Origin of the sequence: Pseudomonas sp. B22(2017), assembly GCF_002113105.1 — a bacterium.
Taxonomy (GTDB): Bacteria; Pseudomonadota; Gammaproteobacteria; order Pseudomonadales; family Pseudomonadaceae; genus Aquipseudomonas; species Aquipseudomonas asiatica.
Map to the genome: position 1 here is coordinate 615,976 of NZ_NEJN01000001.1, position 115,343 is coordinate 731,318.

Sequence of the window (115,343 nt, forward strand, 5' to 3'; positions counted from 1 at the left end):
GGTGAGCTTACCCTGGGTCCGGTAAACCTCGCGGTGCAGGTCGTCGCGCTCCATGTCGCTGATCACCCGGCCATCCAGGTTCAGCTGGTGCAGGTGCCCGCTGCCGTAGTACAGGTGGTTGACCTTGCGGCCATCCGGCAGGGTCAATGTGGTCAGGTTGCTGAGCGGGTCGTATTCATAGTCCAGTGCGCCACCCGGAGTCAGCTCCTGCGTCAGTCGTCCGAGCAGGTCGTAGCTGTAGCTCAATGTCTCTTCGGTGATGCCCAACTGCTTGCCCGCACTGCTCGGCTGGCGTTGAATGCACAGCAGCCGATCGGCATCGTCGTATTCGAAATCCTGTCGGGCATCGCGGTTGACCTTGGCCATCAGCCGGCCAATGGCATCACGTTCGAACAGCGTGTTGCGCTCTGGCCGCTCGCCGTTGTCGCCGTAGCCAATCTCGTCCATGCGCACCAGATGGCCGCCAGCGTCGTAGCCAAAGCGCCGGGTCAGGTTATCCACCCGCACTTCTTCGCTCAGCCGGTCCGAAGCGTCGTAGGCAAAGCGGTAGGCTGCACCGTTCTCGTTGACCAGTGCGGTCAGGCGCAAGGCCTTGTCGTACTCGTAACGGACCCACTCGCCCTTGGCGTCCTGGCGGCTGCTCGGCAAGCCGCGCGAGGTGCGCTGCAGGCAGGTGGTCTGGCCTTTGCCATCGGTATGCGTCAGCACCTGGCCGAGGGTGTTGTAGGTGAAGCGTTCGGCAGTGCCATCCGGGTGATGGATGCGCAGCACTTCACCGTCGGGTTTGCGTTCCAGCGAAGTGGTCTGGTTCAGCGCATCGGTCACCGCGATCAGGTGCTGGCGTTCGTCGTAGCGGTACCAGGTGCTCTTGCCCGAGCAGTCCTCGAAGCGCTCGACCTGGGCGTAGGCGTTCCACCACAGGTACTTGGACTTGAAGTTGGCATCGATGATCGTGTGCGGCAGGCCGTCATCGCTGTTGAGGTACTGAGTCTTGTTGCCCAGCGGGTCGATCTCGGTGATCAGGTTGCCTTTGTCGTCGTAGCGCGACTGCCACACGCTGCCGTCGGGGAATCGGGTTTCGGTGACCAGTGGCGTGGCGAGGTGATGTTTGTAGCTGATCTTGCGGCCCAGCGGGTCGGTTTCCTCGACCAGCCGAGAGAATTCATCGTATTTGAGCGCCAGGCGATTGCCGTCGGGCAACTTGATGCCAACGAGATTGCCGGAGGCGTCCAAGTCCATGCCATAGCGTTCACCGCCAAAGTCACGGCTGGCGATGACGCGATTGTCCTCGTTGTACTGGATCTCCAGTTCACGGCCCAGCACGTCAGTTGCCCAACTGGTGCGCTGGGCGAAGTCGTAACGGAAGTGATAGTGCTCGCCGTCGCTGGTCCAGTGCTCGACTACGCGCGGTTTACCGCCTTCGGATTCCCAGCGGTATTCGCAGATCAGGCCCAGGGCATTGCTGTGGCGGGTCATGAGGTTTTCGGCATAGCCGAAATGGCGTACCGAATCGCCGTTGCGGTTGATTACTTCAGTAAGCTGGCCGTTATCGTCGTACCGGTAACGCACCAGCGTTTCGACGGCGCTTTCACCGACCACCCGCTTGACGTCGGTAAGGCGACCGAGCGGATTGTCGTAGTGCAGGTGAACGCGAACGGCCCCTGGTGCAGTGATGTCCGTCAGGCGACCGTCAGCACTGCGGGTGAAGTGAAGATAGTGGCCCAATGCGTTTTCCAGGCGCTGCAAAGGCACACCCGTATTGTCATTCGGCACTTCGCCAAAGTAGAAAAAGACGTTGTCGAGCGTCTGCAGGATGTAATGCCCGCCCTCGGTGCGCACGAGGTGTATGTGCTCATGAGGGTTGTAGATGCTTTCGCCCGGTTCCAGGTCGATGAACGGAACGCTGCGGCCTTGATTGTCGGTGTGATAGACAAAGCCGCCACTACGGCGCAGGCTCTGCTCCCAAGGCAATATCCAGCCTTGCCCCAGAACACTCTCTACGGTGCGATAGGCATCAGGCCTGGCAGAACGAAGTCTGTTTCATTGTCCACAATCTTAGCGTATGGCCCAGGTCACTTCCAAAACACCTCAGCACATGCGCAAACCGACGATTTATTGGAAAAATAAAAAGCGCAACTTTAACATCAAAAGCTGCGCCCTTAATTATAATATTTTAAAGAGCAAAAACAGTAAGCACGCTATTCATTCCTCAATGTTGCTGCAGGAATTTTTCGATTAAAGCAAACCCCGAAACGCCCATCAATATATAATTTTGGTATTCTTCAATAGCCAAAACCCTAACTGGACTCCCTCGTCGATAAAGAGTGCCCGCCATATTAAATTCAAAATCTATCAGCGCCACATCAGAAACCACACCGCGCTGTAGAATAGGCCACTCACCCGCCTTCAGTTTATCCACAGCCGTAAACATTACCGTAAAGCTTCCTCTGTGATCTTTGAACACCAAATACTTGGCATCCTCAGACACCTCCTCATTACTGCTGATAGACAACACAGCGAAAGCAAATACCTTTTTAAATTTTTGTTCCTTGCTTTCTGATCCAAGCCAAATTATTTGGCTGATTGCAAATCTACCATCTTCCATCGGAATGGAAAAATAGTCACCCGCTTGCATACATTTTACTCTTGTCATAAGCCTAGCCCCTTCATCTTGGCCAAAGCATCAGATAATACATCACTCCCCCAACTAGGGCTATGTCCAGCCACATCATAAATTGAAGCATTAGGATTGGAGGGGCTATACGACCTGATTCTATTCAATAAGTTTGTAAACTCATTGGTCGACAACGCGCCCCCATTAAGATCCATAATTTTTTGCTCTAAGAATTTGGCCTCAGCCTTGGTCAAATTATTATCAAAAATTACATGCTGCTGCAAGTGAGACTTCCCTGGAGTCGCAGCATGCACACCTAAGCGGGCTGTCGCATCACCACGCCCGACATACTTGATAACTCCGTTATCTGTTAATACGTAAAGGCCTTGCCCATTTACAGGGTCGTATTTAGCCCCAGTGCCCCCAGCGCTACGCTGAGACGGTTTCCCCATACAAGGCGTCAATCCAGCGGGGTCTATCCAATTGGTTGGATTCAGCACATAGCCATAAAGATTAGTACCACCACTCAAGCCTACTGGGTCTTGAATAGTAAATCTTCCGACTTCGGGATCGTAATATCTGAAGGTGTTGTAGTGCAGCCCCGTCTCACTATCAAAATACTGACCTTGGAACCGTAGGTTTTGCTCGACATTCTTGAGCAGCAGACTATCTATCGCACCCCAAGAACGATACGTCGCCTGCCAAACGATCTTGCCATCACTGTCCGTCAGCTCTAGCGGCGTACCAATCTGATCCGTATGGAAGTAGTAGAGTTTCTGCTCTTCTCCCTCTGTCTGGTCAACCCGTGCCAACGGCGCATAGCTACCCGGCTCATACACATACAAGATGCTCTGCCCAGGCGTCTCTTCCCGCAGCATCCTCAGCCCTTGCCAAAGGAAGCGCTTCTGTTCGACCTGGCCATTGATCTCCGCCTGCTTGGCCACCCGCCGCCCCAGGCTGTCGTAGCGATACTCACCCCGGCTTTCCAGCTTGCCATTGACCAGTGTCTCGGCCCGTACCAGGCGGTTCTCGCAGTCATAAGCAAAGGTCTGCAGCTTGCTGTGCCCCGAGCGTTTCTCAATCAGGTTGCCCCACGGATCGTAGCGGTACTCCTGGTCCCGCCACTGCTTGATCCGATTGTCCTTGACCTTGGCAAACTGCCGCGCATTGAAGTCCAGCCGGTTGGCCGCCGCGTCGTAGCGGAATTCTTCGCTACCTACCAGCGAGCCGGTATCACGGCTGCGCAATTGGCCGTTGGCTTCGTACTCATACTTGATCTCACCACGCAGCTTGTCCAGCGTGCGTACCAGTTCACCCGCCGGGTCGTATTGGTAGCGTCGGTGAATCGGGTTGTAGGCATGTTCCACCAGCAGCGATGTATTCACGCCAGTGTTGTGCACCTGCGAGAGCTTGTCGGCGGGTAAGGTCGAGGCAAACTGCCAGGCCTTGCGCCCCATGGCGTCGTAGCCAAAACAACTGGTGAGCTTGCCCTGGGTGCGGTAGACCTCACGGTGCAGGTCGTCACGCTCCATGTCGCTGATCACCTGGCCGTCCAGGTTCAACTGGTGCAAATGGCCGCTGCCGTAGTACAGGTGGTTGAGCTTGCGGCCATCCGGCATGGTCAGTGTGGTCAGGTTGCTGAGAGCATCGTACTCATAGTCCAGCGCTCCGCTCGGGCTCAGTTCCTGTGTCAGTCGCCCCAGCAGGTCATATCTGTAGCAGAGCTTTTCATCGGTGATACCCAACTGTTTGCCAGTAGCTGTCGGCTGGCGCTGAATGCTCAGCAAGCGGTCAGCATCGTCGTAGGCGAAGTCTTGCCGCGCATCGCGGTTGACCTTGGCCAGTAAACGGCCAATTGCGTCGCGCTCGAACAGCGTGCTGCGCTCGGGGCGCTCACCGCTTTCGCCGTAGCCGATTTCGTCCAGCCGGACCAGATGCCCGCCCGCGTCGTAGCTGAAGCGTCGGGTCAAATTGTCGACCCGCACTTCTTCGCTCAAGCGGTCCGATGCGTCGTAGGCGAAGCGGTACGCCGCGCTGTTTTCGTTGACCAGTGCAGTCAGACGCAGCGCCTTGTCGTATTCATAGCGAACCCACTCGCCCTTGGCATCCTGACGGCTGCTCGGCAGGCCACGTGAAGTGCGTTGCAGGCGTGTGGTCTGGCCTTTGCCATCGGTGTGGGTCAACACCTGGCCGAGGGTATTGTAAGTAAAGGTCTCCGCAGTGCCGTCCGGGTGGTCGATGCGTAGCACTTCGCCATCCGGTTTACGTTCCAGCGTGGTGGTCTGGTTCAGTGCATCGGTCACTGCAATGAGGTGCTGACGCTCGTCATAACGGTAGTAAGTGCTTTTGCCGGAGCAGTCCTGGAAACGTTCGATCTGGGCATAGGCATTCCACCACAGATACTTGGACTTAAAGTTGGCATCGATGATCGTGTGCGGCAGGCCATCGTCACTGTTGAAGTACTGGGTCTTGTGGCCCAGCGGGTCGATCTCGGTGATCAGGTTGCCTTTGTCGTCGTAACGAGACTGCCAGACGCTGCCGTCGGGGAAGCGGGTTTCGGTGACCAGTGGCGTGGCGAGGTGATACTTGTAGCTGATCTTGCGGCCCAGTGGGTCGGTTTCCTCGATCAGCCGGGAGAATTCGTCGTACTTGAGCGCCAAGTGATTGCCATCGGGAAGATCGATGCCGATCAGATTTCCAGTGGCGTCGAAATCCATACCGTAGCGCTCACCACCGAAGTCGCAGCTGGCGATGACGCGGTTGTCCTCGTTGTACTGGATCTCCAGTTCACGGCCCAGCACGTCGGTTGCCCAACTGGTGCGTTTGGCAGGGTCGTAACGGAAGTGGTAATGCTCGCCGTCGCTGGTCCAGTGCTCGACCACGCGCGGCTTGCCATTCTGGGATTCCCAACGGTACTCGCAGATCAGGCCCAAGGCATTGCTGTGCCGGGTCATTAGGTGATCTGCGTAGCTGAAATGACGAACAGAATCGCCATTGCGGTTGATCACTTCAGTGAGCTGGCCGTTATCGTCATAGCGGTAACGCACCAGCGTTTCGACAGCGGTGTCATCGACCACGCGCTTGACGTCCGTCAAACGCCCGAGCGGGTTGTCATAGTGCAGGTGGACACGCACGGCTCCTGGCGCGGTGATGTCCGTGAGCCGCCCTTCGGCACTGTAGGTAAAGTGCAGGTAATGGCCCAGCGCATTTTCCAGACGCTGCAAAGGCACATGGGTATTGCCATCCGGCACTTCACCAAAGTAGAAGAACTGGTTGTCGAGCGTTTGCAGAAGGTAGTGGCCGCCCTCGGTACGCACGAGGTAGATACGCTCGTTGGGGTTGTAGATGCTTTCGCCAGGCTCCAGATCGACGAATGGGACGCTGCGGCCCTGGTTGTCAGTCAGATAGACGAACCCACCACTACGACGCAGGCTTTGCTCCCAAGGCAGTATCCAGCCCTGGCCCAGAGCACTTTCGGCGGTAAGGTCGCTGGCATAAAAACGCGACCACTCGATTGGCATCAGGCCAGGCAGTACAAAGTCTGTTTCATTGACCAGCAGCTTACGGCCGGTGGTCATGTCCACCGGGTTACCGGTAAAGCCTTCGATCGCTCGCCCTACAGCCGGGCCGATGATGAAGCGCCCGGCGAGGTAGCTTGCTGCAATGGTAGCGCCAGTCTGAAGTGCACACGGGCCAGCGGCTTTGAGGCCGGCCTGAAGCCCCAGGCGACCGACTGCCAGTACCGATCGCCCCATCGAGGCAACGATCATCAACACATCGACCGTGACGCGCAGCCATTCCGGTACCTCATCATCGACGGGCAAGTACCGCTGAGTACCGCCACCAATGTAGACGTTGTTCGAACCGCCCGAAATCTTTGCGCCACACGTCAGCTTGTCACCTTTGCGGGCCGCTGCAACGCCATTGATGAATACGTTGGTGGAGCCTTCTGCAACCAGTACCGGCGCCGGATGCTTGTCACATTTGGCGGTACTCAAAGTGGCGTGGGCCGCATTGCGATTGTTGATGAATACGTCTGTCGAACAACCGGGTAGCTCTATCTGTCCAGCGGGCGAACTGAACATCGAGCCTATCTTCTCCCCCAACATCGGCAGCATGCCGGCACCAATGCCGATCAATGCCCCCAGCAAGAAGCCGCCGAGGCCGGCGGTGCAGATAGTGAAGGCAGCAGCCGTAGCGATTGCCAGGCCAATCACTGCGCCAGCAAGAAAACCTGCCAGGGCACTGGTGTGTTCAATCTCGTCGTGCAGCCGCGCAGCCTCGAACATAGGTTCAACCCTGCGTGGTGTTTTCTGGGGAGCTTGGTTGGCGTGGTTCGAAGCTGTTCAACAGCCCAAGCCAACTGTCGTTCTGCTTGCCATTGAAGTCGGCCTGACTGGTTGTGGAGAAAACCAGAATGCGCCCAGGCGCGACCTCGAAAGCCGCCTGCCGTTGATAGACCGGCCTGCCATCCTTGAGGTAGTAGCCATCGACCTGAATACCTGCCTGGGGCTGGCTAGAAGACAGGCTGGCTGGCTTCTTGCCGAGGATGGTGTAGCCGCGCAATTTGGATGCGATCAACTTCACCTGTCGCTCGATATAGGCTTTGAGGTCCTCGCCAGGCATCAGGTTGTCACGCGAGAGCGTAATATTCAGCGGGGCTGGGATACTGTCCCCCAGGATAAACATATTGACCGTGCGATCCTGGAAGCCTTCCGGCAACGTGATAGATCCTTCCTGCAGCTGATAGTCCATTGTCTGAGTGTTCCATGAAAACGTGAAAAAGATATGAGCCTTACTGAGCGGTCACTCCGGCCAGCATGGCGTCGAATGCGATCAGCCAATCGGCCAGTTGCGATTGGTCCGGGTTGATTACCGTAGACACATTTAGCCATTGCCGTTTGTTGCCGTCCGCCGAAGCGATAATCATGCACACGGCACGGCCGTGACGGCGCTCCTGGCCTGCGTTGAACTGGTAGTCGAGACTGATTGCCGGGTGGCCAGCCAACAAGGCTTCGGCTTGACGCACCAAGGTCAATTCTGCATGGCGCTCACGCAGCTTTTTAATAAACAACTCGACCGCATTATCAATTTCAAGCCCCTCTGGGGCAGGGCGGCGGCGGGCGCTGAATTGTACATAGCAACCGGCAAACTCCAGCGTTGTCTCAATATCACGAAAAGCGAAGCCTTGAGGCATCAACAAATTCAAGCCGGCAATACGCAGTGCGTTCTGCTCTACATCCATTGGTAGTTGCGGCGGCGGCGGTGCAACCTCTAGCGTAGCTTGCACTGCAATGCGTGCTTCCTCAGCCTGTTGCCGGGCAAGCGCCTCCGCGGCCTCTCGCCTCTGCGAAAGTCTGTCGTAGATATTTCCCCTGATCATCACGCTTCGCCCTACTCGTTGATGTCGACCCGGTCACCTTTGACAAAGGTGTTCTTGCCCAGAATGTCGATGCTGTCTGCTTCGATAGTGATGCCATCCGGTTTGAGGGTTATCTTGCTAGTGCCGACTTGCAGCAGGATGCTCTCTTTGGCGCTCACCTGGATGAACTTGTTATCCACCTGCAAGGTGTAAGCCCCCTCCTTGACGTTCACCACCGTATCTTTCTTGATAATTTCCGTGTGCGTGCCACCTACTGTAATCGTCCGGTTGTTCCCCACATCATGGGTCTCATCCAGCTCGATCTCGGTATCCATGTTGCGCTCGGCATGCATGATGATCTGCTCGGCGCCGGCCTTGTCCTCGAAGCGGAAGAAGTTGGCGGTACCGCCGTCGCCCTTCATCGACCGGGTCAGGAAGCCACTCTGGGTCTTGTTCGCTGGCAGCGACCATGGCGGGGTGTTGGTGCTGTTGTACAGGCTGCCCATGATCAGCGGCCGGTCGGGGTTGCCGTCGAGGAACACCACCACCACTTCGTCGCCTACACGTGGGATCTGGATGCTGCCGAAGCCACCGCTGGCACCGGACTGGGCGACGCGTACCCAGCAGGAGCTGTGGTCGTTGTACTTGCCATTGCGGTCCCAGTGGAACTGGATCTTCACCCGGCCCAGTTCGTCGGTGAAGATCTCCTCACCCGGTGGGCCGACGATGATCGCGGTCTGCGGGCCGGCGATGGTCGGCTTGGGCGTGCTCAGCTGCGGGCGGAACGGGATCTTCTTGCGCACGCAACTGAAGGTGTTGAAGTAGCTGGCCTGCTGGCCGGTAAGGTAGTTGTTGTGGCCTTCGCTTTCCACGCTCATCAGCAGGAACTGGCGGTCTTCTACCGGGCCCTGGTCGTGGATGTAGTGCTGCAGCAGCTCGAAGGTGTAGCCCGGCTTCATGGCCCGACAGTTACTGGCACCTTCGAACTTCTTGCCGCGCAGCTCCAGCGCCTCGATGCGCAGGCGCAGCAGGGTTTCGCCCTCGTCGTAGGTGCCGTGGGTGTACTGGCCGGGGAAGTCGTAGATCTCGAAGTTCTCGACATCGCCCTGCTTGTTCACGCTGTTCAGCGCCACCGGCAGGCGGTTGTTGGGCTGGCGGTAGTCGAAGGTCTGCGTGGCCATCTTGCCGGACTGCAACTGGCGGTTGCCGCTCCACTGGGTGATGGAGTCGGCAGTCTCGGTGACCGAGGCGCTGTGGAAGCGGATTTGCGGTTGCTCGGGGATGTCCACCAGCGTGCTGGAGTCATCGCAGATGATCATGGTGTGGCCTTCGGCGGTGTGCTCGAAGTAGTAGAACATCCCCTCTTCCTCCAGCAGGCGCTGGACGAAGTTGAAGTCGGTTTCACGGTACTGGGTGATGTAGGTGTAGCGCTTCTGCGGACGGGTCAGGCGGAACTCGTGACGAGAGAACGCCGGGCACAGGGCGAACACTTCGGTAACCACTTCCTCGACCGTGTTGCCCTGGAAGATCCGCGTGTCGAAGCGGTTCTTCAGCATCGAGAACCACGGGTTGAGGGTTGCGGTATAGCGCGCCATGCCGCCGTCGCTGCCGATGCTGGCAAAGCGCGTGAGGTAGCCGGTTATGTAGCGCGGGCCGCCTTCGGCCAGTTCGATCTCGATGCTGACATGCTGGCCCATCATGGATTTGAGCGGCACGCCGGAGTCTTCGCAGACCAGCAGCAGTTCGTAGTTGAACGCCCGCGACAGGGCTTCGGTGCCCTTGAAGGTTTCCAGCAGCAGTTCCTGCTCGGGGTTGGCCAGGTTGTGAAACTTGAACAGGCGGCGGTTCTGCGGCGACAGCAGCGCGGAGGCCAGGTCCATGATCATGCGAAATCTCCTTGAAAACACGGCCAGCACGCGCTTGCGATGCTCAGCTGCAACCCTGATCTTGCGGGCGTATTCTGCATGCGCGCATAACGCGCGTGCTCTGCGGAATCATGCGACTGCCTGCAGAAAGGAAAGTGCCATCATGCATTGAAATTAATGCGACATGGTTCACATTCCCGAATGCCAGGCAGGCAGAAAGGCCCAAAGGAAACACCGGCAAAAGCTGCCCTGTCAACTCACTACAGGCCTAGAAAACCGGGCAATACCGCCCTGCAAGGCAATGTCATATCGCCATCTTTGATATTCCTCACTGGCGCCCGGAAGCGCCCCGCCTATCGCCGAACGGCCCGTCGCAGAAGGTCCTTGAGGTGTCGATCAGAGCCCATGCCTGACAGCTCCAACTCGAACTGTCTCGCTACCTGACGCATCAGCTCCACTGGCGGAGAAAAATGTTTCATAACGTGGATTGGTTCAAATTTTTCGCCACTGGCCAATTCCGGCAAATGGCCATCGCGAACGCGGCCGTAATGGCACTTGCGGGACGCGGTCAATGATGACCGGGTGTGCTTCAAGCCGGATCACTACATTCAAGTTGGTAAGCCCAGGTGATTAACATGAAACCTACTACACCACTCGAGTATGTAGACAAAGCGCTCGCACTCGCCATTGACCGCCAAAATCGCACCCCTGGCTTTACTGTCTACGCCACCGTCATCGATCAGCTGAAGTACATCAGGGCCGTGTTCGACGGTACGGAGAAGGATAAATCGAAGATGCACAGACTGACGATTGGTGCTATCGCGGCTAAAGAATTTGAACCCACGGACGAAGCCCTCGCCGAGGCATTGCTTCATGTTTATTACATTGCAAAGCAATCCGCCAACGGCCTGAAGATTCGCCTGCCTGGAGAAAAATAACTACCGAGGGGACGCGGACCGCCAAAAGCATTCAGGCTTCGTGCTTTTCTCAATCCATCAGCGCAGCGCTAATACTCCTCACCCGCCGTTCGCTCTGACAGCAAAAAGCCTGCCCAGCCACGAAGCGGCGCGCAGGGCGCTAATAGCTTCTACATCCCTGAAGGTGTATCGACAGTTCTTTTTTGCCTCACGTGCCTTCAGGGCCCTCAAAGCCGCTGGTATCGTCGCTCCACTCACCCGGCGCCAGGCGGAAAGGACCGCCGCCGACCATGTCGCTGACCTGCCCCTGATCGCGGCGCTGGAACTCCAGAGTGGTGCTTACCGCATCGCCAATCGCCAGTCCCAACAGTGCGCCTTGCGCACGGTCCAACGCTTGCTCCGGTGACAACGTGCAGGGCCTGTCGCTCAACCAGGCGGGCTTGATACGCGGCAGCCTGGGGGCATCGGGCGCCAACGTGTAGTCCATGCGCTGCTGCAACTGCGGCGACCACTCGGTAGCAGGTCGACATAACGCCGGGCGTACTCGCTCAGGGTTGCATCCGGGCTTCTCAGGTCGATCATGCTCATTCCTTGCTGTAGGTTGCGCTCATCCATGCGAACATTCTGCTGAACCGGCAGCAGCAGAGACTAGACCGATGCAGAGAGGAACGCAGAGGCTACCGTGAAGAATCATGCCGAACTCCATGTACGATCCCCGTTCCTTTTCAAACTGGCGGGCATTGGCCTGGCCCTTTGCCTACTGGCCGTAGGGGCACTTGGCGTCTACGTGCTCTGGACTGAAATCGTCCCGCTATACGGTCGTATCTGGAGGCATGCACCGGTCGTGGAAACGCCCCTGATGTCATTCTTCTCGATCGCGGCATTGCCGTTCACGCCGATAATGGTGGCGGGATGCTTGATCGCCGCCTGGACCGGTCAGAAATTCGACCCGCCCAAAAAGTCCTGGCTCTACGCGTTCCAACTACGCTCGATGCAATTGACGGTTGCACTCATGGTCGTAGCGCCTGTCATGATCGCGCTGACCACTGCCACACTCTCCGCCAAAGGCTACTGGTCGTGCCCCAAGCTGCGCATCTCGGGTTCTGGATGGCAAATGTTCTGGGTTAACGATGAGCGCGTGTGCTTCACGCCAGACAGCTACATCAACGATAACTGGCCATGCAAGATCGTGGGCAAGCAGAACATCTGCGTCCAGGTGGATGGCCGCTAGCTGCTTACCTCGAAGGCGCTTCCCAGCATGAAATTCAACGACACCTACACCAGCCGCGAGCACCGCTTTTCGCTAGGGATAGAACTGACTTCACAGCAGTGCTACCTGTCGATCCCGGTCAGCAACGCACTGGCCGATTACGAAGAGTATTACTGTATCGACAAGGCCCGATACACGGCATGGCTACAGGATCCATCGGCTGCACTGCCCATGGTCGTCCGATGCCGCCGCCGCGAACTGGACCACCTCTTGATGATGCAACCTGGCACCCAGCGAGGCACGGCTGCCCCCTGCACCTGGGATCTGACCGAAATCTCGGCGGTACTGGCACGAGCAGCAACCTTGCTGCTGCGCGATGGTGGGTACTCAAGCTGGGCCAACACGCTCCTAGGCTACCACTCACGGGTGCACAGCGACCCCGAGCAGGTTCGTTTGAGCGTTTTCGAAATGCCCTACGGCATGGGCACGCTCAGCGATGCCGTCCTGTATGAAAACGGCTCGCTTTTGATCGAGGCCACCGATGAATTACACGCCTTGCTCGGGTGGTTGCGGGAGTGGGGAATCGAGGGTCGCATGGCCGCTGCAAAGCCGCTGTAGCAACCCATGCCAAACTGCTTTAACGCGGCATATTCCGTCGCATTGCCATCATTGAAACGTGTCGCGATGACAGTCGAATGCCATCACCTCGACGCCAAAAAATGAGACCCGCTTCACTTTTTGAAAAAAACTTTTTACGCCAATTTTTACCGACCTTTTAGTACTTCCGCCCCCTGACTTTAGGGGCCAAAGCCCCATTTCCCGTACTCGAAACCCTTCACCAATGGCATGGCGCCATCATTGCGTCACATCACAAAACAGGGAAAAAATCGCCCCCCTCGCGGGAACTTCTTCCGCAGCGAGGTGCCCTACTCGGCATTGCTGGCAACACGATATTCATGTGCCAGCACTCAAGTTTGCCGCCGTCGAGAGGCGCAATTTCAGGTCCACGCCATTGGCGTTTCAGGACGATCAAGCAGGCACATGGACGATGCACCGATGACACAGACATTCGATGTCGAAGCACTGATCAAGCTGCGTAGCCAGACGCGGGCGATCTCCGATGCGCTGAAGGCGCAGGCGGCGGATTACCTCGCCACCGTGGCACCGCTGATCCGTCCGCAAACCCTGTTTGGCGAATACCTGCAAGGCGCCCAGCGCAGCAGCGGGCGCGAAACCCAGGGCCACTTCCAGGCCCTGGTCGAACTCTACGAACGTATCGGCTCGGCCGCGCCGTTCCAGCTGGTCACCGAGCTGGAAGTACCGCTGAACCTGATCAGCACCACCCCCGAACTGTTCCCGCTGGAATACGACAAGGCCCTGGAACACAGCGGCCAGGTCATCCGCATCACCAGCCCGACCCGCTGGGTGGTGGGCTTCCACGCCTTCGACCTGGCGCGGTTTCGCAACGTCATCAAAGACCCCAACCGCAGCAGCGCCGAGCTGTACCGCTTCGTGGTGCACTACCTGGTGCTGTTCTACTGCCTGAGCAAGTCGCCTGGCCTTGGCCGGCTGTTCGAGGGCCTGCGCTACAGCCTGAGCTTCGAGCGCCTCAAGGGCTTTGGCGACCTGCCGTTCTGCGTCATCAGCTCGCCGGTGCGCTCTGAACTGCCCGACGACTCGGTCATCCGCAGCAGCACGCAGATTGCCGGCAACACCAGCTTCGAAGAGCTGGTGGGCCGCGACAACATCCTGGAAATGAACGACGAAATCCGTCAGCGCCTGCTGCTGACGATCGAAGGACTGTAACGCGCAGCGCCCGGCAACGGGCCGCGCAATGATTCGCAGCGAATTGCTCGCACTGGAGAACACGATGGCGAAGAAGGAAAGCACTCAGCACAAACTCGACCGCGTTCGCGCGCCTCGGGTCCATATCACCTACGACGTGGACATCGGCGATGCCATCGAGAAAAAGGAGCTGCCCTTCGTCGTCGGCGTACTGGGCGACTTCTCCGGCAACCCGCTGGAGCCCCTGCCCAAGCTCAAGGACCGCAAGTTCGTGTTCATCGACCGCGACAACTTCAACGGCGTGCTCAAGGGCATCAAGCCACGCCTGACCTACCGCGTCGACAACACCCTGGCCAAGAACGGCACCCAGCTGGGCGTGGAGCTGAACTTCAACAGCCTCGAAGACTTCGAGCCACAGAACGTGGTCAAGCAGGTGGAGCCGCTGCGCAAGCTGCTGGAAGTGCGCAACAAGCTGGCCGACCTGCGCAACAAGATGGGCGGCAACGACAAGCTCGAAGAGCTGCTGATGGACGTGCTGCAGAACACCGAGAAGCTCAAGACCCTGGGCAAGGAATTCGGCCGTGAAGCCGAAGTGAAAGACCCATCCAGCAGCGATCGCGCCTGAGCAGGAGCCCGAACATGACCGACAAGCAAACCGCACCGCAACAGGCCGGCGACCTGGTCGAAGTGGAAAACTTCGCGCCACAGGCATCGTTGCTCGACAGCATCATTTCGCAAAGCCGCGTGGCCCGCTCCGACACCGAGCGCAACCGCACCCGCGACCTGATTGGCGAACTGGTGAACCAGGTGCTCGAGGGCGAGATGACCCCGAGCAAGGACCTGATCGCCGTGCTCGATTCGCGTATCGCCGAGATCGATTCGATGCTTTCCGAGCAGATGAACGAAATCATGCACGCCCGTGAGTTTCAACAGCTGGAAGCCTCCTGGCGCGGCCTGAAATACCAGGTAGACCAGACCGAGACCAGCACCACGCTGAAGATCCACCTGCTCAATGCCTCGAAGAAAGACCTGGTACGCGACCTGAAGGCCGCCAGCGAATTCGACCAGAGCGCGCTGTTCAAGAAGGTCTACGAAGAAGAGTACGGCACCTTCGGCGGCGCGCCTTTCGGCATGCTGATCGGTGATTACGAGTTCAACCGCAACCCCGAAGACATGTACCTGCTGGAGGAGATCTCGCACGTCGCCGCAGCAGCCCATGCCCCGTTCATTTCGGCCGCCTCCCCCGAGCTGTTCGGCTGGGACTCGTTCACCGAGATGTCCGGCCCGCGTGACCTGGCGAAGATCTTCGACACCGTGGAATACGCCAAGTGGAAGTCGTTCCGCGCTTCGGAAGACTCGCGCTACGTCGGCCTTACCCTGCCGCACGTGCTCGGTCGCCTGCCGTATGGCCCGGACACCACCCCGGTGGAGGAATTCAACTTCGTCGAAAGCGTCGATGGCCGCGACCACAACAAGTACCTGTGGATGAACGCTGCCTATGCCCTCGGCACCCGCGTTACCGATGCCTTCGCCCGCTACGGCTGGTGCGTGGCCATCCGCGGCGTGGAAGGTGGCGGCCTGGTCGAAGGTTTGCCAACCCACACCTTCAAGACCGACGACGGCGAAATCGCCCTCAAGTGCCCGACCGAAATCGCCATCACCGACCGCCGCGAAAAAGAGCTGTCGGACCTGGGCTTCATTCCTCTGGTGCACTGCAAGGGCACCGACTATGCCGCGTTCTTCGGCACCCAGTCGGCGCAGAAGCAGAAGCAGTACAACACCGACATCGCCAACGCCAACGCGCGCCTGTCGGCCCAACTGCAGTACATCTTCGCCACTTCGCGCATCGCCCACTACATGAAGGCGATCATGCGCGACAAGATCGGTAGCTTCGCCTCGCGCATGGATGTCGAGCGCTTCCTCAACCAGTGGCTGGCCAGCTACGTGCTGCTCGACGACACCGCCAGCCAGGAAGCCAAGGCCAAGTTCCCGCTGCGCGAAGCCCGCGCCGAAGTGTTCGAAGTGCCGGGCAAGCCAGGTGTGTACAAGGCCGTGACCTACCTGCGCCCGCACTACCAGCTGGATGAGCTGACCGCTTCGCTGCGCCTGGTTGCCGAGCTGCCACAGGGCGCGCGCGGCTGACAGGCCGGTGTGTACAGGGATGACACATGAGTAACCAGGCCCGCCTGCTGCCCTCGCTGCTCGACCGACTGCTGGACGACCGTCCGTACCAGTCGGCCGAGCCAGCCGTGCAACGCACCTGCTCGTTGAGCGAGTACAAGGCCAGCATCGTCCGTGACCTGGAGGTACTGGTGAACACTCGCCAGAGCCTGGTCGCCGAAGAGCTGGAGGGCTACAGCCAGCTCGGTGGCTCCATCCTCGAATACGGCATGCCCGACTTCATCAGCCGCAGCGTGCTCGACCCGCATGATCGGCGCCTGATCCAGCAGCAACTGGAGCGGGCGATCAGCACAGGGGACCGGCGCTTTCGCCGTGTCCGCGTGCAGCTGCTGGCCCAGCAGAACGGCCACCGCATGTTGACCTTCCGCGTGGACGCCGTGTTGCGTCTGCAGGACATCAGCCGCCAGGTGTCATTCGACGCCGTGCTGCAGGTCAACACCCAGGAATACAAAGTGCAGAACCTCAACTGATGCTCGACGAACTGCTGCCCTACTACGAAAAGGAACTGTCGCACCTGCGCTTCCTCGGCCAGGAGTTTGCCGCGCAGTACCCGAAAATCGCTTCGCGGCTGTTGATCGAGGGTGACAACTGCGAAGACCCGCACACCGAGCGCCTGATCGAAGCGTTCTCGTTCCTGTCTGCGCGGGTGCACAAGAAGCTCGATGACGAGTTTCCGGAAATCGTCGAATCCTTCCTTGAGGTGCTGTACCCACACTACCTGCGCCCTACCCCATCGATGTCGATTGCCGAGCTGAGCCTGGGCAAGCACGAGAAAGTCACCGAAGCCTACCGGGTGGCGCGCCATACCGAGATGCATGCCAATGCCGTGGAAGGTGTGGTGTGCAAGTTCCGCACCTGCTACCCGGTAGAGCTGTGGCCGATTGCCGTGCAGCAGGCCTCGTTCGCCGAACTGGAGCGTTCGGCCTTCAACGGCCACAGCGCCGACCTGGTCGCACGCCTGCGCATCCGCCTGGCAGCCACCGGCGATGCCCTGTTCGGGCAGATGGAACTGGACCGCCTGCGGTTCTTCCTCGACGGCGAGGCGACCCTGATGCTGCAGCTGTACGAGCTGCTGTTCAACAACCTGGCCAAGGCCACCCTGAGCTTCCAGGACCAGGGCCGCAGCCGCGAAGTGGCCTTGCCGGCCGATGCCCTGAAAGCCGTGGGCTACGCCCGTGACGAAGGCCTGGTGGACTACTCCGAGCGCTCGTTCCTGGGCTACCGCCTGCTGCACGAGTACTTCACCTTCCCCGACAAGTTCATGTTCTTCGACCTGAACGGCTTTGCCCGCATTCTTCAGGGCAAGGCCATCGAGCAGGTCGAGATCAACTTCTATTTTTCCGACTACGACCTCAGCGAGCGCCTGGCGCGGCTGACCCAGAACATCGGGCGCAACAACTTCAAGCTCAACTGCACACCGATCATCAACCTGTTCCGCCAGCAAGCCGAGCCGATCAAGCTGACCCACACCCAGCACGAATACCCGGTCACTCCCGATACACGGCTGCACAACGCTGCCGAAGTCGTCTCGATCGACCGCGTACGGCGGGTGCGCAAACTCGGCGGCATCGACCAGGTCGCCACCTGCCACCCGTTTTTCGAACCCCGTGGCGAGCAGGACCCGCACAGCAGCTTCTGGGTGGCGCGCCGGCGCATCCAGGGTGACGCCACCGCCATGAGCATCCGCGTGGTCGACCGCGACCTGGAGCTGATCGACGCCAGCAGCGACACCCTCAGCATCGGCCTTACCTGCAGCAACCGCGATGTACCGCTGATGCTGCCGTTCGGGGGCGAACGTGGTGACTTCAACATTCCCGCCAACTCGGTGATCAAGGATATCCGCTGCCTGCGCAAGCCCACCGCCACGGTGCGTGTGCCCCTGGGCAAGGGCCTGATCTGGCGGTTGATCGCCCACCTGTCGCTGAACCATATGTCGCTGGTCAGCCAGGGCCGCGAAGTGCTGCTGGAGCTGTTGTCGCTGTACAACTACCGCAATGTTTCCGCCATTCGCAAACAGATCAACGGCATCAAGGCGATCAGCAGCGAGCCGGTGGTCGCACGCATCGGCCACCCGCGGCCGAACTTCGTACGTGGCGTCGGCATCACGCTGACCCTGGATGAAAGCCAGTTCATCGGCAGTGGCGTGTACCTGTTCGGCATGGTGCTGGACCACTTCTTCGGCCAGTACTGCTCGATGAACAGCTTCACCCAACTGACCCTGCGCACCCAACAACGAGAAAAGAGAGTCGTCCAATGGCCAGCACGCACCGGCGATCAGCCCCTGGTCTGATCGATCAGGCCCGAGCCGAGCCGCACCGATTCGAATTCTTTCAATTGGTGCGCCTGCTCCGCCTGCACTACAGCCGTACCGGGCGCATGGACCTGGCAACCCGGCCGCACGAAGACCCGCTGCGTTTTCGTACCCAGCTTTCGCTGGCGTTCCCGGCCAGCGAGGTCAGCGACCTGCACTTCGAGCGCGAAGGCAAGGTGTCGCCGGCCGGCTTGCCGCTGTCGGAAGTGCAGGTCACCTTCATGGGCCTGGTCGGGCCGTCGGGCGTACTGCCGCGCCCGTATACCGAGCTGCTGCTGGAGCGCCACGTGCAGTATCGCGACGATGCCGCCCACGCGTTTCTCGACATCTTCTCGCACCGCATGACCACGCTGTTCTACGAGGCCTGGCAGAAGTACAAATTTCATATCGAGCACGAGCGCAATGGCACTTCGGGCTTCGATGGCTACCTGCTCAACCTGGTCGGCCTCGGCCCGCGCGCGCAGCAACTCAAGTTCGAGCAGCAACCAACCGCGCTGCGCCGCGAGCTGTTCAGCTACTTTGCCGGCCTGCTCAGCCAGAAGCCGCGCAACGCGTTGAACCTCGAACGCATGCTCGGCTTCTATTTCTCGCTGCCGATCAAGGTCCGCCAGTTCGCCGGGCGCTGGCTGCACCTGCAGCCCGAACAATGCACCCAGCTTGGCCGCCGCAATGCCCAGCTCGGCCACAGCGCCGTAGCCGGCAACCGGGTCTGGGACTACCAGTCGTGCATCCGCATCGAGCTGGGGCCGCTGAGCCTGGCCGATTACCAGCGCTTCCAGCCGGGCACCGCGTGCTACCGCAAGCTGGTCGAGCTGGTGCGCTTCTATATAGGCGCCGAACTGGATTTCGAAATTGCCCCGCGCCTCAAGCGCGAGGCGGTGCCACGCGCCCAGCTGGGCCGCAGTGGCAATGTCGCCCTGGGCTGGCTGGGCTGGCTCAAACGCCCTGGTCGTGACGCGGAGCCTTCGCGTTGCGCCGTCTTCCACATTCCTTACGATGGGGTCGCCTTGTGAACCTGAAGTCTCTGTTCGCCAAGCTCAACGAAACCAGCCGCACGGCCACGGAAAGCGCGGCGGCCCTGTGCCTGTCGGAGCACCATTACGACGTGGAGGTGGAGCACCTGCTGCTGCAGTTGCTCGACAACAGCGACAGCGACCTGGCGCCGATCCTGCGCCACTACGAAGTAGTCGCCGAGCGCCTGCAGGCGCAGCTGGTCACGGCCCTGGGCACCTTCAAGAAAGGTAATACCCGCACCCCGGCGCTGTCGCCGCACATCACCCGCATGATCGAGCAGGCCTGGCTGCTGGCGTCGATCGAATACGGCGTCGGCCAGGTGCGCAGCGCTCACCTGCTGCAAGCCCTGCTCGATGATGCCGAACTGCGTCGCGTGGTGATCGCCTCGGCGCCGGAGCTGGAGAAAATCAACGCCGATGACCTGCGCCTGAACCTTACCGCGCTGGTGGAAGGCAGCGCCGAGTCCAGACATGCCAGCCCGCTGGCCAGCCCGGCAGCGCCAGTGAACAGTACGAGCAAGGCAGGCGGCAAGACCCCGGCGCTGGACCAGTACACGGTCAACCTTACCCAGAGCGCCCGCGAAGGCCGCATCGACCCGGTACTGGGCCGCGAGTTCGAAGTAAGGCAGATGGTCGATATCCTTACCCGCCGTCGGCAGAACAACCCGATCCTCACCGGCGAAGCCGGGGTCGGCAAAACCGCCGTGGTCGAAGGCCTGGCCCTGCGCATCGCCCAAGGTGACGTGCCGGCGGTGCTCAAGGATGTGGCCCTGCACACCCTCGACCTGGGCCTGCTGCAGGCCGGCGCCGGGGTCAAGGGCGAGTTCGAGAACCGCCTCAAGGCAGTGATCGAAGAGGTCAAACGCAGCCTGCACCCGATCATCCTGTTCATCGACGAAGCCCACACTTTGATCGGTTCCGGTGGCCAGGCTGGGCAGAACGATGCCGCCAACCTGCTCAAGCCGGCCCTTGCCCGTGGCGAGCTGCGCACCATCGCCGCCACTACCTGGGCCGAATACAAGAAGTACTTCGAGAAGGACGCCGCCCTCGCCCGCCGCTTCCAGGTGGTCAAGGTGGAAGAACCCGACGAAGACAAGGCCATCCACATGCTGCGCGGCCTGCTCGGCAAGATGCGCGAACACCATAAGGTAGCGGTGATGGACGAAGCGCTGGTGCAGGCCGTGCGCCTGTCCAACCGCTACATCACCGGCCGCCAGCTGCCCGACAAGGCGGTCAGCGTGCTCGATACCGCCTGCGCGCGCATTGCCCTGGCGCAATCGTCGCAACCTGGTGCCCTGGAAGACTGCCGCCGCCAGATCGACAACCTGCAGGCCGAAATCGCCGTGCTCGGCCACGAAGCCGGCAAAGGCCACGACCACGCTCGCCGCCTGGGCGAGCTGCAGGCTGCTCTGCAGGCCGAGCAGCAGCGGGAGCAGCAGTTGAACACGCAGTGGCAACAGGAGCTGGAACTGGTCGAACAGCTCAAGGCGCTGGACGCCGCCAGCGAGGCCGATGCCAAGCAGCTCAACGCCGTGCGTGCCGAATTGGCCCGCGTGCAAGGCGACCAGCCCCTGGTCCATGCTCTGGTCGACAGCGGCGCCATCGCCCAGGTCATCAGCGGCTGGACCGGTATCCCGCTGGGCAAGATGCTGCGTGACGAGATCGACACCGTGCAGCGCCTGCCGGCCCTGCTTGGTGAGCGCGTGCTGGGCCAGGACCACGCCCTGCACGAGATCGGCAAGCGCATCAAGATTTCCCGCGCACGCATGGAAGACCCGAACAAACCGATCGGGGTGTTCCTGCTGCTTGGCCCCAGCGGCGTCGGCAAGACCGAAACCGCCCTGGCCCTGGCCGATACCCTGTACGGCGGTGAACGCAACCTCATCACCATCAACATGTCCGAGTACCAGGAAGCCCACACCGTTTCGAGCCTCAAGGGCTCGCCTCCCGGCTATGTCGGCTATGGCGAAGGCGGCGTGCTGACCGAGGCGGTGCGTCGCAAGCCGTACAGCGTGGTGTTGCTCGACGAGGTGGAAAAAGCCCACCCCGACGTGCTCGAACTGTTCTTCCAGGTGTTCGACAAGGGCGTGCTGGACGATGGCGAAGGCCGCGAGATCAATTTCCGCAACACGGTGATCATCCTCACTTCCAATACCGGTACCGAGCGCATCATGCAGACCTGCCTGAACGCCACCGAGCTGCCGACGCCCGCAGCGATCGTCGAAGACCTGCGTGACCAGCTCAACCATGTGTTCAAGCCGGCCTTCCTCGGCCGCCTGAGCATCGTGCCGTTCTACCCGGTGCAGGACCAGATCCTCGAGCGCATCGTCGCCCTCAAGCTCGAACGCATCGCCAAGCGCTTCGCCCGCAACCACCAGGCCGAGCTCAGCTACGACCAGGCGTTGGTCAAGGCCATCGCCGCGCGCTGCACCGAGGTCGACAGCGGTGCCCGCAACATCGACAACATCCTGTCCCAGACCCTGATGCCCGAGCTCGCCCAGCGCGTGCTCGAGCGCATGGCCCAGGACACGCCGATCCAGCGTCTTGCGATCGAGCTGGGCAGCGATGGCGATTTCGCCTATCGCGTGGCCTGACCAGTACACGGAGGTTTTGCCGTCATGCAACACAAGCACACCGCCCTCAAACGCCTGACCACAGCTGCCTTGCTGGTGGCGCTGGCCGGCTGCGGGGTCACCGACCGTATCGGCAAGCGCATGGAAGACAGCTGGGCGGCCGACATGCTGGCCGACAGCGAAAAGGTCATCCTGACCTCCGACGGCGGCAACCAGCTCAACCCCGATGCCGAGGGCAAGCCGCTGTCGGTGGTGATGCGCGTGTACCAGCTGACCGACCTCGAACGCTTCGCCGCGACCGATGCCGAGACCCTGTGGGACACCCCGGAAAAGGCCTTGGGCAACACCCTGGTGGAAGCCCGCGAAATCACCCTGCTGCCGGGCATCGGCCAGATCGACCAGTGGCCACTGGCCAAGAGCGCTCGCTACGTCGGCGTGGCAGCGTTCTTCCGCAATGAACAGGACGCGCGCTGGAAGGTCGCCTTCGACGCCAACTCGCTGCGCAAGGACGGTATCTGGTTCTCTTCCGACGGCCTGCGGGTGCTGGTGGACAACACCGAAATCAGCGCCATGCGTGGCGTCGACGTACTGAACAAACCGCCGACCGCCGACCAGCTGGCAGCCGCGCAGAAGGCCCGGGACAACGCACCGACGCTCACCGACAAGGTGCAGGACGCCGTGCTCGACAAGGCCAGCGATGCCGCCGGCAAATCGGCACAGAACACCATGGATTCAACCTTCAACTCTTTAGTGGATAGCGTCAAATGAGCAAGCAGAGCCGGGTGATGTGGTCGGAAGGCATGTTCCTGCTGCCCCAGCACTTCCAGTATCAGGATGAGTTCCACCAGCACCAGCTGGCCGAGGCGACCTTGCGCACCACCCCATTCCATTGGGGTGTGCAGGTTCTGCAGGTGGATGAGGACGCCCTGGCCAACGGTTCGCTGCAGCTCAAGCGCCTCAAGCTGGTGTTCCCTGACGGCAGCCTTTACGACGCACCGCAGCACGACCCGTTGCCGGCCGCCCGCGACCTCAAGGACCTGCTCAAGGCCAACGACCTCAAGGTCCATGCTGCCTTGAAGCTGCCCGAGCCATTCGGCCTTAACTATGTCGAGGACGGCCAGGAACACAAGGCCGCACGGCGTTTCCGCAAGCAGTTCGATACCCTGCCCGACCTCAATGAAGGCGAGCTGGAAAACGAAATCACCAGCCTGCGCCTGAACGTGGTGCTGCTGGTGGACGGTGACAGCCTGGACGGCTACAGCCACTGCCCGCTGGCCAGGCTGACCCGCAACAGCATGGGCGGTTTCAATCTCGACCCACATTTTGTCCACCCCACTCTGCATCTGGGCAGCCACGAGACCCTGGCCGGCATCGGCAAGCGCCTGCTCGGCGCCCTGCAGGCCAAGAGCAAGGCCCTGTCCGGCCGACGCCGCGAACGCGCCGACCAGATCGCCGAGTTCGGCTCCAGCGACGTAACCCTGTTCTGGCTGCTGAACACCGTCAACCGCGCCCACCCGCAGCTTGCCCATCTGCTGGCGCACCCGCGCCTGCACCCCGAGCGCCTGTACCTGTTCCTCGCCGACCTGGCGGGTGGCCTGCTGACGTTCACCCTGGACACCCAGCTCAGCGACATCCCCGAATACGACCATCACGACCCGGCCGCGTCGCTGGTCAAGCTCGACGAGATGATCCGGGTGATGCTCGACAACGTGGTGCCCAACCAGTGCATCGTCATCAACCTCAACCAGACCAAGCCATCGTACTGGCAGGGCCAGTTGCACGATCCACGCCTGACCGAGGCCGACTTCTATATCTCGGTCCATGCCGACATGCCTGGTGCCAGCCTGCTGGAGCTGGTACCGCGGGCATTCAAGGTCGGCTCGCCGGAAGACATCGAGGTGGTGGTCAACAGCGCGATGCCCGGCGTCACGCTCAACCATGCCGCACGGCTGCCCAACGCAATTCCGGTGCGCCTGGACAACCAGTACTTCGCCATCGAGCCGCATGGCCATGTCTACGAGCGAATGATGAATGCCCAGACCATCTGCTTCTACGCGCCCAGCGCCTTTACCAACCTCAAGCTTGAACTGATGGCGGTGCTCAAATGACCGAAGCCGTATTGCAACAGGGCGCCGTCGCGGCCGCCAACGACAAACCGACGCTCAAGGACCTGGTCCAGGACTTCATCAGCATGGCCCTGATCGTGCGGCGTGGTCGTCAGGTCACCTCGGTGCCGGCCTTCGAAGCCAGCGTGGAACGCTTCTTCGCCAACCTGGAACGCGAAGCCCGCGCTGCCAACTACAGCGCCGAACAGGTCAAGGACACCCAGTACGCGCTGTGTGCCTTCCTCGACGAGAGCGTGCTGCGCGCGAGCGACAACCAGCTGCGCCAGCACTTCGAGCTGCAGCCGCTGCAGTTCCGCTACTTCGGCGTGCACCTGGCGGGTGAAGGCTTCTTCGAGAAGGTCGATGCGCTGCGTGCCGACGTCAAGCAGAACATCGATGTGCTCGAGGTCTACCACCTGTGCCTGGCCTTGGGCTTCGAGGGCAAGTTCAGCCTCGGCCAGAAAGACCAGCTGCGCTACCTGGCCAATACCCTGGGCCAGGATATTGCCCGCTACCGCAAGGCGCCCAAAGCACTGTCACCGGACTGGGCACTGCCCGACCAGGTGTCGCAGATGCTGCGCCACGAGGTGCCGCTGTGGGTTTACCTGGCGCTGATCGCGCTGGTCTGCGTCGCCGTGTACCTGACGCTGGACTGGTTGCTGGACAAGGACGTCGCCGCCCTTTCCGAACAAATCCGCCAGCTGTTCAGTGCCTGAGCAAACGTCAGGTAGCCGAGTCAGGAAGACATGAAAACATTACTGCGCCTTTTGAAGAATTTCTGGTTTCTCCTGCTGCTGCTGTGGCTGGCGAGCCTGTTGACCTGCTGGTTGGTCGCCCCGTTGCTGCCATGGCTGCAACAGCACCTGCCCGAAGCACTGGCAATCATCAGCGCCTGCTTCCTGCTGGTGATCGTGCTGCGCCAATACCAGCGCATTCGCGCCGAGCACAACCTGGAGAACCTGCTGCAGATCGAGGTTGATCGCTCGTGGAATGCCACTGGCGAGTTCCGTGACCAGCAGGTGCTGCGCGAACGCCTCAAGCATGCCATTGCCATGTTGCGCACCGACCGCTCCGCTGGAGGCGGTGGCAAGGCGGCACTGTCCGACCTGCCCTGGTACCTGGTGGTTGGCATGTCGGCAGCCGGCAAGACCTCGCTGCTGACCCATTCCGGCCTGTCGGCCAGCATTGCCACGGCCAACGACAGCGAAAGCGGCACCCAGCACTGCGACTGGTACTTCAGCCCCGACGCGGTAATGATCGACACCGCCGGCCGCTATCTGCGTGATGACCAGTCGGCCAGCGAGTTCTCGGCCTTCCTGCGCATGCTGCGCAAGCAGCGCGGCAAGGCGGCGATCAATGGCTTGGTCATGGTGGTCAGCCTGCCCGAGCTGCTGGCAGCCAACAGCGACGAACGCAATGCCCTGGCGGCCCAGCTGGTGGCGCGGGTGGAAGAATACGCCGAGTGCCTCGACGCCAACCCGCCGGTCTACCTGATGCTGAGCAAGACCGACCAGTTGCCGGGCTTCAGCCAGGCGTTCGACGGCCTTGACCTGCATGAACGCCAGCAACCGCTGGGCATGACCTTCGGCCTGTCGGAAATCCGCAACAACGGCCTGCACGCCGTGCTGCAGACACGCTTGGGCAACCTGCAGAACCACATTCGCCAGCATGTCGACGCGCAGGTGATCGCCCTCGGTGCCGAAGCCGACAGCACCCTGCTGAACTTCCCGCAATACTTCGCCGCACTCAGCGGTGTCCTCGAGCAGTTCCTGGAGCACTTCACCCGCGGCCATCGCGGCGGTGCCCCGCTGCTGCTGCGCGGCCTGTACTTCACCAGCGCCCTGCAGACCGGGCAGCAGCTGGGGCAGGTATACGAAGACGTCATCGCCGACGAATTCGCCCTGCAAGCCGCCTACGATGAGCACACCGAGAACGTCGGCAAGGCCGCGGGCAACCGCAGCTACTTCATCACCGACACCTTCCGCCAGGTGATCTTCCCCGATCGCGACCTGACCCTGTACCAGTCGCGCCTGGGCCGCCAGGCTGCGTTCAGCCCGCTGCTGCTGGGCCTGGCCGCCGCCACCGGGTTGCTGTTCATCGGTTGGCAGGCACTGTCGTTCACCAATAACCGCCAATGGCTGGACAGCCTGCGCGGGCAGCTGGCGCAGATCGAGCAGGCAGAAGACCGCGAGCAGCAGCTGGCCGCTGGCAAGGGCCTGGAAGTGCTGCGCGAACAGATGGCCCGCGTCGAAAACCATCGCCTGCAGGGTGTACCACTGCAGTTGGGGGGTGGCCTGTACCATGGCGAAGCCATCCACCAGGTGACTCGCACCGCCTACCTGGCGCAACTGCGCAGCCAGGCGCTGGAGCCGATCGCACGCAGCCTGCAAGTGCAGATGCGGGCCTTCAACACCTTCGCCAACGGTATCAACCAGGAGCTGGAATTCACCCCGGCCCCGACACCGAAAAAACGCAATGGCAAGCCGCTGGCCCCGGCCATCGCAGCCAAGGCCCAGGCTGCGCTGGGCAACAGCCGCGCCGGTGCCTATGCCGCCAAGGTCAACCTGGCCACCGCCAGCGATGCCGCCGAGCTGTCTGCCACCACCGGTGGCCTGTCACTGTCCGAAGAAATGCTCGGGCGCCTCGACGAACAGCAGGTGGCCTCGATCATCGATGCCTACAACACCCTCAAGCTGTACCTGTTGCTGACCGAGCCCCAAGGCCATCCGGACCCGGCCTTCGTCGCTGCCAACCTGCCCCAGGCCTGGGCCAGCGCCGCCACCGAAGGCACTCCGGCCGACGCAGCCGTGATCGCAGAAAATGCCCCGCTTTACGTACAGTTGCTGGAACAAGGCCAGGCGCCGTCGTTGCCGCGTAACGAACAGCTGATCAACGAAACCCGGCAGAACCTCAAGTCATTCATGATCTCCAGCTCGCTGGTCGATCGCGAGTACCTGCGCCTGCAACTAGAGTCGAGCCGCCAGTTCCCGGCACTGAGCCTGAACGACCTGGTGCCGCAACCGGGCCGCGCGTTGCTGTATGGCTCCGCTGGCGTACCGGCAATCTATACCCGCCAGGGCTGGGACACCTTCGTCAAGCCGGAACTGATCAAGCTGGTGTCGGGCAACCTGCGCAACGAGTCGGACTGGGTGCTGGACGGTGAAGGCGGCGATGCCATCGTGCAGAAGGCCAACTTCGTGCGCGAGTTCATGACCCGCTACAAGCGCGACTACACCCAGGCCTGGTACAAGATGGTCAGCAGCGTGGGGGTACGCCACTTCGCCGACCTGGCCTCGGCCACCCAGCAGCTGGGGCTGCTCAGCGACGTGCAGAACTCGCCGGTAAAGAACCTGCTGGCGGCGGTCAATGACAACACCCAGTGGGACCTGCCGGTCAAGCACGCCATCCCGGCCCCCGGTAGTACCCGCGAAGACGGCTTCTGGAGCAAGGTCTCCGGCCTGCTCGACACCAAGGACGCCCTGCCCGCCAACGTCGCCCCGGCCCTGCCGGCGGTGGACGACGGCAGCCTGGCCAAGCGCTTCGAACCGGTGGCGCGGGTATTTGCCGAAAACAACGCCGAAGGCGCCGACAGCACCATCATGGACCGCTACCTGGCCGCCTTGCGCAAGCTCAAGGTGCGCATGAACAACATCCAGCGCTCGCAGGATGTGGGCAAGAGCAGCAAGCAGCTGATCAGCGAGACCCTGGAAGGCCAGCCGAGCGAGATCACCACCGTGCGCAACTACGTGGAGAGCAGCGTCGACACCAGCCAGGACGGCCTGTCGCGCTCGCTGCAGGGGCTGTTCAGCCTGCCTATCCAGTATGCCTGGGCGACCCTGCGCGACCCGGCCGGCCAGCAGATCGCCAAGGCCTGGGCGCAGCAGATCGCCAAGCCTTGGGAACAGGTCATGGCGCACCGCTACCCGATTGCCGGCAGCAGCCGCAACGAGGCGTCGGTAAAGGACCTGCAGCGCTTCGTCGACCCCGACAGCGGCCTGCTGCCGGCCTTCAAGCGCAACGAAATCGGCAACCTGGCCGGGGGTGAAAGCCTGGGTGTGGGCGACGGCAAGGCACCGGCGCTGGTCAACCCAGGCATGCTCAACAGCATCGACAAGGCCAGCTCCGTGGGCCAGGTGATCGCCAGCCTGTCGGACCGTGACAACGGCTTCGAAATCATGCTGGAACCTTCTGCCAACTTCACCGACATCGTGTTCACCCTCGATGGCCAGGAACAGCACTACCGCAACGGCCGCAGTAGCTGGAACCGCTTCGCCTGGCCGGGCACCAGCAACGCTCCGGGTGCCCGCCTGGATGTGGTCACCCTCAGTGGCGCGCGGGTCACCGTGTTCGACTTCCCCGGGCGCTGGGGCCTGCTGCGCATGAACGAAAGCGCCCGGGTCGAAGACCTGGACGGCATTCAGCAACGCTTCAGCTGGAACACCGCCAGCGGCCGCGTGAGCCTTGTAGTGCGCAACTTCGGTGGGGTGAAACTGACCGACCTGGGTGATGTCAAGGCGCTGAGCGCCCTCAACGACAGGGGCGCCCAATGATCGGTTGCTTCGGCAAGCTGCCGTCGAGCGCAGACTTCGTCAGCCTGCATGGCGCGGCGGAAGAAGTCTGCGAGTTCGACGCCTGGCTGCAGTCTGCGCTGGCGGCCATGCGCCACCGCGAAGACTGGCAGGCATTGTTCGACGCACTGCCGATGTGCTTCTTCAATTACCGCGCGAGCAACGGCAACTGGCTGCTGGGTGGCCTGCTCAGCTCGCGGGATGCCAGCCAGCGACGCTACCCGTTCTTCATCTTCCAGTTGCTCAAGGGCGAGGGAGCCACGATGCTGGTGAACCCGTTCACCCTCGGCGAGCTGTTCAGCGCGCAGATCAAGCCGATGCTGCACCAGGCGGTGCAGGGTGCTGACTGCGCCAGCCTGTTCGAACGCATCAAGGCCCTGCGGCCGCTACAGGCCCAGGACCTCGACCTGTTCCGCCAGGTGCACGCCAAATTCCTCAAGGATTTCAGCTTAGCCGATGTCGCACGCGCCCTGCTGCGCTCCTGGCCGGACTTCAAAAGTGACAAGGCGCTTGCGCTACTGCAGGCAAGCCGAGCCGTGCTGCACAACGATTTCGCCGGTGGCATCGAGCTGCCCTTGCCGGCCGAACGCGGGCTGAAAAACCCTACCGCCGACCTCTGGCTGACCTGGCTGACCCGCATGAGCCGGCAGCCCGGCGTGCCGGCGGTGAGCCTGCTGGCCGACGACTTCATGAAACCACGGCTGTACTGCCTGCCGTCGCGCCACGCCAACTGTGCCTACCGCCTGCTCAGTGGTTGCGCCGAAGCAGGTCAGCATCTGGAGCCGCTCGACCCGCTGACGGTAGCGCCACGGCTGCACGATTACGACCGATCTCTTGAACATGTCATCGACCAGTTCGTCGATGCGCTGGATGCGACACCTGTATGAACAAGATCAAGTACTACTGCCTGCGCTACCAACCCTACCTGCTGGGAGTGGCGTTCTTCCTGGCGATCTTCCTGGTCTGGGCCATCGGCTGCGCCCTGGGCTTCGCCTCGCTGCATAGCCTGCTGGCCGGTATCGGCGTGTTTCTGCTGCTGTCGGCGGGCTATGTACTGCTGCTGTACCGCGGCGCCGGCCAGCACCACAACCTCGAAGGGTTGCTGCGCGACGATGCCGACCAGGCGGTACTCAACGCCACCCCCGCCGACCGCGAAGAAGTAAGCCTGCTGCGCGAACGCCTGCTGCAGAGCATCGAGCGCCTGCGCAGCAACACACCTCGCGGCACCTCGGCCAAGGACGCGCTGTACGCCCTGCCCTGGTACCTGGTGATCGGTCAGCCGGCCGCCGGCAAGAGCACGATGATCCTGCAGTCGGGCCTGAACTTCCCCTATGCCGAACGCGAAGGCGCACGGGTTGCGGGGCTTGGCGGCACGCGCAACTGCGACTGGTTCTTCAGCTCCGAAGCCGTGCTGCTGGATACCGCCGGGCGCTACATGAACAGCCCCGAAGAAGCCGGCAAGTGGCGCGGCTTCCTGCAGCTGTTGCGCCAGCATCGCCAACGCCGCCCTCTCAACGGCTTGATCGTCAGCGTCAGCATCGCCGACATCCTGCATGGCTCGGCCGAGGACCAGGACCGCGTGGCCAAGCGCCTGCGTGAACGGATCCAGGAAAGCTGCGCGCTGCTGGAAGTGCGCCTGCCGATCTACCTGGTGTTCACCAAGTGCGACCTGATCCCCGGCTTCACCCCGTTCTATCGCCAGCTTGACGACGCCGCGCGTGGCGAGGTGATGGGCAAGACCTTCTCGCACAAGGGTTACGCGCAGGCCGACTGGGGCCAGCGCTTCGGCAAGGCGATGGACGAACTGACCGGTTACTGGCAGCAGGTGGCGAGCCAGCACCTGGTGCAGCAGGACATTCAGGTCACCCGGCAGAACAACGCTGCCTACCGCTTCCCGCTGGAGCTGGCCGCGCTCAAGCCGCGCCTGCAGCAGTTCGTCGACAGCCTGTTGCGTGCCAACCCGTACCAGAATGCCGAAATGCTGCGCGGGTTCTATTTCACTGCCGCACTGCAGGCCGACGAAGCCCTGTGGGGCAGCCACGGCCAGCATGTGGCCGAACGCTTCGCCCTCGAACATGCCGAAGGCACCGCCACTGCCGTCAGCCAGCCGGCGCCGCTGTTCATCAACAGCCTGTTCCGCAAGGTGATCATCCCTGACCAGCACCTGGTGGCGCTGTACACCAGCAACACGCGGGAGCGCCGGCGCAAGGCGGGCTGGGTTGCCGCCACCGGCCTGGCAGCCCTGGTGCTGTGCAGCCTGTGGGGCTGGTCGTACCTGAACAACCGCGCCACCCTGGCCAGCATCGCCGACGAACTGGCCCAGGCCAAGGCCGACGACCAGGCTGCCCGCGGCCAGTACGCCGCCTGGCATAGCCTTGACCGCTTGCGCTTCTGGGCCGAGCACTACTATCAGCAGCACCGCGAACAGGGCGTGCCGCTGGGCATGCGCCTAGGCCTGTACCAGGGCCATGAGGTCGAGCCGCTGCTGCGCAGCCGTTACTTCGCCACGCTGCAGAACGTGATGCTCAAGCCCACGGCAGACAACCTGACCCGCACCCTGTACCTGCTGACCACGATCAAGGTGTACCAGCGCAACACCCGCGAACTGCAGCCTGTGAGCGGCGTGGACAGCGTCGAGGCCGAGGCGCTGCCACATGACAACCGCGCGCAGTCGATCGCCGACTTCGGCAAGGCGGCGCTGGATACCTACGTGATGCTCTCGCCGGCCCGACGCGAAAACGCCGACCCGGCGTTTCTCAAGGCGCACCTGCCCGACTACTGGTACCCGGCCATCGCTCGCCATACCGGCAAGAGCATGGCCGCGGCCGCCAGCGAGGCCGGCGGCAACCAGGACTACCTGTACGCCAGCCGCCAGATCACCTTCTACAGCGACCAGATTCGTGAGCCGGATGTGCCGCGTATCCTCGACAACGCCTTCCTGATGTCCAGTTCGCGCAATTACATCGACAGCCTGCGCGCCCAGTCGCTGCGTTCGATCGAGACCATCACGCTGGAGTCCGACACCCTGTTCGCCTTCGGCCGCGCAGACTTCCAGAGCCTGAAGAGCGAAGGCCAGAGCCAGCTGAGCGCGATCGCCAGCAAACTGCTGAACACGCCCAACATCGGCAAGATCATCATTTCCGGCCACGCCGACCAGCTCGGCGACAGCCAAGGCAACCTGCAGGTTTCGAAACAGCGGGCGCAGACCATTCGCACCTACCTGGTCGGCAAGGGCGTACCTGCCGAACTGGTGGTCGCCCAGGGCGAAGGCAGCCGCAAGCCGCTGGTCAACTGCGACCTGCAGCAACCGCGGGCGCAACTGATCAAGTGCCTGGAGCCCAACCGCCGGGTGGAAATCGAAGTACGCGGGCTCAACTGAAGCCCGCTGCAAGAACCGGCTACCCGGGCCTCACAGGAGGAGGCCCGGGTAGCGGAAAGCTACCTCTGCCGACAGGTTCGGCGAGGTCAAAACCAAGGGGCGCATGAGCAACCCTTTAAATGTTGTTAATGGAGAGTTTCACAATGGCATTTGACGCGTATATCCAAATCGACGGCATCCCGGGCGAAGTACTGGATGCAAAGCACAAGGACTGGATCGAAGTGCTGGGCTACGAGTACGGCGCCACCCAGGCCACCTCGGCTACCGCCAGCTCCTCGGGCGGTGCGTCGTCCGAGCGTGTTGCCCTGAGCGACTTCAAGATCCGCAAGGCGGTCGACAAGGCTTCGGCCAAGCTGTTCGAACACTGCTGCACCGGCAAGCACATCGCCAAGCTGAAGCTGAACGTGAACCGCGCCGGTGGTGACAAGGTCACCTACCTGACCATCGACATGGAAGAAGTCGTGGTCTCCTCGGTGCGCTTCATCGCCGGTGGCAACCAGAACGGTGAAGACAAGGCTGTGAGCGACCTGCCGGTCGAAGAAATCAGCTTCAACTTCGCCCGCATCAAAACTACCTACACCCAGCAGAACCGCACCGACGGCCAGGCTGGCGGCAACATCGTCGGCGGCTGGGACCGCACCGCGAACAAAGTGTTTGCCTGATAACCTGCGTACCCGGGGGCCGCTACGGCGGCCCACATCCCACAGCGTGCCAGGTGACCTGGCACGCTGTTCATCTGCCATGACCAGAGTGTTTTATGCCTGAAATCCTCAATGACCTTTCGCTGGCAACGCTGACCGCACCCATCGAGGGTGGCAGTGGCGAAGACTTGAGCTTCTCTGCCTTGTTCGACCAGATCAAGGAGGCGCGCCGGGCAGACCCTGACTACCTGACCCAGGGCGACTGGCAAACCGACCTGAAGACCGCCGACTGGGAGCAGGTGGTCAACCTGTCGGCCCAAGGGCTGGCGCAGCAAAGCAAGGACCTGATGCTGGTAGCCTGGCTCAGCGAAGGGTTGGCCCAGCGTGAACATTTCGAAGGCATCACCTTTGGCCTTCGGCTGACCGAACAGGTACTGGAAGCATTCTGGGACACGCTGTACCCAACACTCGAAGATGGCCTGGACGAACGCGCTGCGCGGCTGTCCTGGCTGAAGACCACGCTCACCGACATTGCCGGTGGCTTGCCCATTACCCAAGGGCAGAATTTTGGCGTGTTGCGCTATGACGAATCACGCTACGTAGAAAACCTTGCCTTGCAGAACCCCAAGGCAATGCAGACCGCGCTGAACGAAGGCAAGATCAACGCCGAAATCTTCCAGCGCTCGGTGGCGCTTAGCGACACCGAACACCTGCGCACCAAGGCCCTGCAGATCGCCGCCAGCCTGGAGGCCTGCAAAGCCCTGCAAGCCAGTGCCGACCGCCTGTTCGGCCATGAGGCGCCCAGCTTTGCCAGCCTTGCCGACATGCTGTCGCGCGCCAGCCAGCTGGCTGAAAAACTGCTCAAGGACCGCGGTGTCGAACTGCACCCCGCCACTGTGGCAGCGGCAGAACCCGAAGCCACTGTTGCCCCCACCAGCGAAGCAGGTGAACCGATGAACACACCCGTCCAGGCCACCACGCCTGCGCCGATGCGCACGACGCCCCTGACCCGCGACGAAGCCTTCACCATGCTTGCGGGTATCGCCCAGTTCTTCAAGCAGAGCGAACCGCAGAGCCCGGTGCCTTACCTGATCGAACGCGCCATCAAGTGGGGCAACATGCCGCTGGAAGGCTGGCTGAGCGATGTGATCAAGGACAGCAACGTGGTGGACAACATTCGCGACGTGCTGGGCACCCGCGAGCCAAGATCCTGATGCTGTATCGGCTACCCGCGAAGAGGCCGGTACAGGCACCACAAATACTGCTAACGTGAGTGCTCTCAACCGCCAAGGACCGCTCAGATGCCGCCACGTTCACCCGCCCCCACCGGCTTCATTCGCGTTCGTGGCGCCCGCGAGCACAACCTGAAGAACATCGATGTGGATATCCCTCGCGACGCGCTGGTGGTATTCACGGGGGTGTCCGGCTCGGGCAAGTCCTCGCTGGCCTTCTCCACCCTCTACGCCGAAGCCCAGCGCCGCTACTTCGAATCGGTGGCGCCCTATGCCCGGCGCCTGATCGATCAGGTCGGCGTGCCGGACGTCGACGCCATCGAAGGCCTGCCGCCGGCCGTGGCCCTGCAGCAGCAACGCGGCACGCCGAGTGCACGTTCCTCGGTGGGCAGCGTGACTACACTGTCCAGTTCGATCCGCATGCTCTACTCCCGCGCCGGCAGCTACCCGGCCGGGCAACCGATGTTGCATGCCGAGGACTTCTCGCCCAACACCCCGCAAGGTGCCTGCCCGGAGTGCCATGGGCTGGGGCGGGTCTATGAAGTGAGTGAAGCGACCATGGTCCCCGACCCGTCGCTGACCATCCGCGAACGGGCCGTAGCGGCCTGGCCGATGGCCTGGCAGGGGCAGAACCTGCGGGACATTCTGGTGACCCTGGGCTATGACGTCGATACCCCCTGGCGCGACCTGCCCCAGCAGCAACGCGACTGGATTCTCTACACCGAAGAAACACCCACGGTGCCGGTGTATGCCGGCCTGACCCCGGCGCAGACCCGCGCTGCGCTCAAGCGCAAGCTCGAGCCGAGTTACCAGGGCACCTTCAGCGGTGCCCGGCGCTACGTGCTGCACACCTTCATGCACTCGCAGAGCGCGCAGATGCGCAAGCGTGTGTCGCAGTACATGCGCCCCAGCCCATGCCCGCAGTGCCAGGGCAAGCGCCTCAAGCGTGAGGCGCTGGACGTAACCTTCGCCGGCTGCGACATAGGCGAGCTGTCGCGGTTGTCGTTGCAGGCGCTGGCCGAGGTGTTCCGTCAGGTTGCTGCGCCAGGCTATCTGGAGCAGCACGACGGCAACCTGACCCTGGAAAAACGCCTCGCCGCGCAACGCATCGCCAACGAACTGCTCGAACGCATCGGCCCCCTGCTCGACCTGGGCCTGGGCTACCTGGCCCTGGAACGCAGCACCCCTACCCTGTCCTCTGGGGAGCTGCAACGCCTGCGCCTGGCCACCCAGCTGAACTCGCAATTGTTCGGCGTGATCTACGTGCTGGACGAGCCGTCGGCCGGCTTGCACCCGGCCGACAGCGAAGCCCTGTTTGAAGCGCTGCAGCGCCTGAAGCAGGCTGGCAATTCGGTATATGTGGTGGAGCACGACCTGGATACCATGCGTCGTGCCGACTGGCTGGTGGATGTAGGGCCTGCCGCTGGCGAGCATGGCGGCACCATTCTCTACAGCGGGCCGCCCGCCGGCCTGGCCCGGGTCGAGCAGTCATGCACCCGGGCCTACCTGTTCAGTACATTGGCCCAGGCCACGCGCACACCTCGCCAGGCCCGCGACTGGCTGAAGCTCGAAGGCATCAGCCGCAACAACCTGCACGACCTCAGTGCCGCATTCCCGCTGGGTTGCTTTACCGCCGTCACCGGTATTTCCGGCTCGGGCAAGTCGAGCCTGGTCAGCCAGGCTCTGCTGGAGCTGGTGGGGGCGCACCTGGGCCATGCCGACCTGCGCAGCGAGCCTGAGGAGCAGAGCCTGGAAGATGAACCCGAACAGGCCAGCGGCGGGTTTGTCAGCGCCGGCCTTGGCAGCATCAAGCGCCTGGTGCAGGTCGACCAGAAACCGATCGGCCGCACGCCTCGTTCCAACCTGGCCACCTACACCGGCCTGTTCGACCATGTACGCAAGCTGTTCGCTGCCACCGAACAGGCCAAGGCACAAGGCTTCGATGCCGGGCGTTTCTCCTTCAACGTTGCCAAGGGGCGCTGCGAGAACTGCGAGGGCGAAGGCTTCGTCAGTGTCGAGTTGCTGTTCATGCCCAGCGTCTACGCGCCCTGCCCGACCTGCCATGGCGCTCGCTACAACCCGGAAACCCTGGCGGTGAGCTGGCAAGGCATGAACATCGCGCAGGTGCTGCAATTGACCGTCGACCAGGCCCTGCAAGTGTTCGCCGAGCAGCCAGCGGCGCGCCGCTGCCTGCAGGTGCTGCAGGACATCGGCCTGGGCTATTTGCGCCTGGGGCAGCCGGCCACCGAACTGTCCGGCGGCGAGGCGCAGCGCATCAAGCTGGCCACCGAGCTGCAGCGCATGGCCCGCGGGGCGACGCTGTATGTACTGGACGAACCTACCAACGGTTTGCACCCGCAGGACATCGACCGGCTGCTGGTGCAGCTCAACCGCCTGGTCGATGGCGGGCACAGCGTGGTGGTGGTCGAGCATGACATGCGGGTGGTCGCGCAGAGCGACTGGGTGATCGACATCGGCCCTGGGGCCGGGGATGCCGGGGGCCAGGTGGTGGTCAGCGGCACGCCACAGGTGGTGGCCGGGTGTGCTGAAAGCCGCACTGCGGCGTTTCTGGCCAAGGCCTTGTAGCGGCTGCACCGGCCTCTTCGCGGGTAAACCCGCTCCTACAGGTACTACACAGCTTGCAAGATCTGTGGTGACCCTGTGGGAGCGGGTTTACCCGCGAAGAGGCCGGTGCAGGCTGTAGACTGTTTTTTTGCAACGACCGCTCAAGTACAGTCTGCCACATGGACAAATACGCCCCACGCCAGTGGCTCCCCCACGAAAAACCCAGCCTGCCGGGCTCTCCCTCCACGCCCCTGCACACACCCGCCAAACGCCTGGCCTACGGCGTGGTCGGGCTGCTGGTGGCGATCACTGGTGGCCTGGGCAACGCGCTGGTCACCGCCAACCTGGTATTCCTGCAGGGTGCGCTGGGCGCAACCACAGCGGAGATGGCCTGGCTGCCGGCCGCCTACGTAATGACCAACGTGTCCATCAACCTGCTGCTGGTGAAGTTCCGTCAGCAGTTCGGCCTGCGCGCGTTCACCGAGGTGTTCCTGGTGCTCTATGCCTTGGTCACCTTCGCCCATCTGCTGGTCAACGACCTCAACTCGGCCATCGCCGTGCGGGCGGCCCATGGCATGGTCGGTGCCGCGCTCAGCTCGCTGGGGCTGTACTACATGATCCAGGCGTTCCCGGCGCAATGGCGGTTGAAGGCTATGGTGCTGGGCCTGGGCGCCTCGCAGCTGGCGTTGCCGCTGGCGCGGATATTTTCCGAAGACCTGCTGCAGATCGCCGAATGGCGCGGCCTGTACCTGTTCGAGCTGGGCCTGGCGCTGGCCGCGCTGGGCTGCGTGCTGATGCTCAAGCTGCCCCCGGTGACCGCTTCAAGACCTTCGAGCCGCTGGACTTCCTTACCTTCTCGCTGATGGCCAGCGGCACCGCCCTGCTTTGCGCCGTACTGTCACTCGGGCGTATCGACTGGTGGCTGGAGGCGCCCTGGATCGGCATGGCCCTGGCGGCCTCGATCGCGCTGATCTTCAGCGGCCTGGCCATCGAGCACAACCGCCAGAACCCGCTGCTGATGACCCGCTGGCTGGGCAGCGGCGCAATCATTCGCCTGGCCCTGTGCGTGGTGCTGATCCGCATGGTCACCTCGGAGCAGTCCACCGGGGCGGTCGGCTTCCTGCAAGCGCTGAACCTGGGCAGCGAGCAGATGCGCACGCTATACGCGGTCATGCTGCTGGGCGCGGTGGCAGGCCTGGCCAGCAGTGCCCTCACCATCAACCCCAACCACCTGGTGATCCCGCTGTTCATCTCGCTGCTGGCCATGGCCACCGGCGCCTTCATGGACAGCAGCTCGAGCAACCTCACCCGCCCGGCACAGATGTACCTCAGCCAGTTCCTGCTGGCATTCGGCAGCACCTTCTTCCTCGGCCCATCCATGGCCCTTGGCATCAGCCATGTGCGCGCCAACCCGCGCAACCTGGTGAGTTTCTCGGTGCTGTTCGGCATCTGCAACAACCTCGGCGGCCTGATTGGCGCGGCGCTGCTGGGAACCTTCCAGACCTGGCGGGAGAAATTCCATTCCAGCCACCTGATGGACCGCCTCAGCTACCTGGAACCGTTGGTTACGGCCCGCGTGCAAAGTGGCGGTGGCGGCTACGGCGGCATCTTTGCCGACCCGGCCCTGCGCAGCGAAGCCGGCATGCGCCTGCTGGCCAGTGCCGCCACCCGCGAGGCAAACATCATGGCCTACAACGATGTGTTCGTGCTGATCGGCAGCATCGCTATCCTGACCATGATCTGGATCTGTATCCGTAGCACCTGGCTCTGGCACACCAAACGCCGGGCCCTTTCCCCTGACTCCACCCCCGGCGCGCCCACCCGATGACCGACAACACCCGCACCACGACCACCACCGCCATCGCCGAAACCCCGGAAGGCGCCACGCCGCCCAGCGAGCCGACCAGCCCGGTGCGTTCGCGGCGGGTGCGTATCCTGTCGTCGATCAGCTTCGCCTGTGTGGCCCTGGCCGGCATTCTGCTGGTGCTGTATGCCTGGCGCCTGCCGCCATTCAGCAGCGCCATCGAAAGCACCGAGAACGCCCTGGTGCGCGGCCAGGTAACCATCATCGGGCCGCAGCTGAGCGGCTATATCGTCGATGTGCCGGTGCATGACTTCCAGTTCGTCAAGGCCGGCGACCTGCTGGTGCAACTGGACGACCGTATCTACAAGCAACGCCTGGCTCAGGCCATCGCCCAGCTGCAGCAACAACAGGCGGCCCTGGCCAACAACCTGCAGCAGCGCAACAGTGCCGAAGCCACCATTGCCCAGCGCCAGGCCGCCATCGGCGATGCCGCCGCCCAGGCAACCAAGGCCAGGGCCGACCTCGGCCGCAACCAGGCGTTGGTCAGCGATGGCTCGGTGTCGCGGCGCGACCTGGACCTGGCCCGAGCCAGCGAAGCTGCAGCGGTCGCCAGCCTGGCCCAGGCCAAGGCAGCACTGGAAATCGCCCGCCAGGACCGCGAAACGGTGGTGGTCAACCGGGCCGCGCTGGAGGCCTCGGTGGAAAACGCCAAGGCCGCCGTGGAACTGGCCCGCATCGACCTCGACAACACCCGCGTCACCGCCCCGCGCGACGGCCAGCTGGGGCAGATCGGCACGCGACTGGGGGCCTATGTCAATTCCGGTGCGCAGTTGATGGCGCTGGTGCCCGACACCTTGTGGGTGATCGCAAACATGAAGGAAACCCAGATGGCCAATGTGCGCATTGGCCAGCCGGTGAGTTTCACCGTGGATGCGCTGAACCATCTGAAGCTGCATGGGCATGTGCAGCAGATCTCACCGGCCACTGGCTCGGAGTTCGCCTTGCTGCAGGCGGACAATGCCACCGGCAACTTCGTCAAGATTGCCCAGCGCATACCGGTGCGGATCACCGTGGATGCCGACCAGCCGGAGGCTCGGCGCTTGCGGCCGGGGATGTCGGTGGTGGTCAGTATCGATACCCGTGGCGAACAGTGATGTTGCCTTTACCGGCCCAATCGCCGGCAAGCCAGCTCCCACAGTTACGGTGCAGCTCTCAAGGCCTGTGGTGTACCTGTGGGAGATTGCCCAGCCCTTTGGGCTGCGCTTTCGCGCAGAGAACCAATATCGCTCGTCTGACGCGTCCTTTGTAGGAGCAGCCTTGTGCTGCGAAGAGGCCGGTACAGACAATAGACAGGCTTTGTCAGCCCCGGCCTCTTCGCAGCACAAGGCTGCTCCTACAGAACCTCGCCGAACCAAGGAGTCATGTGTTGTTCTATGAGAGCTGGCTTGCCGGCGATTGGGCCACAGCAGCCCACACAGAGATGCCGTCTTGCCATGATTGCGCCGCTCTAGCCCGTAGGTTCTAATCGCGCACGACCCGTTTGCCTTTGTCACTCAAGGAAGTGTCACCATGTACAGGAAGATCGTGCCGCTGGCGCTGTTGGCAACCCTGGCCGGTTGCTCGAACAGCGAGGAAACCAGCGAGGCCAGTTTCCAGAAGGCCGCCCAGGCCTACCTCGATACCCAGTACCCACACTGCTTCGTCATCAGTTCATTCCCGACCAAGACCCAGGACTTCGACCTCCATGGCACCAACAAGGCGTTGCATGCCCTGGCCCAGGTAGGTGTGGTCAGCGAAAAGGAGATCTCGCGCACCGAGGTGCCCGCCCGCCTGTGGCAAGCGGCACGCACGGACATCTACTACGCCTATGACCTCACCGACGAAGGCCGCAAGTATTACAAGGCGGATAACGGGCTGTGCTTCGGCAAGGCTCAGGTCACCGCGATCGAGCAGTTCAGTGAGCCGAGCGAGGTGACTGGGCAGAAGATGTCGAATGTGACCTATGCCTACAAGATCACCGGGTTACCGGCTTGGGCCGGGGATGAAGGGGTCAAGGCCAGCATTGCCGAACTGGGCAAGGCGGTGGCCAGCAATGAAGCACCGCTCAAGGAAACCCGGGCGATGGTGCTGACCAGCCAGGGGTGGCGGTTGCAGGAGAAATAGCCGTTTGCTTTACCGGCCTCTTCGCGGGCTCGCCCGCTCCCACAGGTGCACCACTTTTTTTGAGAGCTGCGCTGTACCTGTGGGAGCGGGCATGCCCGCGAAGAGGCCGGTACAAGCGGCTTACATCCACCAGGCCAGCACCACCGGCAACCAGGCAAACGACAGCACCGTGGAACACATCACCAGGTTCGCTACCTGCTCCGGCTCGCGGTTGGCGCGCACCGCCATCAGGTAATTGAACACCGCCACCGGCATCGCCGACTGCACCACCAGCACCGCACGCTCCAGGTTGCCCATGCCCAGCGCCGCACCTACCGCCCAGCCCACGGCAGCCCCCAGGCCAATGCGCAAGCCGCCCAGCAGCATGCCGCTGCCCACATGGCGCAGGCGAATGCTGGCCAGCGACACGCCCAGTGTCAGCAACATCAGCGGGATGGTCATGCCGCCCAGCAGGTCTGCGGTATTGGCCAGCCAGCGCGGCAACTCGAAATCGAGGAAGATGATCGGCATGGCGCCGGCCAGGCTGATCACGATAGGGTTGCGCAGCAGTGCCTTGAACGAAGCCGCAGTACCGGAAATGGCCATGCCGAGGGTGAACTGCACGATCGACAGGGTCAGGAAGAACGCCACGGCCAGGGCCAGCCCGTGTTCGCCAAAGGCATAAAGGCTGATCGGCAGGCCCATGTTGCCGGTGTTGGGGAACATGAACGCCGGCAACAGCACACGCCAGTGCATGCCCGAAGCGCGGCACACCAGCAAGCCGGCCAGGGCCATGCCCAAGGTGCACAGCAGGCAGGCCATGGCCATGCTGGTGAAGGCGTTCGGGTCCAGCTCGGTGCGGCTGAGCGTGGACAGCACCAGCGACGGGGTGCCGACGGTCATCACCACCCGGGCGATGAATTCGGTGGGGTAGTCCAGGCCCTTGCGGGCCCAGGCATAGCCGATGCCGGCGACGATGAAAACCGGGGCCAGGACGGCGAACAGCGAAGCGAACATGGGGGCCTTCCTTGGGGGTGGGCCCCGCATTATGCCGCAGTCTTCGGGATTGCCGGGGCTGCGTTGCAGCCCAATCGCCGGCAAGCCGGCTCCCACAGGTACAGCGCCAAGCCTTGAGGTATCACCACCATGCGGGAGTAGCTGTCTTGTGTTGCCTGTTCTGGCCTCATCGCCGGCAAGCCGGCCCCCATAGGTACTGCACAATGCTTGAGGGCGATGCAGTCGAGGTGGGAGCTGGCTTGCCGGCGATTGGGCCGCAAAGCGGCCCCGGGATGTCCGCCCAAGACGCATTCGTGTCGCCCACAGACTGCGGCGTCTCGTCGCACACCCAAGCCCCTTGGGCAAAACCGCGCAAGCCCGTAGAATCGCGCTTCCTTTTCGCCCGTCGCCTTGAACGGTGGCAACCGGCAACGTCGCATCCAGCCCAGGCACATCCGTGCAGCCACTCGGCCCCGTTCGGGTCGAGCCGGTGTGCGCGTCCGAAAAGGCGCTCATTCCGCTCATCCAACTAGAGGTACCTATGTCTCCGCGTTTGCTGGCCATGGCGCTGGCGCCCCTGCTCGGGCTGTTCATCATTGCCCTGGGCAACGGCTTCATGTCTTCCCTTACCACCCTGCGCCTGGGCGCTGCCGGCGAATCAGCCACCACCATCGGTGTGGTCTCCTCGACCTACTTCATCGGCCTGACCCTGGGTGCCATCTTCAACGACCGGCTGATCCTGCGCATCGGCCATATCCGCGCCTATACCAGCTTCGCCTCGCTGATCGCCGTGACCATCCTGCTGCAAGGCCTGTTCTACGACGTCACCTGGTGGTCGGTGCTGCGCCTGATCAACGGCTGGGCGGCAGTGGGCGTGTTCCTGGTGATCGAAAGCTGGCTGCTGCTGGCCGGTGACGCCAAGATCCGCGGCCGCCTGCTGGCGCTGTACATGATCGCCTTCTACGGCGCCGGGGTCATCGCCCAGGCCGGCCTTGGCGAAATCACCCAGATGGGTGACACCGCACCGTTCATGCTGGCCGGCGTGCTCGCCGCCCTGTCGGTACTACCCATCGTGATCCTGCCGCGGGTGTCGCCACTGCTGGACCAGGTCGAACCGCTCAAGCCGCGCCAGTTGCTGGGCGTTGCGCCGTCGGGCCTGGTCGGCTGCTTCGGTTCGGGTGTGGCCATTGCCGGCATCTATGCCCTTCTGCCGCTGTACCTGCAGCGCATCGGCCTGGATGTGGGCGAGGTCGGCAACATGATGGCCTGGGTAATTCTGGGTGCCATGCTGCTGCAATACCCGGTCGGGCGCTGGTCTGACCGCAAGGACCGCCAGGATGTGCTGATCGCCCTGGCCGGGCTGTGCGTGCTGCTGTCGCTGGTGACGGTGTTCCTGCCGCCTGACTCGATCCTGCTGCCGGCGATGCTGTTCCTGCTGGGTGGTGGCGTGTTCACCCTGTACCCGGTGGCGGTCAGCCATGCGGCCGACCGCGCGCCATCGGATGCACTGGTGCCGATGATCCAGGGCCTGCTGCTGATCAACTCGCTGGGTTCGGCCATGGCGCCGGTGGCGATTTCGCCGATGATGACCGAGTTTGGCGAGGCCGGATTGTTCTGGGCCTTTGCCGTGGTCAACCTGGCCATGGTGTGCTTCTTCATGTGGCGCCGAGGCAAGCGCCCGGCGGCAGAACACCCGGCTCCGTTTACAGCTTCGACCACCTTCTCGCCGACCGGTGCCGAGCTGCGGGTGACCGAAGATCTGATGCACGCGGCGCAGGAGCACCCACCGCTGGAGCCGGTGGAGAGTGCTGCGCCAGCGCAGGCGCAGCGTTCAGAATCGCATTGACTCCGGGGCTGCCTTGCAGCCCTTTCGCAACACAAGGCCGCTCCCACAGGGGCCGCGCAGGTTTGTGGATCTGGCTTTAGCCATTCACCAGGTTGGCCGGGCGCTCACCAGCCAGGGCACTGAGCAGGTTGTCCACCGCACAGCGCGCCATGGCCTGGCGGGTTTCCTCGGTCGCCGAGCCGATATGCGGGGTCGCCACCACGTTGTCCAGCTGCAACAACGGCGACTGCGCCGACAGCGGCTCCTGCACGAACACGTCCAGGCCGGCGCCGCGTATGCGCCGGGCACGCAACGCTTCGATAAGCGCTTGCTCATCCACCACGCGCCCGCGGGAAATGTTCACCAGGATTGCCTGGGGCTTCATCAGCGCCAGCTCCCGCGCGCCGATCAGGCCTTCGGTGCTGGCACTCAGCGGCACGGTCAGGCAAACGAAATCCGCCTGCTGCAACAGCTCGTCCAGGCTGCATTGACGCGCAGCATGGCGCGCCTCCACCTCTGGCTTTGCACGCTGACTGTGATACAGCACACGCATGCCAAAGCCGGCCGCGGCGCGCCGGGCCAGGGCCTCGCCGATGCGGCCCATGCCGACGATGCCCAGCGTCTTGCCGTGCACATCACTGCCGAAATGCGCCGGGCCGAGGTTGGCCTGCCAGTTCCCGTCTCGCACCCAGTTCGCCAGCTCCACCACCCGCCTGGCGGTGGCCAGGATCAAGGCGAAGCCCGTGTCGGCGGTGGTTTCGGTCAGCACGTCGGGCGTGTTGGTCAACATCACGCCACGCCGGCTGAGTTCGGCGATGTCGTAGTTGTCGACACCGACCGAAACGCTGGACACCACTTCAAGCTGTGGCGCCAGGTCGAGCAGGCTGGCGTCCAGGCGCAGGCTGGCCCCCAGCAGCCCGTGCGCACCCGGCAAGGCATCGCGCAGACGGGCCAGGCCATCGGGCTGGGAGGTATCCACCCAGGTCACCTCGACGCGCTCTTGCAGGCGTGCCATCAAGTCGTCGGACAGGCGTTTGTACAGGACGATTCGCTTCTTCATTGCACAGGTTCCTAATGGTTCATGGCCAGACGCGAGTTGCCGCGCTTGGCCCGGCCAGATGTCTGGGAAGTATTGAGCGCGGCGGTAAGCGCCACTGCGGCCAGCAGCGCACCGCACATGAACAGGTAGGAGGCACCAGGCCCGCCGGTGACGCCATTGAGGTAACCCACCAGCCACGAGCCACCGAACGAGCCCAGCGCGCCCATGCTGTTGATCAGTGCCATGGCACCACCGGCGACGTTGGCCGGCAGGATCTCGGGCACGATTGCGAAGAACGGGCCATAGGGTGCGTACATGCAGGCGCCGGCGACCACCAGCAACGCGTACGACAGCCAGAAGTGCTCGCTGCCCAGGGCGTACGAGCCATAGAACGCAACGGCGGCGATCAGCAGTGGCGGCCAAACGAAGCGCTTGCGCTTCTGCAAGCGGTCGGACGCCCACGACACACCGACCATGCCCAGCACCGCCGCCAGGTAAGGTACCGACGACAGCCAGCCGGCCTGCACGATGTCGAGGTTGGCCGCCTGCTTGAGGATCGACGGCAACCACAGCACGAAGCCATACACACCGATGCTCCAGCAGAAGTACTGCAGCGAAAGGATGATCACCTGCGGCGAGCGGAACGCCTCGCGGTAGTTCTTCACCGGCTTGATACCTTGCTGCTCGGCAGCCAGCGCCTGCTCAAGGGCGGCCTTTTCCTGCGCGCTCAGCCAGTTCACCTGGGCCGGGCGGTCATCCACCAGGCGCCACCAGAAGAACGCCCAGACGACGGCGGGCAGGCCTTCGATGATGAACATCCAGCGCCAGTCGTAATGCTTGACCAGGTAGCCCGACACCACCGACATCCACAGGATGGTCACCGGGTTGCCGAGGATCAGGAAGGTATTGGCGCGCGAACGCTCGGCGCGGGTGAACCAGTGGCACAGGTACACCAGCATGGCCGGCATCACCGCCGCCTCCACCACCCCGAGCAGGAAGCGGATGCCGATCAGCATGTAGACGTTGCTGACCACGCCGGTGAGCGTGGCAAGGCCGCCCCAGAGTATCAGGCAGACAAAGATCAGCTTCTTCACACTGCGCTTTTCGGCATAGATGGCACCGGGCACCTGGAAGAAGAAGTAACCAAGGAAGAACAGTGCCCCCAGCAGCGAAGACAGTGCGGGGGTGATATGCAGGTCTTCAGCCATGCCGGAAGCGGCGGCGAACCCGTAGTTGGCGCGGTCCAGGTACGCCAGGCTATAGGTGAAGAACACGATCGGGATGATGTACCACCAGCGGCGAGGTGCCAGGCTTTGGCTTTGCATGGTTCGTTTCTCCTGAGCTTGTTGTTTTTGTTGCAACAGGTGTTTCGGGGTCAAGTGTTCAGGCGCTTCTGCGCAGCTCGTGGGCTTGCAGCTCATGGCGCAGCGGCAGCCCTTCCATGTCGCCACGCGACTGCACGGCGCGGCTGCCGCACCAGTTGCCACGCGCCACTGCCTCGGCTACCGGGTGGCCGTCCAGCAGCGCACTGAGCACGCCGACGGCAAAGGCATCGCCGGCGCCAACGGTGTCTACCACCTGGCTGACCGGCACTGGCGCCACCTGGCCTTCGCCCTTGGCGCTGCGGAAGTAGGCACCGGCGTCGCCCAGCTTGATCACCACAAGTTCCACCCCTTGGTCGAGGTAGAACGCGGCGATGTCTGCCGGGGTGTGCTGGCCCGTCAGCAGGCGGCCCTCTTCCAGGCCTGGCAGCACCCAGTCGGCTTTGGTCGCCAGGGCATTGACTTCGCGCACCATGCTGTTTTGGTCAGGCCAGAGCGAGGGACGCAGGTTGGGGTCGAACGAGGTGCTGCGCCCGGCGGCACGCATGGCGTCCATCAACGCATGGGACAGCGCCCGGCAGCCGTCCGACAGCGCCGGCGGGATGCCGGTGGCGTGCAAGTGGCGGGCCTGCAGAGAACCCGGGCGCAGCAGCGCCGGCGACAGCCGGCTGGCCGCCGAGCCACGGCGGAAGTACTCCACCGCCGGGTCGCTGCCGTCATCGCAGCGGGCCTTGAGCTGGAAGCCGGTGGGGTAGCTGGCATCCACCTCGACGCCGGAGCAGTCCAGCCCTTCGCGGCGCAGGCTGTCGAGCACGAAACGGCCCAGCGAATCGTCGCCCACCCGGCTCAGCCAACGGACCTTGAAGCCCAGCCGCGCCAGGCCGATGGCCACGTTGCTGTCGGCGCCGGCGATGCGCTTGCCGAACTGGCCGACACTGGCCAGGTCGCCGGCCTGCTCGGCGACGAACATGGCCATGGTCTCGCCGAAACACAACACGTCATGCTCATGCATGGCTCAACTCCTCACTCGATACGCCCTGCCCCAGCGCTGCCAGGTCGCGCACCTGGGCTCGGGTCAGCGCCAGCAGATCGTCGCTCACCAGCGGGTACTCGACAGCGCGTACCACGCCAGGGGTGAACTCGGCCATCAGCTCGGCCCACTCCTGCAGGTCCGATGCCTCTGGCGGTACGGCAACCAGGCGCCCATCGGCCCGGCGCTGCACGGCCTTGCAGTGCACATAGCGCACCCAGCGGCCCAGCTGGCGTGCGGCATGCCGGGCAGGCTCGCCCTGCCACTGCCAGTTACCGATGTCGAAGGTCATGCCCAGGGTCAGCCCGAGCTCGTCGGCGCGCTGGAAAAACTGCTGCAGGGGTTCGATCCGTCCACCTTGCGCGGTCTGGTCGTTCTCCACCAGCAGCAATGGCCCGTGCGCCGGCAACAGCGTCGCCAAGGCCGCGACGTCACAGCCCGCATGGTAGTGGCCCAGGGAAACCTTGAGCGCGACCGCGCCAAGGGCGCGGGCAGTTTCCAGCTTTTGCGCCAATTGCGGGTCAAGTTCGCCTTGTGCGGTCCACAGTTCCAGGGGTGTGGAGTACAGGCACTCCAGGCGTAGCGCGGCAATGGCTGCAGCCAGCGCTGCAGTGTCCGGCGCACGAGTGAACAGTTCTTCGCGCAGCTCCACGCGGGTAACGCCGGCGGCAGCCAGCAGGTCAAGGAACTGCTGCTGGCCACGTTGCCGGACAAAGTCGGCACCGAAGCTGGAGAGGCTGATGGAAACGGGGTTCGAGTGCATTGTTTTTGTCCTTATGAAACCGGTTTCATTTTTTGATGACAGCAGGCGCGCAGGTGCCTGCCTGTAATTACTGTGGCTGGGTTGAACCTCGGATGATCAGCTCGGCCTTGAAGTCGATGCGCCGGGCTGCCCCGCTGTCGCCGCGCAGGCGGCCAAGCAGGCTCTCGAATGCCGCCACGCCGATTCGCTCGGTGGGCTGGGCCAGTGCAGTGATGCCGCTGCCGACCAAGGGGTACCAGTCGAGGTCGTCGAGGGCGATCAGCCCGACGTCCACGAACAGATTGCGCCCTGCTTCGTGCAGGGCCCGGGTCACGGCCAGGGTGGCGACACCGTTGAAGGTGAAGATGGCCTGCGGGCCATGGCCGTTGCCGGCGAGGAACGCAGCCAACTGCTCATCAAGCCCGGTGCCGGTCTCCAGCACCTGTTGGCGCATGCCGGGCCGACGGCTGACCGAGGATCCGAACGCCTGTACTCGCTCCAGGCGCGAGCTGGTGCCATCGAGGGGTTCGGTTACCGCCAGGATGTCGCGGTAGCCTTGAGCTTGCAGGTGGTCGAGGGCCTGCTCGACAGCGTCGGCATTGTCCAGGCCCACCAGGTCGACATTCAGTTCGGGCAACTGGCGATCGACCAGCACCATGGGGATGTCGCGCTGCAGGTTGAGCAATTCGCCGGGGTGATGGCCAAGCGTGTTCACGATCAGCCCTTCGACGTTGTAGGACTGCAGGGCCACAAGATGGTGACGCTCCTGCTCGTCGTCGCGGTTGGTGTTGCACACCACCAGGCTGTAGCCGTGCTGGCGGCAGGCTGTTTCCACGCCATGCATCACGGCCACTGAATAGGGGTTGAGGATATCGGCCACCAGCATGCCGATCAGGCGCGTCTGGCCGCGCTTCAGGCCACGGGCCATCTGGTTGGGGCGGTAACCGAGGCGCTCGATGACCTCTTCCAGGCGCTTGGCGGTGGCTTCGGCGAGCAACTGGCGGTCACCGCCGATGTAACGGGAGACGGTGGCCTTGGAAACGCCAGCGACACGCGCTACTTCGCTGATGGTGACCCGTTCGCGGGCATGGGCAGGCGCGTCGGTCATGGGCTGTCCTTATGATTGTTGTGATAGCGATGAAACCGGTTTCAATACAGCAAAATAGCACGCGTTCGTCAACATGCCGTTGGTCGGGAGTGCGATATCCATGCATAGTAAATGCAATAAGAATGCTCTTTAACTAACTGATAAATATAGAAAAGTAAATGCAAAACCCTGTGGGCGAGGGTTCACCCGCGAATGCGATTTTGAATGTGCCGACGCATTCGCGGGTAGACCCGCTCCCACAGTGGATTGGGGGTGCAGACAGAGGGATGCAGTTAACGGAGGGATTTCACGTCACTGGCAGTGACGGCACTGCCCTGGTTACCCCAACTGGTGCGAATGAAGTTCACCACCTCGGCAACCTCCTGGTCACTCAGGCGCCAGCCGAACGCCGGCATGGTGAAGTTCGACGGTGCCGCGTGCGTCGCTGGCACCGTACCCCCCGCCAATACCACGTGGATCAGCGATGTGGCATCCGCCGTCTGCACCACCGGGTTGCCGGCCAGGGCCGGGAACACGCGGGTATAGCCCTGGCCATCGGTACGGTGGCAGGCCGCGCAATTGTCGATGTACACCGCCGCCCCGGGCTTGCTGTCGTCACCCTTCCATAGCGCATCCGCCACCTGTTTGTCGTACACGTGCGGCTGGTCGTCAGGGTTGCTTGGCGGCAACGTCTTCAGGTAGCGGGCGATAGCGGTCAGGTCGGCGTCGCTCATGTGTTGCATGCTGTGCTCGACCACGTCGCTCATGCCACCGAACACGGCGCTGCGGTCGCTACGGCCAGTCTTGAGAAACTGCACCAGCTGCTCTTCGCTCCAGCTACCCAGGCCGTCCTTGTGGTCGCCACGCAGGTTCTTGGCAATCCAGCCTTCCAGCGGTGCACTGCCGGCCAGGAACTGCTCGCCATCCTGTGGGCTCAGTGCCTTTTCCTGCATGGTCAGCGCCCGCGGTGTATGGCACGCACCACAGTGCCCCAGGCCCTCGACCAGGTAGGCACCGCGGTTGACCACCGGGTCGGCTGCCGCCGATGCCTGCCAGGGCTTGGCCTCTGGCGCGAACAACCCGCGCCAGACCGCCAGCGGCCAGCGCATGCTCAGCGGCCAAGGGATATCGGTGGCCTTGTTCGGCTGTTCGACCGGTTCCACGCCTTTCATGAAGTAGGCATACAGCGCCTGCATGTCCTGCTCGTTGACGCGTGCATAAGACGGGTATGGCATGGCGGGATACAGGGTGCTGCCGTCCTTGCCGATACCCTTGCGCACCGCCCGGTCGAAGTCCTCGAAACTGTACTGGCCGATACCACTGGCCGCCGGGGTGATGTTGGTGGAGTACACCGTGCCGATCGGTGTTTCCATCGGCAGCCCACCGGCGAACGGCTTGCCGCCCTTGGCGGTATGGCAGGCGACGCAGTCGCCGGCGCGGGCCAGGTACTCGCCCTGGCGCACCTGCGCATCGTCATTCGGCGCAGCCTGAGCAGCCACGCTGGCACCCAGCAGGGTTGCGATCAACATTGTCTTCATGCGCATCGCTCCTCAAGCCTGAACCAGCGGACCAGGGTTTTTCAGGTACTGCTCGCGGATGGCGCGGGCCGACCAGTAGGTCAGCGCAGCCACCAGCCCGGTCGGGTTGTAGCCCAGCCCTTGGGGGAACGCCGAAGCCCCTGGAACAAACACGTTGTGCACGTCCCAGCTTTGCAGATAGCGGTTCAACGCACTGGTCTTCGGGTCGGTGCCCATGATCGCGCCGCCGTTCAGGTGGGTGGTCTGGTAGCTGGCGGTGTTGAAGTGGTCCTTGACCTTCTTGCCCAGCACGGCAATGGTCTTGGGGTTCATCGCCTGGGCGATCTTGCTCAGCTTGTCGACCATGAACTGGTTCATCCTGATGTCGTTTTCCTGCCAGTCGAAGGTCATGCGCAGCAGCGGCTGGCCATAGGCGTCGCGGTAGGTCGGGTCGAGGTCCAGGTAGTTGCCACGGTAGGACTGGTGGGCGCCGTGGGCGTCCATCGACACCTGGTGGGTGTAGTAATCGGCGGTGGCCTTCTTCCAGGCGCTGCCCCAGGCCGGTGTGCCAGGCGGGGTGGCGCCGCCGGCAATCGGCCGTGTGCCGGCCTGGTTCACCCACATCGGCGAGCCACCGACGAAGCCGTGCGGGCCATGGTCGAAGTTGTCGGCGTTGAAGTCATCGATGGCGATGCCGTTGCCACCGGCGCCGATGAAGTTGTTGGTGTAGGTGTCCTTGTCGAAGAACGCCTTGACCGTGCCCATGTTCTGGTAGGCAAAGTTACGCCCGACCACGCCTTCGTTCCTGATGGGGTCGTACGGTTTGCCGATGCCGGACAGCAGCATCAGGCGCACGTTGTTGAACTGGAACGCCGCCAGGATCACCAGGTCCGCCGGCTGCTCCACTTCCCGCCCCTGGGCGTCGATGTAGGTGACGCCGGTGGCCTTGCGCTTGCTGTCGTCCAGGTTCACCCGCAGCACATGGGCGTTGGGCCGCAATTCGAAGTTCGGCACCTGGCGCAGCGCCGGCAGGATGTTCACGTTGGGCGAGGCCTTGGAGTACATGTAGCACACGTAGCCGCTGCAGAAACCGCAGAAGTTGCATGGCCCCATCTGCGCCCCGTATGGGTTGGTGTACGAGCCAGAGGTGTTGGCCGAGGGCAGGTTGTAGGGCTTGTAGCCCAGGCTGGCCGCCGCCTTTTCGAACAGCCTGGCCGACACCACGTTTTTCTGCGAAGGCAGCGGGAACGGGCTGGAACGGTCTGGCGCATAGGGGTTGCCGCCCTTCCCTTCGCCAACGACCTGGCCGTTGACGGTCCAGGCCTGGCCAGAGGTACCGAACACCTTCTCGGCGAAGTCGAAGTGCGGTTCCAGTTCTTCGTAGCTGACCCCGAAGTCCTGGATAGTCATGTCTTCGGGGATGAACTTGCGCCCGTAGCGTTCTTCGTAGTGGCTGCGCATGCGCAGTTCCATCGGGTCTACCCGGAAGTGCACGCCCGACCAGTGCAGGCCTGCGCCACCTACACCTTTGCCCGGCAGGAAGGCACCGAGCTGGCGATTGGGCAGCGCCACGTCGTTCATGCCGTGGCGGATGGTGACGGTCTCTTTCGACACATCGACGAACAGCTTCTTGCGCACGCTGTAGGTCAGCTCGTCGATCACCTGCGGGTAGCTGCCTTCCGGGTAGGTGTCCTGCATCGGCCCCCGCTCCAGGGCCAGCACTTGCAGCCCCGCCTCGGTCAGTTCCTTGGCCATGATCGCGCCGGCCCAGCCGAAGCCCACGATCACCGCGTCCACTTTCTTCATCACGGTCGTCATGCCTCAGGCCCTCTCGCCACGGATCGAAACAGCGGGGAACGGGTAAGGCTCGTTGCGCTCGACCCAATCCATGAAATCGGCGCGGGCGCCGGGGAAGCCGATCTGGGTCCAGCCGACCATGCCTTTGTTGCCGCCATGGATCGGGTCGCAGAAGAACCCTTCACGGGTGTTCTGCACCAGCAGGCTGAAGAACACCTTGGCTGGCACGGCGTCGAAAACCAGCTCTCCAGCCTCGACCTTGCTGAGAATGCGGTCTCGGGTAGCGCTATCTTGCGCAGCAAAAGCTTGCCCTGAATTGGCCTTGCACCAGCCATCCACGGCGGCGATGCCCAGGCGGTAGATCTGTTGCGGGCTGAGTTGCAGCTGGTACCCCAGTTCGGGCGCGGCGTCGGCCTTGAAAGGGCCTTGCATGTACCACTGCGCGCCAGTTGCGTAGGGGGTGTTCATCTGCCGGTCGATGAATTCGGCAGCGCCGGCTTCAAGTGCGCCAGGGCCAAGTTCGTCGGCCGGGATGATGCGCGAGACGGCAGCCTGCACGAAGGCCCACTCCTCGGCAGTGAAGAAAGTCGGCTGGTAGTCGCCCACAGGCGGCGTGGCCGGCACTTTAGGCTCGTGTTGCGGGGCCGCAAGCAGCTGACTGGCACCCACGCCAAGCCCCGTGCTGGCCACTGTGACCACAGGGATCAAGGTCAAGGTCTTGCGCAGAAAGTCCCTGCGCGGGTTGTCGGGGGCATGCTCAGGCATTGCGAATCCTCATCGGCTGTGTGCGGCCTTGAAAAGCGCCATCTGATTTTCAATATGGGGGGTGGTGGTCTTGATGGGCCATCAAGAAAACAGCCGGATAATCTAGCGCGTTCAGAAATGTTTTGAAACCGGTTTCAGGCTTGATTGCAAAGGGCTGGCCGGGCTTTGCGGCCGGCCAGCCTTGGCTGGCTACATGGGGTATTCGCCGCAAGACCGCACCTACAGGGCCGCGCTCACGCAATTGATTGGGTCGGTACCACCTGCCCCAGTCCCCAACCTTGGGGACACGGTGCCCAACGGCAACCCCCTGCAATCGCCCTTGCAAGAGAAATGGATCCCTTGCCCTGCAAGGGCTGCAGCACATTTTTTCTGCCTTGGCACGCCTATTGCCGATCTCCTGCCAGACGCCCCAAGTCCATGGGCCCGTTTGCAGGAGGAAATGTCTCATGCACCGACCGATACCCCACCCGCTGGCATTGGCCATTTTCGCCGGCATGCTCCAACTCCCGGCGCAGGCTGCCTTGAACGCTGTCGATCCAGGCGCCTATGTTCCCGCCAACGGTGGCTTCCCAGCCTGGTACCAGGACAGTCACGGTCGTACCCTCGACCTGTGCCTGACGAAGGCGGTCAGCTCGCGTGTGCCTGGCGCACCCGGCGCACCTTCGTACATGTGCACGCTGCTGCCCACCCCCGGCGTGTTCGACGATACCCAACCCATCGTCTTTCCCACCAACTTCCCTGACGAAGCGTTCTGGTTCACCGCCGATGCCGCCATCGTCGACGCCACCCGCGGCATCGACCTCAGCTACGGCACCGCGATCGAAGCGGCATTTGCCGCCGAAGAACCGGTCGACGGCGACCAGGTCAGCTTCGCCCGGGTGCGTATCCGGGTCGACGTGCCAACCGCCGGCACCTACGTGGTCACTCACCCCTATGGCGTCGAAGTGTTCGACGTACCTGCGCCCGGGCGCCGGGCGATCAACATGACCCGCGACATCGGCATTGCCGGCGCAGGCGACTTCACCGGCGCCCTGAAAGGCGATGTGGGCCCGTTCCTGCGCAGTGTCAACGGCCCCTACACCGAAGGCAGCGAGCGCTTCATCGGCGACCCGAACCTGGAAGAACGGGTGACCGGCAGCCCCTTCAATACCAACTACGTGCGCATCGAAGGCCCCGGCGGCATCGACCTGCGCACCGAGCTGTTCGCGGTTTCGGGCAAGCTTTCCGAAGTGACCCTGCCAACCCCGCTGATGCCGCAACGCAGTACCTACTCGCGGCATACCGAGAACGGCGACCTGCGCGCCCAGCAGGACATCTTCGTGATGGCCCCGCCGCCACCGGCCAGCGTCACCCTGACCAGCCAGACACCCAACCTGAACCTCACCGAGGCCAACGGTACCGGTGCCTGGTACGCCCAGTCGGTGCTCGACCCGGCCGCCGGGACGATCCTGACGCTGACCGCCGACAACAGCGTGGCGATCCCTGCCAGCAGCCCGACCACCGCCAATGTACCGCTGACCGACCTGGTCGTTATCACCCAGGCCCAGTTCCGTCTGTCCACCGGCGAGCTGACCTTGGTGGCCAGCACCAGCGACGAAACCACGCCGCCAGTGCTCACCGCACACACCGGCAACGGCGCGCTGATCGGCAACCTGAGCGGCACAGGTGCCGTGAAGACGCTGAGCACCAGCCTGTCGCCGATCCCGCCGGCCAAGGTGCAGGTCACCAGTACCAACGGCGGTAGCGACACCGAAGACGTGGTGCTGGTGCCATGAACAGACAAAGGCTCAGCCTTCAAGGAGGCAGCATGAACACTTGGTCGCGCCGTGCGCTGTTGGCCGCCGGTTTCTCCCTTACCGTTACCAGCGCCGCGTTTGCCGCGCTGTCCGATGTCGACCCGGGGCCCTACACCTTCGCCACCGGTGGCTATCCGATGTGGTACAAGGACAGCCTCGACCAGTCCCTGGAGCTGTGCCAGTCCCGTGCTACCAGTACGCGTGCACCAGGCGCGCCGGGGGCACCGGCCTACATGTGTACCTTGTTGCCCGAGCCTGGCATCTATGACGATGCCCTGCCGCTGGTGTTCCCGGACAACTGGCCGCCCGAGATGTTCTGGTTCCTGGCGGAAACCGCCATTCCGCAGGTCGGCAACAGCGGCTATGAACTGGAGGTTTATGTAGCCGGGGTGGAGGCTGCCTTCGCCGCCGAAAACCCTGTCGATGGTGACCAGCAAAGCTTCGCCCGGATCCGCATCCGTGCTTCGGTTCCAAGTACCGGTACCTACACAATCACCCATCCCTACGGGGTGGAGACGGTCAACGTCACCACGGCGGGGCGTCGGGCGATCAACATCACCCGGGACATTGGCATTGGCGCACCAGGCAACTTCCGGGGAGCGCTGGCGGGGGCGATCGGCCCTTGGCTGAAGGGTGTTGGCGGGCCTTACACCGAGGTCAACCCCGATACCGGCGCCATCGAAACCTACATCGGCGACCCCAATATCACCGAGGCGGTGACCGGCAGCCCCTTCAATACCAATTTCGTGCGCATTCAAGGCCCCGCTGGCACCATCCAGACCAACACCTTCACTGTTTCAGGCAAGGTACTCGACCAACGGGCCCAGACCCCGGTCAGCCTGGAACGCGCCACCTATTCGCGCAATGCCACCGGCACTCGTACGGAAGTGTTCGCCAAGGCGCCCAGCGCAGCCAGCCTGTGCATGCGCAATGGCATTGCCCTGGTCGGCACCCCGCCCTCGCCGTGCCAGTACACCCTCACCGCCGACAACAACGGGCTGTTCTTCCACCAGCAGTTCGGCCAGGAAGCACCGCCTGCAGTGGTGGTGGTCACCGCCAGCGACAGCGCCGGCGGTACCCAGCCAACCGCGCTGTCGAGCAAGCTCACCGACGTGGTCAAGGTCGGCACCGCACGCTACGACTGGGCCAACAAGCGCCTGTTGATCGAGGCCAGTTCCAGTGACGAAGTGGCGGTCCCGGACCTGATCGCCCAAGGCTACGGTCGCCTGTCCAAGGCGGGCACGCTGCAGAGCCTGACCGTCAACGACGTGCCGCAGCCACCAGCCACCATCACGGTGAAGTCGGCACGCGGCGGCAGCGATGTCGAACCGGTAGTGGTGGTCGGCAACGCGCCGGTCGAGGCGGCCAACCAGCCGCCGCTGGCCCAGGCCGATACCGGCAGTACCAGCGTGGGCATCCCGATCACCCTCAACCTGCTGCAGAACGACAGCGACCCGGATGGCAACGTACCGCTTACCATCAGCGACCTCACCCAGCCCGGTACCGGTCTTGGCGGCGTGGTGATGAACGGCACCACCTCGGTCACCTACACCCCGCCAGCCGGGGCCACGCAACCCGTGGTGGCCACTTTCAGCTACCGGGCGGTGGACGCCAAGGGCCTGAAGTCGGAACCGGCCACGGTCACCATCAATGTGGCGCCCAACCAGGCCCCGACCGCCAACCCGGAAACGGTCGCCACCCTGGGCGTGCCTTTGACCATCAACGTGCTGGCCAACGACACCGATCCGGAAGGCAACGTACCGCTGAGCGTTGCTGCCGTCACCCAGCCGGCTGCCGGCCGGGGCACCGTCAGTACCGACGGCACCACGGTGACCTACACCCCACCGGCCACGGTGACCACGGCCTTCACCACTACCTTCACCTACCAGGCTCGTGACTCGCTGGGGGCCCTGTCCAACGCCGGCACCGTCACCGTCAACGTATCGCCACGGCCCGCCGCCGAAACCTTCACGGTCACGACCGCCACGGTCACGGCACGCTCCAACAACCGTTACAACTGGGACCTCAGCGGTACCTCGTCGGTCACCACCGGCAATACCGTCACCGTGCGGGTAACCACCACTACCGGCGTGCAGACCCTTGGCACCGCCACGGTGGCGCTGACCGGCCGCTGGCGCCTGGCGGTGAGCAATAGCACCACGATCATCCCGACTGCGGCACCGACGGCGACGATCACCACCAGCCAGGGCACCACACGCACCGTCAACGTAACCGTGCAGTAAAGGCCGGAGGTTGCAATGAGACGCCTGTACTCCCTGCTGCTCGGCCTGGCCGTGGTGGGCCAGGCCTGCTGGGCCGAGGACCTGCTGGACAATGCCGACCTCGCACCCGGCAACGACCTCGGCGAACCGGTGATCATCCGCCTGCTGCCGGCCAGCGCCGGCCAGGCTGCGGTGATCGAGCAGCAAGGCGCGGGCAACCGCGCCGCCCTCGACCAGAACGGCCAGGCCCTGCTGGGCCGCATCGTCCAGGCCGGTGGCGCGCAGGAAGCGTACATCTTGCAGGAAGGCAGTGACCTGATGGCCCTCATCAGCCAACAGGGGAATGGCAACAGCGCGTCGATCCGCCAGACCGGCAGCAGCAACAGTGCGGCCATCGAGCAGATCGGCAACGACAACAGCGCCAGCATCGTGCAGTCCGGCACAGGCCTGAACAGCTCCGTGACCCAGGCCGGCAATGGCCAGCACGTGCAGATAACCCAATACCGATAGACCTGGAGGCACCCCCATGTACAAGCTCGCTCCGTTAAGTGCCGCTATCGTCCTGGCCCTCGCAGGTCAGGCCATGGCTGCTGACAGCACCTCGTCCCAGACCCAGGATGGCAAGGAAAACATCGCTGAAGTCAGCCAGTCCCTGGCGCCATTCGCTTCGGCTACCCAGACCCAGACCGGCAAGGGCAACAACCACCTGGCGGTGCAATCGGATAGCACCAGCGATATCCAGCAGAGCGCCAACGGCCAATACAACGCAGGCTACGCCGACCAGCTGTTCGAGAACGGCAGCCAGGTCACCCAGCACGCAAGCGGCAGCTACAACGATGCCTTCGCCAGCCAGTCACTGGGCTTGGGCAACCAGTCGCTGCAAACCCAGCAAGGCGCGCAAAACGCCTCGACCGTATGGCAGGAAAGCCAGGAAGGCAGCAAGGCCACCACCTGGCAATCCGGCCAGCGCAACGAAGCTTTCATCGAGCAGATCTTTGGTGGCAGCAACAACCGCAGCAGCATCAACCAGACCGGCCAGGAAAACTACGCCGCCGCCGAGCACCTGAGCTACGTCGATGGTGATATCCAGGTCTACCAGGACGGCACGGGCAACTGGGCGTATGGCGACCAGCGCGACGGCACCGGCGGCACCATCGGCATTGGCCAGTACGGTGGCGGCAACTCGGTGGAAGTGTGGCAGGACAACCAGACCGCCAGCCAGGCATCAGTGACCCAGTCCGGCCAGATGAACGAAGGCTATATCGACCAGAGCTTCGGCATGAACAACAAGGTCAGCCTGTCGCAACAGGGCACGGCCAACGCCAGCTGGTCGGACCAGTTCGAGACCAGCAACTCGACCACCACCATCACCCAGAATGGTAGCAACAACGTGCATTTCACCTACCAGAACGGTGAAAACCTCAACCTGACCATCAACACCAAGGGCACTGGCAACAGCGTCACCGCCAGCAACTGGAAAGGCGCCAAGATGGGCGGCCAGTTCGGTACCAACCAGACTGCCACCATCAACCAGAATGGCAATGGCAACGGCGTCAACCTGACCCAGAACGGTGACAACCAGCTGGCCACGCTGACCCAGAAAGGCACCGGCAACCAAATGGAGACCAAGCAGGCCGACATGAACAACGAGCTGTACTTCGAACAGAACGGCACCGACAACATCCTGATCGCCGACCAGCGTGGCACCGACAACTATGCCTACGGCAACAGCCAGGGCAACGGCAACGTCATCAACCTGGACCAGTCCGGCTACAGCAACCAGAGCTACACCAACCAGCTGTACGGTAGCGGCAACGAAGCCAACATCAAGCAGGTTGACAGCTACAACATTGCCTACGTGACCCAGGGAGGCCAGGGCAACAAGGCGTATGTCGACCAGAGCGGTGTGACGCAGACCGCGACCATCAGCCAGCTGGGCAGCGCGAACGTGGCCACTGTGACCCAGCAGTAGATCGCTCCCCCCTTGAACCGCGGTGCTCCTCTCCCTGGTGCCGCGGTTCCTTTTTATTCCTGTCAGAACTTCTTTTCTTGCCGGCCTGTTCGCGGGCATGTCCGCGAATAGGCCAAGCCTGCCAAGCGCATTACAATGGTCCACACCCCAACCGATGCCTGCCCCATGATCCAGTCCGACCTCGACCTGTTCGGCCCCCAGCCGCAACGCCTGGCCAGCCATACCGTGCTGCTGCCCGGCTTCGCCCTGGCCGAGATCGAGGCCCTGCTCGATGCCCTGCGCCCGGTGCTGCGTGCCGCGCCGTTCCGGCACATGCACACCCCGGCCGGCCTGCGCATGGCGGTAGGGCTGACCAACTGCGGCACGCTGGGTTGGGTCAGTGACGAACACGGCTACCGCTACACCCCCTGCGACCCGCTCAGCGGCAAACCTTGGCCCGCCCTGCCCCCCGTGTTGCTCGAACTGGCCGCCCGCGCTGCGACCATTGCCGGGTTCGACGGTTTCGTGCCGGATGCCTGCCTGGTCAACCATTACCTGCCGGGCACCCGCCTGAGCCTGCACCAGGACCGCGACGAGCAGGACTTCGGCCAGCCGATCGTGTCGGTGTCGCTGGGCTTGCCGGCGGTGTTCCTGTTCGGTGGCCTGCAGCGCACCGACAAGACCCAGCGCATCCCGCTGAGCCATGGCGATGTGCTGGTCTGGGGTGGCGAGGACCGCCTGCGCTTTCACGGCGTGCTCCCGATCAAGCCTGGCGTGCATCCGCGCCTGGGTGAACGGCGGATCAACCTGACCTTGCGCAAGGCCGGTGGCTGAAGCGGCCAACGGCCCGTAACCGGCGCAAACAGGATGAACGCGCATGAAACAGGTTGAACATCTTGGCCTGGCAAGCTTCAAACGATATGCCATGCCCTGTTCAGCCTGGAGCCCGCCATGCCCTACCAGCCCTGTTCCCCGCCCTCTCAAAGCGGAGCCGCGCGCCCATGAAAATGCCCTGCCGCGCGCCCAATGCCTCACTACAGCTCGATTACGTACGCGACACCCTGTTCGGCCCGGTGGCGCAAAGCGTGGAGTGCCAGTGCCAACTCGCCGCCCTCGACCTGCAAGGCCGCCCCGGCCTGCGCCTGCACATCTGCCCGCCCCTGCCCGACAAGGTCGACCGCGCCCACAGCGTGGCCTTCGTCTGGGACGGGCGCAGTTACCACGGAGTGGTCCGCGACCAGGGCAAGTGCGGTGATGGCGGCCTGAACCTGCTGCTGGAACTGCTGTAAGACGATCAACGGCGATCAACCCGGCTGAACCCACCGGGCGCGTCACGTCTCCATAGCAAAAGGGCCCATGCCTGCCGGAGAACGCGGAGAACGTCAATGAACAGTCCGTTGCTCAAGCTCTTCACTCACCCCGCCGACGCCTGGCTGGAAATCCGCCGGGCCGAGGAAGACCACCCGCAGCAATATCTGCCGCGCCTGTTGGCCCTGGCACTGATCCCCGCTGTGTGCCTGTTCGTCGGCACGACCACCTTCGGCTGGAGCCTGGCGGCCGAGGAACGGGTGCGCCTGAGCATGACCAGCGCCGCCCAACTGGCGGGCTTGCTCTACGCCACAACGGTCGTCGGGGTAATGTTGATGGGCACGATGATCCGCTGGATGTCGCGCGGTTTCGATGCTCAGCCCAGCCTCAACCAGTGCATCGGCTTTGCCGCCTACTGCGCCACACCATGGTTCTTTGCCGGGGTGGTCGGCCTGCTACCGATCCGCTGGCTGGCGCTGGCGGCACTGCTGGCTGCCTCGGCGTATGCCAGCGTGTTGCTGTATGGCGGATTGCAGACCTTCCTGCGGCTGAAGAAGGAACAGGCCATGCTGTTCGCGACCTGCGTGTGGGGGGTGGGGTTACTGCTGCTGGTCACCATCCTGGTGGCGATGATCCTGTTCTGGTTCAACGGCCTGATGCCGGAATATGTGCGCCCGGCCAGCGTGGGCTGACCGGGGCGCGGCAGGCGCCTCAGGCAATCGCCTTGAGTGTCGCCGGGTGGCTGTCACGTAGCGCGTGCAGCTGCCCCACCAGGTTGACCAGGTCACGGCAACTGTTGAGGCTTTGCAGGGGGACCCCGCTCAGGGTCACGCCCTCATCGAGGCTCTGGCCCTGACCCAGGCGTATGGTCAGGTTGGCGCCATCCGTGCAGCTGACTTCGCAACGGTCGGGCAGGCAGGCCTGCTCGATCATCTGCCGCATTTCTAGCATCGAAACTCCTATCAACGACATGGTACGACCCTCTCTTTGGGATGGCCTGTTGTGTGAGTACGCCTTTGTCGGGCGAGGTGCCAATTGATATTGCGCATGCCGGGGCAGGCGCTCATGCGCCTGGGCAATGATCATGCAGGGAATCCTCTAGCACCTTAGTGGAAGATTGCCTGCGCGGGCTGCGCGTTCGAACGCAATGGCAGACTTAGCGACGAGCGGTCCCGGCAGGCCCCAGCGATGCCCAAAGATGCTGTGCCGCATAGGCTCGCCACGGTCGCCATGCAAGGGCTCGTTGCGCAAGTTGGGCGTCCTCGCCTTCGAGCAGGCGCAACGCCTTGATCAACGCCACATCGCCCAGCGGCAAGGCATCGGCCACGCCGGCCTGGCGCAATGCCAGGTAGTGCGCACTCCAGGGGCCGATACCCTTGAGCTGGCACAGGTTGCGCAGCAGTTCATCCAGCACCTGCCCGCGGCGCAGCAACCTCGGCTCGGCGAGCAATGCATTGGCCAGCGTGCCCAGGGTGGCGGCGCGCGCTCGCGGCATGCCCATGCCATCGAACTTCGCAACTGCCAATACCGGCAACGCCGGGAATACGTGGCTCAGGCCGGGTGCGGGCCAGCGCAAGGGCACGCCGTGGCGTTGCACCAGGCGGCCGGCCAGGGTCATGGCCCCGGCCACACTGACTTGCTGGCCCAGCACAGTGCGCATTGCCTGTTCGCAGGCGTCCCAGCCTTGTGGCACCCGCAAGCCTGGACGCTCCCGTAGCAGGCGCGCCATCAGTGGATCGCGGGACAGTTCGGCATTGATGCGCGCGGGATCGGTGTCGAGGTCGAAGACCCGCCTCAGCCTGGCGGTCAGGCCGGGTAGCGCGTGGGCCGGGACGCCTTCAAGGCGGACCCGCAGGTACTGGCTGCCCGAAGGTGTGGCGTGCAAGACGGCGTGTCGGCCGGCAATTACCAGGGTACGGCGGTAGGTGCCGTCGAGGCAGGTCTCGATGCCGGGGATGCAGCGGGCAGCGAGGAAGGCCAGGGTCGAGGGCCAGTGGTAAGGGGCACGGTAGCGCAGCCACAAGGTGTGGTGGCCGGGGGTGGGCAATGATCGGCGTACGGCGTGCAGGGGGGTGAGCTTTGGCATGGCTGCATCATGCCAGCAAAAGTAAAACCTGTACCGGCCCTATCGCCGGCAAGCCAGCTCCCACAGGTACAGCGTTGCTCTCGAGATTGTCGCTGTACCTGTGGGAGCTGGCTTGCCGGCGATAGGGCCGGACAAGCCATTCAATCAACCAGGATCAATGCGCCGCACCGTCCCGCGCTTCCTGCATCTGCCCGAACCGCCCGGCATGGAAGTCGTCGAACGACTCGGCAATTTCCGCCTGGCTGTTCATCACGAACGGGCCATAGCCCACGATCGGCTCATCGATCGGTTCACCGCTTAGCAGCAGCAAGCTGGCACCTTCCAGCGCTTCGATAGCGACATCCTCGCCGCCCCGGTCAAACAGCACCAGGCTGGATGGGCCGGCTTCTCGCTCGCCGTTGATCCGCACGTTGCCGCGCAACACCACCAGCGCCGCATTGCGCCCAGCGGCGACCGGCAGTTGCAAGGCTGCACCGGCATTCAGGCGCAGGTCCCAGACATCCATCGCAGTGAAGGTCCGCGCCGGCCCCGAATGCCCACGATAGTCACCGGCAATCACTCGCAGGCTGCCGCCCTCGTCGTCCAGCGTCACCACCGGGATGTCCTTGGCCAGCAGCGTCTGGTAGCCGGCCGCTGCGCGCTTGTCCCGCGCCGGCAGGTTGACCCACAGCTGAACCATCTCCAGCGTACCGCCAGAACGGGCGAAACCTGGGGAATGGAACTCTTCGTGGATGATGCCATTGGCAGCAGTCATCCACTGCACGTCGCCAGGGCCGATCAAGCCGCCAGCGCCGGTGGAGTCACGGTGTTCCAGTTCGCCCTGGTAGACGATGGTCACGGTCTCGAAGCCGCGGTGCGGGTGCTGGCCAACGCCACGCCGCGCACTGGTCGGGGTGAAGTCATGAGGGCCGGCATAGTCCAGCAGCAGGAACGGGCTGATCTTGCTGGCCAGGTTGTCGTAGGTGAACAGGCTGCGCACCGGAAAACCATCACCTACCCAGTGGGCGTGGGGACTGCGGTGAATACCCAGAATCGTTTTCATGAGAAGGCTCCTCTCTTGGTTGAGATAACCTTACCAGTGAGACCAATCAGGCAATAGCCGGCTAAAATGGCATGCATCGTCTCATTTAAAGGACAATCCACAGCCAGCTGTCTGGAAAAACTATCCCGCCGGTCCCTGCAGCAGGAAGGCCTGCACTTCTTCGGCACACGCCTCAGGATGCTCCTGCATGAAGCAGTGCCCACCTGCAACCTGCCTGCCGCTGACCTTAGGGTTGAGCGCCACCAGGCGATTTACCGAATGCGGTACGAAGGGGTAGGTGTGCTCGCCGTACAGCACCCGCGTGGGCGTACGGATTGCCGCCAGGCTCGCCCACATGCGCCTGGGGAACGAACTGAATATTTCCACTTCGCGGCTGGGCCGGCACTTGAGCACCACCGCTTCGCCACAGTCGCCAATGGCATGCTCCACGTAAGCCCGCAGCGCCGCATCGGTCCACCCCTTGAAGATACCCCGCCCATGCAGCGAAGCCAGGGCTGCCTCGCGGTCGGGCCAGTGGCTGCGACGGCTGGCAGCCTTGCGCGCCAGGGCATGGCGCTGGTGCAAGCCGACCAGGGCTGCCATCCCCATCACACCCAGCATGCGCCGGCTGAACAGTACCGGGTCGAGCAGCACGGCACGCGTGAACAGTTGCGGTTCACTGGCCAGGATCAGGCCGGTGAGCACGCCACCGAAGCTGTGCCCGACGGCAAAGCGCGGTACGTCACCATACTCGCCTCGCCCGGCTGCAAAAGCCTCCACCGCCAGCGCAGCGGTCCGGTTCCAGCCACGGAACACCCCGCCATGGTCGCTGTCACCATGGCCCTGCACATCGCTGAGCCACAGGTCGAAATGTTCGCCCAGGCGCATCAGCAATGGCTGGTAGGCCAGGCAACAGAAGCCGTTGCCGTGCAGAAAATGCAGTAACGGCTTGCCACTGGCCGGGGTTCGCCAGCCCCGCAGGGTGAAGCCTTCGGCGCATTCGTGAGACCAGGGGATCAACTGCATCGGCTTACCGTACTCGCGGGGTCAGGAAAACGCTGATTCTACAAACAGCAGCGGGTACAGTGAAATCACCAGCAACAAGGCCATCAGGACATTGAACAGCATCAGCCAGCGCGGGTTCTGCAACAAGTTGCGCAGGGCGCTGCCGAACATCACCCACACCCCGACGCTCGGCAGGTTGACCAGGGCGAACAAGGCAGCAATGACAATGACGTTGGTCACATAGCCCTGCGCCGGCGTGTAGGTGGTGATTGCCCCGACTGCCATCACCCAGGCCTTGGGGTTGACCCACTGGAATGCCGCCGCTCCCCAGAAGCCCAGCGGTTTGCGGGCACTGGACGAAGCTGTGCCGACCGGCCCGGAGGTGGCGATCTTCCAGGCCAGGTACAGCAGGTAGGCGGCACCGGTGTAACGCAATACCGTATACAGCGCCGGCCAGGCTTTGAACACCTCGCCCAGGCCAAGGCCGACAGCCAGCACCATCACCATGAAACCGACACTGATGCCCAGGGCGTGGGGGATCGAGCGACGCACACCGAAATTCACCCCGGAGGCAAGCAGCATGGTGTTGTTGGGGCCAGGAGTGATGGAAGACACGAAGGCGAACAGCACGAAGGCGGTCAGCAGGTCGGCAGAGGCAAGCATCGCAGGCAATCCACTTTTTTTATGGGTGCTGTCACACTAACGGAGTCGCCCTCCTCTGCGACCGGCACAGTTTAACGAAATTGTATAGATACACATCTCTGTACCGTTACCATCAGATCAAGGAAGCCGTCCCATGAGCCTCACCATCCGTCCTGCCGTTCGCGCCGACGCCGAGCAGATACTTGCCTTCATCACCGAGCTGGCAGAGTACGAACGCGCCCGCCACGAGGTGATCGCGAGCGTTGCCGATATCGAGCACAGCCTGTTTGGCGAGGGCAGCACCGTGCATAGCCTGATGTGCGAGCGCGATGGCCGGGCAATCGGCTTTGCCGTGTATTTCTACAGCTACTCGACCTGGCTCGGGCGCAACGGCATCTACCTGGAAGACCTGTACATAACGCCCGAGCAGCGCGGCGACGGTGCCGGGCGGCAATTGCTGCGGCATATCGCCCGCGAGGCGGTGGCGAAGAATTGCGGACGGCTGGAATGGAGCGTACTGGACTGGAACGAGCCGGCTATCGGCTTCTATCAGAAGCTGGGGGCCGAAGCGCAGGATGAGTGGGTGCGCTACCGGCTGGATGGCGAGAAGCTGGCGGCGTTTGCCCGGGGCTGACCGGGTGGATGCTCACGGCATAGACCACTACAGGCCGAACCGGCTTACATGAGGGCTTGAGTGCGCATGCCTTGAGCTTTTCAGCGCCTGTGAGATCGAGCGCCGCCCGCGCGGCGCTTCGCGGCACAAGGCCGCTCCTACATCTGTTTCCGGCCAATTACTCCTGTGCCAGGTGGGTTGCAGCCTTGGTGCTTGGCTGAAGATTGATGAGGAGCAGTCGTGCGCCCCTCGATATCGAATGGAACAAACAAGACGGACAGAGGTGAACTCACAGGAGTAACTGGCCCGAAACAGATGTAGGAGCGGCCTTGTGCCGCGAAGCGCCGCGCGGGCGGCGCTCGATCTCCCAGGCACTGCAAAACCAAAGCCCTACCATCAGGGCAATTGACGCCAGCCCCGCCCCATGGTCTCCTAATGCCTCGCGTTCAGGTGCCCCCGATGGGGGTGAAACGGGAAACCGGTGCGTCACAGGCCCTCCAGCAGGGCCGGACAAGGCCGGTGCTGCCCCCGCAACGGTAAGCGAGCGAAGCGTCTGTACCACTGTGCCTGATCCCCGGCATGGGAAGGTGACGCTTTCCAGGAGCCTGGTTCCTCCTCGCAAGCCCGGAGACCGGCCTGGCGCTCATGAACACCCCGCGGTGGGCGGGCGCTGTTGCATTCCCCTGGGCTGCCACGCTCGGGGCTGCCGCGCTTGCCCGTTGCCCACAAAAAGCAGAGGAACGCGTCATGCCCGTCACCAGCGCCAAGCAACACAGCATTACCACCCCCGTCACCCTCAGCCAGCGTGTCGTCATCGCCATCGGCGCCAGCCTGCTGGGCCTGTGCCTGGTGTACTTCGCCGGCTTTTCGCACATCGAGGCCGTGCACAACGCCGCCCACGACACCCGCCACAGCGCCGCATTCCCCTGCCACTGAGTACAACCCGATGATCACACGCATTGCCCGCACCGCGGGCTTCAGCGGGTTGCTGGCGGCCTTGCTGCTGACCTTGCTGCAGAGCTTCTGGGTCGCCCCGCTGATTCTCGAGGCAGAAACCTACGAATCCTCGGCCCCCGTCGCCGAGCACGAGCATGCCGGCGAAGTGGCAGCGCATGAACACAGCGCCGAGGCCTGGGCACCTGAAGACGGATGGCAGCGAGTGCTGTCCACCACCGGCGGCAACCTGGTGGTCGCGGTCGGCTTCGCCCTGATTCTCACCGCCCTGTACAGCCTGCGTGAACCCAAGCGAGCCGGCACCGGCGCACTCTGGGGCCTGGCCGGCTTCGCCGTGTTCTGCCTGGCCCCGACCCTGGGCCTGCCGCCGGAACTGCCAGGTACTGCCGCAGCCGACCTGGGGCAACGCCAGGCCTGGTGGATCGGCACCGCCAGTGCCACCGCGCTGGGCCTGGCCCTGCTGGTGTTCGCTCGCCACTGGTTGCTGAAGGCGCTGGGCGCTGTGCTGCTGGTCATTCCCCATGTGATCGGTGCGCCGCAACCCGAGGTGCACGAGAGCCTGGCCCCCGCCGCCTTGGAAACCCAGTTCAAAGTGGCCTCCTGGCTGACCAACGCCGCATTCTGGCTGGCCCTGGGCCTGCTCAGCGCCTGGCTGTTCCGGCGCTCCAGCCAGGCCTGATGCCTGCCTTCTACGCCGGCTTCGGCTGTCGTCGGGGTTGCCCGGCGGATACGCTGGAAATCTTGCTGCGCCAGGCCCTGGCCACCCAGGGCCTGGCGTTGGTCGACCTGCAAGGCATCGCCAGCATCAGCCTGAAGGCCGACGAGCCCGGCTTGCAGCAACTGGCCGAACGCCTCGGCCTGCCTTTGGTGTTGTACGATACCGCGCAGTTGCAACCCTACGCACTCCAGCTCAGCCACCGCTCCGCCGCTGCCCATGCCCACTGTGGCTGCTGGGGCGTGGCGGAGAGTGCGGCACTGGCCCTGGCCAGCCAGCGGGTTGGCACCGCCAGGTTGCTGCTGACACGCCAGGTACTGGGCCCGGCTACCCTGGCCCTGGCCTGTTGAGCGTTTCACCCCTCTTTCCTGCAAGGACTTACCATGACGGTCTACTTCATCGGCGCCGGCCCCGGCGACCCGGAACTGATCACGGTCAAGGGCCAACGGCTGATCCGCCAGTGCCCGGTGATCATCTATGCCGGCTCGCTGGTGCCGGCCGCCGTGCTCGAGGGCCACCAGGCCGAGACCGTGATCAACAGTGCCGAACTGCACCTGGATCAGATCATCGCCGCCATGCGCAGTGCGCATGAGCAAGGCCAGGATGTGGCTCGGGTACACAGTGGCGACCCCAGCCTGTACGGCGCCATCGGCGAGCAGATCCGCCATCTGCAAGCGCTGGGCATCGATTACCAGATCATCCCCGGGGTCACCGCCACGGCGGCTAGCGCCGCCCTGCTCGGCTGCGAACTGACCCTGCCCCAGGTAGCGCAGACCGTTATCCTCACACGCTATGGTGACAGCTCGCCGATGCCGCCCGGCGAGCAGCTGGGCGACCTGGCGCGCCATGGCAGCACCCTGGCGATTCACCTGGGGGTCAAGCACCTGTCGCGTATCGTCGAAGAACTGCTGCCGCACTACGGCACGCACTGCCCGGTGGCGGTGGTGCATCGTGCCACCTGGCCGGACCAGGACTGGGTGCGCGGTACCCTCGGCGATATCGTGGAACGCGTCGCGGCCAAGGATTTCCGGCGCACGGCGCTGATCCTTGTGGGCCATGTGCTGGGCGACACACCGTTTGCCGAATCGGCCTTGTATCGCGCCGGGCACGCCCACCTGTATCGCCCTGGCGACTGAGCATTGCCAGGTTCGCCGCAGGCGTAGCAGACTCCGGTTTCCCGCCTGCAAACAGGAGTCATGCCCATGCTGGACCTACGCCCAAACTGCGAGTGCTGCGATACCGATCTGCCGGGTGACAGCCCCGATGCGCTGATCTGCTCCTTCGAATGCACCTTCTGCCGCACCTGCGCCGAAACCCGTTTCCAGGGCCGCTGCCCGAACTGCACCGGCCAGTTGGTGGCACGCCCGACACGGGTCGGCCAGGCACTGGCCAACAACCCCGCCTCAACCCAGCGCGTGAGCAAATCACACTCCGCCTGCGCATGACGACTACAAAAACAGGCATCGCCGCTTTGCCAGGGTGATGTCTTTCCCACTTTTTGTAGGACTTTTCAACAACAAGCACGTGGACTTTCAACACTTCTATACTCGGCATTACCAAATTTCGGGAATGGTCGTATCGTGCAGCGCTTCCGATAACCCCACTTGCAGACGTATTCCTGAGTGATCCAGGAAGCGGACCACATCCTGACAGGAGTTTTCTTCATGACTACCGTGCTGATCGTCGACGACCACCCCATCGTCCGGCTGTCCTTGCGCATGTTGCTCGAACGCGAGCGCTTCCGTGTTGTCGGCGAGGTCGGCAATGGCAGCGAGGTGGCGCAGGTGGCCCGCGACCTGCGACCGGATGTGGTAATTCTCGACATCGGCCTGCCCGGCCTGGATGGCATGGAAGTGATAAAGCGCCTGCAATGCCTGGAGCCGGCGCCCAAGATCATGGTGCTGACCGGCCAGGCCACCGACCTGTATGTGCGGCGCTGCCTGGATGCTGGCATCGGCGCTTTTGTCACCAAGGAAGAAGACCACGAGGCGTTGCTGTTTGCCCTGAAAGCGCTGGTCAAGGGCTACTCGACCTTCCCGCAGATGTCGGTCAACAGCAACTCGCTGGAAAGCGAGCCAGTGCGCCTGTCCAGCCTGTCCAACCGGGAAATGGAGGTGCTGCGGCGCCTGGCGCGCGGCGAGAACAACAAGAATATCGGCACCTGCATGAACCTCAGCGCCAAGACCATAAGCACCTACCGGGGCCGCATCATGGAAAAGCTCAAGACCGAATCACTGGTTGAAATGGTCGACCTGGCCAAGCGCAACAGCGTCTACTGAGCGCTCGATGACAATGAAGCGCCTGCTGGCAAGCGCCCTACTGGTCATCGGCCTGGCCGGTTCCGGCGCGCTGCTGGCAAACAGCGAACCTCGCCAGTTGCTGGCACGCTCGGTCAGCGCCGCGGCCCCGCTTGCGCTGTCCAGCGAAGAGCGGCATTGGCTACAGCGACGCCAGCACCTGGTACTTGGCAGTTCGCGCCCCGACTACCCACCGCTGGAGATCAATGTCAGCCAGCACGACTACGAAGGCCTCAGCGCCGATTACGCTGGCATCATCGCAGAACAGCTGGGTACAACCATCGAAGTACGACGCTTCGACAGCCGCCACGAAGCCATCGCTGCGCTGCGCGACGGCCGTATCGACCTGCTGGGCAGCTCCAACGCCTTCGAGGCAGCGGATGCCCAGCTCAGCCTCAGTTCAAGCTACGCCGACGATCTGCCAGTCATCGTCACACGCGAGGGGCGCAGCCTGAAGAACACCCCCGACCTCGCCGGCCTGCGCCTGGCCATGGTCGATCATTACCTGCCGGCCAGCAGCGTCCGCCGCCTGTACCCCAAGGCGCAATTGAGCCTGTATCGCTCGACCCTGGCCGGGTTGGCCGCCGTCGAACTGGGCGAGGCCGACGCCTACCTGGGCGATGCCATCAGTACCGACTTCGCGATTGGCAAGAGTTACCAGGGCACACTGAAGATCGACCACTTCTGTCAGGTTGCCCCTGGCGCGTTTGCCTTTGCCATGGCCAGTGACAACTCGCGCCTGCAACAGTTGGTCAACAAGGCGCTGGCGCGTATCAGCGAAAGCGAACGCCTGAATATCCTGCGCCGCTGGAGCAGTGGCAACACCAGCCTGCTGCTGCAGCGCCACCTCACCGCCCTGACCGCCGAAGAAGAAGCCTGGATAGCTGCCAACCCCAACGTCAGCGTGCTGGTCAACACTTCGCTGGCGCCACTGACCTTCAACGACACCAAGCACCGCCCCAGCGGCATCACCCTCGAGCTGCTCAAGCAGATCTCGCTGCGCACGGGGCTGCATTTCAAGCCGGTCGAAAGCCCGTCGGCGCAAGCAATGATCGAGCGCCTGGCGCGCGGGGATGCGCAGATGATCGGCGCATTGGGTTACAGCACAGACCGTTCGAAGCAACTGCGTTATACCCGTCCCTACCTGGTCAGCCCACGGGTGCTGGTCACCCGTGGCGACAATGCATCACCGCCGCAGGCCATGGCGCTGGATGGCATGCGCATCGCCCTGGTACGCGGTTCGCCGCAACGGGCCGTGCTGCAACAACGCTATCCGCAGGCCAGGATGGTCGAGGTGGACAACCCGCTCGGCCTGATGGAGGCCGTGGCCAACGGTGCCGCCGACGTCGCCCTGAGCAGCCATATCAATGCCGCCTACTACATCAGCCATGTGTTCAAGGACCGCCTGCGCATTGCCAGCGTGCTCGACGATGACCCGGCCATCGCCGCCTTCGCCGTGGCCGCGGACCAGCCACAGCTGCAGGCAATCCTCGACAAGGCGCTGCTGAGCATTCCACCCGAAGAGCTGGACCAGCTGATCAACCGCTGGCGCACCACCACCCTGGTCAGTGACAGCCCTTGGCGCGACTACCGCACGCTGGCCTTGCAAGTGCTGGTGCTGTCGGCCTTGCTGCTGGCCGGGGTGGTGTTCTGGAACAGCTACCTGCGCAAGCTGATCAACCAGCGCACCGAGGCCCAGCATGCCCTGCAGGCGCAACTGGCGCTTAGCCGCGGCCTGCTTGAACAGCTGCGCCAGGCCAAGGACGACGCCGAACAGGCCAGCCAGACCAAAAGCACCTTCCTGGCCACCATGAGCCATGAAATCCGTACCCCGATGAATGCCGTGATCGGCCTGCTGGAGTTGGCCCTGGAAGACAGCCGCGGCGGCCGCTGCGACACCCAGACCCTGCAGACCGCCCACGATTCGGCCATTGGCCTGCTTGAGCTGATCGGCGATATTCTCGACATTTCCCGTATCGAATCCGGCCATGTCACCCTGCAGCCAGTGCCCACCAACCTGGTAGAACTGGTACGCGCCACCGTGCGGGTATTCGAAGGCAATGCAAGGGCCAAAGGCCTGCACCTGCACAGCGAACTGCCCGCTGCGCCGGTGTGGGTGCTGGCTGATCCGCTGCGCCTCAAGCAGGTCTTGTCCAACCTTATCAGCAACGCCATCAAGTTCACCGACAGCGGTGAAGTCCAGGCCAGCCTGCTACTGCCCTCGCCCACCGACACTGACAGCCTGGCAGTAGAGCTGAGTGTGCGAGACACCGGCATCGGCATCAGCCCTGCCGACCAGGCCCGGTTGTTCAATACCTTCGTCCAGGCCGACGGCCCCCGGGCACGCCAGGGCGCCGGCCTGGGACTGGTCATCAGCCGCACGCTGGCCGAGTTGATGGGCGGTACCTTGAACTTGCAGAGCGTCGAAGGCCTTGGCACCAAGGTGCAGGTCAGCCTGCAGTTGCCCGCCTGCGCTGCACCGGTGCAGGCCGACCAGCACGACCCTGTGCTGGAAACAAGCAGCGGCCCTTTGAACATACTGGTGGTCGACGACTACCCCGCCAACCTGCTGCTGCTGGAGCGGCAACTGCATACCCTGGGGCATCGGGTCACGCTGGCGGAAAACGGGGAAATCGCGCTGGCACGCTGGCAGGCTGCGCGCTTTGACCTGGTAATCACCGACTGCAGCATGCCGGTCATGGACGGCCACGAACTGACCCGCCGCATCCGCAGCCTCGAGGGCGAACGCGGCCTGGCGGCATGCCGCATTCTCGGCGTCACCGCCAACGCCCAAGCCGAGGAGCGTGCCCGCTGCCTGGCCAGCGGCATGGACGAATGCCTGTTCAAACCCATCGGCCTGCGTACGCTCAAGACCCACCTGCCCCACGCCCACCCCCGGCAGCAGCCGACAGCACGGCGCACCAGCGGGTTCAACCTTGGCGAACTGCGCCACCTGACCCAGGACGACGAACAACTGACGCGGAACTTGCTGCAGCAGTTGTCACAAAGCGTCAGCGAAGACCTGGCCACCTTGCGGGCGTTGCCAGCAGAGGCCCCCGGCGAAACTTTGCGCGCCTTGGCTCACCGGATCAAAGGTGGGGCGAAGATGCTCAAGGTACGCACGCTGGTCAAGGATTGCGAAGCCATCGAGCAGGCCCACGACCAAGGCCTGCCGACGATTGACCTTCGCCTGCAACTACAGGCCAGCCTGGAGACCCTGCTGGACGAGCTGGGCGATGTGCTCAGTGCAATTGCAGCGTCGAACTGATCTGGCTGATAGCGTTTACCACGTGCCGTGAACCCTGCTGGATTTCCATGATCACCGTACCGGCTTCGTTGGCCAGTGCCACACCATGGCCGGTACGCTTCAGGCTCGACTGCATGCTGGCCACGGCCAACAGCGACAGGTCGTGGTTCTGCCGCACCACGTCGACGATTTCCAGGGTAGCCTTGCTGGTGCGCGCCGCCAGGCTGCGCACCTCGTCGGCCACCACGGCAAAACCGCGCCCGTGCTCGCCGGCGCGGGCCGCCTCGATGGCTGCGTTCAAAGCCAACAAGTTGGTCTGGTCGGCAATGCCACGGATGGTCAGCACTATCTGCCCGATCACATCCGACTGCTTGCTCACCGCATCGATACTGCGTGCCGCGTCGTTGAGTTCATGGGAAATCTGCTCGATCACCTGTACCGCCTGCTGTACTACCTCGGTGCCCTTGCGCGCGCAGGCATCGGTCTGTACCGAACTGGCATGGGCAGCATCGGCCGCACGTTGCTGAGTGCTGACCTGGCGGGTGATGTCGCTGGCGAACTTCACCACCTTGTACAAGCGGCCCTTGCTGTCGAAGATCGGGTTGTAGGAGGCCTCCAGGTAGACCGTCTGGCCATGTTTGTCGACACGCTCGAAACGGTGCGAGTGGTACTCGCCGCGGTTGAGCGATGCCCAGAACTCGCGGTACTCGGCCGATTCGCGCTCGTGCGCCAGGCAGAACAGCCCGTGATGGCGACCGACCACCTCGTCCAGGCGATAGCCCATGGTGTCGAGGAAGTTCTGGTTGGCCTTGATCACCCGGCCTTGCGGGGTGAATTCGATTACCGCCATGGAGCGGCTGATGGCCTTGAGCAGGCTTTCGCTCTCGTGCTCCTCCATCACTCGCTGGCTGATGTCGGATGCCACCTTGATAACGCTGGTGACCTGGCGCTGCTCGTCCAGTACCGGCATGTAGCTGGCTTCCAGCCAGACTTCGCGTCCGGCCTTGTCGATGCGCTCGAAGGTGCCGCTGATGGCCTTGCCCTGCCCCAGTTCACGCCACAGTTGCTGGTATTCGGCGCTTTTCGCGTAGCCAGGGTCGCAGAACAGCCGATGATGCTTGCCGCGCAACTCCTCGGCGCTGTAGCCCATGGCTTGGCAGAAGCGCTCATTGGCATCGAGGATCGTGCCGTCGGGGGTGAACTCGATCATTGCCATGGAGCGGCTGATCGCCGCCAGCTTGGCCTGCAAGCTGGCCAATGCCTGATGACTGCGCTGGATTTCGACCAGATCGGACTTGCGGTGGAAATCGAACATGACGCCGGGCTCCTGTATGCGCGGTGTCCTGAGCATAGATCGCCTGGCGTAGGTCGTGGCTTTTGTGGCGCCTGTGAGATCGAGCGCCGCGCGGGCGGCGCTCGGTCTCGAACCCACCACACCACTCAAGACAAACTCAGGAACTCTCCCGCACCATCAACTCGAAGCCCAGGTCCTGCTGCGCATTCGGCACCCGCTTGCCATCGAGCAGCGCCAGCAGCGCCTGCGCAGCACCGCGCCCCACGGCGGCGCGAGGCGTGCGAATCGAGGTCAGCCGCGGCACCATGTGCGCCGAAGCCGGCAGGTCGTTGAAACCGACCATCGCCACCTGCCGCGGCACCTCCACCCCTTGGCGCAATGCCTGCAGCACCGCGCCCTGGGCCAGGTCGTCGTTGCAGAAGAAGATACCGTCGACATCCGGCGCCTGCCGCATCAGTTGGCTGAACAACTCGCTGCCCAAGGCAATGGAAGAAGGCTCCGGCGTCAGCACTTCCAACTCGGCCGCCTGTAAGCCGGCCTCGGCCAACGCCTGGCGGAACCCTTCGGCACGCTGCATCACTCGTGGGTCCAGCTGTGCGGCAATGAACCCCAGGCGCTTGCGCCCGCGCTCGATCAGGTGGCGGGCCGCGGCGCGCCCGGCCTGCTGCTGCGAGAAGCCGACCGACAATGCCCCGGCCTCGCCATTCAGTTCCATCATGTGCACACAGGGCACGCCACTGGCCGCCAGCATCTGCCGCGATGCCTCGCTGCGCTCGAAACCGGTCAGCAGCATGCCGCAGGGCTGATAGGCCAGGTAGTTGCGGATGAGGTTCTCCTCTTCGGCAAGATCGTAGTGATAGTTGCCGATCAGCACCTCGAGCCCGCGCGGGCGCATGACCTCATGAATGGCTTCCAGCGTGTCGATGAACAGCTGGTTGGACAGCGACGGGATCAACACCACCACCGACTGGCTGCGCGCCGATGCCAGGGCACGGGCCGCCGGGTTGGCGACATAACCGAGGCTCGCCGCGGCAGCAACGACCTTTTCCACCAGCTCCGGCGCAACCGTGCTGACCCCGCGCAGGGCGCGCGACGCGGTAATCGGGGAAACCCCGGAAAGCCTGGCAACTTCTGCCAGGGTGGGACGACCTGTGGTACGGGAGCCGGTGCGGGACATGGATGTTGTAATTTTACTACTTGCAAGGAAAGGGAACGGCCACTAAGGTAGCGCTGTCTCAGGACGCAGGCAATGTAATCTTTGGTAGCGGCCAACGCGCGCCCGCCGCCAAGCGTCCATACTGCGTAGGGACAAGACCAATAACACCGGGGAGGTGGCTGTTCGTCGACAACGAGACAGCGCTATCTCACCCGCAGGAGGTACTGATGAATTCTCCCCTGTCCGCCATCGTGGTGATGGGCGTGGCCGGTTGCGGCAAAAGCTGCATCGGCGCTGCCATCGCTGCCAGAAGCGGCGGCCGCCTGATCGAAGGTGACGCTTTCCACCCTGCCGAAAACATCCGCAAGATGAGCGCTGGCATCCCCCTGGACGACAGCGACCGTGCCGGTTGGCTGGTGCGTCTTGGTCAGGAGCTGCAAGCCACGACCCAGGCCGGGGAACGTCCGATCCTGACCTGTTCGGCCCTCAAGCGCCGCTATCGCGACTCCCTGCGCGACGCCATGCCCGGGCTGGTGTTCGTGTTCCTCGAGCTGTCACCCGCCGAGGCGGAGAAACGCGTGCTGGCCCGCCCCGGGCATTTCATGCCGGCGAGCCTCATCGATAGCCAATTCGCTGCCCTGGAGCCGCCACACGGCGAACCCCTGACCCTTGCGCTCGACGCCACCCAGCCCATCGAAGCGCTTGCCGAAGCGGTCGACAGCTGGCTAAAGGGCCGCAGTGAGCCGGGCCTGGCACAAACCGCCTGACCCTGGCGGTTTTCCCGGCTCACCCAAGACAGCGCTACCCTGCCCCTCAAGCGCAAGCAAATTTGCAAAAAAGCTACGCCAAAACAACGATAAGACCGAGGCCTTCAAACCATGTTCGGACTGGCTACTGATACCTTCCTGCTGCTCGACGCGCTGGTTACCATCGTCGGGCTGATCCTGCTGATCACCCACTTCAAAGTCCATCCCTTCGTCGCACTGACCATCGCGGCCGGCTTCCTTGGCCTCACCTCCGGCATGCCTGTGGCCAAGGTCATGAAATCGTTCCAGGACGGTTTTGGCGGTGTTCTGGGCTTCGTCGGCATCGTGCTCGCCCTGGGCACCATGCTTGGCAAGCTGATGGCCGACTCCGGGGGGGCCGATCAGATCGCGCAAACCCTCATCCGCGCCTTCGGCAAGAAGAACGTGCACTGGGCGATGATGTTCGCCGCCTTCCTGGTGGGTATCCCGCTGTTCTTCGAGATCGGCTTCGTGCTGCTGATCCCGCTGGTGTTCATCGTTGCCCGGCGATCCGGCGTATCGCTGATCAAGATCGGCATTCCGCTGCTGGCCGGCCTGTCGGTGGTGCACGGCCTGGTGCCCCCGCACCCGGGCCCGCTGCTGGCGATCGGCATCTTCCATGCCGACATCGGCAAGACCATTTTCTATGGCCTGATCGTGGCGCTGCCTACCGCCATCATCGCCGGCCCGCTGTTCGGTAATTTCATTTCCCGCTACATCCCGGGCACCCCGTCCCAGGAGCTGATGGACCAAATCGCCAAGGAGTCCGACCAGGGCAATCTGCCGAGCTTCACCATCACCCTGGTCACCGTGCTGCTGCCGGTGGTGCTGATGCTGCTGAAGACCTTCGCCGACGTGGTGCTGCCTGCCGAGCACATCGTGCGCCAGTGGATGGACCTGATCGGCCACCCCATCACCGCCCTGCTCGCTGCCCTGCTGCTGGCCTTCTATACCTTTGGCTCGGCCCGTGGCTTCAACCGCCAGCAGATCATGAAGATGCTCGACCAGAGCCTGGCACCGACTGCGGCGATCGTGCTGATCGTGGGTGCAGGTGGTGGCTTCAAGCAGATGCTGGTAGACACCGGCGTGGGCAACGTGATCGGGCAAATGGCCGTACAGGCGGAGATTTCGCCCATCATGCTGGCCTGGCTGGTAGCAGCGGTAATCCGTATCGCCACCGGTTCCGCCACGGTCGCCACCATCACCGGTGCGGGCATCGTTGCACCGGTGATCGACCTGGTGCCGGGGGTCAACCGTGAGCTGCTGGTGCTGGCCACCGGCGCTGGCTCGTTGATTCTGTCCCACGTCAACGACGCCGGCTTCTGGCTGGTGAAGCAGTACTTCAACATGACCGTGGCGGAAACCTTCAAGACCTGGAGCATGATGGAGACCATCCTGTCGATCGTCGGCATCATCTTCATCATGTTGCTGTCGCTGGTGGTGTAACCGTTGATCGGGGTAATGGCACCTTGAAGCTTCGGGTAGGGCCGAAGAGAAGTATCAGCCCTACCAGAAGCAAAGGAGCCTGCCATGCCCCGCTCAAGCATCCTGCTGATTGCCCTGCTCGCCGCGCCGTTGGCCATTGCTGCCGGCACCGGCCCCACCTACCCCGACGACCCGCACAACCCGGCGCCCAAGCCGGGCGCGGACAGCACCCTCAACCCGATCGAAAAGCCCTTGCCGCGGGACACAGACCCACGCATAAAGGGCAGCGACCCGGACAGCCCGCCTGCTGAACAGAATGACAACCGGGATTTGCCAGGGATGGATGGCAGTGGCTCGGAAGGTACCGGGCGGCAGGGAGCAGCCGATAATCAGCGTTGATCAATGCCCCTGAATGCAACTGTCTTGCTCAAATTCCAAAAGTTGCCGCAATCCCTGTAGGAGCGGCCTTGTGTCGCGAAAGGGCCGCAACGCGGCCCCAGGATTGATGCGCAACAGTTGAAATTGCTGGGGCTGCTTTGCAGCCCTTTCGCGACACAAGGCCGCTCCTACAGGTACAGCGACAACCTCGAGGCAATACCGCTCCCGCAAGCCCCTTGTTCACCACTGCCGCTTGTCCGGCCTGGTCAGCCCCAGCTTCTCGATCCGGTACCGCAGCATGTCCCGCGACAGCCCAAGCATGCGCGCCGACTTGGTCACGTTCCAGTCGGTGCGGTCCAGGGTCTTGCATACCAGGTCACGTTCCATGTCCGGCAGGCTGGTGCCGGGCTCCGGTTCGTGCCGAGGCATTTCGAACACCGCAGGCGCCGCCTGCTGCACCAGCGGCTCGTCGATCAATGTCATGCACAGGTTGAGCTGGTGCGCCTGCACCACCTCGTTCGGCGCCAGCAGCACGGTCTGCTCCAGCATGTTGCGCAGTTCGCGCACGTTGCCTGGCCAGCTGTAACCGAGCATCAGGCTTTCCGCCTCGGCGGAAAAACGCAGGTTCGGCTTGCCATAACGCCGGCCATGATGGGCCAGGAAATGCCGCGCCAGCAGCAGCACGTCCTGCCCGCGGGCATACAAGCGCGGCACCTTCAGGGCAATGATACGCAGGCGGAAGAACAGGTCGCGGCGGAACTTGCCCTGCTGCACCATCTGCTCCAGGTTGCAGTTGGTAGCGCTGATCACCCGCAGGTCGACCTTGCGCTCCTTCACCGCGCCGATCCGGCGGATACTGCGGTCTTCCAGCAACTTCAGCAGCTTGGCCTGGAGCACCAGGTCCATCTCGCCAATCTCGTCGAGGAACAAGGTGCCCCCATCGGCAGCCTCCACCAGGCCCACCCTGCGCTCCTTGGCATCGGTAAAGGCGCCCTTCTCGTGGCCAAACAGCTCGGCCTCCAGCAGGTTGGCCGGGATCGAGGCGCAGTTGAACTCGATGAACGGCCCCTTGCTGCGCGAACCATCGAAATGCAGGGCGCGGGCCACCAGCTCCTTGCCGGTACCGGTCTCGCCTTCGATCAGCACCGGTGGCAGGTCGTCGCTGGCCATGCGCCGTTCTGCATCCAGCACTTGGCGCAGGGTGTGCTTGAGGGTGAGCATCGCCGGTGATTCACCGATCAATGCCTGCAACCCGGACTTCTGCGCCTCGCGCTCCTGGTAGAACGACAACGTGCGCTCCATGCGCTCGGCAGCCAGCGCCTTATCCAGGGTCAGCTTGAGCTCGGCCAGCACCACGGGCTTGGTCAGGTAATGGAAGGCGCCCTCCTTCATTGCCTGCACGGCATCTTCCACGTTGCCATAGCCGGTCATCATGATCACTTTCAGGTCCGGCACCTGCGCCACCAAGGTACGCAGCAGGTCGTGCCCGCTCATGCCCGGCAGCGAGTTGTCGGTCAGCACCGCATCGGGCTGGCCCCGCTTTATCTGCTCCAGCGCCAGCTCCGCGCTGTGGCACACGGTGACCTCGAAGCCCTTGAGGCCGAGGTAGGTGCGAATATTGTCGGCGAGAATTTCATCATCCTCGACTACCAGGATGCTGTGCTCCATGGTCCCCTCCCGCTGCGATATTGAATGTGAGGCTGACGCGGGTTCCTTCCTCTTCGCGGCTGCTCAGGCTGACCGAGCCGCCAAAACGCTCCATGATGCGTTTGACCAGGGCCAGGCCAACACCCAGGCCGCCCTGCTTGGTGGTGTAGAACGGCTTGAACACCATCCGCTCCTGCTGTTGGCTCATGCCCTTGCCGGTGTCGCTAAGGACGAACTCTGCACGCTGCCCATCCTGCACATTGACCTGGGCGCACAGCATGCCACCTTCAGGCATGGCTTCCAGGGCATTGGAGAACAGGGTGTTGAGAATCTGCGTGAGCTGTAGCGGCTGGCTGGCCACCCATTGTGACCGGGGGCCTTCGTAGCAGAAGTGCACACCGTTGCGTTCGATCTGCTGGGCGAAGGCCAGGTGGGTGTCCTCGATGGCCGTCACCAGGTCCACGGCCTCGGCATCGTCACTGGTCGGGCGCAGCGACACCAGCAGGTCACGCACCCAGCGCGACATGCGGTCGACCTGGCTGATGATGTCGGTGATGTTCTTCTGCGACGCGGGGTTGGCGATTTCCTGAGCCAGTTCGGCGCTGGAGCGAATGTTGGCCAGCGGGTTGCGCAAGCTATGCGCCACGGCCGAAGACATCTCGCCCAGGGCCACATAGGTTTCACTGGCCACCAGCCGGTCCTGCTGCAGGTGCAGCAGCTGCGCGGCGCGGCGCACGATCCAGAACAGGCCGAAGTAGACCAGCGCCCCGCCCACCAGGGTAGAAGCCCAGATCAGCACATAACCGCGCTGGATGCGCCACACCAGGTCCTGCGGCTCCTTGTAGACTTCCACCATGGCCAGCACCTGTTCGCCCTGGCTGTCGAACAGCGGGATGTAGTTCTCGATGAACAGGAAGCGCGGTTCACGCTGGAACTTCTGCTCTTCGCGGTCATCCTCGGCCTGGTGGTAGCTGGCCGATACCGTCTTGCGCGAGCGGAAGGCGCGGTCCAGGTCACCATCGGCCTCGATTCGCTTGCCGATCAGCTCCCGGTTGGTCGACCAGACAATGGTGCGGTCGCGGGCATAGACGTTGGCCAGCAAGGTGTCCGGCAGGTGCTCTACATGGTCGAGGAACTCGACCCGGGTCGATTCGGCCAGCTCCGGGGTGAACTGCAAGTGCTGCTGGTCCAGCCGCGGGTCAAGCAACTCGCCCATGGTGGTGCCCGGCGGCAACTGCGAATGACGTACTTCGGCCTGGGCCATGGCCTGGATGAACTGGGCGGTGAGCATGGCATCGCGCTCGACGCTGTCGCGCACCACGAAACGCGTCGACACATAACCCAGCCCGCCCGCCACCGAGGCGATGATCAGCAGGCTTATGACCGAAAACCAGCGCAGCAGGTTGAATTCGCGCAATGGCACGGCCACACCGTTGGCGGTAGTACTGGCCTTGTCAGGAACTTCTTTATCCAGCATCTGCATCGCGTGCTTCCCGCCCAGGGCGTCCATTCAGAAATGCATCAAGGCGACAAATAGTAGCCAATTGATAGCACTCCACCCGTGCAGCCGCAGCCGCCATTTGTCGTGTGTTGCGCTCTGCCTGTCACATTGCAAGAACCCAGCCAGCCAACATGCCGATTGAATTTATCCTTGATTATCAATAGCTTGCATACACATCTTAAATTAACTTGGAGGTCTATCCCCCACGTTTGGGGGTTTTCACCCAAAAAACTTCAAACCCTTTATAAACAATGAGATATGAGCATTTATTAATGTAAGTCAGGAGCCCTTGACCAGCCGGAAACTCAGCGAAACCCGGGTGCCATGGCCTTCACTGCTGCTGAGGCGGACACTGCCCCCGAAGCGTTCCATGATGCGTTTCACCAACACTAGGCCCACACCCAACCCACCCTGCTTGGTGGTGAAGAAAGGCCGGAAGGCCATGCGCTGCTGCTGTTCGGTCATGCCTTTGCCGTTGTCGGACAGGCGCAGGGTCAGGTTACGCCGGTCATGACGCACCACCTCGACACGCAACCGCCCACCCTGCTCCATCGACTCCAGGGCGTTGGCGATCAGGCTGCTGAAGATCTGCCGCAGTAACACCGGATGCCCCAGCACCTGCACTGCCGGTATCGGTTGCAGGTCAAGGCTCACTCCGCCGCGCGCCAGCGGCACTGCGTAGGTCTGCAGGCTTTCCTGCAATGCCAGCGGCAAATCCACCGCCACGGCCTCATCGTTGAGCGGGCGCAAGGACTGCAACATCTGGCGGATCCACTGCGACATGCGGTCGACCTGGCTGATGATGTCGTTGACGTTGCGATGCGCCGGGCCATCGTCGAACGCCTGGGCCAACTCGGCACTGGAACGGATGCTGGCCAGCGGGTTGCGCAGGCTATGGGCCACCGCCGAGGACACCTCGCCCAGCGCCACGTAGGTTTCGTTGCTGATCAGCCGCTTCTGCTGCACCGCCAGCAGGCGCGCGGCGCGGTGCATGATGCCGTACAGGCCTACGTAGACCAGCGCGGCACCGATGGTGATCGCCAGCCAGATCAGGATCAGCCCATGCTCGATGCGCACGATCAGGTCATGGGGCTCCTTGTAGATCTCGACCATCGCCGTGACCTGCTCGCCATCGGCATCGAACAGCGGAATATAGTTTTCGATGAACAACTGCGCGGGTGGGATGACGAACTTCTGCTCGACGCGGGCCTGGTCGAAGTTGTGGTAACTGGCCGAGACTCGCATCTTGTACTCGAAAGCCTGCTCCAGGTCCTCGTCGCCTTCGATCAGCTTGCCGACCAGGGCCGGGTTGCTGGACCAGATCACCGTACGGTCCGGGGCATAGATGTTGGCCAGCAGCATGTCGGGCAGGTGCGCAATGTGGTCCAGGAACTCGCCACGCGCCCTGCGCCGGGCGTCCGGGTCGACATCGAGCAGGTTGGCGCGGTCGATGCGCGGGTCAAGCAGTTCACCCATGGTGCGCACATTAGGGATCGACACATGGCGCACTTCGGCATCGGCGATGGAGGTGATGAACTGCGCGGTGAGCAAGGCATCGCGCTCGATGCTCTCGTCGACGATGAAGCGGCTGGAAATCAACCCCAGCCCGACCGCTACCGAGAGGATGATGGCCAGGCTGACCCAGGCGTACCAGCGCAGCAGATTGAACGGCTTGCGTCGGGTGGCCAGTTCGTTACCGGCGGGTCCTTCAATAACGTCGGAACAAGGGGCTATGTCCATGGCGGACTCCACAACTGGGCACCTTCAGAAGGTTATAGCCCAGAGTTGGGGAAACCATCGGGTCAGCTTGGTGGCATCCGCCGAAGGGTATTGTTTCTGTCCTTGCCGAGGGGCGCCTGCAGATGCCGGCTCTCATAGAACAATACATGACTCATTGGTTCGGCGAGGTTCTGTAGGAGCAGCCTTGTGCTGCGAAGAGGCCGGTACTGACAAAGCCTGTCTATTGCTTGTACCGGCCTCTTCGCAGCACAAGGCTGCTCCTACAAAGGACGCGTCAGACGAGCGATATTTGTTCTCTGCGCTACAGCGCAGCCCAAAAGGGATGGGCAATCTCCCACAATGAAAGTTGCAAAGGCTACTCACCCGTCAACCCCTGCAAGCGGCGGTACTCCCGCAGCACGTTGGGCACATAGCGTCGGGTCTCGGCGAACGGCGGTACCGCACCACGGCGCAACACTGCTTCGGGGCCGGCGTTGTACGCCGCCACGGCCAGGGTGATGTCATTGTCGAACAAATTGAGCATGCGCTTGAGGTAGCGGGCCCCTCCCTGCACGTTGTCTTCCGGGTCCAGGCGGTTTTCCACGCCCATCTCGCGGGCAGTATCCGGCATCAATTGCATCAGCCCCACCGCGCCCGCTGGCGAACGCGCCTTGGGGTTGTAACCGGACTCGGCCTTGATCACCGCATGCAGCAACGCCGGGGGTACGTCGTGGGTGCGCGCCGCGGCGGCGACCAGCTTGGCGTAGGGGCGGCCGGTGATGAGCTGCGCGTTGGCCGGGCCGGCCTGGGCCTTAGGCTCGCTGATCACCGTTTCATAGAGGCGCCCGGGTCGATGGACGTTGGTCAGTATGTAGCTGCCTTTGGCGTCGATGGAAATGTACACATCGGCCTGGGCAGCACCTGCCACCAGCCAGATCAAACCGAGAATGAGTCCACGCATGTCGGTCGCCTCTTCGTGGTCTCCCCCGATGTTGGGGGATATACCCCGGAAAACCCGGGGTCGATGACCACGACGCAAGCACTGTGCCGCTTCGCGTGCCGCATGGTGCAAGGCGCCAGCGCAGGCGTGCACGGCTGTTGCATGGAGCCTGCAAAAGCTTGTCCCCATGCAGCGGAGGGCTTCACCATGCAGCGCAGATCCAACCCTCAACGTGGCTTCACCCTGCTCGAACTTTTGGTGGTGCTGGTGGTGCTCGGCCTGTTGGCCGGTATCGTCGCGCCCAAGTACTTCAGCCAGCTCGGCCGCTCCGAAGCCAAGGTGGCGCGGGCGCAGATAGAGGGGCTGAGCAAGGCCCTGGACCTGTACCGCCTGGAAGTCGGCCACTACCCCAGCAGTGAGCAGGGCCTGCAGGCCCTGGTGGTCGCCCCCAATGGCGAAGCGCGCTGGACCGGCCCGTACCTGCAGAAGGCCGTGCCGCAAGACCCGTGGGGCCGCGCATACATCTACCGGCAACCCGGCGAGAACGGCGGCGAGTACGACCTGCTGTCGATGGGCAAGGACGGCCAGCCCGGTGGCGACGGGGAAAACGCCGAAATCACCAGTTGGCAGTAGGGAGAACGGCCATGCGCTACAGCCTCAAGGCCCTGGGCAGGCAGGGTGTGGTGCAGTTGCAGATCGACGCCGAGGACGCCGACCAGGCCCGCCGCCAGGTCGAGGACCAGGGCTTGCGCGTGCTCAGCCTGCGTGGCCACGGCGGCGCCTTGCGCGGCATGGCCTGGCGCCGCGAAGCAAGCTTTGACCTGGTGCTGTTCAGCCAGGAACTCTCGACCCTGCTCAACGCCGGCCTGCCGCTGATCGACGCGCTGGAAAGCCTGGCGGAAAAGGCCCCCGCAGCCGCAGCGCGCAAAGTGCTCGCCGAACTGGTCCGCCAACTGTACGAAGGCCGCTCGCTGTCCCAAGCCCTGGGCCAGCAGCCACGGGTGTTCCCGCCGCTATACGTGGCGCTGGTGCAGTCCAGCGAGCGTACCGGCGCGCTCGGCGACGCCCTCGCCCGCTACATAAGCTACCGCCAGCGCCTGGACCTGGTCCGGCAAAAGCTGGTGGGTGCCTCGGTCTACCCGATGCTGCTATTGCTGGTGGGCGGTGGCGTGGTGCTGTTCCTGCTTGGCTACGTGGTGCCGCGTTTCAGCCAGGTGTTCGAGGGCATGGGCACCGAGTTGCCCTGGCTGTCTCGGCTGCTGATGCAGATCGGGCTGTTCCTGCATGCCCAGCAACTACCGCTGGCATTGGGCGCCCTCGGTGCGGCCACTACGCTGTGGCTGCTGCGCCGCCAGCCATGGGTACGGCGCTGGGCAGCCTGCCAGCTGCGGCGCCTGCCGGCACTTCACCAACGCCTGATGATGTACGAACTGGCGCGCTTCTATCGCTCATTGGGCATCCTGCTGCAAGGCGGTATCCCCATCCTCACCGCCATGGGCATGGCCCGCGGCCTGCTCGGCAGCGCGGCGGCCGAGGGCCTGGAGCACGCCAGCCAGCGGGTCGCCGAAGGGTTGCCCCTGTCCGACGCGTTGGAGGCCGGGCAACTGGTGACGCCGGTATCGTTGCGCCTGCTGCGCGCCGGCGAGCAGTCCGGCAACCTGGGCGAGATGCTGGAGCGCTGCGCCGACTTCCATGACCAGGAAATCGGCCGCTGGGTGGAATGGTTCGTCAAGCTGTTCGAACCGCTGCTGATGACCTTCATCGGCCTGCTGATCGGCCTGATCGTGATCCTGATGTACATGCCGATCTTCGAACTGGCCTCGAGCATTCACTGAAATCCCAGGCCCAGGATGAAAGCCCACGACCGAGCTGGCCATGTCTGCAATCGATGAATGATCTGCTCATATCATTCATCGTGATAATAACCTTCGTCCCGTTCGATTCGTGCCTCACGCGCAAGACACTCACACTCCGCCCACTACTAATACATTGGCGGAGTTCTCCATGGAACAATCATTCAAACCCTTGCGCTTCCCCCTCGCTGCCTTGGCAGTGGTGGTGATCAGCGCTTGTGGCCGAACCCCAGACGCAGTGCAGGCTCCCACCGCGCCGAAGGTCAGCGTGGCCAAGGTGATCGAGCAACCGATCAATGAATGGGACGAGTTCACCGGCCGCCTCGAAGCCCCGGAAACCGTCGAGGTACGCCCACGGGTGTCCGGCCAGATCGACCTGGTGGCCTTCACCGAAGGCGCCCAGGTCAAGAAAGGCGACCTGCTGTTCCAGATCGACCCACGCCCGTTCCAGGCAGAGGTCCGCCGCCTCGAAGCCCAACTGCAGCAGGCCAAGGCCACCGCCATTCGCAGCGCCAACGAAGCCCGCCGTGGCGAACGCCTGCGTGACAGCAACGCCATTTCCGCAGAACTGGCCGAATCGCGTAGCAGCGCCGCCGCCGAAGCCCGCGCCGGGGTCGACGCGATCCAGGCCCAGCTCGACCTGGCACGCCTGAACCTCAGCTTCACCCGTGTCACCGCGCCCATCAGCGGCCGTGTCAGCCGCGCCCAGTTCACCGCCGGCAACATCGTCACCGCCGATGTCACCCCGCTGACCAGCGTGGTCTCCACCGACAAGGTCTACGCCTACTTCGACGCCGACGAGCGCGTGTACCTCAAGTACACCCAGCTGGCCCGCGAAGGCCAGCGCGGCCAGAGCACGCCGGTGTACCTGGGCCTGACCAACGAAACCGGCAACCCGCACCTGGGCCAGATGAACTTCGTCGACAACCAGGTCAACCCGCGCACCGGCACCATCCGTGGCCGTGCGGTGTTCGACAACAGCGACGGCCAGTTCACCCCAGGCCTGTATGCACGCCTGAAGCTGGTGGGCAGCGCCCAGTACCAGGCCGTGCTGATCAACGACGAAGCCGTGGGCACCGACCTTGGCAAGAAGTTCGTGCTGGTCATGGACAAGGACAACAAGGCCGCCTACCGCGCCGTGGAGCTGGGGCCGAAGCTGGAAGGCCTGCGCATCGTGCGCAGCGGCCTGGGCAAGGACGACCGCATCGTGGTCAAGGGCCTGCAGCGTGTGCGCCCTGGCTCACCGGTCACCCCGGAAGAGACACCGATGGCCAGCGAACAGACCCTCGCCGCCCTCGCCCAGCAGCGCCAGGCCCTGGAGGCCAGCAACCCGGCGCCGAAGGTGGCGGGCAACAACGTGAAAGTCGCCAGCGCCCAGGCGCCACGCGGTTAAGGGACCACACCGATGAACTTCTCGAAATTCTTCATTACCCGGCCAATCTTCGCCGCGGTGCTGTCGCTGGTGCTGCTGATCGCGGGTTCGATCTCGCTGTTCCAGCTGCCGATCAGCGAATACCCCGAAGTGGTGCCGCCCACCGTGGTGGTGCGCGCCAACTTCCCAGGCGCCAACCCCAAGGTCATCGGCGAAACCGTCGCCGCGCCACTGGAGCAGGCGATTACCGGCGTGGAGAACATGCTGTACATGTCTTCCCAGTCCACCGCTGACGGCAAGCTGACGCTGACCATCACCTTCGCTCTGGGCACCGACCTGGACAACGCCCAGGTGCAGGTGCAGAACCGCGTCACCCGTACCCAGCCCAAGCTGCCCGAGGAAGTGACCCGCATTGGTATCACGGTCGACAAGGCCTCGCCCGACCTGACCATGGTCGTGCACCTTACCTCGCCGGACAACCGCTACGACATGCTCTACCTGTCCAACTACGCCATCCTCAACATCAAGGACGAGCTGGCGCGCCTGGGCGGCGTGGGCGATGTGCAGCTGTTCGGCATGGGCGACTACTCGCTGCGCGTGTGGCTGGACCCGAACAAGACCGCTTCGCGCAACCTCACCGCCAGTGATGTGGTGGCTGCAATCCGCGAGCAGAACCGCCAGGTGGCCGCCGGCCAGTTGGGCGCCCCACCCGCCCCCGGTTCGACCAGCTTCCAGCTGTCGATCAACACCCAGGGTCGCCTGGTCAATGAGGAAGAGTTCGAGAACATCATCATCCGCGCCGGTGCCGATGGCGAAATCACCCGCCTGAAGGACATCGCCCGGGTCGAACTCGGCTCCAGCCAGTACGCCCTGCGTTCGCTGCTGAACAACCAGCCGGCGGTGGCCATTCCGATCTTCCAGCGCCCAGGCTCCAACGCCATCGAGATCTCCGACGAAGTGCGGGCGAAGATGGCCGAGCTGAAGAAGGACTTCCCCGAGGGCATGGACTACAGCATCGTCTATGACCCGACCGTGTTCGTCCGTGGTTCCATCGAAGCCGTGGTACACACCCTGTTCGAAGCGCTGGTGCTGGTGGTGCTGGTCGTCATCCTGTTCCTGCAGACCTGGCGTGCCTCGATCATCCCGCTGATGGCCGTGCCGGTATCGCTGATCGGTACCTTTGCCGTGATGCACCTGTTCGGCTTCTCGCTCAACGCGCTGTCATTGTTCGGCCTGGTCCTGGCCATCGGTATCGTGGTGGACGATGCCATCGTCGTGGTGGAGAACGTCGAGCGCAACATCGGCCTGGGCCTGAAACCGCTGGAAGCCACGCAAAAGGCCATGGGCGAAGTGACCGGCCCGATCATCGCCACCGCCCTGGTGCTGTGCGCGGTGTTCGTACCTGCTGCGTTCATTTCCGGCCTCACCGGGCAGTTCTACAAGCAGTTCGCCCTGACCATCGCGATCTCGACCGTGATCTCGGCGTTCAACTCGCTGACCCTGTCGCCGGCCCTGGCTGCCGTGCTGCTGAAGGACCACCATGCACCCAAGGACCGCTTCTCGCGGTTACTTGAAAAACTGCTGGGCAGCTGGCTGTTCGCCCCGTTCAACCGCTTCTTCGACCGCGCTTCCAGCCGCTACGTCGGCGGCGTGCGTCGGGTCATCCGCTCCAGCGGCATCGCCCTGTTCGTCTATGCCGGCCTGATGGGCCTGACCTACCTCGGCTTCTCGTCCACCCCGACCGGTTTCGTGCCGGCCCAGGACAAGCAGTACCTGGTGGCGTTCGCCCAGCTGCCTGACGCGGCCAGCCTCGATCGCACCGAAGCGGTGATCAAGCGCATGAGCGAAATCGCCCTGAAGCAGCCTGGCGTCGCCGACTCGGTAGCCTTCCCAGGCCTGTCGATCAACGGTTTCACCAACAGCCCGAACAGCGGCATCGTGTTCACCCCGCTCAAACCCTTCGACGAGCGCAAGGACCCGAGCCAGTCGGCGGCGGCCATCGCGGCTGCGCTGAATGCCCAGTTCGCCGACATCCAGGACGCCTACATCGCGATCTTCCCGCCACCGCCGGTACAAGGCCTGGGCACCATCGGCGGCTTCCGTCTGCAGATCGAAGACCGTGGCAACCTGGGCTACGAGGCGCTGTACAAGGAAACCCAGAACATCATCGCCAAGAGCCACAACGTGCCGGAACTGGCGGGCCTGTTCACCAGCTACCAGGTCAACGTGCCCCAGGTCGATGCCGCCATCGACCGGGAAAAGGCCAAGACCCACGGCGTGGCGATCACCGACATCTTCGACACCCTGCAGGTCTACCTGGGCTCGCTGTACACCAACGACTTCAACCGCTTTGGCCGTACCTATCAGGTCAACGTCCAGGCCGAGCAGCAGTTCCGCCTCGATGCCGAGCAGATCGGCCAGCTGAAGGTGCGCAACAACCTCGGCGAGATGATCCCGCTGGCGACCTTCCTCAAGGTCAGCGACACCTCCGGGCCTGACCGGGTGATGCACTACAACGGTTTCATCACCGCCGAGATCAACGGCGCCGCGGCACCGGGCTACAGCTCCGGCCAGGCCGAAGCTGCCATCGAGAAGCTGCTGAAGGAGGAACTGCCCAACGGCATGACCTTCGAGTGGACCGACCTGACCTACCAGCAGATCCTTTCAGGCAATACCGCGCTGTTCGTGTTCCCGCTGTGCGTGCTGCTGGCCTTCCTGGTGCTTGCCGCCCAGTACGAAAGCTGGAGCCTGCCGCTGGCAGTGATCCTGATCGTGCCGATGACCCTGTTGTCGGCCATCACCGGGGTGATCGTGTCGGGGGGTGACAACAACATCTTCACCCAGATCGGCCTGATCGTACTGGTGGGCCTGGCGTGCAAGAACGCGATCCTGATCGTCGAGTTCGCCAAGGACGAACAGGCCAAGGGGCTCGACCCGCTGGCTGCGGTACTGGAAGCCTGCCGCCTGCGCCTGCGGCCGATCCTGATGACCTCGATCGCCTTCATCATGGGTGTGGTTCCACTGGTGTTCAGCTCCGGTGCAGGTTCTGAAATGCGCCATGCCATGGGTGTGGCGGTGTTCTCGGGAATGATCGGGGTTACCGTGTTCGGCCTGTTCCTGACCCCGGTGTTCTTCTTCCTGATTCGCCGTTTCGTCGAGCGTCGCCAGGCCCGCAAGGCCGAACGCGCCCAATCGCTGGAGAGCCATGCATGAACCTGCTCAAACCCTTGACCCCGAGCTTGCTGGCGCTCGCCCTGGCGGCCTGTGCAGTAGGCCCGGACTACCAGGCACCGGCCACCGAGCCCGCGCAGCTGGCCAGCGACATACAGGCCAAGGCCTACGACCGTAGCCGTTTCGAAAGCCTGTGGTGGAAGCAGTTCGACGACCCGGTGCTGAACCAGCTGGTGCAGGCTTCGCTGGATGGCAACCGTGACCTGCGCGTGGCCTTCGCCCGCCTGAAGTCGGCCCGTTCGATCCGTGAAGACGCGGAAAACGATCAGTTTCCGGTGGTCACCAGCCGCGCCAGCAGCGACATCGGCAAGGGCCAGATCCCCGGCCAGACCACGCAGCGGGTAAACAGTGAGCGCTACGACCTGGGCCTGGACATGGCCTGGGAGCTTGACCTGTTCGGCCGCATCCAGCGCCAGATCGAAGCCAGCGAAGCCCAGGAAGCAGTAGCCGCGGCCGACCTGCAGCAGCTGCAGGTCAGCCTGATCGCCGAACTGGTGGATGCTTACGGCCAGCTGCGTGGCGCGCAGTTGCGCGAGAAGATCGCCCTGGCCAACCTCAAGACCCAGCAGGAATCGCGGGCCATCACCGAAACCCTGCGCGATGCCGGCGTGGGCAACGACCTTGATGTGGTGCGGGCCGACGCGCGCCTGGCCGGGGTCGAAGCCACCGTGCCGCAACTGCAGGCGGAACAGGCACGGGCCCGGCATCGCATCGCCACCCTGCTCGGTCAGCGCCCCGAGGCGCTCAGCGTCGACCTGTCGCCCAAGGCCCTGCCGGCCATCGCCAAGGCGCTACCGGTGGGTGACCCGGGAGAACTGCTGCGCCGCCGCCCGGACATCCGCAGCGCCGAACGCCAGCTGGCGGCTGCCACCGCCAACGTTGGCGTGGCCACGGCCGATTTGTTCCCGCGCGTCAGCCTCAGTGGCTTCCTCGGCTTTACTGCTGCACGTGGTTCGCAGATAGGCTCCTCGGCAGCCAATGCCTGGGCGCTGGGCCCGAGCATAACGTGGGCCGCCTTCGACCTGGGCAGCGTGCGCGCCCGACTGCGCGGTGCCAAGGCCGATGCCGAGGGGGCACTGGCCAACTATGAACAGCAGGTGTTGCTGGCCCTGGAAGAATCGGCCAACGCCTTCAGCGACTACGACAAGACCCAACAGCGGCTGCTGTCGCTGATGCGCCAGAGCGACGCCAGCCGCAAGGCGGCGGAACTGGCCTCGATTCGCTATCGCGAGGGTACGGTGGATTACCTGGTGCTGCTCGATGCCGAGCGTGAGCGGCTGAGCGCTGAAGATGCGCAGGCCCAGGGTGAAGTCGAGTTGTACCGCGGCATCGTCTCCATCTACAAGGCCCTGGGCGGCGGCTGGCAACCGGAGACCGTAGCCAGCGCGCGCTGATACACCCGTTTCAACGACTCCTTTGGTTGGCCCCTCCCCCAACCGTTTGCCCCGCAGGCCTTGGTCCGCGGGGCTTTTTTATGTTTTGGGGTGGGTGTTCGCCACAGCATTTTCATTGCCTGTGAGACCGAGCGCCGCCCGCGCGGCGCTTCGCGGGACAAGCCCGCTCCCACATTTGTTTCGGGCCAGTCATTCCTGTGAGGTCACCTCTGTCCGCCTTGTTTGTTCCATTCGATATCAAAAGTTGCTCTGCTGCTTTTCATTCATCTGCAGTCATGCACCAAGGCTGCAACCCACCTGGCACAGGAATAATTGGCCCGAAACAAATGTGGGAGCGGGCTTGTCCCGCGAAGCGCCGCGCGGGCGGCGCTCGATTTATGCCCCACCGCAGAACCCGAGGCAGGCACCACGCAACCCTCACTCGGTTGCATTTACCCCCCGGCTAGCCCAAGCTCTGCCCTTCCCGTCGCCCCGGATCGTCCGATGCCCAGACGCAACCGCTACCTGATCGCCCTGCTGCTGTTGATCCTGGTATCGGCCCTGTTCGGCTACCTGTGGCGCGACGCTCCGCCAGCCCCGCCTACCCTGCCTGCGCACAGCTACGCCAAGGCCCTGCGCCAGGCCCATGAGGGCCAACCCGGCGCAGCACGGGTGCTGTACCAGCAACTGCAGCGCACCGACCTGCCGCCCATTCGCCGTGCGGCCTTGTATGCCGAACTGCCAAACTATCCTTCGCCCCAGGCATTGAAACTCGCCCGTCAGGACCTCGAGCATGCCGACCCGCAGGTGCGCCGTGCAGCCATTGCCGGTATTCGCCGCCTGCTGCCGGCGGCGCAGCGCAGCCTGGTACTCGGCCCACTGCTGGACGACGACGAGCAAAGCGTGCGCTTTGCCGCGGTAGATGCCCTGCTCGGCCTTGCTCCGGATGACATCGGCCTTTATTTCGGCCCGCTACAGGTCGCCCTGGAGCAATACCAGCAGGCACTCGAGCAACAACCCGAAGACGCCGACGCCCAAGTCCACCTGGCGCGCCTCTACCTGCACGAAAACGACTACACCCTGGCCGACACCGCCCTGCAGCGAGCCCTGGCGGTAGCGCCAGGCAACCTCGACGCACTGGCGACCCAGGTACGCCTGCTGGAGCGCCAGGGCCATCACGACGCCTCGCGTCAGATACTGGGCAAAGCCCTGGCGCTAAGCCCCGATTCGGCCTTTCTGCAGTACGAACTGGGGCTCTGGCTGAACCGCCACGAGCAGCGCGAATACGCCTTGCTGGCCTTGTCCCGCGCGGTCGAGCTGGACCCGGACAACGCCGACTACCGCTATACACTGGCAGTCACCCTGCATGAACTGGAACAACTCGACGCCGCGCAAAAGCAACTGGAAACCGTGCTCAGCCGCCAGCCGGCCAATCGCCGGGCACGGGTGTTGCTGATTAAGTACTGGAAGGAAACCGGCCAGTTGCAGAACGTGCAGGTACTGCTGGCCGAACTGGAGCGGCAGAACCCGGACGACCCCGTGCTGCAACAGGGCCTGTAGGCAACGTCCGAAAATTTGTTGAACCCTGGGGCTGTGCCCAAGGTCCAGTGGATATCAGACCACCCTGCAGGAGAGTCGTTTTGGCCAGTTCGTTGGCGCTGGACGAACGTGCATTGATCCTGGCGCCCCCGCCAATAGCCGCAGATACTGCTCGCCTGCTCGCTTCTGCGGGCATCGACAGCCTGTGCGCGGTCGACCTGGCCAACCTGCAAGCCTGCCTGGCCGAAGGCGCAGGCCTGGCGATCATTGCCGAGCAAGCGTTCAAACAGGGCCCAAGTGCATTGCTGCAAGAATTCATCGACCAGCAACCGTGCTGGTCGGACCTGCCCATCGTGCTGCTCGGTCAAGGGAGCCAAGCGGCCAAGGGCTCGACCAACCTCCCGGTGGGCAACCTGGTCCTGCTGGTCGCACCATTCGAAAACGCCCAGCTGCTGCGCATGACCCAGTCCGCCCTGCGCAACCGGCGTCGGCAGTATCTGGCACGCGACCAGTTGCAAGACCTGCAGCAACGCCTTGACGCCAAGGCCGCACCTCCCGGCGAAGAGCAGCAACGCAGCGAGTTCGTACGCCACCAGACGCGCAAGATGGAGGCCATCGGCCAACTGGCCGGGGGGGTCGCCCACGACTTCAACAACCTGCTCACCAGCATTGGTGGCAGCTTCGAGCTGATTGACCGGCGCTTGCGCCAGGGTCGCAGCGATGGCCTGGACAACGTGCTGCGCATGGGCCGCGAGGCGGTGTCACGCGCCGCGCGCCTGACCCACCGCCTGCTGGCCTTCTCTTCTCGGCAATCGCTGCACACCCAGCAGGTCGACTTGCACGACCTGCTCCAGGCAAAACGCCTGAAGGCTTGCGTGACCCAGGCCGTGACCCTGCAGGTGCAAATCGCCAAGAACCTGTGGTCGGTCGAAGCCGATGACCAACAGTTACAGGAGGCCCTCGACAACCTGTTGATCAATGCCTGCGAAGCCATGCCCAATGGCGGTCAGCTGCGCATCGAGGCAAGTAACCAGCACATCGGCGCCGGGCAATTCGCTGGCGGTGCCCTGTGCGCCGGCGACTATGTACGCCTGCGAGTCATCGATGACGGCCAGGGCATGGCGCAAAGCACGCTGGAGCATGCCTTCGAGCCGTTCTTCAGCACCAAGGCGATCGGCCAGGGCATCGGCCTTGGCCTGTCGATGGTTTACGGCTTCAGCAAGCAATCCCAAGGACATGTCACCCTGCACAGCCAGATCGGCCAAGGGACCCGGGTGGACCTTTATCTGCCGCGCCACGTCGACCAGGGCCAGGCACCTGTCAAACCCGTACAACCCGTGCGAGGTTACCAGGGCCATCACGTTCTGGTAGTCGAGGACGACCCCCATGTACGCCAATTGCTCTGCCAGGTCCTGCGCGAGGATGGCTTCGCCTGCCACAGTGCCGCCGACGCCAATGAGGGCCTTAAGGTACTGCGTTCGACACAACCGGTGGATCTGCTGATCAGCGATGTCGGCTTGCCCGGCATGAATGGCCGCCAGTTGGCCGAGATTGCCCGCAACCTGCGCCCACGCTTGCCAGTACTGTTCATCACCGGCTATGCAGAAACCGCCATGGCCCGCGAGGGCTTCCTGGAGGCGGGGATGCACCTGATCAGCAAGCCCTTCGAGCTGAAGCAGCTGCAGGCCCAGGTGACCCAGATACTGGGCAAGCCCTGAACCGCTTCACTCCTCGAGCATGCGTAGCGCTTCATCCACCAGGTCCGCCAGCGGGAACGGTTTGTTCATCAATGCCGTGCCCGGCTGCTCGAGCAACTGCGCTTCGATCGGCTGACCTGCATAGCCGGTAATGAACAGGATCTTCTGCAACGGCAGCTGCATGCGCATGGCCTTGGCCACCTGGCGGCCACTGAAACCACCCGGCAAGCCGATGTCGGTGATCACCAGGTCGAACGGGCCGTCATGGCGGAAGCACTCCAGTGCGCTATTGGCGTCGCCCACATCAATGACTTCGAAACCACGTTCGGTCAGGTACTCGCACATCACAGCACGCAAACCGAGCTCATCATCGACCAGCAACAGGCGCTGCCTCCCGGCCATGCGCTGCGTCCGGTGCACAACCGCAGGCGCCTCGGGTACCGGGTCATGCCACCTTGGAAAAAGCATGCAGACCTTGGTGCCCTGGTTCGGCGCCGACTCGATCCAGGCGTAGCCCCCCGACTGGCCGACAAACCCATACACCATCGACAAACCAAGGCCTGAGCCACGCCCGACCGGCTTGGTGGTGAAGAATGGTTCAAAGGCCCTGGCAATGTCCACGGCCGGCATGCCATGGCCATCATCCTCCACATACAACGCAACGTAGTCGCCTGGTGGCAGGCCGCTCTCATCCGGGAAACACCTTGTCAGCCGCTGGTTGATGCTGCGCAGCGTGACATTGCCGCGATCAAGGCACGCTTCGCGGGCGTTGGTGCAAAGATTGATCAAGGCATTTTCCAGCTGGGAAACATCAAGGTTCACCGCCCACGGCGTGACATCCAGCTGCCAGTGCAAGCGCATCTCGGCGCCCAGCGTGCTCCGCAGCAGTGGTTCGCTCAAGCGCAATTGCCGGTTGAAGTCCAGCGGCCTGGGCGCCAAAGGTTGATGACGGGAAAACGCCAGCAGGCGATGGGTCAGCTCCATGGCGCGCTGCACCGAATCTCGCGCGACCTCGACATACGCCTCCACCCGCTCCAGCCGTCCTTCCTGCAGGCGCCGCTGAAGCAGTTCGAGGCTGCCACCGATGCCGGACAACAAGTTGTTCAGTTCATGGCCCATGCCCCCGGCCAACTGCCCAACCACCTCCAGACGCTCGTTGTTGCGCATCAGCGCTTCGGATTGACGAGCAGCCTCCTCACGTTCCCCGGTGATATCCCGGCCAACGGCAGTCAGCAGGCTGCCATCGAACCGTGCACTCCAGCGAAAACAGTGGTAATGGCCATCGCGGTGGCGCAGGCGCGTCTCTATCTGCTCGGTATCCCGGTACTGCAGGCACCCGGAAATGGCCACCTCAACCTCGGCGCGATCTGCCGGATGTACCAGGTCCAGCACCGGAGTGCCCAGTACCTGCTCTTCGGACCAACCCAGGATGCGGTACCAGGCGGGGTTGGCGGCACACACCTTCAGCTCGGGAGTGACCGTCATCATCGTGTCACGCGACAGCTGCCAGAACTGCTCGCGCTCCACCAGGTGCCGCTCGACCTGCCGCTGGAATTCTTGCGCCTGCTCCCGCCAGTGGCGATGCGCCTCGACGCTGGCCGTGGTTTCGATTACCGCGTGCAGAAACCCTGCCACGTTGCCCAGTTCATCGTGCAACGGTGTGTAGCCGAACGCACACCACAACGGCTCCCCGCCTTGGCCGCGGCCAATACGCAGTGGTGGGTCCTCGACAAAGCTCGAGCGCCCCTCGAGCGCCTTGAACACCCACGGCCCCATCACCGGCCATTCATCGCTCCACAGCGCATCGAAGGCCATGCCCAATGCATCCGGGGCAACCCGCCGCAATGCCCGATAGCCTTCATTGTGGACCACGCTGAGGTCTGGTCCCCAGACCACGGCACACGGAAACGGTGACAATTGCATCATGTCGACGGCAATGCGCAACGAGGCCGGCCAGCGCGGCAGCGGCCCGAGCGGTGTACGCCCCCAGTCGAACCGTGCAATCCGTTCACCCATGAGGTCGACCGGTGCCAGCACAGACGGCTGCAGGATGACCATCGACGCAGGCTCGCGCGGCGTACCATTTGTGACCACTGTCGTGACTCCAGCATGATTCAGAAAAAGTACAGGCGCTGCGTGAATGTGGTTCACGTTAGCACAACACACGCCACGCAATATGGCGTACTGGCACCTGAGAGCTATGCTCATTAGGTTTTCCCTCGGGCCGGGGGAGCAACGGCCCATTCAGGTTGCCGACGGGAGCGTGGTCATGAGCAAGAAAATGCTGGTGGTGCTGACCAATACAGCCAAGTATCCGACCCTCAAGCGGGCGACCGGCTTGTGGCTGGGGGAAGCGGTGCACTTTGTCGAAAAAGTCGAAAAAGCCGGTTACGAGGTCGATTATGTCAGCCCGCTGGGCGGCTACGTCCCTGTCGACCCGCATAGCCTGCAGATGGCCCCCGACCTGGACTGGCTGTGGTATGACGACAAGCGCTTCATGACCCGCCTGGGCAACACCTTGAGCCCTGGCCAGGTGAAGGCAGATGAGTACAGCGTCATCTACTACACCGGCGGGCACGGAGTGATGTATGACTTTCCCGACAACCAGCCGCTGCAAGAGCTGGCCCGCCGGGTGTACGAGCACAAGGGCATTGTCGCGGCGGTTTGCCATGGCGTTGTCGGCCTGCTGAACATCAAGCTCAGCGACAACAGCCTGTTGCTCAAGGACCGTCAGGTGACCGGCTTCTCCAATACCGAGGAGAAGCTCGTCGAACTGGACAAGGTGGTCCCCTTCCTGACGGAAACCGAGCTGGGTGCCCGCGGTGGTACCTACAGCAAGCATGAAGACCCGTGGCAGCCGTTCGTGGTGGCCGATGATCGGCTGATCACCGGGCAGAACCCGGCCTCCACGGCCCAGTTGGCCGAAAAAGTGCTCGCCATGCTGAAGCGAGGCTGACAACGAAGTTCTGCTTTTCTGTAAAACCGCAACACTTTTGGCCTACAGCCGGAGCATCATCAAGCACATAGGATCAGCGCTGACCTGTTCAACCCGAACAGCAAGGTTCAACGGAGCGGCGGTCCTATGGCAGCAATACCGAGTCTCGGCATCAACTGGCGGAAGTTACTGTTGATATTGTCCATCGGCGCAATACCGGTACTGTCCGGGTTACTGATGATGAACTATCAACTGGATAGAAAACTTGAGGAGAATGCCAAGGTTTCTGTTCAAGAGGCGATTTTCAGCATCGACCAGGCACTGGGCCGCATGGAAGGCGATCTGGACCTGATCCTGCCATTGGCAGGCAAGCCCTGTGACGAAGTACTTGGTACGCTGGAGCAGAGAGTCGCCAACAGCCCGCACCTTCGCTCACTGATACTCACCCGCGACCAACAAGCGTATTGTGCGACGGACATGGACCCTTTGGCGTATAACTCGGCTTTTGCCCTGTCCGGACGGCAGACAGAGCTGGCATTCGACGCTCCATCGTCGCCTAACGCGGCGATCATCAAAGTCCAGAGACCGAACAGCGACCCTGGGATAATCGCAACAGCGTACGGTCGGCAGCTGCGTGACGAACTGCGTGCTTTCCAGGACGGCCTGACATTGCTTCTGGAATTCAGCGACCTGTATATCTGGAGCGAGGGAGACAGCCGCGACGCACAACGCCCCTCCCAGGTCGAATTCACCGAGCGATCGGTTTCCCAGAAATATGGTTACGTGGTGATCGGCGGTTACCCCAAAGGATACGCCACCCAGGAGTTTCGCCTATCCCTGCATCAGGTACTGCCCTCGCTGGTACTGGTCGGGGTCGCCAGCATGTTCATCATGTACCTGGGCCTGACCATTTCGGGCAAGAGAAGGGTTGATACCGCCGCCATCGAATCGTGACGGCGGTACCCTGGGGTTACTCGGTGCTCAGCACACCACGACGTACCTGGTCGCGCTCGATGGATTCGAACAGTGCCTTGAAGTTGCCTTCGCCAAAGCCGTCATCCCCCTTGCGCTGGATGAACTCGAAGAACACCGGGCCGAGCAGGGTCTCGGAGAAGATCTGCAGCAGCAGGCGCTTGTCGTCAGGCTGGGAGGCACCATCGAGGAGGATACCGCGTGCTTTCAACTGGTCGACCGGCTCGCCGTGACCTGGCAGGCGCTCTTCGAGCATCTCGTAGTAGGTTTGCGGCGGTGCAGTCATGAAGCGCATGCCGAAGCCCTTGAGGGCGTCCCAGGTCTTGAGCAGGTCATCGGTCAGGAAGGCGACGTGCTGGATGCCTTCGCCGTTGAACTGCATCAGGAACTCTTCGATCTGCCCGGAGCCCTTGGACGATTCTTCGTTCAGCGGGATGCGGATCATGCCATCCGGTGCAGTCATGGCACGCGAAGTCAGGCCGGTGTACTCACCCTTGATGTCGAAATAGCGGATTTCGCGGAAGTTGAACAGCTTCTCGTAGAAGCCGGCCCAGTACGACATGCGCCCGCGATAAACGTTGTGGGTGAGGTGGTCGATGATCTTCAGGCCGGCACCCACCGGGTTGCGGTCCACACCCTCGATGAACTTGAAGTCGATATCGTAGATCGAGCTGCCTTCCTCGAAACGGTCGATCAGGTACAGCGGCGCACCGCCGATGCCCTTGATCGCCGGCAGGCGCAGTTCCATCGGGCCGGTTTCGATTTCCACCGGCTGGGCGCCCAGTTCCAGGGCGCGGGCATAGGCCTCATGGGCATTGCGCACGCGGAACGCCATGCCGCATACCGACGGGCCGTGTTCGGCAGCGAAGTACGAGGCGATGCTCTTGGGTTCGTTATTCAGGATCAGGTTGATGTCACCCTGGCGATACAGGTGCACATCCTTGGAACGGTGGGTAGCGACCTTGGTGAAGCCCAGCATCTGGAATACCGGCTCGAGCACGCCAGGGGTCGGCGAAGCCAGTTCGATGAATTCAAAGCCCATCAGGCCCATCGGATTGTCGAAGATATCAGCCATGTTCGTGTCCTCATCTGCAGCGAAAGATTATTGATTGCGTGGGATGTGGAACGGAAACGGCGGGGAGCACGGGATACCCCGCACGCTGCGGGCGAGGAAATCACCTATTATCAGCTTGAACCCATGGTATGTCATATGGACCCATTCTCGGCGGGCTTGATCCTTCGGCATCGAAGGACCTTATTGTTGTATTCGTAAATGGATTCTACATTGCGTAAAATGGTTTGTCGCCCTTTAGTTGTTCACCGGTTCCGACAAGCGGCTATCCTCTCGTAATCCTTTATACAGATCAGGGTCAGCATGCCCCTTACCGTCAAACGCCGCGCCGGCCTCGGCTGGCGCACCCTGTTGCCCTGGGTCGTCGGCGTGCTGCCCGTGGCATGCGGCCTGGCCGTGATGAACTGGCAGATCGAGCGTGAAATGCACGCCAGCAGCCAGGCTACCACCCGCCAGGTGGTGGAGCACGTCGAGCGCATTCTCGACAATCTGTCCAGCGCTGCCCATGCTCTGCTGCCGCTTGTCGACAGCCCGTGCGACGAGGTCCAGCTCATGCTGCGCGCCCAGGTCACGCGCAACGCCTTCGTGCGCTCGACCAACCTGTTCCGGCACAACGCCCTTTATTGCACCTCGCTGTTCGGAGCATTCGACGAGCCGGTCAACCCCGGCGACTACATCGACGGCAAGCTGTGGCTGATGGACGGCAACTCGGTCACCCCTGGGCACCCGCTGCTGGTGTATCGGGCCAGCGACGGCGACCGCGGCGCGATCAGTACGGTCGATGGCGAACACCTGCTGACGGCGCTGCGCCTGATCGGCCCCGATGAAGAGCTGCAGATCCGCGTGGGCGATGCCTGGCTGGGCAAGGATGGCATCGTGCACAAGGGCGTGCCCCCTGCCGCGGCCAGCGCGAATGTGCAGCTGGGCTCGACCCGTTACCCGTTCAGCGTGCATGGCGGCTACGGCGCCGACAAGCAGGGCCAGCTGTGGCTCAGCCACTATCCCGCCCTGTTCGGTCTGCTGCTGATACTGGGCGCGGTGGCCGGCCTGGTGTGCCGCTGGCAGGTTCGCCGCGCCACCTCGCCCCGTGCCGAACTGCGCCGGGCCCTGGAGGCCGACGAGTTCCTGCCGTACTTCCAGCCGGTAGTGCGCAAGGGCGACTACCGCTGGGCCGGCGCCGAAGTGCTGATGCGCTGGAACCACCCGCGCGAAGGCCTGGTGCGCCCCGACCTGTTCATCCCCTACGCCGAACACAGCGGGCAGATCGTCGCCATGACCCGTGCGCTGATGATGCACACCGCGCAGAGCCTGGCTCCCTTTGCCGGGCTGCTGGAGGACGGTTTCCATATCGGCATCAACATCACCGCCGACCACTGCCGCGACTTCAGCCTGCTGGATGATTGCCGAACCTTCCTCCAGCACTTCCCGCCAGGCCGGGTGGTGCTGACCCTGGAGCTGACCGAGCGCAAGCTGATCGAGCCCACGCCGGTGGCCCTGGAGCTGTTCGAGAAGCTCGACGTCATGGGTGTGAAGATCGCCCTGGACGACTTCGGCACCGGCCAGTCAAGCCTCAACTACCTGCGCCAGTTCAAGGTCGATTACCTGAAGATAGACCAGAGCTTCGTGGCCATGATCGGTGGCGATGCGCTGTCGGTGCACATCCTCGAGACCATCATCGAGCTATCGGCCAAGCTGGGCCTGGGCATCGTTGCCGAGGGCGTGGAAACAGAAGCCCAGCGCGACTACCTGGCCCGTCACGAGGTGGACTTCCAGCAGGGCTACCTGTTCGCCAGGCCCATGCCGGCTGCCCAGTTCCTCGAAGCGCTGGCCGCACGCCCGGCTGCGTCGCGGTTGCCGCAAGCCGCGCCCCCTGAGATCATGCGCGGCTGATCCACCTGCTCAATTCCCTATTCGAGGCATTCGTGTCAAAAGGCATTCTTTCGTCGGTCATGGCGTCCTGTCTGTTCGCCGTGATGTACTTCTATACCTCTCTGCTCTCGCCGCTCGATGGCGAGGAGATCTTTGGCTGGCGCACCCTGTTGACGCTGCCCTGCCTGACCCTGTTCATGCTTGTCTCGAAAGACTGGAAACGGGTGGGCGAACTGCTCGCCCGGGTAAAACACACGCCGCTGCTGTTGCTGGGCATGGTCGGCACATCGTGGCTGATGGGCGTGCAGCTGTGGCTGTTCCTCTGGGCGCCCCTGCACGGGCGCAGCCTGGAAGTGTCGATGGGCTATTTCCTGCTGCCGCTGGCCATGGTCCTGACCGGGCGACTTGTGTATGGCGAGCGCCTGTCACGCCTGCAGAAAGTGGCCGTGGCCTGCGCTGCTCTCGGCGTGGGCCACGAGCTGTATCAGCATGGCAGTTTCGCCTGGGAAACCCTAGTGGTGACGATCGGCTACCCGATCTATTTCGTGTTGCGCAAGCGCTGCCGCACCGACCATTTGGGAGGTTTGTGGTGCGACATGTGCCTGCTGTTGCCCTGGGCGCTGTACTTCGTGATCCAGGGTCCGCTTTCCCCTGCGGATCTGCAGGCACACCCAGGGTTGTATGCGTTGATCCCGATCCTCGGGGCGATCAGCGCCTCGGCCCTGATCGCCTACGTGCTGGCCAGCCGCCTGCTGCCTTTCAGCCTGTTCGGCCTGCTCAGCTACGTCGAGCCAGTGCTGCTGGTAGGCGTTGCGCTGTTGCTGGGCGAAACCATCGGCCCGGATCAGTGGCTGACCTACCTTCCGATCTGGGCCGCGGTGCTGGTACTGGTGATCGAGGGTTTCAAGCACCTGCTGCGTCAACGTCGCCGTTCGGTGTAAGCCGAACCTGACGCACCCGCCGCTCCTCGACCGCCTCCACGGTCAGCGTCCAGCCATTCCAGGCCAGGCGGTCACCAACCATAGGCAGGCGGTCGAGCAGGCTCATCACCAGGCCCGCGAGGGTCTGGTAGTCCTCGGTGGCTCGGGCGCAGAAGCCGGTACGTGCCTGCACCTGGCTCAGGTTCAACGCGCCGCTGACCACAAAGCCTTCACCTTCCTGAACGATGCCCGGGCCTTCGACCTCGCTGGCATCCGGCAACTCGCCGGCAATCGACTCCAGGATATCGGTCATGGTCAGCAGGCCGGTAAAGTCACCGAACTCGTTGACGACGAAAGCAATGTGCGTCGACTGGCCTCGCATCTGCTCCAGGGCATTGAGGATACTGAAGCTTTCCAGCAGGTTCAGCGGTACTCGGGCCATGCCTTCCAGATCGGGCTGGTTGCCCGACAGCAGCTCCTTGAGCAGTTCCTTCTTGTGCACGAAGCCCAGTGGCTCGTCCACGCGGCCATCGCGGATCAGCGGCAGGCGCGAGTACGGCGAATTGGCCAGGGCCTGGGCAATGGCGTCGGCCGGCTGCGCCAGGTCGATCACATCGACCTCGGCGCGGGCGGTCATCACCGTGCGGATAGGCCGCTCGGCCAGGTTCAGCACGCCACTGATCATCACCCGCTCACGGCGGTCGAACAGCACCTGCTCCTCACCGCCTTCGACCAGGTCAGCGATTTCCTCGCCCACCTCGTCAGCCTCGACCCGGCGGCCACCCAGCAGGCGCAGCACGGCATGCGCGGTGCGCTCACGCAGCGGCCGGTGCTGCTGCAGGCTGCGCTTGCGGCGGGCACGGGCCAGCTGGTTGAACAGCTCGATCAGGATCGAGAAGCCGATGGCCGCGTACAGGTAGCCTTTGGGGATATGGAAGCCCAGGCCTTCGGCGGTGAGGCTGAAGCCGATCATCATCAGGAAGCCCAGGCACAGCATGATCACCGTGGGGTGGGCGTTGACGAAGCGGGTCAGCGGCTTGCTGGCAACGATCATGATGCCGATCGAGAAGATCACCGCGATCATCATCACCGACAACTGCTCGACCATGCCAACCGCGGTGATCACCGCGTCCAGCGAGAACACCGCATCAAGCACCACGATCTGCGCGACGATCGGCCAGAACGCAGCGTGGCGTACCGTGCCGCTGGCCTGGGCCACGTGGCCTTCCAGGCGTTCGTGCAGCTCCATGGTGGCCTTGAACAGCAGGAACACGCCACCGAACAGCATGATCAGGTCGCGGCCCGAGAAGCTCTTTTCGAACAACTCGAACAACGGCGCGGTCAGGGTGACCATCCACGAGATACTGGCCAACAGGCCAAGGCGCATGATCAACGCCAGGCTCAGGCCAATGACCCGTGCTCGGTCGCGCTGATGCGGCGGCAGTTTGTCGGCGAGGATGGCGATGAACACCAGGTTGTCGATACCCAGCACCAGCTCGAGGACGATAAGCGTCAACAGGCCCAGCCAGGCCGTGGGGTCGGCTAGCCATTCCATTAGCGGGTACTCACGAGGGCAGCGTCACGAGGACGGGTGAAAGAAGGCCGGGAAGACCGGGGACTGGGGGGCTCCGCGAAGGTGCTCATATAGACCTTGTTAGCAAATTGGGAAAATGATCCTACAAGCTCAGCAGCTTTCCGTAATAGCGCAAAACTATTACAAAACCTGTAACAACCTTGTAGGAGCGGCCTTGTGTCGCGATCGGGCCGCACAGCGCCCCCCGGGGTTCAGGAGCGCTGCATTAACAGCTGGGGCCGCTCTGCGGCCCGATCGCGACACAAGGCCGCTCCTACACAAAAATGCGCTGGCCGTGCGTGAGGTACTTTTCTTCAATACCGCAGGCTGTCAATGCCCGAGCATGAAGGCCCACCTCAACCAAACGGATCCCCCTCATGAGTCTGTCCCTGTCCATGGCCGCTTTCGCACTGGCGGCCTCGATCTCCCCCGGCCCGGTCAACATCGTTGCGCTGGGCAGCGGTGCCCGCCATGGCCTGCGTGCCAGCCTGGCACATGTGGCTGGCGCCACGCTGGGCTTCTGCCTGCTGCTGGTGCTGGTCGGGCTGGGCCTGCATCAATTGTTGCTGCGCTGGCCTTTGCTGGGCCTGCTTTTGCACTGGGGCGGCGTGGCGTTCCTGCTGTACATGGCATGGAAGCTGGCCAGCGACGATGGGCAACTGGGCAGTGCCCATCCCACCCAGGCTCCCTCGGCCTGGCACGGCGCGGCGATGCAATGGCTCAATCCCAAGGCATGGCTGGCAGCGGTGGCCGGGGTTGGTGCCTATACCGGCGGTGAGCAGCAGCTGCTGTGGCTGTTTGCCTGGATCTACGGGCCGATCTGCTTCATTTCAGTGGCCAGCTGGGCGTGGGCCGGGAGCGTGGTTCGCCAGTATCTGGGCAACCCACGGCACATGCGCCTGCTGAATCGGGGCTTGGCGCTGCTGCTCGTGGGCAGTGCGGTCTACCTGGTCATTTGAGCCTGGCTGCACCGACCCTATCGCTGCCCTCAAGACCTGCGCAGTACCTGTGGGAGCTGGGTTGCCGGCGATAGGGCCACCACCGCCAAAAATGGCAATTCAGCCGAATGCATTGCGGTAATGCCCCGGTGTCGCCGCCAGGTGCTGCTTGAAGGCCCGCTGCAGGTGCGCCTGGTCGGCAAACCCGGCCTCCTGCGCAACCTCGGCAATAGCCCGGCCCTGACGCAATTGCGCCCTGGCCAGCTGCACGCGCTGGTCGAGCAGGTAACCATGCGGCGTCAGGCCGAAGCGTTGGCGGAACGCGCGAATCAGGTAGGAACGCGACAGGCCGCACGCCGCGCAGATGTCGTCCAGGCTCAGCGGGTCGCCGCGATGGGCGCGAATGAACGCTGCCGCCGTGTCCAGTCGTGGGTTGCCCTCGTCGTTGACGCTGGCATCGCCGCCAAGCAAACCTGGAAGTGCGCCAAACAGCGCCGCCAGGCGCCCTTCCCAGTCTGGCACGCCGGCGTCGAACAGGTCGGCAAAGGCCTGCAACAGGCTCCGGTACAACACCGGCGAGCTACTCCAGGGCCGGGCCGGCAAGGTGAACCCCAGTGCCTGCAACCAAGGCATATCGACGAACATCATCAGGTAGGACCAGTGTTCCCCGTCGATGGGGTTGCAGGCATGCACCACACCTGGGTTCATCAGCACCGTGGTACCAGCAGCCACCTCTATGCACTGGTCACCGTACAGATAGGAGCTGCGCCCCCCCGTTATCACTCCGATGGAAAAGCTCTCATGGGAATGCGCGGCGTAGCACACCTGGCGCCCGTCCCCTACCCGCCGGGCCTCGACGAAGGGCAACGCCGGGTCGCGCCAGAACCGTGATACCTCGATCATCCCTCACCCCGCTCGCCGCTGCCATGCGCCTGAATACTACACGCCTATCGCGGAAACAGGTCCAGCGTCCGCTCAACTTCGCCGACATCGATCGTGAAACCATCGCCGTCCGGTATCCCGACCACAAAGCCGAAATGCTGGTGGTCTCGGTCCGTCAGGTACTTGTAGTAGCTGACAAACCGATTGGGCGGCTGCAACGTCAGCAGGCAACCACCGGCCTGCAGTACGTTGACCCCATGCACCAGCTGGCTACCCTCCACACCGATTACCACCCTCGCCCCGGCGCAGGCCGCGACGATACTCGGCACATCGGACTTCAGCGGGTTGACGATGCGAAAACCGCGGGTGGCGCGCAAATGCTCCGCCAGCGCCAGCTCATTGCGCAGCAGGCGCAGGTCACCATCGCCACCACGCAGCAGGAACACCCCCGGGTGTGGCACATGCGGCACATGCGACAGCAACTTGTCGCCCATGGCCCGGTAGCGGGCATGCCGGCTGCGGTTGTTGGCCTGGTCATCGAACAGCACCAGCTCACGGAAAAACGCACTGCGCAGGCGCAGCGGGTTCATTTCCAGCCAGTCTTCATAGGCCGGGGCCTGGGCAAACAGCGGGAATCTGGCCGAGGGCGCGGTGGTTACCGGTATGCCTTCGTTACAGGCCAGCGCATAGGTCGGACAATCCTCCATCAGCCAGGTACCGAACCACGTGTTGCCGTTTTGCGTGCAATAGATGGCCGCGCGGTCGATTTCGTTTTCCACGACGATGCTCGGAAAGGGGCCCGGCTTCAACGACAGCCAATGGCTGGCCTTGCCCTTGTACAACGCCCCGTCGACCAGCCATACGTCCTTGATCAGGTAGCCGCGGGTTGGCCCTTGCAGTGTGCTGATGCCGCCTTCCATGGTACGCGCAGGGTGCACATAGGGATAGAAACGCTTGCCTTCCCACCCCGTTACTCGCTCCAGCTGGCCTGGCAGGAAAACGGCCGGGGGCGAAACCGTGACTTCCCCCGGGGCAATGTCCCAACTTTTGTCCGCCACGCTCTTGAGGTCGATGCCGCTGTTCCTGCCTAGCCGTTTGCGCGCCATGTAGCGGTAGGCGGCCAGGGTCCAGGTGTGCTGCCTGGCCGCAGGCGATGCACTGAACTTCGAGATGTCGCTTCCCATGAAGCGTCCTCCCTAGATGACAAGGTCAAAAGCCTGGCGCAAGGCGCCAGATCAACGCCTCCTGGCAACCGCTCAGCTGCACATGACCCTTTCCATGGTGGGTGGTGACGGCAGGTTGGCGTAACGGTGACGCAGGCTTTCCACGAACGTTTCGCCCGTACCGTTGCCCCCATAGAAGTAGATCTTGTGCAGGCCGCCAAACACCATTTCCTGATAGCGGCTGGCAACTTCCTCGTCACTCGCGCCCTCGGGCAACCCCAGGTGCAGCGTGAGCTTGTCGCCTTCGACCGCGAACATCGGTGTGTCCCAGAGGAACTTCGCCGTGCCGGTTCTGGGCAAGCGGACAAACAGGTAGGCATGGTTACCCAGCGAGTCGATATCGCCACCGCGGCGGCGCTTCCACTTCAACAAACCGTCATCCGGGCGCGCCAGGCAAAGGCCGATATCGTAATAGTCGAAGCCCTGCTCCAGTGCCCACTCCAGGGCCATGAAGGTGGTGATCGAATTTACCTCGCGCAACTTCCGTGCATCGGTGAACACCGCCTCGCAATAGCCGAAACGCAGGGTGCTCCAATAACGCTTGCCACCACGCACCACTTCACAGCCCAGGTGGCAGCCGATCACTTCATCGCCCAAGGTGATCAAGTCGAGCCGACCGACGCCCCTGGCAATGCGGAACACTTCTTCAGTGGGAAACTGCGCGGCATGGATACCTTGCCTGGCGCTGGCATAAGGGCGCAGCAGGTTGCGGTCGGCCATGGCGATCTCGTCATCCGAGCGGGCCTGGCGCATCTGGTACAGCGGCCGGTTCTTGCGGATGCTGCGCCGCAACTCGCTGTCGTAGCGCGCGGTGATATCCTCCAGCGAGCGCCCCAGCGGCACCACGGCGCTCAGGTAATGCGGTACCGACAATGCCCCCGACGTCGGCATTTCGCTGACCACCACCACGTGGTTGGCTGCTACCGTCGCGCTTGCGCTGTCAACAATTGCAGCATTGCCCGAACCCTTGCCGGCAATCAGCAGCTTGGCCATTTCCCGTTGCTGCTTCCGGCCGATATAGATGATTTCGTAGGGGCTTTCCTGCTGCAACCTGAACCTGGCGATTTCCCAGCGCCAGAAACAGGCACGCGCCATCGCTTCAGACACCTTGCTGGCCAGGTGTCTGATTTCGTAGCGTATGGAGGGCGAGACGAGTTTCCTCGCCGCTGCCGTCAAGGTCGCTTTCATTTCTTCTTCGACGTCCTTTGAGACACAGCATGGTCAATCGGAAAAGGACAGCAATTCAGTAAAAAGCACGTATCATGTTGATATTCGGAAATTATCCAGAAACCCCCATATCAATTAACAATTTAAGGTGCGCCCAAACACTTTATCAAGTGGCACTTTGATTGCATTTCCTTAAAGCTTCCTCACGCCATGTAAAGTTTCATGACGTCAAATTTCCTGCATGAATGGCCGATTCAGACAGCGAATTTCCATCCATATATCCAAGCCGCGTTATCCCATTACCACTCGCCTGTCTGGAATTGACGTTTGATGCCCCCTTTGCCTGAAAGGAGCGTCGACATGCCAGCCATCAATCCCCATCAACCCCTGCTTCAGGCGCAGCTGCCGCACTGGGCTCGCCAGGTAACGCCCAATCAGTGGGCCGCGTTGAAGCGAACCCAGGTCGCCCCGTGGAAGAGGCAGGACTGGTTCGCCAATGCTGCCCCCGACCTGCGTGAAGCAGCGTGTGCCAGCCAGGCGCGCCTGATGCAGGCGCAAGCAGCCTTGGCCAACTCACTCAAAGGCCTGAAACAAATCACAGAATTTGCCGAGCCATTGCTGCAACGGCGTCTTGCCGAACACGGCTTCCACGCGCAGCTGCGCAATAGCCAGCTATTGCGGGTCGAGCGCAACTGGCACTGGGCCGCCCTGCGCTATCTATTCAGCCATCGACGCGACAACTTGCTGCAGGCCGCGCTGCAGAACTTCGCCAGCGACGAGGTGTTCACTGCTGAAAGTGCCATTGCCCTGGGCGATAACATTCACGTCACGCCGATTCAGATACAAGGCGCCGTCCCTGTTGGCATGCAAGTGCCCATCGCCCACTTTCCATTGCAGTCGGAGCACTACCAGGTGGAACGGCTGCCACTCGCACCGGCCGCTTTCGCCACCCTGTGCCGTGACCTGGACCTGGGCAAGGCTTACCAGGCCCACCTGGAACAGCACCTCGCCCAACCCGCCATACGGGGCTTGGCCATCAGGGTGCAGAAAGACCGCCTGCGCCTGGCGGCCGACCTTGCCTATATGCGGCACCTGCTTGATGGCAGCACCCTTGACCAGATCGAACGGCTGTTGCAGGGTGGCACCGTACCGTGCTGGCAACTGGCGCTGTTCGGCACGCCCCTGCACGAGGTCATGCTGATCGATGCCGGCGGTGCGGGGCTGGCGCTGTATCTGCCCGGCCATGACCCGGCCCTGCGCCAATGCAGCAACCTGGACGCGGTACACGACACGCTGGCGACCTTGCTGCTGGAGCCCGATGCCCGCCAAGCCTTCACGGCCTACATCAGGCAGGACCAGCGCACGCACTTTCTCGACCTGTTGCAGCAGAACCTCGACGCCACAGGCAATACTGCCTATGACCGCCCTTGGCAGCGTGCAGCGCAAGCGGACCTGCGTCCCACACGCGTGGCTATCACAGCCGAGCCTTTCGGCCATTACCAGGACCTGCACCTGGCCCGCCTCAAGCACGAAGCCAGCCTGCTGGCGGTCCCCACCGCGATGGCCGATGCCAACGCGCGGGCCAGGCGCCTGGATGAGTGGGAAAACCTTGGCCTGGATGCACTGAATATTGCCGCGTTCTTCATCCCAGGTGCAGGCACCCTGATGCTGGCCGTCACGGCCTGCCAACTGCTCGGCGAGGCCTTCGAGGGCTACCAGGCCTGGCATGAAGGCGACCGTCACCTGGCGCTGCGCCACCTGGAGGCGGTTGGCCTGAACCTGGCCCTGATCGGCGGCTTCGTGGCGGCGGGCAAGGTGGTACCCAAGCTGTTCAACAGCCCGTTGATGGAAAGCCTGCAGCAGGTACGCGGCAGCGACGGGCGCTACCGGCTCTGGAATGAAGACCTCACCCCCTACCGCAGTGCCGTGACACTGCCGCAAACCCTGCAGCCCAATGCACTTGGCCAGTACCTGTACCAGGGCCGGTATTTCATCCGCATGGACGGCCAGCTCTTCGAACAACGCTTTGACCACAACCTGCAGCAATGGCGGGCCATTCACCCCGACACGCCCGATGCCTGGCAGCCACCGCTGGCGCACAATGCCCAAGGTGCCTGGCGCGGCCAGCATGAACAACCCGGCCAGTGGCCATTCGCGAAGCTGGCGCGCCGTCTTGGCGAGGCGTATGCCGCGTTCACACCAGAACAGCTGGCTAAGGCAGGGCGCCTCTGCGGCATCGACACCGCGCAGTTGCGCCGGGTGCACCTGGAAGGCCGAGCAACGCCCCCGCTGTTGCTCGATGCCCTGCAACGCATGGCGGCACAGGCCAAGGTCGAGGCGTTGGCCGACAAGGCCACGCCGGGCCTGTTCGAGCGCCTCTACAACGGCAGCGCGCCCACCACCCCGTCAACGCAGAAACTGCTCGCTGCCTATCCGCGGCTTTCCCCTGCCCTGGCCACGTGTTTGCTGACACCGCTGGGCGAGGCTGAATCGCTCGCCTGGCAACAGCAGGGTCAGCTACCCATTCAGGTTCGCCAGGCACTGGAACAGGTGCACAGCGAGCTGCCCCTGGTACGCGCCCTGGAGGGTGTGCTTCAGCCGGCCCGAGCCAGCAGCGACAGCGAACGCCTGCTGTTCAGCGCCCTGGATGCCATGCCCGACTGGCCTGCGGACCTGCGCCTGGAGCTGCATGGCGCAAGCCCCCAAGGCCCTTTGCTGGAGCATGTCGGCAGCGACCAGGCCAGCACCCTGCGCCGTGTGATCAAAACGACCGAAGGCTATGAGGTCGACCGGGGCGAGCGCCCTGCACCTGGACCGCGTGATCCGGACCTCTGCCGTGCCATAGAGCAGGCACTGCCACGCTCGCATCGCGATACGCTGGGTTTCCCGACGGCCGATGGCAGCTCGCTACGCCAGCGCGTACTGGGTTGGGTCGACCTGCACAGGCAGACACTGGCCCAACGCCTCTGGGGTCATCGCGCGCTGCTGCGCAAGCCCATGGGCAGCTTGCGCGGCGGTCGGCCGCTTGACCCCGAACCGCCTCAGCCGCGCCTGGCAGGCTCGCTGGCCGGGGCCTATCGGCGCTTGTTCCCCGACGCCACCGACTGGGAATTCGAAAACTGGCTCGGCAACGACGAGGACAACCCGTACGTCGATGACATTCGCTCACCCACACAGCGGCTGCACGACCTGCAGCAGCGTCTGGATACTTTGCGCCGCGACCTGCATGAATGGGCCCGGCCCGATCCGCAGCGCCCTCACCAGCGGCACCTGGCCATCCGCCCCATCCTCAACGCCTGGCGGCGGCTGTCGACCGTAGCGCTTGAAGGGGGTGGCAGCCTGCACAGCCTGGACCTGTCCGGCCTGGAGCTGGACAACCAGGACTTGGCCAGCCTGGCCTTGCCAGACGACTTCACCCATGTGCAGCACCTGTCACTCAGCTACAACCGTTCGCTCAGCCAGTTGCCAACCGGGTTCTACGAGCGCTTCCCCAACCTCAATCGCCTGCTGCTGGCCGACTGCCGGTTCGACACCGTGCCCCGCCTGGGTAACACTGAGCACCTCGCCTGGCTGGATCTGGAAGGCAACCGCATTACCTGGAGTAGCCAAGCCCAGCAGGCACTGAACCGCTGCTCCGGGCTTGTAGTACTGGACCTTTCGGGCAACCCACTGCTGCAGGCCCCGGACCTGCGTGGCCTGGCCTACCTGAGGACGCTGTTCCTGAACGACTGTGCGCTCAGCGAATTGCCGCAAGGCCTGGACCAGATGATCGAGCCCATCATCCTGGACATTGGCGACAACCAGCTGCTGCGGCTGCCAGACGGTTTCAACCTGCCACGGTCAGTTGCAAACGCCCTGCGCCTGGAAAGTGAATGGCTGGGCGCACCTGTGCTCGCGCAGATCGAGGCCTACAACGCCATGCATCAGGTGGACCTGCTGGTGTGCGAAGGCGACTACCTGGAATTCTTCGAACAAACCGGCCCGGCCGAAATGGCCCTGTGGCAGCGATTGCCGCTGCAGTATCGGCGCGACCTCAGGCCCTTGCTTGAACTTGAACCGTTCGTGTCCCGCCCACGGCAAGCCCGTGCAGAGTTCTGGCGGCGCCTGGCCCTGATCGACGCAGACCCGGCCCTGCGCCAGCAATGGTTGACGCACCCACCCTATGACCTGTTCAACCTCCCGCTTTGACAGGGATACCGATGTCTGCCTGTCCAACAGGCAGGCGCGGGTGGTCATGTTGAGCCAGACTGGTGTTTTTCCGGCGAGCGGTGCATGCTCGCTGCTGAAGCGTTTCACCCAGCTCGAAACCCACCCAGCAATGTGAGGTGCAGTACCCATGGACCGTCTGCTCGATTCACTCTTCCCCAGCGCCGAGGACATCCCGGAAACCTGGCGCCTGGAAGCCCCCCTGGAACAACGCGACTACCTGGTGAACGGTGAGCTCAGACGGTGGGACGGCCCACTGGCCACAGTGCGCAGCCCGGTCTGGCTCAAGGAAGGCGACGATGAGCACCAGGTGGTGTTGGGCAGCGCTCCGCTGCTCGATGCCGACACCGCGCTCACCGCCCTCGATGCCGCCGTGCAGGCGTACGACAAAGGCCGTGGCGCCTGGCCGAACATGCGCGTGGCCGAGCGAATCCAGCATGTCGAAACCTTCCTGGCGCGCATGCGCGAGCAGCGCCAGGCCGTGGTCAAGCTGCTGATGTGGGAAATCGGCAAGAACCTCAAGGACTCGGAAAAGGAATTCGACCGCACCTGCGACTACATCGTCGATACCATCAACGCCCTCAAGGACCTCGACCGCCGTTCCAGCCGCTTCGAGCTGGAACAGGGCACGCTCGGCCAGATCCGCCGAGCACCGCTGGGCGTGGCCCTGTGCATGGGCCCATACAACTACCCGCTGAACGAGACCTTCACCACGCTGATCCCGGCGCTGATCATGGGCAACACCGTGGTGTTCAAGCCGGCCAAGTTCGGCGTGCTGCTGATTCGGCCGTTGCTCGAAGCCTTCCGCGACAGCTTCCCGCCGGGGGTGATCAACGTCATCTACGGCCGTGGCCGGGAAACGGTGAGTGCGCTGATGGCCAGCGGCAAGGTCGATGTGTTCGCCTTCATCGGCACGCACAAGGCCGCCAGCGACCTGAAGAAACTGCACCCGCGCCCGCACCGGTTGCGCGCCGCGCTGGGGCTGGATGCCAAGAACCCGGGCATCGTGCTGCCCCAGGTGGACCTCGACAACGCCGTCGAAGAGGCCGTCACTGGTGCGCTGTCGTTCAATGGCCAACGCTGCACGGCGCTGAAGATCCTGTTCGTGCACGAGGATGTGGTCGATGCGTTCCTCGACAAGTTCCAGCGCAAGCTGGCCGCGCTCAAGCCTGGCATGCCTTGGGAGCCTGGCGTGGCGCTGACACCGCTGCCCGAGCCCGGCAAGGTCGACTACCTCGACGGCCTGGTCGCCGATGCCACCGCCAAGGGCGCCCGCGTGCTCAATGAACGCGGCGGGCACAGCCGTGGCTCGTTCTTCTACCCCGCCGTGCTGTACCCGGTGAAGAGCGACATGCGCGTGTACCACGAGGAGCAGTTCGGCCCGCTGGTGCCGATAGTGCCCTACCGCGACCTGCAGACAGTGATCGACTATGTGCTGGACTCCGACTACGGCCAGCAACTGAGCCTGTTCGGCAATGACCCGGCGACCATCGGCAGCCTGGTCGACATCTTTGCCAACCAGGTCGGGCGCATCAACATCAATGCGCAATGTCAGCGCGGCCCCGACACCTACCCGTTCAACGGCCGCAAGAACAGCGCCGAAGGCACCCTGTCGGTACACGACGCCCTGCGAGTGTTCTCTATCCGCACGCTGGTCGCGACGCGCTTCCAGGAGGCCAACAAGGAACTGATCAGCGAGATCATTCGCAACCGGCAGTCGACCTTCCTGACCACCGACTACATCTTCTGACCGCCACGCTTATAGAGAATCGATCTATCACCCCTGTCGATTTTCCATCTGCGCAAACGACTCTAAGCAAAAGGGCGCCAACCGGCGCCCACTTCCAAGGAGAGTCGAACATGGCAGCCAAACCCATTCCCGAAGGCCAGCACAGCATTACCCCCTACCTGGCCATCAACGACGCCGCCAAGGCCATCGAGTTCTACAAGAAGGCCTTTGGCGCGGTGGAAATGTTCCGCCTCGATGCCCCTGGCGGCCGCGTTGGCCATGCCGAGCTGAAAATCGGCGATTCGTCGCTGATGCTGGGCGACCCCTGCGACATGGAAGGCGGCCTCACCGCCAGCCAGAAGCTCAGCGGCGCCAGCGTAGGCCTGCACCTGTATGTCGAGGACTGCGACAAGGTCTATGCCCAGGCCCTGACGGCCGGCGCCACCCAGCTGCGTGCAGTGACGGACCAGTTCTACGGCGACCGCAGCGGCACCCTGAAAGACCCCTTCGGCAACATCTGGTTCGTTTCCACCCACAAGGAGGACCTGACCCCCGATGAAATTCGCGCCCGTGCTGCGAAGATGTTCGCTGGCACTGCGCAGTAAGTTGAAAGCGGCGCCACTTTGCTTGAAGCTTGGGGCTCGTAGCTGGGAGCTGCTTCATGCGAATCATCGACAAAACCGCCGCACAGGTCCGTAGCCTGACCCCTGCAGAAGAGGAGCTGCTGGTCGGCTTTGCCACCGGCAGCCTCACCGGCCCGCGCCTGCTGCAGGCCAACCAGTTGCTGATGAAGGTGCGCAACGCCAACCAGTGGCTGGCCTGCGATTGCCGCAACGATGCCTTGCCGGTGCTGAATGTCACCCTCAACGGCAGCACCGGTACGCTGTTTCTCAAGAACAACCCGGGAACTGCCGAACACGCGCCTGGCTGCCCGTTCACCAAGGACGAGCGCGAAGCGACCGAGCGCGAGAACGACCCCGCACCACCTGCTGCCTGGCTACCGCCCGACACACCGTTGCGCCTGATTGGTGATTTCCGCAGCAGCACCACCAGCAGTGGTGGCGACGGCAGCGAACGGCGTGAACAACAGCGCCTGCTGTCACTGTTGCTGACCTGGATCGAGACCAGCGGCCTGAACCTGTATGCCACGCACCTGAAAAAGGACCTGACCGGGCAGTTTGCCGAGTTGCGCAGCGTTGCCAGCCGCTATCCGCTGCTGGAACGGGTGCCCGCCAGCAACTACCTGGAAACCCGCCTGGACATGAAGCACATGATGATGCTCAAGTCCCGCCTGCGTGAAGCCACGGTGTTCGGCAACCACCGCCGCCACGGCCTGCTGCTGGATTGCGTGGACCAGATCAAGGGACGCAAGCTGTTCAATAACCGAAGTGAAGACGGCTTCGACTTCCAGGGGCACCACCTCTACTGGGGCGGCAACCGCACCAGCGGGCCATTGCTGGCGCTGATGCTCTATTCACCGACCAGTGCCGGCAGCCATTACTACGAACTGATCCATGTGGCCAGCGTGCCGGTGCTATCGCGTGCTCATCTGTTCCCTGTTTACCGCGATGAAGAACGCGAGCCGCTCAAGGCCCTGGTGTCGCTGGTCGACTGGATGGCCGGCAAAGGCGTGAAAGTGCAGATGCGCCGGCCGGTGATCGGCGGCCAGGTGATGGACGAACTGGTAATGACCTCGGACCAGG

The 115,343-nt window shown here is 63.3% G+C and carries 87 protein-coding genes, 4 pseudogenes and 1 riboswitch (2 of these 92 only partly in view); of the genes and pseudogenes, 57 read left to right on the forward strand and 34 right to left on the reverse strand.

Features of this window, described 5'->3' with window-relative positions; genetic code table 11:
* The 6 genes and pseudogenes from CAG18_RS03085 to tssI form a co-directional block, all read right to left on the reverse strand.
* A pseudogene (locus tag CAG18_RS03085) lies at positions 1-2,042 on the reverse strand (RHS repeat-associated core domain-containing protein); its annotated part reaches 1,425 nt to the left of the window's first position; the annotation flags it as partial.
* Positions 2,043-2,209: 167 nt separating this feature from the next.
* Positions 2,210-2,635, reverse strand: coding sequence for an Imm26 family immunity protein (locus CAG18_RS03090; RefSeq protein WP_085720303.1), 426 nt, complete (start codon positions 2,633-2,635; stop codon positions 2,210-2,212).
* Positions 2,636-2,649: 14 nt separating this feature from the next.
* Positions 2,650-6,903, reverse strand: coding sequence for an RHS repeat-associated core domain-containing protein (locus tag CAG18_RS03095; RefSeq protein WP_085720305.1), 4,254 nt, complete (start codon positions 6,901-6,903; stop codon positions 2,650-2,652).
* A gap of 4 nt (positions 6,904-6,907) precedes the next feature.
* Positions 6,908-7,369 carry a DcrB-related protein gene (locus tag CAG18_RS03100; protein ID WP_015270485.1) on the reverse strand — a complete coding sequence of 154 codons (462 nt, stop codon included), beginning with the start codon at positions 7,367-7,369 and terminating at the stop codon, positions 6,908-6,910.
* Between the two features lie 40 nt (positions 7,370-7,409).
* Positions 7,410-7,997: a DcrB-related protein gene (locus CAG18_RS03105; protein ID WP_043935662.1), complete on the reverse strand. Its 588-nt coding sequence runs from the start codon at positions 7,995-7,997 to the stop codon at positions 7,410-7,412.
* Positions 7,998-8,008: 11 nt separating this feature from the next.
* The gene (gene tssI / locus CAG18_RS03110) at positions 8,009-9,862 is read right to left on the reverse strand and encodes a type VI secretion system tip protein TssI/VgrG (RefSeq protein WP_015270487.1); all 1,854 of its coding nucleotides are present in this window, start codon (positions 9,860-9,862) and stop codon (positions 8,009-8,011) included.
* A gap of 614 nt (positions 9,863-10,476) precedes the next feature.
* Here tssI and CAG18_RS03120 point away from each other — a divergent pair.
* Positions 10,477-10,779 (forward strand): immunity protein Tsi6 family protein, encoded by a 303-nt coding sequence (locus tag CAG18_RS03120; protein ID WP_085720307.1) that lies wholly within the window; start codon positions 10,477-10,479, stop codon positions 10,777-10,779.
* Between the two features lie 214 nt (positions 10,780-10,993).
* Here CAG18_RS03120 and CAG18_RS03125 read toward each other — a convergent pair.
* Positions 10,994-11,340: pseudogene (locus tag CAG18_RS03125) on the reverse strand (ADP-ribosylglycohydrolase family protein); the annotation flags it as partial.
* A 100-nt stretch (positions 11,341-11,440) separates the two neighbouring features.
* Here CAG18_RS03125 and CAG18_RS03130 point away from each other — a divergent pair.
* The 21 genes and pseudogenes from CAG18_RS03130 to CAG18_RS03230 all read left to right on the forward strand — a co-directional run bounded on the left by CAG18_RS03130 (position 11,441) and on the right by CAG18_RS03230 (position 40,288).
* The gene (locus CAG18_RS03130; protein ID WP_054573238.1) at positions 11,441-11,989 is read left to right on the forward strand and encodes a hypothetical protein; all 549 of its coding nucleotides are present in this window, start codon (positions 11,441-11,443) and stop codon (positions 11,987-11,989) included.
* Positions 11,990-12,016: 27 nt separating this feature from the next.
* Positions 12,017-12,586 (forward strand): hypothetical protein, encoded by a 570-nt coding sequence (locus tag CAG18_RS03135; protein ID WP_015270490.1) that lies wholly within the window; start codon positions 12,017-12,019, stop codon positions 12,584-12,586.
* Positions 12,587-13,024: 438 nt separating this feature from the next.
* Positions 13,025-13,774, forward strand: a complete 750-nt coding sequence (locus CAG18_RS03140) for a hypothetical protein (protein ID WP_024087178.1) — start codon at positions 13,025-13,027, stop codon at positions 13,772-13,774.
* A 64-nt stretch (positions 13,775-13,838) separates the two neighbouring features.
* Positions 13,839-14,378 carry a type VI secretion system contractile sheath small subunit gene (tssB, locus tag CAG18_RS03145; protein ID WP_012272397.1) on the forward strand — a complete coding sequence of 180 codons (540 nt, stop codon included), beginning with the start codon at positions 13,839-13,841 and terminating at the stop codon, positions 14,376-14,378.
* Between the two features lie 14 nt (positions 14,379-14,392).
* Positions 14,393-15,895 (forward strand): type VI secretion system contractile sheath large subunit, encoded by a 1,503-nt coding sequence (gene tssC / locus CAG18_RS03150; RefSeq protein WP_015270492.1) that lies wholly within the window; start codon positions 14,393-14,395, stop codon positions 15,893-15,895.
* Between the two features lie 26 nt (positions 15,896-15,921).
* Positions 15,922-16,404, forward strand: coding sequence for a type VI secretion system baseplate subunit TssE (gene tssE / locus CAG18_RS03155; RefSeq protein WP_013972749.1), 483 nt, complete (start codon positions 15,922-15,924; stop codon positions 16,402-16,404).
* The gene (gene tssF, locus CAG18_RS03160; RefSeq protein WP_013972750.1) at positions 16,404-18,224 is read left to right on the forward strand and encodes a type VI secretion system baseplate subunit TssF; all 1,821 of its coding nucleotides are present in this window, start codon (positions 16,404-16,406) and stop codon (positions 18,222-18,224) included. Before tssE ends, tssF begins: the two co-directional genes overlap by 1 nt.
* Entirely contained in the window at positions 18,188-19,258 is a 1,071-nt protein-coding gene (tssG, locus tag CAG18_RS03165) for a type VI secretion system baseplate subunit TssG (protein ID WP_015270493.1), read from the forward strand. Before tssF ends, tssG begins: the two co-directional genes overlap by 37 nt.
* Positions 19,255-21,852 carry a type VI secretion system ATPase TssH gene (gene tssH, locus CAG18_RS03170; protein WP_085720309.1) on the forward strand — a complete coding sequence of 866 codons (2,598 nt, stop codon included), beginning with the start codon at positions 19,255-19,257 and terminating at the stop codon, positions 21,850-21,852. The genes tssG and tssH overlap by 4 nt, the downstream gene beginning before the upstream one ends.
* A 24-nt stretch (positions 21,853-21,876) precedes the next feature.
* Positions 21,877-22,599: a type VI secretion system lipoprotein TssJ gene (gene tssJ / locus CAG18_RS03175; RefSeq protein ID WP_013972753.1), complete on the forward strand. Its 723-nt coding sequence runs from the start codon at positions 21,877-21,879 to the stop codon at positions 22,597-22,599.
* Positions 22,596-23,939 (forward strand): type VI secretion system baseplate subunit TssK, encoded by a 1,344-nt coding sequence (tssK, locus tag CAG18_RS03180; RefSeq protein WP_013972754.1) that lies wholly within the window; start codon positions 22,596-22,598, stop codon positions 23,937-23,939. The genes tssJ and tssK overlap by 4 nt, the downstream gene beginning before the upstream one ends.
* Positions 23,936-24,652 (forward strand): type IVB secretion system protein IcmH/DotU, encoded by a 717-nt coding sequence (icmH, locus tag CAG18_RS03185; protein WP_013972755.1) that lies wholly within the window; start codon positions 23,936-23,938, stop codon positions 24,650-24,652. The genes tssK and icmH overlap by 4 nt, the downstream gene beginning before the upstream one ends.
* 30 nt (positions 24,653-24,682) lie before the next feature.
* Positions 24,683-28,486, forward strand: a complete 3,804-nt coding sequence (locus CAG18_RS03190) for a type VI secretion protein IcmF/TssM N-terminal domain-containing protein (protein WP_085720311.1) — start codon at positions 24,683-24,685, stop codon at positions 28,484-28,486.
* Positions 28,483-29,391 carry a type VI secretion system-associated protein TagF gene (gene tagF / locus CAG18_RS03195; protein ID WP_039613677.1) on the forward strand — a complete coding sequence of 303 codons (909 nt, stop codon included), beginning with the start codon at positions 28,483-28,485 and terminating at the stop codon, positions 29,389-29,391. The genes CAG18_RS03190 and tagF overlap by 4 nt, the downstream gene beginning before the upstream one ends.
* Complete coding sequence (gene tssM, locus CAG18_RS03200; protein WP_085720313.1) at positions 29,388-31,883, forward strand: type VI secretion system membrane subunit TssM; 2,496 nt, start codon at positions 29,388-29,390, stop codon at positions 31,881-31,883. Before tagF ends, tssM begins: the two co-directional genes overlap by 4 nt.
* A 143-nt stretch (positions 31,884-32,026) precedes the next feature.
* A complete protein-coding gene (locus CAG18_RS03205; RefSeq protein ID WP_013972759.1) occupies positions 32,027-32,545 on the forward strand; it encodes a type VI secretion system tube protein Hcp in 519 nt (172 codons plus the stop codon).
* 95 nt (positions 32,546-32,640) lie between these two features.
* A complete protein-coding gene (tssA, locus tag CAG18_RS03210) occupies positions 32,641-33,738 on the forward strand; it encodes a type VI secretion system protein TssA (protein ID WP_003260519.1) in 1,098 nt (365 codons plus the stop codon).
* An 87-nt stretch (positions 33,739-33,825) separates the two neighbouring features.
* The gene (gene uvrA, locus CAG18_RS03215) at positions 33,826-36,342 is read left to right on the forward strand and encodes an excinuclease ABC subunit UvrA (protein WP_038409691.1); all 2,517 of its coding nucleotides are present in this window, start codon (positions 33,826-33,828) and stop codon (positions 36,340-36,342) included.
* 158 nt (positions 36,343-36,500) lie between these two features.
* A pseudogene (locus CAG18_RS03220) lies at positions 36,501-38,149 on the forward strand (MFS transporter).
* Positions 38,146-39,279 carry an HlyD family secretion protein gene (locus tag CAG18_RS03225; RefSeq protein WP_015270502.1) on the forward strand — a complete coding sequence of 378 codons (1,134 nt, stop codon included), beginning with the start codon at positions 38,146-38,148 and terminating at the stop codon, positions 39,277-39,279. Before CAG18_RS03220 ends, CAG18_RS03225 begins: the two are co-directional and overlap by 4 nt.
* Positions 39,280-39,694: 415 nt before the next feature.
* Positions 39,695-40,288, forward strand: a complete 594-nt coding sequence (locus tag CAG18_RS03230; protein WP_085720314.1) for a hypothetical protein — start codon at positions 39,695-39,697, stop codon at positions 40,286-40,288.
* Positions 40,289-40,408: 120 nt separating this feature from the next.
* Here CAG18_RS03230 and CAG18_RS03235 read toward each other — a convergent pair whose 3' ends face one another.
* Positions 40,409-41,284 carry an AEC family transporter gene (locus CAG18_RS03235; RefSeq protein WP_013972763.1) on the reverse strand — a complete coding sequence of 292 codons (876 nt, stop codon included), beginning with the start codon at positions 41,282-41,284 and terminating at the stop codon, positions 40,409-40,411.
* A 520-nt stretch (positions 41,285-41,804) separates the two neighbouring features.
* Between CAG18_RS03235 and CAG18_RS03240 the strand changes: the two genes are divergently transcribed.
* Positions 41,805-43,109, forward strand: coding sequence for an MFS transporter (locus tag CAG18_RS03240; RefSeq protein ID WP_015270504.1), 1,305 nt, complete (start codon positions 41,805-41,807; stop codon positions 43,107-43,109).
* A 76-nt stretch (positions 43,110-43,185) separates the two neighbouring features.
* Here the strand turns inward: CAG18_RS03240 and CAG18_RS03245 are convergent, their stop codons facing one another.
* The 8 genes from CAG18_RS03245 to CAG18_RS03280 form a co-directional block, all read right to left on the reverse strand.
* The gene (locus tag CAG18_RS03245) at positions 43,186-44,148 is read right to left on the reverse strand and encodes a D-glycerate dehydrogenase (RefSeq protein WP_015270505.1); all 963 of its coding nucleotides are present in this window, start codon (positions 44,146-44,148) and stop codon (positions 43,186-43,188) included.
* Positions 44,149-44,159: 11 nt separating this feature from the next.
* Positions 44,160-45,452 carry an MFS transporter gene (locus CAG18_RS03250; protein ID WP_015270506.1) on the reverse strand — a complete coding sequence of 431 codons (1,293 nt, stop codon included), beginning with the start codon at positions 45,450-45,452 and terminating at the stop codon, positions 44,160-44,162.
* Positions 45,453-45,510: 58 nt separating this feature from the next.
* Positions 45,511-46,461 (reverse strand): sugar kinase, encoded by a 951-nt coding sequence (locus CAG18_RS03255; RefSeq protein WP_085720316.1) that lies wholly within the window; start codon positions 46,459-46,461, stop codon positions 45,511-45,513.
* Positions 46,454-47,242, reverse strand: coding sequence for a TIM barrel protein (locus CAG18_RS03260; protein WP_085720318.1), 789 nt, complete (start codon positions 47,240-47,242; stop codon positions 46,454-46,456). Before CAG18_RS03260 ends, CAG18_RS03255 begins: the two co-directional genes overlap by 8 nt.
* A gap of 67 nt (positions 47,243-47,309) precedes the next feature.
* On the reverse strand, positions 47,310-48,329 hold the full coding sequence (ptxS, locus tag CAG18_RS03265; RefSeq protein WP_013972769.1) for a transcriptional regulator PtxS: 1,020 nt from the start codon (positions 48,327-48,329) through the stop codon (positions 47,310-47,312).
* Between the two features lie 272 nt (positions 48,330-48,601).
* Complete coding sequence (locus CAG18_RS03270; protein ID WP_085720320.1) at positions 48,602-49,846, reverse strand: cytochrome c; 1,245 nt, start codon at positions 49,844-49,846, stop codon at positions 48,602-48,604.
* Between the two features lie 12 nt (positions 49,847-49,858).
* The gene (locus tag CAG18_RS03275) at positions 49,859-51,643 is read right to left on the reverse strand and encodes a GMC family oxidoreductase (protein ID WP_015270510.1); all 1,785 of its coding nucleotides are present in this window, start codon (positions 51,641-51,643) and stop codon (positions 49,859-49,861) included.
* A gap of 3 nt (positions 51,644-51,646) precedes the next feature.
* Positions 51,647-52,387, reverse strand: a complete 741-nt coding sequence (locus CAG18_RS03280) for a gluconate 2-dehydrogenase subunit 3 family protein (protein ID WP_085720322.1) — start codon at positions 52,385-52,387, stop codon at positions 51,647-51,649.
* 446 nt (positions 52,388-52,833) lie between these two features.
* Here CAG18_RS03280 and CAG18_RS03285 point away from each other — a divergent pair, with 446 nt between their 5' ends.
* The 7 genes from CAG18_RS03285 (at position 52,834) to CAG18_RS03315 (ending at position 60,356) form a co-directional block, all read left to right on the forward strand.
* Positions 52,834-54,162, forward strand: a complete 1,329-nt coding sequence (locus CAG18_RS03285; protein ID WP_015270512.1) for a hypothetical protein — start codon at positions 52,834-52,836, stop codon at positions 54,160-54,162.
* Positions 54,163-54,194: 32 nt separating this feature from the next.
* Positions 54,195-56,426 carry an Ig-like domain-containing protein gene (locus tag CAG18_RS03290; RefSeq protein WP_015270513.1) on the forward strand — a complete coding sequence of 744 codons (2,232 nt, stop codon included), beginning with the start codon at positions 54,195-54,197 and terminating at the stop codon, positions 56,424-56,426.
* A 15-nt stretch (positions 56,427-56,441) separates the two neighbouring features.
* Positions 56,442-56,915 (forward strand): curlin-associated protein, encoded by a 474-nt coding sequence (locus CAG18_RS03295; RefSeq protein WP_015270514.1) that lies wholly within the window; start codon positions 56,442-56,444, stop codon positions 56,913-56,915.
* Between the two features lie 16 nt (positions 56,916-56,931).
* Positions 56,932-58,377, forward strand: coding sequence for a curlin (locus CAG18_RS03300; protein WP_085720325.1), 1,446 nt, complete (start codon positions 56,932-56,934; stop codon positions 58,375-58,377).
* A gap of 165 nt (positions 58,378-58,542) precedes the next feature.
* Entirely contained in the window at positions 58,543-59,190 is a 648-nt protein-coding gene (gene alkB / locus CAG18_RS03305; RefSeq protein ID WP_085720425.1) for a DNA oxidative demethylase AlkB, read from the forward strand.
* Positions 59,191-59,357: 167 nt separating this feature from the next.
* Positions 59,358-59,645 carry a hypothetical protein gene (locus CAG18_RS03310; RefSeq protein WP_013972780.1) on the forward strand — a complete coding sequence of 96 codons (288 nt, stop codon included), beginning with the start codon at positions 59,358-59,360 and terminating at the stop codon, positions 59,643-59,645.
* A gap of 96 nt (positions 59,646-59,741) precedes the next feature.
* Positions 59,742-60,356 carry a Yip1 family protein gene (locus tag CAG18_RS03315; protein ID WP_015270517.1) on the forward strand — a complete coding sequence of 205 codons (615 nt, stop codon included), beginning with the start codon at positions 59,742-59,744 and terminating at the stop codon, positions 60,354-60,356.
* Between the two features lie 19 nt (positions 60,357-60,375).
* On the opposite strand, the gene CAG18_RS03320 is transcribed toward CAG18_RS03315, so the two are convergent.
* From CAG18_RS03320 to CAG18_RS03340, 5 genes are all read right to left on the reverse strand, one after another.
* Entirely contained in the window at positions 60,376-60,636 is a 261-nt protein-coding gene (locus CAG18_RS03320; protein ID WP_024087193.1) for a DUF1652 domain-containing protein, read from the reverse strand.
* A gap of 184 nt (positions 60,637-60,820) precedes the next feature.
* Positions 60,821-61,750, reverse strand: a complete 930-nt coding sequence (locus tag CAG18_RS03325; protein ID WP_085720327.1) for a DNA-3-methyladenine glycosylase — start codon at positions 61,748-61,750, stop codon at positions 60,821-60,823.
* Positions 61,751-61,904: 154 nt separating this feature from the next.
* The gene (locus CAG18_RS03330) at positions 61,905-62,792 is read right to left on the reverse strand and encodes a pirin family protein (protein ID WP_085720329.1); all 888 of its coding nucleotides are present in this window, start codon (positions 62,790-62,792) and stop codon (positions 61,905-61,907) included.
* A gap of 120 nt (positions 62,793-62,912) precedes the next feature.
* On the reverse strand, positions 62,913-63,797 hold the full coding sequence (locus CAG18_RS03335) for an alpha/beta fold hydrolase (RefSeq protein ID WP_085720331.1): 885 nt from the start codon (positions 63,795-63,797) through the stop codon (positions 62,913-62,915).
* 21 nt (positions 63,798-63,818) lie between these two features.
* Complete coding sequence (locus CAG18_RS03340; protein ID WP_015270522.1) at positions 63,819-64,439, reverse strand: LysE family translocator; 621 nt, start codon at positions 64,437-64,439, stop codon at positions 63,819-63,821.
* Between the two features lie 133 nt (positions 64,440-64,572).
* Here CAG18_RS03340 and CAG18_RS03345 point away from each other — a divergent pair, with 133 nt between their 5' ends.
* From CAG18_RS03345 to CAG18_RS03380, 8 genes are all read left to right on the forward strand, one after another.
* On the forward strand, positions 64,573-65,052 hold the full coding sequence (locus CAG18_RS03345) for a GNAT family N-acetyltransferase (RefSeq protein WP_003260330.1): 480 nt from the start codon (positions 64,573-64,575) through the stop codon (positions 65,050-65,052).
* 410 nt (positions 65,053-65,462) lie between these two features.
* Positions 65,463-65,686: riboswitch (cobalamin riboswitch) on the forward strand.
* A 92-nt stretch (positions 65,687-65,778) separates the two neighbouring features.
* A complete protein-coding gene (locus CAG18_RS03350) occupies positions 65,779-65,967 on the forward strand; it encodes a CbtB domain-containing protein (RefSeq protein WP_003258255.1) in 189 nt (62 codons plus the stop codon).
* A 10-nt stretch (positions 65,968-65,977) separates the two neighbouring features.
* Positions 65,978-66,664: a CbtA family protein gene (locus CAG18_RS03355; protein WP_039613698.1), complete on the forward strand. Its 687-nt coding sequence runs from the start codon at positions 65,978-65,980 to the stop codon at positions 66,662-66,664.
* Positions 66,664-67,050 carry a cobalamin biosynthesis protein gene (locus CAG18_RS03360; protein WP_085720334.1) on the forward strand — a complete coding sequence of 129 codons (387 nt, stop codon included), beginning with the start codon at positions 66,664-66,666 and terminating at the stop codon, positions 67,048-67,050. The genes CAG18_RS03355 and CAG18_RS03360 overlap by 1 nt, the downstream gene beginning before the upstream one ends.
* Positions 67,051-67,083: 33 nt before the next feature.
* A complete protein-coding gene (cobM, locus tag CAG18_RS03365) occupies positions 67,084-67,836 on the forward strand; it encodes a precorrin-4 C(11)-methyltransferase (RefSeq protein WP_085720336.1) in 753 nt (250 codons plus the stop codon).
* Between the two features lie 66 nt (positions 67,837-67,902).
* On the forward strand, positions 67,903-68,145 hold the full coding sequence (locus CAG18_RS03370; protein ID WP_013972792.1) for a DUF1272 domain-containing protein: 243 nt from the start codon (positions 67,903-67,905) through the stop codon (positions 68,143-68,145).
* Positions 68,146-68,364: 219 nt separating this feature from the next.
* The gene (locus CAG18_RS03375) at positions 68,365-68,979 is read left to right on the forward strand and encodes a response regulator transcription factor (RefSeq protein ID WP_015270527.1); all 615 of its coding nucleotides are present in this window, start codon (positions 68,365-68,367) and stop codon (positions 68,977-68,979) included.
* Positions 68,980-68,992: 13 nt separating this feature from the next.
* Complete coding sequence (locus CAG18_RS03380) at positions 68,993-72,265, forward strand: transporter substrate-binding domain-containing protein (protein ID WP_085720338.1); 3,273 nt, start codon at positions 68,993-68,995, stop codon at positions 72,263-72,265.
* Here CAG18_RS03380 and CAG18_RS27430 read toward each other — a convergent pair.
* The 3 genes and pseudogenes from CAG18_RS27430 to CAG18_RS03390 form a co-directional block, all read right to left on the reverse strand.
* Positions 72,240-72,677, reverse strand: a complete 438-nt coding sequence (locus tag CAG18_RS27430; RefSeq protein WP_239688284.1) for a methyl-accepting chemotaxis protein — start codon at positions 72,675-72,677, stop codon at positions 72,240-72,242. The genes CAG18_RS03380 and CAG18_RS27430 overlap by 26 nt on opposite strands.
* A gap of 96 nt (positions 72,678-72,773) precedes the next feature.
* Positions 72,774-73,595, reverse strand: a pseudogene (locus CAG18_RS27435) (PAS domain-containing protein); the annotation flags it as partial.
* A gap of 100 nt (positions 73,596-73,695) precedes the next feature.
* Complete coding sequence (locus CAG18_RS03390) at positions 73,696-74,715, reverse strand: LacI family DNA-binding transcriptional regulator (protein WP_085720342.1); 1,020 nt, start codon at positions 74,713-74,715, stop codon at positions 73,696-73,698.
* 206 nt (positions 74,716-74,921) lie between these two features.
* On the opposite strand from CAG18_RS03390, the gene CAG18_RS03395 reads away from it, so the two are divergent.
* The 3 genes from CAG18_RS03395 to CAG18_RS03405 all read left to right on the forward strand — a co-directional run bounded on the left by CAG18_RS03395 (position 74,922) and on the right by CAG18_RS03405 (position 77,303).
* Positions 74,922-75,461, forward strand: a complete 540-nt coding sequence (locus CAG18_RS03395) for a gluconokinase (RefSeq protein WP_015270531.1) — start codon at positions 74,922-74,924, stop codon at positions 75,459-75,461.
* Positions 75,462-75,572: 111 nt separating this feature from the next.
* A complete protein-coding gene (locus CAG18_RS03400; RefSeq protein WP_015270532.1) occupies positions 75,573-76,925 on the forward strand; it encodes a GntP family permease in 1,353 nt (450 codons plus the stop codon).
* 84 nt (positions 76,926-77,009) lie between these two features.
* Complete coding sequence (locus tag CAG18_RS03405) at positions 77,010-77,303, forward strand: hypothetical protein (protein ID WP_085720344.1); 294 nt, start codon at positions 77,010-77,012, stop codon at positions 77,301-77,303.
* Between the two features lie 219 nt (positions 77,304-77,522).
* Here CAG18_RS03405 and CAG18_RS03410 read toward each other — a convergent pair whose 3' ends face one another.
* The 4 genes from CAG18_RS03410 to CAG18_RS03425 all read right to left on the reverse strand — a co-directional run bounded on the left by CAG18_RS03410 (position 77,523) and on the right by CAG18_RS03425 (position 83,110).
* Positions 77,523-78,950: a sigma-54 dependent transcriptional regulator gene (locus tag CAG18_RS03410; RefSeq protein ID WP_015270534.1), complete on the reverse strand. Its 1,428-nt coding sequence runs from the start codon at positions 78,948-78,950 to the stop codon at positions 77,523-77,525.
* Positions 78,919-80,412 carry a HAMP domain-containing sensor histidine kinase gene (locus CAG18_RS03415; RefSeq protein WP_085720426.1) on the reverse strand — a complete coding sequence of 498 codons (1,494 nt, stop codon included), beginning with the start codon at positions 80,410-80,412 and terminating at the stop codon, positions 78,919-78,921. The genes CAG18_RS03410 and CAG18_RS03415 overlap by 32 nt, the downstream gene beginning before the upstream one ends.
* 297 nt (positions 80,413-80,709) lie before the next feature.
* Positions 80,710-82,170 carry a sensor histidine kinase gene (locus CAG18_RS03420; protein ID WP_085720346.1) on the reverse strand — a complete coding sequence of 487 codons (1,461 nt, stop codon included), beginning with the start codon at positions 82,168-82,170 and terminating at the stop codon, positions 80,710-80,712.
* Between the two features lie 355 nt (positions 82,171-82,525).
* Positions 82,526-83,110, reverse strand: coding sequence for a lytic transglycosylase domain-containing protein (locus CAG18_RS03425; RefSeq protein WP_015270537.1), 585 nt, complete (start codon positions 83,108-83,110; stop codon positions 82,526-82,528).
* Between the two features lie 186 nt (positions 83,111-83,296).
* Between CAG18_RS03425 and gspG the strand changes: the two genes are divergently transcribed.
* From gspG to CAG18_RS03460, 7 genes are all read left to right on the forward strand, one after another.
* The gene (gene gspG, locus CAG18_RS03430) at positions 83,297-83,722 is read left to right on the forward strand and encodes a type II secretion system major pseudopilin GspG (RefSeq protein ID WP_015270538.1); all 426 of its coding nucleotides are present in this window, start codon (positions 83,297-83,299) and stop codon (positions 83,720-83,722) included.
* 11 nt (positions 83,723-83,733) lie between these two features.
* The gene (locus CAG18_RS03435; RefSeq protein ID WP_085720348.1) at positions 83,734-84,924 is read left to right on the forward strand and encodes a type II secretion system F family protein; all 1,191 of its coding nucleotides are present in this window, start codon (positions 83,734-83,736) and stop codon (positions 84,922-84,924) included.
* Positions 84,925-85,093: 169 nt separating this feature from the next.
* Complete coding sequence (mexE, locus tag CAG18_RS03440) at positions 85,094-86,335, forward strand: multidrug efflux RND transporter periplasmic adaptor subunit MexE (RefSeq protein WP_015270540.1); 1,242 nt, start codon at positions 85,094-85,096, stop codon at positions 86,333-86,335.
* A 12-nt stretch (positions 86,336-86,347) separates the two neighbouring features.
* Positions 86,348-89,527, forward strand: coding sequence for an efflux RND transporter permease subunit (locus CAG18_RS03445; protein ID WP_015270541.1), 3,180 nt, complete (start codon positions 86,348-86,350; stop codon positions 89,525-89,527).
* Positions 89,524-90,939: an efflux transporter outer membrane subunit gene (locus tag CAG18_RS03450; RefSeq protein WP_015270542.1), complete on the forward strand. Its 1,416-nt coding sequence runs from the start codon at positions 89,524-89,526 to the stop codon at positions 90,937-90,939. The genes CAG18_RS03445 and CAG18_RS03450 overlap by 4 nt, the downstream gene beginning before the upstream one ends.
* Positions 90,940-91,422: 483 nt before the next feature.
* A complete protein-coding gene (locus CAG18_RS03455; protein ID WP_015270543.1) occupies positions 91,423-92,478 on the forward strand; it encodes a tetratricopeptide repeat protein in 1,056 nt (351 codons plus the stop codon).
* 80 nt (positions 92,479-92,558) lie between these two features.
* On the forward strand, positions 92,559-94,175 hold the full coding sequence (locus tag CAG18_RS03460) for a response regulator (RefSeq protein ID WP_085720351.1): 1,617 nt from the start codon (positions 92,559-92,561) through the stop codon (positions 94,173-94,175).
* A 6-nt stretch (positions 94,176-94,181) separates the two neighbouring features.
* Here the strand turns inward: CAG18_RS03460 and CAG18_RS03465 are convergent, their stop codons facing one another.
* Positions 94,182-96,212, reverse strand: coding sequence for a PAS domain-containing sensor histidine kinase (locus CAG18_RS03465; RefSeq protein ID WP_085720427.1), 2,031 nt, complete (start codon positions 96,210-96,212; stop codon positions 94,182-94,184).
* Between the two features lie 211 nt (positions 96,213-96,423).
* On the opposite strand from CAG18_RS03465, the gene CAG18_RS03470 reads away from it, so the two are divergent.
* Complete coding sequence (locus CAG18_RS03470) at positions 96,424-97,110, forward strand: type 1 glutamine amidotransferase domain-containing protein (RefSeq protein WP_085720353.1); 687 nt, start codon at positions 96,424-96,426, stop codon at positions 97,108-97,110.
* 126 nt (positions 97,111-97,236) lie between these two features.
* Complete coding sequence (locus CAG18_RS03475) at positions 97,237-98,043, forward strand: CSS-motif domain-containing protein (protein WP_015270547.1); 807 nt, start codon at positions 97,237-97,239, stop codon at positions 98,041-98,043.
* Between the two features lie 16 nt (positions 98,044-98,059).
* Here the strand turns inward: CAG18_RS03475 and hppD are convergent, their stop codons facing one another.
* Positions 98,060-99,136 carry a 4-hydroxyphenylpyruvate dioxygenase gene (hppD, locus tag CAG18_RS03480; RefSeq protein WP_013972820.1) on the reverse strand — a complete coding sequence of 359 codons (1,077 nt, stop codon included), beginning with the start codon at positions 99,134-99,136 and terminating at the stop codon, positions 98,060-98,062.
* Between the two features lie 300 nt (positions 99,137-99,436).
* Here hppD and CAG18_RS03485 point away from each other — a divergent pair, with 300 nt between their 5' ends.
* Both CAG18_RS03485 and rarD read left to right on the forward strand, forming a co-directional pair.
* Positions 99,437-101,023 carry a cyclic diguanylate phosphodiesterase gene (locus CAG18_RS03485; protein ID WP_015270548.1) on the forward strand — a complete coding sequence of 529 codons (1,587 nt, stop codon included), beginning with the start codon at positions 99,437-99,439 and terminating at the stop codon, positions 101,021-101,023.
* Positions 101,024-101,055: 32 nt separating this feature from the next.
* Positions 101,056-101,943: an EamA family transporter RarD gene (gene rarD / locus CAG18_RS03490; protein WP_085720355.1), complete on the forward strand. Its 888-nt coding sequence runs from the start codon at positions 101,056-101,058 to the stop codon at positions 101,941-101,943.
* On the opposite strand, the gene CAG18_RS03495 is transcribed toward rarD, so the two are convergent.
* Positions 101,906-103,477 carry a TerC family protein gene (locus CAG18_RS03495; RefSeq protein WP_085720357.1) on the reverse strand — a complete coding sequence of 524 codons (1,572 nt, stop codon included), beginning with the start codon at positions 103,475-103,477 and terminating at the stop codon, positions 101,906-101,908. The genes rarD and CAG18_RS03495 overlap by 38 nt on opposite strands.
* Before the next feature lie 395 nt (positions 103,478-103,872).
* On the opposite strand from CAG18_RS03495, the gene CAG18_RS03500 reads away from it, so the two are divergent.
* Positions 103,873-104,454, forward strand: coding sequence for a LysE family translocator (locus CAG18_RS03500; RefSeq protein ID WP_085720359.1), 582 nt, complete (start codon positions 103,873-103,875; stop codon positions 104,452-104,454).
* Between the two features lie 99 nt (positions 104,455-104,553).
* Here CAG18_RS03500 and CAG18_RS03505 read toward each other — a convergent pair whose 3' ends face one another.
* The 3 genes from CAG18_RS03505 to CAG18_RS03515 all read right to left on the reverse strand — a co-directional run bounded on the left by CAG18_RS03505 (position 104,554) and on the right by CAG18_RS03515 (position 107,726).
* Positions 104,554-105,336: an AraC family transcriptional regulator gene (locus CAG18_RS03505; RefSeq protein WP_085720361.1), complete on the reverse strand. Its 783-nt coding sequence runs from the start codon at positions 105,334-105,336 to the stop codon at positions 104,554-104,556.
* A 44-nt stretch (positions 105,337-105,380) separates the two neighbouring features.
* The gene (locus tag CAG18_RS03510; RefSeq protein WP_085720363.1) at positions 105,381-106,499 is read right to left on the reverse strand and encodes a glycosyltransferase family 61 protein; all 1,119 of its coding nucleotides are present in this window, start codon (positions 106,497-106,499) and stop codon (positions 105,381-105,383) included.
* A 72-nt stretch (positions 106,500-106,571) separates the two neighbouring features.
* Complete coding sequence (locus CAG18_RS03515) at positions 106,572-107,726, reverse strand: hypothetical protein (protein WP_085720365.1); 1,155 nt, start codon at positions 107,724-107,726, stop codon at positions 106,572-106,574.
* Positions 107,727-108,065: 339 nt separating this feature from the next.
* On the opposite strand from CAG18_RS03515, the gene CAG18_RS03520 reads away from it, so the two are divergent.
* From CAG18_RS03520 to CAG18_RS03535, 4 genes are all read left to right on the forward strand, one after another.
* Positions 108,066-111,893: a leucine-rich repeat domain-containing protein gene (locus tag CAG18_RS03520; protein ID WP_085720367.1), complete on the forward strand. Its 3,828-nt coding sequence runs from the start codon at positions 108,066-108,068 to the stop codon at positions 111,891-111,893.
* Between the two features lie 148 nt (positions 111,894-112,041).
* Entirely contained in the window at positions 112,042-113,661 is a 1,620-nt protein-coding gene (locus CAG18_RS03525; protein WP_015270555.1) for an NADP-dependent glyceraldehyde-3-phosphate dehydrogenase, read from the forward strand.
* Between the two features lie 110 nt (positions 113,662-113,771).
* Positions 113,772-114,245, forward strand: coding sequence for a VOC family protein (locus CAG18_RS03530; protein ID WP_013972830.1), 474 nt, complete (start codon positions 113,772-113,774; stop codon positions 114,243-114,245).
* 56 nt (positions 114,246-114,301) lie between these two features.
* Positions 114,302-115,343 carry the 5' portion of a hypothetical protein gene (locus CAG18_RS03535; RefSeq protein ID WP_039614693.1) on the forward strand. 140 nt of this gene lie beyond the right edge of the window, so only the first 1,042 of its 1,182 coding nucleotides appear in the window; its start codon is at positions 114,302-114,304; its stop codon lies beyond the right edge, outside the window.

What these genes read in the sequence shown, in the direction of transcription:
- CAG18_RS03500 (WP_085720359.1), top strand. Translation starts at nt 103,873, where the DNA reads ATGAGTCTGTCCCTGTCCATGGCCGCTTTCGCACTGGCGGCCTCGATC.
- CAG18_RS03445 (WP_015270541.1), top strand. Translation starts at nt 86,348, where the DNA reads ATGAACTTCTCGAAATTCTTCATTACCCGGCCAATCTTCGCCGCGGTG.
- cobM (WP_085720336.1), top strand. Translation starts at nt 67,084, where the DNA reads ATGACGGTCTACTTCATCGGCGCCGGCCCCGGCGACCCGGAACTGATC.
- CAG18_RS03495 (WP_085720357.1), bottom strand. Translation starts at nt 103,477, where the DNA reads ATGGAATGGCTAGCCGACCCCACGGCCTGGCTGGGCCTGTTGACGCTT.
- CAG18_RS03250 (WP_015270506.1), bottom strand. Translation starts at nt 45,452, where the DNA reads ATGCAAAGCCAAAGCCTGGCACCTCGCCGCTGGTGGTACATCATCCCG.
- alkB (WP_085720425.1), top strand. Translation starts at nt 58,543, where the DNA reads ATGATCCAGTCCGACCTCGACCTGTTCGGCCCCCAGCCGCAACGCCTG.
- CAG18_RS03525 (WP_015270555.1), top strand. Translation starts at nt 112,042, where the DNA reads ATGGACCGTCTGCTCGATTCACTCTTCCCCAGCGCCGAGGACATCCCG.
- tssC (WP_015270492.1), top strand. Translation starts at nt 14,393, where the DNA reads ATGACCGACAAGCAAACCGCACCGCAACAGGCCGGCGACCTGGTCGAA.
- CAG18_RS03360 (WP_085720334.1), top strand. Translation starts at nt 66,664, where the DNA reads ATGCCTGCCTTCTACGCCGGCTTCGGCTGTCGTCGGGGTTGCCCGGCG.
- CAG18_RS03120 (WP_085720307.1), top strand. Translation starts at nt 10,477, where the DNA reads ATGAAACCTACTACACCACTCGAGTATGTAGACAAAGCGCTCGCACTC.
- mexE (WP_015270540.1), top strand. Translation starts at nt 85,094, where the DNA reads ATGGAACAATCATTCAAACCCTTGCGCTTCCCCCTCGCTGCCTTGGCA.
- icmH (WP_013972755.1), top strand. Translation starts at nt 23,936, where the DNA reads ATGACCGAAGCCGTATTGCAACAGGGCGCCGTCGCGGCCGCCAACGAC.
- CAG18_RS03240 (WP_015270504.1), top strand. Translation starts at nt 41,805, where the DNA reads ATGTCTCCGCGTTTGCTGGCCATGGCGCTGGCGCCCCTGCTCGGGCTG.
- CAG18_RS03205 (WP_013972759.1), top strand. Translation starts at nt 32,027, where the DNA reads ATGGCATTTGACGCGTATATCCAAATCGACGGCATCCCGGGCGAAGTA.
- CAG18_RS03420 (WP_085720346.1), bottom strand. Translation starts at nt 82,170, where the DNA reads ATGGACATAGCCCCTTGTTCCGACGTTATTGAAGGACCCGCCGGTAAC.
- CAG18_RS03325 (WP_085720327.1), bottom strand. Translation starts at nt 61,750, where the DNA reads ATGCCAAAGCTCACCCCCCTGCACGCCGTACGCCGATCATTGCCCACC.
- CAG18_RS03355 (WP_039613698.1), top strand. Translation starts at nt 65,978, where the DNA reads ATGATCACACGCATTGCCCGCACCGCGGGCTTCAGCGGGTTGCTGGCG.
- tssE (WP_013972749.1), top strand. Translation starts at nt 15,922, where the DNA reads ATGAGTAACCAGGCCCGCCTGCTGCCCTCGCTGCTCGACCGACTGCTG.
- CAG18_RS03270 (WP_085720320.1), bottom strand. Translation starts at nt 49,846, where the DNA reads ATGAAGACAATGTTGATCGCAACCCTGCTGGGTGCCAGCGTGGCTGCT.
- CAG18_RS03330 (WP_085720329.1), bottom strand. Translation starts at nt 62,792, where the DNA reads ATGAAAACGATTCTGGGTATTCACCGCAGTCCCCACGCCCACTGGGTA.
- CAG18_RS03095 (WP_085720305.1), bottom strand. Translation starts at nt 6,903, where the DNA reads ATGTTCGAGGCTGCGCGGCTGCACGACGAGATTGAACACACCAGTGCC.
- CAG18_RS03335 (WP_085720331.1), bottom strand. Translation starts at nt 63,797, where the DNA reads ATGCAGTTGATCCCCTGGTCTCACGAATGCGCCGAAGGCTTCACCCTG.
- tssI (WP_015270487.1), bottom strand. Translation starts at nt 9,862, where the DNA reads ATGATCATGGACCTGGCCTCCGCGCTGCTGTCGCCGCAGAACCGCCGC.
- CAG18_RS03405 (WP_085720344.1), top strand. Translation starts at nt 77,010, where the DNA reads ATGCCCCGCTCAAGCATCCTGCTGATTGCCCTGCTCGCCGCGCCGTTG.
- CAG18_RS03515 (WP_085720365.1), bottom strand. Translation starts at nt 107,726, where the DNA reads ATGAAAGCGACCTTGACGGCAGCGGCGAGGAAACTCGTCTCGCCCTCC.
- CAG18_RS03290 (WP_015270513.1), top strand. Translation starts at nt 54,195, where the DNA reads ATGAACACTTGGTCGCGCCGTGCGCTGTTGGCCGCCGGTTTCTCCCTT.
- ptxS (WP_013972769.1), bottom strand. Translation starts at nt 48,329, where the DNA reads ATGACCGACGCGCCTGCCCATGCCCGCGAACGGGTCACCATCAGCGAA.
- CAG18_RS03375 (WP_015270527.1), top strand. Translation starts at nt 68,365, where the DNA reads ATGACTACCGTGCTGATCGTCGACGACCACCCCATCGTCCGGCTGTCC.
- CAG18_RS03395 (WP_015270531.1), top strand. Translation starts at nt 74,922, where the DNA reads ATGAATTCTCCCCTGTCCGCCATCGTGGTGATGGGCGTGGCCGGTTGC.
- CAG18_RS03245 (WP_015270505.1), bottom strand. Translation starts at nt 44,148, where the DNA reads ATGAAGAAGCGAATCGTCCTGTACAAACGCCTGTCCGACGACTTGATG.
- CAG18_RS03295 (WP_015270514.1), top strand. Translation starts at nt 56,442, where the DNA reads ATGAGACGCCTGTACTCCCTGCTGCTCGGCCTGGCCGTGGTGGGCCAG.
- tssF (WP_013972750.1), top strand. Translation starts at nt 16,404, where the DNA reads ATGCTCGACGAACTGCTGCCCTACTACGAAAAGGAACTGTCGCACCTG.
- hppD (WP_013972820.1), bottom strand. Translation starts at nt 99,136, where the DNA reads ATGGCTGATATCTTCGACAATCCGATGGGCCTGATGGGCTTTGAATTC.
- CAG18_RS03465 (WP_085720427.1), bottom strand. Translation starts at nt 96,212, where the DNA reads ATGGTCATCCTGCAGCCGTCTGTGCTGGCACCGGTCGACCTCATGGGT.
- CAG18_RS03400 (WP_015270532.1), top strand. Translation starts at nt 75,573, where the DNA reads ATGTTCGGACTGGCTACTGATACCTTCCTGCTGCTCGACGCGCTGGTT.
- CAG18_RS03285 (WP_015270512.1), top strand. Translation starts at nt 52,834, where the DNA reads ATGCACCGACCGATACCCCACCCGCTGGCATTGGCCATTTTCGCCGGC.
- tssB (WP_012272397.1), top strand. Translation starts at nt 13,839, where the DNA reads ATGGCGAAGAAGGAAAGCACTCAGCACAAACTCGACCGCGTTCGCGCG.
- CAG18_RS03475 (WP_015270547.1), top strand. Translation starts at nt 97,237, where the DNA reads ATGGCAGCAATACCGAGTCTCGGCATCAACTGGCGGAAGTTACTGTTG.
- CAG18_RS03235 (WP_013972763.1), bottom strand. Translation starts at nt 41,284, where the DNA reads ATGTTCGCTTCGCTGTTCGCCGTCCTGGCCCCGGTTTTCATCGTCGCC.
- CAG18_RS03275 (WP_015270510.1), bottom strand. Translation starts at nt 51,643, where the DNA reads ATGACGACCGTGATGAAGAAAGTGGACGCGGTGATCGTGGGCTTCGGC.
- CAG18_RS03505 (WP_085720361.1), bottom strand. Translation starts at nt 105,336, where the DNA reads ATGATCGAGGTATCACGGTTCTGGCGCGACCCGGCGTTGCCCTTCGTC.
- CAG18_RS03450 (WP_015270542.1), top strand. Translation starts at nt 89,524, where the DNA reads ATGAACCTGCTCAAACCCTTGACCCCGAGCTTGCTGGCGCTCGCCCTG.
- uvrA (WP_038409691.1), top strand. Translation starts at nt 33,826, where the DNA reads ATGCCGCCACGTTCACCCGCCCCCACCGGCTTCATTCGCGTTCGTGGC.
- CAG18_RS03520 (WP_085720367.1), top strand. Translation starts at nt 108,066, where the DNA reads ATGCCAGCCATCAATCCCCATCAACCCCTGCTTCAGGCGCAGCTGCCG.
- CAG18_RS03140 (WP_024087178.1), top strand. Translation starts at nt 13,025, where the DNA reads ATGACACAGACATTCGATGTCGAAGCACTGATCAAGCTGCGTAGCCAG.
- tssM (WP_085720313.1), top strand. Translation starts at nt 29,388, where the DNA reads ATGAACAAGATCAAGTACTACTGCCTGCGCTACCAACCCTACCTGCTG.
- CAG18_RS03350 (WP_003258255.1), top strand. Translation starts at nt 65,779, where the DNA reads ATGCCCGTCACCAGCGCCAAGCAACACAGCATTACCACCCCCGTCACC.
- CAG18_RS03485 (WP_015270548.1), top strand. Translation starts at nt 99,437, where the DNA reads ATGCCCCTTACCGTCAAACGCCGCGCCGGCCTCGGCTGGCGCACCCTG.
- tagF (WP_039613677.1), top strand. Translation starts at nt 28,483, where the DNA reads ATGATCGGTTGCTTCGGCAAGCTGCCGTCGAGCGCAGACTTCGTCAGC.
- CAG18_RS03255 (WP_085720316.1), bottom strand. Translation starts at nt 46,461, where the DNA reads ATGCATGAGCATGACGTGTTGTGTTTCGGCGAGACCATGGCCATGTTC.
- CAG18_RS03320 (WP_024087193.1), bottom strand. Translation starts at nt 60,636, where the DNA reads ATGTCGTTGATAGGAGTTTCGATGCTAGAAATGCGGCAGATGATCGAG.
- CAG18_RS03190 (WP_085720311.1), top strand. Translation starts at nt 24,683, where the DNA reads ATGAAAACATTACTGCGCCTTTTGAAGAATTTCTGGTTTCTCCTGCTG.
- tssJ (WP_013972753.1), top strand. Translation starts at nt 21,877, where the DNA reads ATGCAACACAAGCACACCGCCCTCAAACGCCTGACCACAGCTGCCTTG.
- CAG18_RS03100 (WP_015270485.1), bottom strand. Translation starts at nt 7,369, where the DNA reads ATGGACTATCAGCTGCAGGAAGGATCTATCACGTTGCCGGAAGGCTTC.
- CAG18_RS03105 (WP_043935662.1), bottom strand. Translation starts at nt 7,997, where the DNA reads ATGATCAGGGGAAATATCTACGACAGACTTTCGCAGAGGCGAGAGGCC.
- CAG18_RS03415 (WP_085720426.1), bottom strand. Translation starts at nt 80,412, where the DNA reads ATGCAGATGCTGGATAAAGAAGTTCCTGACAAGGCCAGTACTACCGCC.
- CAG18_RS03300 (WP_085720325.1), top strand. Translation starts at nt 56,932, where the DNA reads ATGTACAAGCTCGCTCCGTTAAGTGCCGCTATCGTCCTGGCCCTCGCA.
- CAG18_RS03530 (WP_013972830.1), top strand. Translation starts at nt 113,772, where the DNA reads ATGGCAGCCAAACCCATTCCCGAAGGCCAGCACAGCATTACCCCCTAC.
- CAG18_RS03425 (WP_015270537.1), bottom strand. Translation starts at nt 83,110, where the DNA reads ATGCGTGGACTCATTCTCGGTTTGATCTGGCTGGTGGCAGGTGCTGCC.
- CAG18_RS03340 (WP_015270522.1), bottom strand. Translation starts at nt 64,439, where the DNA reads ATGCTTGCCTCTGCCGACCTGCTGACCGCCTTCGTGCTGTTCGCCTTC.
- CAG18_RS03510 (WP_085720363.1), bottom strand. Translation starts at nt 106,499, where the DNA reads ATGGGAAGCGACATCTCGAAGTTCAGTGCATCGCCTGCGGCCAGGCAG.
- CAG18_RS03455 (WP_015270543.1), top strand. Translation starts at nt 91,423, where the DNA reads ATGCCCAGACGCAACCGCTACCTGATCGCCCTGCTGCTGTTGATCCTG.
- CAG18_RS03090 (WP_085720303.1), bottom strand. Translation starts at nt 2,635, where the DNA reads ATGCAAGCGGGTGACTATTTTTCCATTCCGATGGAAGATGGTAGATTT.
- CAG18_RS03345 (WP_003260330.1), top strand. Translation starts at nt 64,573, where the DNA reads ATGAGCCTCACCATCCGTCCTGCCGTTCGCGCCGACGCCGAGCAGATA.
- CAG18_RS03315 (WP_015270517.1), top strand. Translation starts at nt 59,742, where the DNA reads ATGAACAGTCCGTTGCTCAAGCTCTTCACTCACCCCGCCGACGCCTGG.
- CAG18_RS03380 (WP_085720338.1), top strand. Translation starts at nt 68,993, where the DNA reads ATGAAGCGCCTGCTGGCAAGCGCCCTACTGGTCATCGGCCTGGCCGGT.
- CAG18_RS03230 (WP_085720314.1), top strand. Translation starts at nt 39,695, where the DNA reads ATGTACAGGAAGATCGTGCCGCTGGCGCTGTTGGCAACCCTGGCCGGT.
- tssK (WP_013972754.1), top strand. Translation starts at nt 22,596, where the DNA reads ATGAGCAAGCAGAGCCGGGTGATGTGGTCGGAAGGCATGTTCCTGCTG.
- CAG18_RS03410 (WP_015270534.1), bottom strand. Translation starts at nt 78,950, where the DNA reads ATGGAGCACAGCATCCTGGTAGTCGAGGATGATGAAATTCTCGCCGAC.
- tssA (WP_003260519.1), top strand. Translation starts at nt 32,641, where the DNA reads ATGCCTGAAATCCTCAATGACCTTTCGCTGGCAACGCTGACCGCACCC.
- CAG18_RS03470 (WP_085720353.1), top strand. Translation starts at nt 96,424, where the DNA reads ATGAGCAAGAAAATGCTGGTGGTGCTGACCAATACAGCCAAGTATCCG.
- tssG (WP_015270493.1), top strand. Translation starts at nt 18,188, where the DNA reads ATGGCCAGCACGCACCGGCGATCAGCCCCTGGTCTGATCGATCAGGCC.
- CAG18_RS03260 (WP_085720318.1), bottom strand. Translation starts at nt 47,242, where the DNA reads ATGCACTCGAACCCCGTTTCCATCAGCCTCTCCAGCTTCGGTGCCGAC.
- CAG18_RS03225 (WP_015270502.1), top strand. Translation starts at nt 38,146, where the DNA reads ATGACCGACAACACCCGCACCACGACCACCACCGCCATCGCCGAAACC.
- CAG18_RS03370 (WP_013972792.1), top strand. Translation starts at nt 67,903, where the DNA reads ATGCTGGACCTACGCCCAAACTGCGAGTGCTGCGATACCGATCTGCCG.
- gspG (WP_015270538.1), top strand. Translation starts at nt 83,297, where the DNA reads ATGCAGCGCAGATCCAACCCTCAACGTGGCTTCACCCTGCTCGAACTT.
- CAG18_RS03135 (WP_015270490.1), top strand. Translation starts at nt 12,017, where the DNA reads ATGAAATTCAACGACACCTACACCAGCCGCGAGCACCGCTTTTCGCTA.
- CAG18_RS03390 (WP_085720342.1), bottom strand. Translation starts at nt 74,715, where the DNA reads ATGTCCCGCACCGGCTCCCGTACCACAGGTCGTCCCACCCTGGCAGAA.
- CAG18_RS03435 (WP_085720348.1), top strand. Translation starts at nt 83,734, where the DNA reads ATGCGCTACAGCCTCAAGGCCCTGGGCAGGCAGGGTGTGGTGCAGTTG.
- CAG18_RS03310 (WP_013972780.1), top strand. Translation starts at nt 59,358, where the DNA reads ATGAAAATGCCCTGCCGCGCGCCCAATGCCTCACTACAGCTCGATTAC.
- CAG18_RS03280 (WP_085720322.1), bottom strand. Translation starts at nt 52,387, where the DNA reads ATGCCTGAGCATGCCCCCGACAACCCGCGCAGGGACTTTCTGCGCAAG.